Raw genomic sequence first — 109,799 nt, 5'->3', positions numbered from 1 at the left:
CCTCACGGGAGCTGTGGGGACCGCTCCCGGCCGCGCCGGTGGTGGTGGCGGTGACGGATGCCGCGGCCGCACGCGTCGACGGCATCGCCGAGCTGCTCGAGCTGTGGGCCGACGAGCGGCGCGGCGCGCTGTTCTTCGGGCGCGGCGACGACGGGCTCGTGCTCGTCGTCCCGGCCGACGATCCGTCGACCATCCACGACCTCGTCGACCGCTTCGACGTGCGCGTCGGCCTGTCGGACCCCGCGGGCTACGACGCGTTCGCCGCCGCGCTCGGCCAGGCGCGGGTCGCCCGGGACCGCGGTGCCGGTGCGGTCACCGCGTTCGCCGAGGTCGCGCGCGCCGGCGTGCTGTCGGCGCTGACCGACGATGCACGGGCGCTCGCGCGCGCGGAGCTGGCACCGCTGTACGACCACGACGCCGCGCAGGGCACGCACCTGGTCGAGACGCTGCAGGTCTGGCTCGACGCCGACTGCTCGCACGAGGCGACCGCCCAGTCGCTCGGCGTGCACCGGCACACCGTCCGCACCCGGCTGGCGCTGATCGAGCGCGTCCTCGGCCGCGACCTGGCGTCGTTCGCGACCCGCGCCGAGCTGTGGGCGGCGCTGCGCGCCCTCGACGGCCCGGTGGGCTGAGCGCTTCGTCTCGCCGACCCCGGCTCAGCGACCGGGACCAGGGCCAGGAAGCCTCGAACTGGGTCGGCAGGGTGCGCTTCGTCTCGCTGGCGCTCGCTCAGCGACCGGGACCGAGCCGGCAAGCGCTTCGTCTCGCCGGCACTCGCTCAGCGACCGGGACCGAGCCGGCAAGCGCTTCGTCTCGCCGGCGCTCGCTCAGCGACCAGGAGGCGGGCGGGTCGGCGGCGCCGACGCCGAGAGTCGACGTGGCGCGGGAGCGCGGAGGACCGACGCGGACCCGCAGGAGCACAACCCGGTCGCTGAGCGAGCGAAGCGAGACGAAGCGTCCGACCCGCAGCACGAACCCCTCCGACGCGTCCAGGGCAGGATGGGCGCATGGCCGAACCCGCAGTTCCCAACGGCGACGTGTCGTGGTGGTGGCGCGACCTGGGCGGCACGCCCGCCCCGCGCGCCCCGCTGCCGGGCGACCTGGACGCCGACGTCGCCATCGTCGGCGCCGGCTACACCGGACTGTGGACCGCGTACTACCTCAAACGCGAACAGCCCGACCTGCGCGTGGTCGTGCTCGAACAGCGGTTCGCGGGCTTCGGCGCATCCGGCCGCAACGGCGGGTGGCTCACGAACACCGTCACGGGCGGACGCGAGCGCTACGCCGGGACGCACGGTCGCAACGCCGCGATCGCGCAGCAGCGCGCGCTCAATGAGACCGTCGACGAGGTCATCGCCGTCGCCGCCCGCGAAGGCATCGACGCCGACATCGTCAAGGGCGGCGAATTGGAGGTCGCGCGCACGCCCGCGCAGCTCGCGCGCCTGCGGGCGAGCGCTGCGGCCGAGCAGTCATGGCCACACACCGACGTGGAGGTGATGGATGCCGCGGCCACGGCATCCCGCATCCGCATCGCCGGCACGCTCGGCGCCGTGTGGCACCCGCACTGCGCACGCGTGCACCCGGCCAAGCTCGTGCGCGGCCTCGCCGAGGCCGTCGAACGCCTCGGTGTCACGATCCACGAGCAGACCCGCGTGATCGAGATCGCCCCGGGCCGCGCCGTCACCGACCGCGGGACGGTGCGCGCGACGCATGTGCTGCGCGCGACCGAGGGGTTCACCGCCGATCTGCGCGGCGAGCACCGCACGTGGCTGCCGATGAACTCGTCGATGATCGTGACCGAGCCGCTCGCCGGCGGCTTCTGGGATGCCGTCGGCTGGGATGCCCGCGACACCCTGGGCGACTTCGCGCACGTGTACATGTACGCGCAGCGCACCGCCGACGACCGCATCGCGTTCGGCGGACGCGGTGTGCCCTACCGCTACGGCTCGCGCGTCGACACCGACGGGACGACGCAGCAGCGAACGATCGCATCCCTCACGCGCCTGCTGCACGACTTCTTCCCGGATGCCGCGGCCACCCCGATCGCGCACGCCTGGGCCGGCGTGCTCGGGGTGTCACGCGACTGGGCCGCGACGGTGGTGCACGACCGTGCGACGGGCCTCGGTTGGGCGGGCGGCTACGTCGGCACCGGCGTGACGGCCACCAACCTCGCCGGCCGCACGCTCGCCGACCTGGTGCTGGAGCGCGACAGCGAGCTCACCCGCCTGCCGTGGGTGGGCCACCGCGCGAAGCGCTGGGAGGCCGAGCCGCTGCGGTGGACCGCCGTGAACGCGATCTACACCGCCTACCGCTTGGCCGACCTGTCCGAGGCCTCCGGTTCCTCTTCGCGCACCGCGTGGCCCGCCCACGTCGCCGACTGGGTAGCCGGCCGCCACTGACGCGCGCCCGCCCTCGCCGCCGGCGCCCGCGCACGCGAGCGCTGCACCTTCCCGCGGGAGCTGCGTCGCGCGACGCAGCTCTCGCAGGAACATGCCGCGCTCGCGGCGCGAGGCACGACCTGCAAGGCGGCCCCGGATCAGCGCGGGGCGTGCGCCTCGAGGAACTCGTACACGTCGGTGGTGTCGACCCCGGGGAAGGCGCCCGTGGGCAGCGTCGCGAGCAGCGTGCGCGGCGTCCGCACGTTCGGCCAGGAGTGCTCGCGCCACGCGGACTCCAGGTCGGCGGGCGCACGGCGGCAGCACACCTCCATCGAGTGGGTCGAGACGCCGCGGTTGGGGGTGTCGCGACCGAGGAACCACTTCGTGTCGTCGAACCGGACGCCGACGCTCACCGAGTGCGCCCCTTCGCTCGAGAGCTCGACGCGGGCGGTGCACCAATAGGTGCCGTTGCCGGTGTCGGTGTACTGGTAGTACGGGTTGAAGTGGTCGTCCACGTCGAAGACGACGCGTGAGGTCCACTTGCGACAGCACATCTGCCCCTCGATCGCGCCGAGGCGGTCGGTCGGGAAGTTGACGTCGTCGTTCTCGTAGACCTTCGTGATGACGCCCGACTCGTGCACCTTGAGGAAGTGCACCGGCAGGCCCAGGTGCACGGTCGCGAGGTTCGTGAAGCGGTGCGCCGCGGTCTCGTACGACACCGAGTACGCGTCGCGAAGGTCTTCGATCGAGATCGATCGGTCCTTCTTGGCCTCCTGCAGGAACGGCACCGCGTGCGCCTCGGGGATGAGAAGAGCGCCGGTCAGGTAGTTCGTCTCGACGCGCTGGCGCAGGAAGTCGGCGTACGACGTGGGCTCGCGGTGCCCCAGGATCCGGCTCGAGAGTGCCTGCAGCACGGCCGTGCGCGGGTCGCCCTTGGTCGCCAGACGGCTGGAGAGGTACAGGCGCCCGTTCTTGATGTCGGCCACCGACCGGGTCGTCTGCGGCAGGTCGGGCACGTAGTGCAGTGTGAAGCCGAGATGTGCGGCGATATCGGATGCCGTCCGCTGTGTGAGCGGACCGCCCGGGTGGTCGACGGCGTCGAGGATCCCCCGCGCCTGCTGCTCCAGCTCGGCGAAGTAGTTGTTCTGCGTGCGCATGAGCCTGCGCAGCGCGACGTTGGCCCGACGCGCCTCTTCCGGCGTCGCGGCGCGCTCGTCGCGCAGCCGCTCGATCTCGCCCTGCAGCGCCAGCATCGCCTTGAGCGCCTCGGTGGGCACCGTCTTGCCGATGCGGAACGGCGGGATGCCCAGCGCCTGGAACGTCTGACCCCGCATCGCCCGCTCGAGCGAGATCTCGAGCGTGGCCCGCTCGTCGAGCGGCTCGGACTCGAGGATCGCCTCGATCGACGACCCGAGCGCCCGTGCGATCGCCTGCAGCAGCGTGAGCTTCGGCTCGCGGCGCCCGTTCTCGATCATCGAGAGCTGACTGGGGGCGCGATCCACTGCCCCCGCGAGCTCTTCGAGCGTCATGCCGCGGTCGGTGCGCAGCTGCCGGATGCGGCGGCCGATGGTCAAGGGATCCACCTCTTCATCGTCGGGGAGTTCACCGGCCCGATCGGTGGTCAACGTCGTCGTCATGGGGCAATTCTGTCACAAAAGCAGAAATAGCCGAAAAGTTCACACCGCGAATCGTGGGTTTGAGGGCGGAAGTTCACCGCAGAGTGGTTCCACGACAGACCGACGGTTGATCCAGAACGCGGATCACGGGATGCCCCGACCCGGCCCACACGCCGGGTGGAGCATCCCTCCGACAACTACACGTCGCTTCCCCGGCCGTTGAGCGAGGGAGCGCCAGCGACCGAGACGAAACGCCTCGAACCCACCGAACACGTTTCGTCTCGCAAGCTCGCTCAACGACCGGGACCGCACAGACAGGACAGGGACATGACACCTGCAACCGCCACTCCGATGCGTACGCGCACCGGACCCATCCCCACCACGACCCAGGAGCCCTCGATCGAGATCGCCGGCCGCATGTCGGCCCGGTACGACGAGATCCTGACTCCCGAGGCCGTCGCATTCCTCACGGAGCTCCACCACCGGTTCGGCGCCCGTCGGCACGACCGGCTCGCCGACCGCATGCGCCGCCGCTTCGAGATCGGCAACGGCCACGACCCGCAGTTCCGCGACGACACCCGGCACATCCGCGAGGACGCCGAGTGGCAGGTCGCGGGGGCCGGTCCCGGCCTCGAGGACCGCCGCGTGGAGATCACCGGTCCGACCGACCCGAAGATGACGATCAACGCGCTGAACTCGGGCGCGAAGGTGTGGCTCGCCGACCAGGAGGATGCGACCAGCCCGACGTGGAAGAACGTGATCGAGGGCCAGCTCAGCCTGCGCGATGCGATCCGCGGCGAGCTCTCGTTCACCAGCGCCGAAGGCAAGCGCTACGAGGTCACGGCCGCCGAGACGCCCACCATCGTGATGCGCCCCCGTGGATGGCACCTGCCCGAGCAGCACATCCGCTTCACCGACCGCACCGGCCGCACGATGGCCGCGTCGGGCTCGCTCGTGGACTTCGGGCTCTACTTCTTCCACAACGCCGAGCAGCTGATCGCGAACGGCCGCGGACCGTACTTCTACATCGCCAAGCTCGAGTCGAGCGAAGAGGCGAAGCTCTGGGACGACGTCTTCACCTTCAGCGAGCAGCATGTCGGCATCCCGCACGGCACGATCCGCGCGACGGTGCTCATCGAGACGCTGCCGGCGGCGTTCGAGATGGAGGAGATCCTCTTCGAGCTGCGCGACCACTGCGCGGGCCTCAACGCCGGCCGCTGGGACTACATCTTCTCGATCATCAAGAACTACCGCGGCCGCGGTGCACGGTTCGTGCTGCCCGACCGGAGCGAGGTCACGATGACCGTGCCGTTCATGCGCTCCTACACGGAGCTGCTCGTGCAGACGTGCCACAAGCGCGGCGCCTTCGCGATCGGCGGCATGAGCGCGTTCATCCCGAACCGCCGCGACCCCGAGGTGACGGCGACGGCGTTCGAGAAGGTCGCGGCCGACAAGAAGCGCGAAGCCGGCGACGGGTTCGACGGCACGTGGGTGGCCCACCCCGACCTGATCCCGGTCGCGCGGGCCGAGTTCGACGCGGTGCTGGGCGATCGCCCGAACCAGCTCGACCGTCAGCGTCCCGAGGTGCGCGTGAGCGCGGCCGACCTGATCGACGTGCACATCGGGCGTCCGGTCACGGCCGCGGGCGTGCACGCCAACGTGTCGGTGGCCATCCGCTACCTCGAGGCGTGGCTGCGGGGCCTGGGCGCCGTGGCGATCGACAACCTCATGGAGGATGCCGCGACCGCCGAGATCTCGCGCTCGCAGGTGTGGCAGTGGATCCACCAGGACCGCACCACCGACGACGGCACCGCGATCACCCGCGAGTACATCGAGGGCCTGATCGCACAGGTGCTGGGCGAGGTGCAGCGGAACGAAGGAGACCGGTTCGACGACGCGGCGGAGGTCTTCCGCGACGTCGCCCTGGGCCAGGAGTTCCCGGCCTTCCTGACACTGCCGGCGTACTCCCGCTTCCTGATCGAGACCGACTGACGCGTCTTGCGTGTCCCGATCTCCCCCGCTTGCGACCGCTCGACCGGTGGAGATCGGGACACCAAGACCAGTTCTCGGGACACGAACTCACCTACCGCAAAGGACACACCATGACCGCCTACAACGACGACATCGACGCCATCCGGGCGCTCAAGGAGCAGCACGGCTCCAGCTGGGACGCCATCGACCCCGAGTCCGCCGCCCGCATGCGCGCGCAGAACCGCTTCCGCACCGGACTCGAGATCGCCCAGTACACGGCAGACATCATGCGCCGCGACATGGCCGAGTACGACGCCGACTCGTCGGTGTACACCCAGTCGCTCGGGGTGTGGCACGGCTTCATCGGGCAGCAGAAGCTGATCTCGATCAAGAAGCACCTGAAGAGCACGAACAAGCGCTACCTCTACCTGTCGGGCTGGATGGTCGCCGCGCTCCGCTCGGAGTTCGGTCCCCTTCCCGACCAGTCGATGCACGAGAAGACGTCGGTGCCGGCCCTCATCGAGGAGCTCTACACCTTCCTGCGCCAGGCCGACGCGCGCGAGCTCGACCTGCTCTTCACCCAGCTCGACGGGGCGCGTGCCGCCGGCGACGACACCGCCGCGGAATTCATCCAGTCGCAGATCGACAACTACGAGACCCACGTCGTGCCGATCATCGCCGACATCGACGCCGGCTTCGGCAATCCCGAGGCCACGTATCTCCTCGCCAAGAAGATGATCGAGGCGGGCGCGTGCGCCATCCAGATCGAGAACCAGGTGTCGGACGAGAAGCAGTGCGGCCACCAGGACGGCAAGGTCACCGTCCCGCACGAGGACTTCATCGCGAAGCTCAACGCGGTGCGCTACGCGTTCCTGGAGCTCGGCATCGACAACGGCATCATCGTCGCCCGCACCGACTCGCTCGGCGCCGGCCTCACGCAGAAGCTCGCGGTGACGCACGAGCCGGGCGACCTCGGCGATCAGTACAACTCGTTCCTCGACGTCGAAGAGATCTCGGAGGCCGACCTCGGCAACGGCGACGTCGTCATCAAGCGCGACGGCAGGCTGCTGCGCCCGCAGCGCCTGGCCAGCAACCTGTACCAGTTCCGGTCCGGAACCGGCGAGCAGCGCGTCGTGCTGGACTGCATCACGTCGCTGCGCAACGGTGCCGACCTGCTGTGGATCGAGACCGAGAAGCCGCACGTGGAGCAGATCGCCGGCATGGTCGACGCGATCCGCAAGGAGATCCCGAACGCGAAGCTCGTCTACAACAACAGCCCGTCGTTCAACTGGACGCTCAGCTTCCGCCAGCAGGCGTACGACATGCTCGCGGAGCAGGGCGAGGATGTCTCGGCCTACGACCGTGGCGACCTGATGAACGTCCAGTACGACGACACCGAGCTGGCGCGGCTGGCCGACGAGAAGATCCGCACCTTCCAGCGTGAGGGCTCCGCCCGCGCCGGAATCTTCCACCACCTCATCACGCTGCCGACCTATCACACGGCGGCCCTGTCGACCGATGACCTCGCCAAGGGCTATTTCGGCGACGAGGGCATGCTCGCCTACGTGAAGGGCGTGCAGCGTCGCGAGATCCGCGAGGGCATCGCCACGGTCAAGCACCAGAACATGGCCGGCAGCGACCTCGGCGACAACCACAAGGAGTATTTCGCCGGCGACGCGGCCCTGAAGGCGGGCGGCCAGCACAACACGATGAACCAGTTCAACTGACCCTCGACGACGGATGCCTCGGACCGGCCGGTCCGAGGCATCCGTCGTCCATCGGCTAGGCGAGGAGGCCGCGCTCCATCGCCAGCGTCGCCGCCCGCGTGCGGTCGGTGACGCCGAGCCTCTCGAAGATCTTGAGCAGGTGCGTCTTCACGGTCGATTCGCCGATGCCGAGTGCGACGGCGATCTGCTTGTTGCTGTGGCCTCTTGCGACGAGCCGCAGCACGTCGAGTTCGCGTGGGGTGAGGACGGTCTCCGGCGCCGGCCGGCGCATCCGCTCGACCAGGCGCACGGCCACCTGCGGCGAGAGCGCCGATTGGCCGGCCGCGACCGAGCGGATGCCGGCGACGATCTCGGCCTGCGGGGCCGCCTTGAGGAGATACCCCGAGGCGCCCGCCTCGATGGCCGCGAGGATCTGGTCGTCGGACTCGTAGGTGGTGAGGATGAGCACGCGGGGCGGCGGGTCGCCCGCCTCGCCCGCCGCGATCCGGGTCGTGGCGGCGACACCGTCGACGCGCGGCATCCGCAGGTCCATCAGCACCACGTCGGGCCGCGTCGCGACCGCGAGGCGCACCGCTTCGTCGCCGTCGGACGCCTCCGCCACGACCTCGAAGCCGGGCTCGTCCGAGAGCAGTCCCGACAGCCCGGCGCGCACCACGGGATGGTCGTCGGCGATGAGCAGTCGGATCATGCCGGACCACCTCCACGGACCTCGTCGAGATCGGCCGGCTGTGCCGGCGGAAGGCGCACCCGCAGCGCCGTCCCGCCGCCGGTCGTCGAGGCGACCTCGAATGCACCGCCGGCCAGCGCCACGCGCTCCCGCATGCCCTCGAGTCCGAACCCCGCGCCGGCCGCCGCCGGCTCGAAGCCGCGGCCGTCGTCGGCGACCTCGAGAGCGGCGAGACCGTCCGGCTCGACACGGACGCGGACGCGCACCAGGTCGGCGTCGGCGTGCTTGGCGGCGTTGGACAGCGCCTCCTGCAGGCAGCGGAGCAGGACGACCTGCGTCTCACGATCGAGGTCGGCGGCGACGCCGTCCGTGTCGAGTTCGATCGCCGCGCGGCCCTGTGCGCGGAACCGCTCCACGAGGCGCTCCACCGCGGCGGCGAAGGCGGGCTCGCGGGGCACGGCGCCCGTTCGCGCGACGAGCGCCCGCGCCTCGGCCAGCGCATCGCGCGCCACCTGCTCGACGGTCGCGATGGTGGAGGCCGCGGCATCCGTCTGTCCATCACGCGACTGACGACCCGCCCGCTCGGCGAAGATCACCAGGCCGGCGAGCGTCTGTGCGAGCGTGTCGTGGATGTCGCGGGCCAGGCGCTCGCGCTCCGCCGAGGCGCCACGCTCGCGGCTCAGCGCCTCCACCTGTCCCTGCGCCGCCGTCAGCTCGGTCAGCAGGCGCTCGCGCTCCTCGCCGTACTCGGCGATGCGGGCGATCCACAACCCGATCGCGATCGCGAAGGCCAGCGAGAAGACGGCAGTGGTCGCCCCGGCGAGCACCGAATCGATGTCTGCGCCATACCCGATGATGACCCCGATGAACACGCTGCCGGCGATGACCACCGATCCGCCGATCCCCCGCTGCCGGGAGTCGCCGATGACCCACACGAGCGGGTAGGCCAGCGTCTGGAGCATGGCCATGAACGGCGCCGCTCCGACACCGATGCCCACCGCGACGGCGGCCACCGAGAGGAAGGCGGGGTAGCGCCAGGCGGCTCGGGGCGGCTCGACGGCGGCGCGGCCGATGACCGCGTACCCCGCCACGAAGAGCGCGATCGCCCCGAGCCCGATCACCGTGCGCGCGGCGCTCGATGGGGCGAACAGGAAGACCAGCGCGAGAGCGATCACCGCCGCGACGATGCACACGATCGCGTCCCACCGGCGCTCGCTCAGCATGCTGTGTCGCCCTCGCTTCCTCGTGCGGGTCTCGCCCGGACTCGGCTCACCGCGGGGAGCCGGCCATCGTCAGGCTACGCGGCGGTGCGCCCGCGGGCCACGCGCCGACCGGACGGGACGGCACCGCTCCCGACCGTTGAGCCCCTGCGACCCCTGTCCCCCCTCGCAGCCGCGCCGGTCCGGCGGCAGCACCGCGCGGCGTGCGAACGGGCTCACGCATCGCGGCGGATCCACCGGAAGGTGATGCGGGAGAGCACGAGCCCGACGACGAGCCACACCAGCAGGGCGATCGCGACCCCGCCGAGATCCCACTCGCCGTTCTGCTCGAGGGCGGCGTATTGGTCGGGCAGGAAGACGGCCCGCATCCCCTGGGCCATCCACTTGAGCGGGAACAGCCCGGCGACGTTCTGCAGCCACTCGGGCAGCTGCGAGAACGTGAGGTACACGCCCGAGATGAACTGCAGCGCGAGCGCGATCGGCACGACCACGGCGGTCGCGCTCTTGCCCGTGCGCGGCACGGCCGACAGCGCCACTCCGAGGAGCGCCGACGTGGTGATGCCGAGCACGAACACCCAGGCGAACGTCGCCCAGCTCTCCGGCGCCGTGGGAAGCTCCACGCCGAGCACGAGCGAGGCGAACAGCAGCAGCAGCGCCGACTGCAGCACCCCCGTCACGAGCACCTGGCCGATCTTGCCGATGAAGTAGCTCACCGGCGACAGCGGCGTGCCGCCGAGGCGCTTGAGCATGCCGTCGGAGCGCTCGATCGCGATGTCCATCGCGAGGTTCTGGAAGCCCGACAGCAGCAGGCCGGCGGCGATCATGCCTGGCAGATACAGCTGCGCCATCGGGATGGCCGGCACGTTCGGTGCGAGCTGCACGTCGCCGTCCGACCCGAAGGCCACGCTGAACAGCCCGAGCATGAAGATCGGGAAGAGGAAGGTGAAGAAGAGGGTGTCGCCAGAGCGGAAATACTGCACCAGCTCGAACCGTGCCTGCCAGACACCGACGGCGAGAAGCCCCCGCCGCCGGGTGCGGCTCACCTGAGTCGATGCCACGTTGCGCGTCGCCGTGCTCATCGGGCTCCTCCCGTCGTCGCGGCCGTGTCCGTCGGGTCGTCGACGGTCCCCACGACCTGTCCCCTCGCCGTCGGCGCGTCGCGCGCAGCGTCTGGCCGCGCGGGTTCGGCCTCCGCCTCGGCGACGAGCGCGAGGTAGATGTCCTCGAGGCTCGGCCGGATGATCTCGAGCTCGGCGGGGGCGCCGCCGAGACGTGCGGCGAGCGCTGTGGCGAACGCGAAGGGATCGGCGGTGCGCTCCTGCCGCGGCATCCCGCCCTCCACCCATTTCACGACCGGCGTGCGTGCCTCTTCTCCACCGAATCCGGCGACCGGGCCGATCGCCCGCATGCGACCGGCCGCGATCACCGCCACCCGGTCGGCGAGCTGCGCGGCCTCGTCGAGGTAATGGGTGGTGAGCAGGATCGTCGTGCCCTCGCGCTGCAGCCCGCGGATGAGCTCCCAGAACTCGCGGCGCGCGTGCGGATCGAACCCCGTCGTCGGCTCGTCGAGGAACAGCAGGTCGGGACGCCCGATGATCCCCAGGGCGACATCGACGCGCCGCTGCTGCCCGCCGGACAGCTTCGAGATGCGCGTCTTCGCCTGCGCCTGCAGGCCGACAGCCGCGATCACCTCGTCGACGTCGCGCGGGTCCGGGTAGAACCCCGCGAACTGCCGCAGCTGCTCGCCCACCGTCGCCAGCCCGGACTGCGCGGTCGACTGGAGGACGATGCCGAGCCGCGCCTTCAGGTCGAGCCCGCCGAGCCCCGGGTCCACACCGAGTACCTCGACCTCGCCGCTGGTGCGGCGCCGGTAGCCCTCCAGGATCTCGACGGTCGTGGACTTGCCCGCGCCGTTCGGACCGAGCAGCGCGAACGTCTCGCCCCGCGCGATGTCGAACGACACCCCGTCCACGACGGCACGGTCGCCGTACGTCTTCCGCAGGTCGCGCACCCGTACCGCGACCGCATCCTCACCCGCATGGATCTGCATGCTCCCCAGCCTGGCCGGGTGAGCGGGGCTCGACCAGCGGCCATCCGCGCGATCGGCATCCCCCATTCGGTGGATGCCGCGGCCCGGGGTTCGCCGTGCGCCGGGCGCCGTCCGCGGCCCGGGGGTCGCCGTGCACGGGGCGCCGTCCGCGGGGCGCCGTCTGCGCCGGGTCGGCACCGTTGCCCCGGCGGTTCGGCCGAGTGGCCCGGGCGGGTCAGCGCTCGGCGGTCGCCGTCACAGGAAGGACCGACGGCGCGACGCGAGCCGCGGCATCCGCTCGCTCTTCCGCGCGGAGCAGCCGCTGGCCGCGGATGCCGCCCGCCAGCGCCCACGCGAGCAGCCAGACGCCCGAGCCCGTCGTGATGATCGCGGCGGCGCGGAGGCCCGCCTCGGGGTCGAGCAGCACGACAAGCGCGATCAGCGACAGCACGCCGCCCACGACCGCGCCGGTGGCGCCGACAATGGTCAGCCTGCAGCCGCGCGCAAGCCACCAGGCGATCCCGCCCGCGATGACGAGCACGATCGCGAGCACGACGGCTGCCAGCATCCAGGCTTCCACGAGGCACAGGCTACCGCGCGCTCGCGGTGCCGGGAAGCCCGCGGTCGGGCGCGATGCCGGACGCTCCGTCGCGCGCGCCCGGCATCGCGCACAGTCTCGGTCCGGTCGAGGGCGATTGGCCCCTGACCGCGACGCGCGCGCCGACTACGCTCGAAGCGTGACAGAACCCGCACCGCTCACCCGTACGCCCACGCTCTCCCGCAAGCTGAGCGCCATCGCCGAGTCGGCGACCCTCAAGGTCGATGCCAAGGCGAAGGCACTGCAGGCCGCCGGCCGGCCGGTCATCTCGTATGCAGCCGGCGAGCCCGACTTCGCGACCCCGCAGTTCATCGTGGATGCCGCCGCCGAGGCGCTGCACAACCCGGCGAACTTCCGCTACACGCCGGCCGCAGGCCTGCCCGCGCTCCGTGAGGCGATCGCCGCGAAGACGCTGCGCGACTCCGGCCTCGAGGTCGACCCGTCGCAGATCATCGTCACCAACGGCGGAAAGCAGGCGGTGTACCAGGCGTTCCAGACCGTGGTGAACCCCGGCGACGCGGTGCTGCTCCCGGCGCCGTACTGGACGACCTACCCGGAGGCGATCGCCCTGGCCGACGGCATCCCCGTCGAGGTGTTCGCCGGTGCCGACCAGCACTACAAGGTGACCGTCGAGCAGCTCGAGGCCGCGCGCACCGAGCGCACGGTGGCGCTCGTGTTCGTCTCGCCGTCGAACCCGACCGGATCGGTGTACACCCTCGAAGAGACGCGGGCGATCGGCGAATGGGCCGTCGAGCACGGCATCTGGATCATCACCGACGAGATCTACCAGAACCTCGTCTACCCTTCGACAGGCTCAGGGCAGGCCGACGGCTCGGACGCGCCGGTGAAGGCCGTCTCGATCGTCGAGGCGGTTCCGGATGCCGCGGCCCAGACGATCCTGGTCAACGGCGTCGCCAAGACCTACGCGATGACCGGCTGGCGCCTCGGCTGGATGGTCGGGCCGAAGGAGGCGATCAAGATCGCCGGCAACCTCCAGTCGCACCTGTGCTCGAACGTCAACAACATCGCGCAGCGCGCGGCGCTCGCGGCGCTCACCGGCCCGCAGGACGAGGTCGAGCAGATGCGCCAGGCCTTCGACCGCCGCCGCCGCACGATCGTGGCCGAGCTGTCGAAGATCGACGGCGTCGAGGTGCCCACGCCGCTGGGCGCGTTCTACGCCTACCCCGACGTGCGCGGCCTCCTCGGCCGGGAGTGGGCGGGCAAGACGCCGACCACGTCGCTCGAGCTCGCCGACCTCATCCTCGAAGAGGCCGAGGTCGCCGTCGTGCCCGGCGAGGCCTTCGGCCCGTCCGGGTACCTGCGCCTCTCGTACGCACTCGGCGACGACGCCCTCCTCGAGGGTGTGCAGCGCCTGCAGCGCCTCTTCGCCTCGTAGCGCGCCCGCCGCACGCGACGTCACGGAACGCGGATGCCTCGGTTCGAGGCATCCGCGTTCTTCGTACCACCGCCCGTCTCTGCTGCGAAAAGTCGGGTCCGTCACGCGACACGCCGGGCCGCGGCATCCGTCATCGGCGTGTCGCCGTCACCGGCCCGACTTTTCGCACCAGACCCCGGCCGAGATCGAGATGAGGTGACGCACGCGCGCGAGGAAGTCGATCCGATTCGTCGACCGGCGGCCGGTTCGTTCGTCGTCCTTGATGAGGACGATCAACGGAAGGACCCCCCATGGGACGGCGAATCGACCTGGTGATGGAACTGGCGGCGGCGCTGGCGAACCTGGCGCCCGCGCACCGCACGGCGCTGCTCGCGGATGACGACGAGGGCCACCGCGCGGACGGGGAAGGGAGCTGAGGCTAGAGCTCGACGTTGACCAGCACCGGTTCGGGCTGTAGCACCAGGCCGAACTCGGACTGCACGCGGCCCTGGATGAAGCGGGCGAGCTCGGCGAGCTCGGCGGCGGTGGCGCTCCCGCGATTGGTGAGGGCCAGCGCATGCTTGGTCGACAGGCCGGCGCGCGAGCGCGGCAGCTTGAAGCCCTTGCGGACGCCGGCGTGCTCGATCAGCCAGCCGGCGCTCACCTTGACGTCGGATTCGACGGTCGGTGCCGGCGGCACGTAGCCGTCGAAGTTCGCGAGCGGGATGACGAGCACCGGGTCGAGGTCGGGATGCACCGGCCATCGAGGGCAGGCGTCGGGAAGAGTGCGGGCGAAGGATGCCGAGACCACCGCGTTCTGGAAGAACGAGCCTGCGCTGTAGGTGTCGGGGTCGTCGGGATCGAGCACCATGCCCTTGCTGCGGCGCGTCTCGAGGATGCGCTCGCGCACCCACGCGAGCGTCACCTCGTCGTCGGGACCGAGCCGCAGCGCCGTGCGCAGCTGGTCGCCGGCGATGCGGCGGGCTCCGGGGCCGATCTCGGGGAGGTCGAGCGTCACCGACAGGATCACCGCGCGACGGGCGGGCGCCGAGCCGTAGTGATGCTTGAGCACGGAGGTCCGGAAGCCCAGCCCGAGCTCTGCGGCCGGCACTGTCGACACCTCGCCGGTCGACTCGTCCAGCAGCTCCACTTCGCTGAGCGTCTGCACGATCTCCTGACCGTACGCGCCGATGTTCTGCACCGGAGCGGCGCCGACGGTGCCGGGGATCCCCGACATCGCCTCCACGCCGCCGAGGCCCTCGGCCACCGCGTAGGCGACGAGCGCGTCCCAGTCGTGGCCCGCCTGCACCCGCAGCCGTGCGCGTCCGGCCAGGGGCGACGGCATCCGTTCGATGCCCTTGGTGAGCACGCGCACCACGGTGCCGTCGAACGGCTCGTCCCCGACGAACAGGTTGGAGCCGCCGCCCAGCACGAGCCAGTCGTCGCCGGACGCCCAGACATCGCGCAGCGCCGCGACCAGCTCGTCGGCCGTCGACGCGTCGATCATGCGCGCCGGCTCACCGCCGGTGCGCAGCGTCGTGAGGCGCGACAGTGGAAGGGGAGTGACCTCGGGCATGCGTCAGACGATCCGGACGCGCACCTGCGCCTTGACCAGCACGGTCGCGTCGTTGAACGAGACGGTGAGGTCGATCCGAGCCGACTCGTCATCGACCGCGCCCACCTTCGCGACGACTGTCACGTCGGCGCCGGTCTCGGGGTCGACCACGACGGGCTTGGTGAACCGCACGCCGTACTCGAGGATGCGCCCGGTGTCACCGAGCCAGGACTCGATCGTGCCGACGGCGAGGCCCATGGTGAGCATGCCGTGGGCGAGGACGCCGGGAAGCCCCACCGCGGCCGCGATGTCATCGCGGTAGTGGATGGGATTGAAGTCTCCGGATGCCCCGGCATAGCGCACGAGCGACTCGCGGGTGAGATGCACGGTGCGTTCGGCGACCACGTCTCCGACCGTGAGGTTCGTCAGGGCGCTCACTGGTCACCCTCCCCCACGAGCAGGATGGACGTCGCGGTCACGACATGCCGGCCCGCGGCATCCGTGATCTCGGACTCGCTCGTCACCATCGCTGCCGCCCCCATCGCACGGATGCCGGTGACCGAGAGTCGCGCGGTGAGCTCGTCGCCCGCGACGATCGGCCGCGAAGAGCGGAACTTCTGCTCGGCGTGCAGCACGTTCTGGAGCACGATGCCCGAGTCGGGCTCGCCGAGCAGCTGCTTCAGCGTCGCATCCGCGACGACGATCGCGAAGGTCGGCGGCGCGACGACATCGGCATAGCCGAGCGCCTGCGCGGCGGCGGGATCGCTGTGCTGCGGGTCATCGGCGAAGACGGCACGCGCGAACTCGCGCACCTTCTCGCGACCCACGAGGTAGGGGGCCGTCGGCGCGAAGTCGCGGCCGACGAGCTCGGGGTTCACTGGCACCAGGCCATCCTACCGAGCGGCTTCTGACGGGCCGGCCGGGCGGGCGCGCCCGCGCCAGGCGCGCAACGCCATCTGCACCGCGATGACCAGGAGGTACGCAGCGAAGAGCACGTTGGCCACGAACGGGTCGAGCAGCACGGCCGCCCACGCGCCCAGCGCGGTCGTGGTGCATGCCGCCACGCCGACGATCGCCGCGGCGACGAGGTCGACGTTGCGCCGGCGGACGTTGCCGATGGTGCCCGACACCGCCGTCGGGATCATCATCAGCAGCGACGTGCCCTTGGCGACGAGGTCGCTGGTGCCGAACAGCACCATCAGCGCCGGGACCACGATGATCCCCCCTCCGACGCCGATGAGTCCCGACAGGATGCCGGTGACCACGCCCAGCACGACCAGAGCGACGCCGCTCAGAAAGGTCAGGGTGAGTTCGGAGTCGCGCGAGGGGATGACCACGAACAGGCTCACGATCACGGCGACGAGGAATCCGACGAACGCCCATCGCAGGACCGTGAGCGACAGACGCGGAAGCAGCCACGTCCCGACCTGCGCACCGACGACGGCGCCCGCGGCGAGCAGCAGCGCCGGGATCCAGGCCACGGAGCCGTGCACGGCGTACGAGATCACGCCGACGGCCGCCGTCGGCACGATCGCCGCCAGCGACGTTCCCGCCGCGAGACGCTGGTCGAAGCGGAGCAGCAGCACGAGGAACGGCACGATGACCGTGCCGCCGCCCACCCCGAACAGGCCCGACAGCAGCCCGGCAAGAAGCCCGATCCCGATGCAGGCGAGGTAGAACCGGGCGTCGTGCTGAGGGCGCGCTGTATCCGGCGCGCTCATTCGTACGTCAGGGCGTCGATCACCCACGCGCCGTCGACCTGCACGAGCGTGTAGTGGTACACGGTCGAACCCGGCGCCGGGTCAGCAGGCTGGCCGTCGGCGTCGACGAGCGCCGTGAACGTCTCGCTCGTGGTCACCGCGATCTCGTCGCCCTGGGTCTCGACATCGGTGACCGTCAGCTCGTAGTCATCGAAGTTCTCGTCGAAGCTGTCCGATTCGGCTTCGAAGGTCGCGCAGTCGGTGAAGCCGTTGTCGGTGCGGAAGAACTCGGTGGTGGCCGTGGTGAAGGCGTCGCAATCGCCGTCCTGCCAGGCATCGTCGTAGACCTCGACCGTGGCGACCGCCGCGCGCTCGTCGTCGGACTGCGCGCCGCCGTTCGCCGAGGTGGCCGAGAGGAAGAGCAGCGGGATGACGACCGCGGCGGCGATCACGATTCCCAGAAGCACCACGCCGAGCACGACCCACAGGATCCACAGCTTGGACTTGCGCGGCTCGGTGGCCGCGGTGAATCCGCCGCCGAGGGGCGCACCCGGGTAGGCGCCCGGCGCCGCGGGCGGGTACTGCTGGGCGGCGGGATGCTGCGGCCCGGCGGCGTACTGCTGCGCGGCGGCGTACGGCGGCTGTCCGGGAATCGCGGGCTGCGCGGCAGACGAAGCCTCCGGCGCGAGCGCGGGAGCCACGGCCGGCTGCTGCTCGAATCCGAGCTGCTCGACGATCTCGGCCTCGGTGGGAGCAGGTGACGAGACGGGGTCGGGCTGCGCGACGTGCTCCGTCCATTGCGCTCCGTCCCACCAGCGCAGCGCGCCGTGACCGTCGTCGTACCAGCCGGGAGGAGTCGTCGTCATCGTCAAACCCTATCGTCGCGGCCGGCCCTGCGCCGCGGAGGGAGGTCCCCGTCCCGCGGCGGGCGGCCGCCGGCGGACGGGGACATCGTGCCTCAGCGGTCCAAGACGCTCCGCGCGCTGCGCTCGGGACGGATGTCGAGCCGCCGCAGCAGCTGGGCGTTCAGCGCCACCACGACCGTCGACAGCGACATCAGGATGGCACCGACCGACATCGGCAGGACGAACCCGATCGGCGCCAGCACGCCCGCCGCGAGCGGCACCGAGATGAGGTTGTACCCCGCCGCCCACCACAGGTTCTGCGTCATCTTGCGGTAGCTCGCACGCGACAGCTCGATGACCGACAGCACTGAGCGCGGGTCGCTCGATGCGAGGATGACCCCGGCGGAGGCGATCGCGACGTCCGTGCCGGCGCCGATCGCGATGCCGACGTCGGCTCGGGCCAGCGCGGGGGCATCGTTGACGCCGTCGCCCACCATCGCGACCTTCAGCCCTTCGGCCTGCAGCTCGGCGACCTTGCGCTCCTTGTCTTCAGGGCGGACGCCCGCGAACACTCGACGGATGCCGAGTTCCTCGGCGACTGCGCGCGCCACCGGCTCCGCATCCCCGGTGATCATGACGACCTCGATACCGAGCTTGTGGAGCGCGTCGACGGCCTCGCGCGACTCGGGCCGGACCTCGTCGGCCAGCGCGAGCCCGCCGACGACCTCGCCGTCACGCACGACGTGGAGCACGATCGCTCCCTGCCCGCGCCACTCGGCCGAGGCCGGCACGTCAGCGCCACCGACCTCTTCGAGCAGGCGCGGACCGCCGACGCGGACGACGTGTCCGTCGACCGTCGCCGTCACGCCGACGGCGGGCGACGACTCGAAGCCGGTGGCTGCCTCGAGATCGAGTCCCCGCGCCTCGGCCGCGCGGACGATCGCCTTCGCGAGCGGATGCTCGCTGTCGACCTCGGCCGACGCGGCCAGCGCCAGGACGGCGTCGGCGTCCAGGGTCGGAGTGGTGGTGGTCGCGGCGGCCGCGACATCCGTCACCGTGGGCTCACCCTTGGTGAGCGTGCCGGTCTTGTCGAAGAGCACCGCGCCGATGGTGCGCATGCTCTCGAGTGCGAGCCGGTCCTTGATCAGCACCCCGCCGCGCGCCGCGCGCTCGGTCGCGATCGAGACCACGAGCGGGATGGCGAGCCCCAGTGCGTGCGGGCAGGCGATGACGAGCACGGTGATGGTGCGCACGACCGCTTCATCCGGCATCCCGAATGCCGTCCATACGACCGCCGTGAGCACGGCGGCGCCGAGGGCGAACCAGAACAGCCAGCCGGCCGCGCGGTCGGCCAGGCGCTGCGCCCGCGATGACGAGTTCTGCGCTTCTGCGACGAGCCGCTGGATGCCGGCCAGCGTCGTGTCGTCGCCGGTCGCGGTCACTTCGACCCGGAGTCCGGAGTCGGTGGCGACGGTGCCGGCCGTGACCAGGTCCCCGGTGGTGCGCGCGACGGTCCGGGACTCGCCCGAGACCATGGACTCGTCCATGTCGGCGCGGCCACCGACGATGCGCCCGTCTGCCGGCACGCTGCCGCCCGGACGGACGACGACGACATCGCCGACGCGCAGCTCGGCAGGGGCCACCGTCACGATGCGATCGCGCTCGACCCGCTCCGCCTCATCGGGAAGGAGCGCTGCGAGCGAGTCGAGCGCCGACGTGGTCTGAGCGAGCGAGCGCATCTCGATCCAGTGACCGAGCAGCATGATCACGATGAGGAGGGCGAGCTCCCACCAGAACTCCAGCTCATGGTGGAGCAGACCGAGGCTCGCGCCCCACGACGCGAAGAACGCGACGGTGATGGCGAGTCCGATGAGGAGCATCATCCCGGGCGTACGTGCCCGCAGCTCCGACACGGCGCCGGTGAGGAACGGCCACCCGCCCCAGAAGTACATCACCGTGCCGAGCAGGGGCGAGATCCACTGCACGAGCGGTGCGTCGGGCAGCGTGTAGCCGAGCAGCATCGCGAACATGCCCGAGAAGACGACCACCGGGATGGCCAGCGCGAGGTTGATCCAGAACAGGCGGCGGAACTGCGCCACGTGGTCCGCGCCGTGGCCCGCGTGCCCCGCATGGCCGGCGTGCGCGCCATCACCCATCGCGGAGTGATCGTGGTCCGTGTGAGCCATCGCGGCGTGATCGTGGTCGGCCTGGGGCATTGCGCTGCGGCTGTGTTCGGCATGATCGTGCCCGGCGCTCGGCTGTTCGGCGTGCGCGACTCCGGCCCGGTCGTGGTCGCGATTGGGTTCCGTCACGGCGATCTCCTCATCGGTACGAGATATTCATACCCCCTAGGGGTATCAGAGTCAATCGTGGGCGGCGATCATGTATTCCCCTGTCGCCAATGTCCGAAGCACACGTCACACTGGCTGCACCGTCGTCGCACACAACACCGTCGTCACGCAGAGGAGTCGAAGTGGACATCATCCTGGTCGCCGGCTTGTGGATGGGCGGGTGGGCGTGGTACGAAGTCGCGCCGGCCCTCGAGCGGGCCGGTCACCGACCCGTGGCACTCACGCTTCCCGGCATGGAATCGGCGGACGCCGATCGCTCGGCGATCACCCTCGACGACCATGTGGCCGCCGTCGTGGCGGCGATCGACGCGGCGCCCGGTGACCAGGTGGTGCTGGTCGGGCACTCTGCCGGCGCCGGCATCGTGTATGCGGCCGCCGACGCACGCCCCGACCGCGTGGCCCGCCTCATCCTCATCGGCGGATTCCCGACGCCCGACGGCGCACCGCTGCTCTCCGGGTACGAACCCGTGGGCGCCGATCTGCCGCTTCCCGAGTGGAGCGAGTTCGATGAGGCCGACCTGCGCGACCTCGGTGAGGGCGGCATGACGGCGATGCGCGCCTACGCGATCGCCTCGCCCGCCGGCGTGGTCACCGGCATCCAGCATCTCCACGACGATCGCCGGCGCGCCATTCCCGTCACGGCCGTCGCCACGGAATACACCGTCGCCGACTTGCGCTCGTGGATCGACGAGGGTGCGGCTCCGGTCCAGGAGTTCACCACCCTCGAGGACGTCACCTTCATCGACCTGCCGACGGGGCATTGGCCGCAGCTGACACGCCCGCAGCAGCTCGCACGCATCATCCTGGCGCAGCCGCCGCTCGGAGACGGCACCATCGAACCCGAACTCGAGACGATCAGCGCGCGCGCCTTCCACGCGTCGGAGGGCGTGGCGGACTGGCGCGTCCTGTACTGGGGTGCACACGCATTCTTCCGCGCGGACTCCTTCGCGCAGGGCGCCCGTCTGGTGGCCGCCATCGTGCCGATCGCCGAAGCGCTCGACCACTCCCCCGACATCGACCTGCGTCCCGAAGGGGTGTTCGTCAAGACGTTCAGTCGCCGCGACGGCGCGCTGAGCCGAGCGGATGCCGAACTCGCGGCCGCGGTCTCGCGCGCCGCCCGCGAACTCGGCCTCGAGCCCGACCCGTCCGCGCTCACCGTCGTCGGCATCGCCGTGGCACAGGGTCCCGACGCCCACGTGCGACCTTTCTGGAGCGCAGCGCTGGGATACGACCCGCTGGGCGCCGAGGACGCGATCGACCCGCTGCGCCGGAACCCGCACGTGTGGTTCCACCCCCTGGAGCCGGCGAAGCCGGGCCGGGGCCGCACGCACATCGACATCTCGGTGCCTCGCGACCAGGTGGACGCCCGCGTCGCCGCGGCCCTCGCCGCCGGCGGACGCCTGGCCGACGACTCCCACGCTCCCGAGTGGTGGACGCTCACGTCTCCCGACAACCACGGCGTCGACATCGCCGCGTGGACGGACGACTCGGACTTCGCCGGCTGACGGGCTGCCATCGGCGCCAGCGGTCAGGGGTCGGCGGTCAGCGGTCAGCGGTCAGCGGTCAGCGGTCAGCGGTCAGCGGTCAGCGGTCAGCGTCTCTACCGCACCATGCGCGCGTCGACCAGAGCAGGAACGCCCGGATAGGCCTCCTCGACGCCGTCGAACGCGAAGCCGTTGCGGCGGTAGAACGCGATCGCCCGCGGGTTCTCCTTCGCCACCCACAACTGCGCCGGCTCGTCCCCGACGACCTCGTCGAACAGCGCCTGCCCGACTCCCGCGCCGTGCTCGGCAGCGAGCACGTAGAGCATGTACAACTGGCGTTCGCGCGCCGTCTCCTGCCCCTCTGTCGCCGTGCTGGGGCCGGACGTCGCCAGTCCGATGATCCGCCCGTCCTGTTCCGCGACGCGGAGACACCACTCCTCCCTCGGATTCTCGAGCAGCCGACGCCACAGCCGGTGGCGACCTTGCACGTACTCCTCATCGAAGAACCCGTCGGGCAGGAGGTGCGTATAGGTCTCGCGCCACGTCACCACGTGCAGGTCGGCGATCTCCGCCGCCTCGCTCAGCTCAGGAACACGAACGATGAACGTCATCCCGTCATCCTGCCAGCAGCGCCGCATCAGCCTGAGCCCTGGGCACCGCCCGGCCCGGCGCCCCGCGGATGCGACGATAGGCAGGTGACGAGCGCATCCTCCTCGCCCCGACGCGGGGGCGGTCTCCTTGCCCGGGTCGGACAGCCGCTGCTGCTGCTCGCGATCATGTGGGTCGTCCGTGTGCTGGACGACCTGCTGCCGGGCGACGCGAACCGCGAGTTCGGCCTGCGTTCGTGGGCCCTCGACGGGCTCGACGGCGTGCTGTTCGGGCCCGGCTTGCACGTGGGATGGCCGCATCTGCTCGCGAACAGCGTCCCGTTCCTCGTCCTCGGGATTCTGGTGGCGCTGGACGGCATCGGCCGATTCTGGGCGGTGACGGCCCTCATCGCGGTCGTCGGCGGGCTCGGCACGTGGATCTTCAACGCGCCCGGCGTCGTCACCGTAGGCGCCTCGGGGCTCGTGTTCGGCTACTTCGGCTACCTGCTGGTCCGTGCCTTCGTCGCGCCGTCGCTCGGCCACGGCATCCTGTACGCGCTCATCGCGACGGCCGTGGCCTTCGTGTACGGCGGCAGCATGCTCGTCGGCGTCTTCGGCGCACCCGCCGGCGTGTCGTGGCAGGCGCACCTGTTCGGCGCGGTGGGCGGCGGCCTCGCGGCGATCGCGACCAGGCCCAGACGCTCCGTCGCAGCATGAGATCGCCCGGCCGCCCGGGCTCAGCCGTCCTCGCCGAAGGCCGTGAAGAACCGGTCGCGGAAGGCATCCATCCGCCATGTCGGCGATGCGACGCCAGGCCGCAGGCCGGGCTCCCACTCCCACCCGGCGATCGCTGCGAAGACGGCAGGATCCTTGGCGATGATGGTGATCGGGACCTCGCGCGCGGCATCCTCTCCGCTGACGATCGCGGCCGGCTGGTGGTCGCCGAGCGCGATCAGCACGAGATCCGGGTCGTCGACGTTCTCGAGGAATGAGAACATCGAGCCGAGCGCGTACTCGATCGAGAGCCCGTAGAAGCGCTGGACGGTCTGCGGATCCTCCCAGACGGCGCTGGCGGGCCGGCTGCGCTCCGGCTGCCCGTCGTAGACGGATCCGTCGCCGATCCGCGACCACGGCACGAGCTCGGGGAGCGGCGCCCACGGGGTGTGCGACGAGACCAGATCGATCTCCGCCATCACCGGTCGCGATGAATCGGCGAGCTCGTGATCGGCGAAGTGCTTCCACGTGTACTGATCGGGGATGCGCGCGTAGCCGAAGGACGGACCGCGGTAGCCGACGTTCGTCGCGTCCAGCATCGTGTCGAAGCGATAGAAGTCCCTCCCGACCGACCAGTCCTGGGTGTTGGAGGGCACGTCGCTGACGGTCCGCCAGCCCGCGGCCCGGAACGCCGCGCTCAGCGTCAGCCGGTCGCTGCGGACCACCTCGCTGTAGACCGTCTGCGAGTCGATCCAGATCCCCGTCTGCAGCGTCGCGTGCGCGAGCCAGCTGGCGCCACCGTAGGTGGGTGACGTGAGCCACGCACTCTGAGCGGAGTAGCCTCGCGCGGCCAGCGCCTCCTGACCCCGGTGGAGCACCTCGTCGACGCCCACCGAGATGCCCTCGTCCTCCAGCGCGACCCGGCCGTAGCTCTCGATGAAGGCGAAGACCACGTGCTTGCCGCGCAGCGCGGTGAGAAGCTGCGCCTCGTCCGCGTCGGCGAAGGGGTCGTCCGCGATCGCGCGGGCGACGAGCTCCCTGGTGTGCAGTGCCGTGACGGTGCGCGACACGGCCGAGCCGAGGGCGCCGGTGGATGCCGCAGCCGCCGGTGGGTCCGCGAGGCCCAGCGGGGGCGCCACCGCGGCGATCGCGATCCAGGCCGCGGTGACCGCGGCGAGCGCGGCACGCCCGCGGCCCGCGTGCCGGCGGAGCGCGGTGTCCACGCGCAGGGCGGCCCACGCGAGGCCGGCCGATACCGCACCCACGACGACGACGATCGCGACAGCGACCGCGGCGGCCGGCGCGGCACCGATCGAGGCGGCGACGACACCGTAGGCGTCGCCGAGCTGGGGCCAGTCGAGCGGGACGAAATGGATGCCGAGCGCCGCCTCGTATCCCGCATCGATGCCGGCGAGCACGATGGCCAGGCACACGAACAGCCCGAAGGCCGTGGCGAGCACGACGCGCACCCACGCCCACACGCCCCGACTGCCCCGCGCCGGCGCTCCGGGGAGCAGACGCGGGGACGCCGACGGCAGCAGCGCCAGCACGAGCAGCACGACGATCGACTCGACGGGAAGGCGGGCGAACGCGAGCGGCGATCCCGACGTCACGACGCCGGGCACCAGCGGCAGCACCACGAGCAGGGCGACGGATGCCGCGATCCCGACCCGCGTGCGCCATCCCCGGGTCGGCCCACCCGGTGGCACGAGACTCACGGGAGCTCGATGGAGACCGGCTCCCGCCCGGCTTCGGCGCTCCCCGGCTCGAGCATCCCGAACCGGTCGGAGAGGGCGTACCGCAGCAGCACCACATCGCCGATCCTGCGGGTGTCGGCGAGCCGCGCGCGGCGGGAGGCCGTCCAGGGGAAGGCCCCCGGCCCGACGACGCGCGGCGCGCGAGCTTCGCCCACGAAGAACGGCGCGACGACCAGATGCAGCTCGTCGGCGAGGTCTGCGCCGAGGAACTGCGTCAACACCGTGCCGCCGCCCTCCACCATCAGGCTCCGCACACCCTGTTGCGCGCCGAGATCGTCGAGCAGCTCCGCCATCGCGACGCAGTCGTCACCGAGACCGACCACGATTGCGCGGTCGCCCAGCCGCTCCTGCAGCTGCGCCTGCCGATCCTGCGGGCAGTACACGATCCGCGGTCCCTCGCCCGTGGTGAAGAAGGCGGCGTCCGCCTCCAGGTCGCCGCTCGCCGTCACGGTGACCTTCGCCGGGGATTCGCGCAGACCCGCGGCCAGCCGTCGCGCCCGCCGCGCGGCATCCCGCACCAGCAGTCGGGGGTTGTCTCGGCGCACCGTCGACGCGCCCACCATGATCGCGTCGTGGAGCGCGCGCACATCGTCGACGCGGTCGAGGTCGGCCGCATTCGACATCGCCAGCCGATGGGGCTCGGCGCTGTCGAGATAGCCGTCGATCGACATCGCGCAGCTGAGCGTGACGTACGGTCGCTCGCTCACTTCGACTCGCTCCGCTCGCTCAGTGCCTCGCATACGGGTCTCCCATCCCCGATGATGCCCCTCCCGCGAGATGAACGGAAGCGGTTGACAAGCAGCCCGATCGCCCCGGGTGCGACGGCGATGACCGTCAGCACGCCGAACGCCGTCGAGACGGCCACTCCGGCGGCGGCGCCCAGTCCGGCGAGTGCGAACGCGGCCGCAGCGACGGCTTCCCGCGGTCCCCACCCTCCGACGTTGACGGGGATCGCCGCCGCAGCGAGCACGATCAACGCCACGACGCCGAGCTCCCCGGCGTCCGCGCCCACCCCCACGGCGAGACCGGCGACCACGAACGTGGCTGCGTGGGCGGCCACGACGAGGACCGACGTCGCGATGACGGCGAGGAGCGTCAGGGGCTGGGAGAGCACGGGCCGCAGCATCCGATATTCACGAAGGATGAGAGAGCGGCCCCTGCGGGTGAGGGCCAGCGCCGCGATCGCCGCCACGGCGAGGAGCACCAGGGCCCCGCTGATCCACCCGAGGGGCGCCAGGGGCGACGACAGGCCGAGGGGCAGCAGGATCGCCAGTGTCAGCACGACCTGGACGAGCTGTCCGGCGATGCGCTCCGCCGCAACGGCACGCGCCGCGAGATCGAGACGGTCGTGCCGTCGGCCATGCACGTAGGCACGCTGCACGTCGCCGACGACGCCGCCCGGCAGCACCGTGTTGAGGAACTGCGACCGGTAATAGGCGGCGAAGGCCTCGCCCCAGGTGAGGGGAAGTCCGAACCCCGCCGACACGGTCCGCCACCGCCAAGCTGCTGCGGCGGTCGCCACCGCCGAGAAGGCGACCGCGGCGAGGATCGTCCAGGCCGAGAGCGACGCCAGTCCGGCGACGAACGGCGCGGCACCGACGACGGCGATCGTGCCGACCACGACCGCCAGCGCCGCCGCGATCCGGACACCGGACCGCGCGCGCAGGGGCAGGCTCGTCAGCCAGGCCACGCCAGCAGGTCCTCGTGCGACACCGTCACCCGAAGCCCGGCCGCCTCGGCCTGCGCCCGACGTCGACCGCGATAGGCCTCGGCCTCCTCGGTGAGCTCCGGCCGCTGCTCGACGGCGGCGTCGACCCACCCCTCCAGCCAGGCGGCGACGAGCGAACGGTCACCGCGCCTCAGGCGCCAGGGCGTGGCGGCCCGGCGCACGTGCCACCCGGCCTCGGCGAACAGCGCCGCGGTCACCGCGACCGCATCGGGTCCCAGCATCCGTCGCCCGTCGGCGTCGCGTCGCTGATGGTCGTTGAAGGCGGCGGCGACCGCCCGCTCGATCGTCTCGTCCGGTCCGGAAGGATGCCGCGCCGGCGAACGCAGCCCTGTCGAATGCAGCCCGGCCGCGCGGACCCGCACCCCACCCGTCACGGTCAGGCTGAAGAGGGCGGGCGTGCCGGCCTCGACGCAGGCCGCGACCACGTGCGCGGCCTCGGCCCTCGTGATCACATCCAGGAGAGCGGATGCCGTCACCGCCGCCGCGTCGTGAAAGGCGTCACTCGGCAGCGCGGCGAGGTCTTCGACGACGACCTGCGCGTCGATGAGCCGACCCTCGGCATCGGCCACTGCGCTGAGGTCCAGGTGCTCGACGATGTCAGCATCGCCGTCGCGCAGCACCCACTGCTGCGGACCCGGAAGCCGCGGCGCGAGCCAGCGGGTCATCGATCCGGTTCCCGCTCCGAGGTCGTGCAGCAGCACCGGTCCGGGCGCTGCGGCCAGCATGCGGCCGAGTTCGTGCGCGAGTTCCGGAGAGCGGGCGGCGTCGTCGGCCGGTGCCCGCAGCGCGAGCCAGTCGGCTGTGGCCGTCGAGATCGAGGTCATGCCGCCTCCAGTGCGCGGGCGACGTCCGCGACGGTGTCGGACCAGCTCGGCAGGCTCTCGCGCGACGCCAGCGCTTCACGCCGGAGTCGCGCCCGCAGCTCCGGGCCCGACATCCATGACTCCAGCGCCTCGGCGAGCGCCGCGGGGTCGTCGGGCGGCACGAGGAGGCCGCCACCGCCGGCGAGCGCGTCGGGTATGCCGCCGGTCGCGGCACCGATCACCGGCAGTCCCCGTGCCCTCGCATCGGCGATCGCGATGCCCCAGCTCTCGACACGGGACGGCGCCACGAGCAGCGCGCTGCGGCCATACGCCTCGGCGAGCCCGTCGTCGTCGAGCACACCGACGAGCTGCACCCGGCCGTCGAAGGCCGCCGCACGCCCGGCGATGGTCGCCGCGAACTCCGGGAAGGGTTCCGAGGATCCCGCGATCGTGCAGGTCCAGTCCTGCCTCGCGAGCTGCGCGAGTGCGTCCAGCAGCGTGTCCTGACCCTTGTGCGGTGCGAGCACGCCCACGCAGAGCAGGTCGTTGTCGGACTGCGGCGAGCCCGGGGCGGCCTCATTCGCACCCGGTACGGCGACCCGGATGCGCCCAGGGTCGGTCAGCCCCCGCCGCGACAGCTCGCCCGCGGTCCACCGGCTGGTCGCCACGACCGCACGCGCGGCGGCCAGTGCGCGCCGCTCGGCGGTGGCCTCGGCATCCGTCGTGTCCGGGAACGCCGCCACCACCATGTGCGCCAGCAGCACGACGCGGAGCCGCGACGCCTCCTCTTCGAGCGCGTCCGGTGCCCACCCCGCCACGAGTCCGTCCACCAGCGCCAGCGCGTCGTCGGGTGCACGGCGGAGAGCGGATGCCGCGTCCCCGGCGTCCGCCACCTCGAGCGTCTCCACGGCCCAGCCGCGGGTCGGCAGTCCGTCGCGGATGTGCCGGTCGTAGACGTTTCCGCCGCTCACGCGACGCGGATCGTCGACCCCTTCCGGGACCAGGAAGCGGACCGAGGGGCCGCTCGTCACAACGACACCTCGTACGACGCCCACGCCACGTGCGACTCGTGGAGGGTGACCGTGATCCCCGTCAGCCGCGCCGCGCCGACCGCGCCATCCCGAACGCGCGCGGCCAGCCGGTCGCCCACGATCTGGCACAGCCGCTCCGTCGTGGTGTTGACGCCCTGGAGATCGGGAACGTCGTCGAGGTTCCGGTAGGTCAGCGCGCCGACGATCTCGCGCACCAGGTCACCCGCGCGGCCGATGTCGACCACGACGCCGTCGGCGTCCAGCTCGTCGGCGCGGAACGTGGCGTCGACGAGGAAGGTCGCGCCGTGCAGCTGCTGCGCCGGTCCGAAGACGTCGCCGCGCAGGCTGTGAGCGATCATGAGGTGGTCGCGGACGGTGACGCTGAACGTCATGCGGTGCTCCAATCGATGGTGTGGCAGAGTTCGCCGGCCGTGCCCGCGGCGAGCGCGGCGGTGACCTCGGGCAGCTGTCGCCAGGACGACGTGCCGCCCAGCAGCAGGTCGAACGCCGGATCCTCGAGCAGCCGGAGGGCGACGGCCAGGCGATCCCGTGTCGTGCGGGTCGACCGACGGCGGGACGACACCGCGCCGACCTGGCTGGAGCGGATCGTGAGCCGCCGAGAGTGGAAGTCGGCGCCCAGCGTGATGGGCACGGGGCGGCTGCCGTACCAGCTGGCCACGATCACCTCGCCGTCGGTGGGCGCGAGCTGGAGGGCGAGTTCGAGCCCCGCGCCGCTGCCGCTCGCCTCGATGACGACATCGGCCTCGGGTGGCCGGCGCTGTGGCTGTGGCGGGGCGAGCAGGAACTCCGCGCCGAGCCCACGGGCGAGCCGCTCCTTCGCCGGGTCGACGTCGACGACGGTCACTCCGATGCCCGGGATGCCGCGCGCCACGCGTGCGATCGCGCACCCGATCATGCCCGCTCCCACCACGACCACGCGGTCGCCGACGAGCGGAGCGGCGTCCCACAGCACGTTGACCGCAGTCTCGACCGCGCCCGCCAGCACAGCCCTCCGGGGCGGGACCCCTTCGGGCACGAGGACGAGGGCATCGGCCGGGACGACGTAGCGCGACTGGTGCGGCACCAGCGCGAACACCGTGCGGTCCGTGAGCTCGGCAGGACCGTCTTCCACCCGCCCCACGTTGAGGTAGCCGTACTTCACCGGGAACGGGAAGTCCCCGCCCTGGAACGGCGCCCGCATGCGATCCCGCTCGGATGCCGGCACCTCGCCGCGGGCGACGAGCGCCTCCGTCCCCCGGCTGACGCCCGTCCAGAGCGTCCGCACCGACGCTTCGCTGTCAGCGGGGACGGGGAGCGGCTCCGACCGGAACTCGCCCTCCCCCGGCCCGATCGTCCACCATGCGTGCGCGGCTTCCGCAGGATCGCGATGAACCGCGGCGGGTACCTGCGTCGTGTCCCCCGTGACCGCCATAGGGAGTACACGGAGCGCACATGGAAAAGGTTCAGTGGATTCCTTGGTGGTGGGTGGCGGCGGGCGGGGTCGGACTGGTCGCCATCGGCGTCGTGGTTCCGCTGTCGCCGACCGCGGTGACGCTCGGGCTCGCCTACCTCGTGGTGTCCACGCTGCTGCTGACCGTCGGACTCCGCCGTCGACGCGCACAGCGGTTCGGAGCCGCGAACGCGGTCACCGCGACCCGCTCGATGCTCGTCGGCCTCGTCACCGCGCTGACGATCGCGGCGGTCGAGGGTGCGGCGGGGCCTGCGCTACTGGAGGCTCCGCTCGATGCGCCGGCGGCGAGTGGAGGGGCCGTGGGGAGCACCGTCCTGTTCGTCACGCTCGTCGCCTGCGCTCTCGCGCTCGACGGCGTGGACGGCTACGTCGCTCGCCGGACGGCGAGCGAGAGCGAACTCGGCGCCCGGTTCGACATGGAGGTCGATGCGTTCCTGCTGCTGGTGCTCTGCATCTACGACGTGCGGTACGTCGGCTGGTGGGTGCTCGCCATCGGCCTCATGCGGTACGCGTTCGTGGTCGCCGGCGGGCTGCTGCCGTGGATGCGCCACACGCTGCCGCCGCGGTACTGGCGCAAGGTCGTCACCGCCGTGTGCGGCATCGCGCTCACCGTGGTCGCGGCCCAGGTCCTGGCCCCGCCCGCGAACGTGGCGGTCGCCCTCGCGGCGCTGCTGCTGATGCTCGAGTCGTTCGGTCGCGACGTCGCGTGGCTCGTCCGGTTGAACCTGAGCGCTCGCGCGCTCGTTTCCCTGGAGAAGGCGTCGACGACCTCACCTCCACCGGAGAGCAGGTAGCAGCATGACCGATTCCACCGAAACCGCCGGGCGCGTGCTCTGGACGATGCGCATCCTCAGCGCGATCGCCCTCCTCGCGGCAGGCGCCATCCACCTGTTCCTGGTCTTCAACGGCACCGGCGGCATCCTGGGGGTGATGTTCGTCCTGAATGCCATCGCGGCACTGGTCCTCGCGATCGGGATGCTGGCTCTCCACGGCCGTCTGCTGCAGCTGGCGACGGTGCTGAGCCTGCTGTTCCTCATCGCCACGCTGCTCGCCCTCATCCTCGCGCTGACCGTGGGCCTGTTCGGGATCACCTCGTCCTGGGACCTCATGCTCGTGCCCGAAGCCGTCATCGTGGAGTCCATCGGCATCGTGATCCTGGCGATCACGACCGTGCTGGTGCTGCGGAGGACGCCGGTGATGCCGCAGACGAGACGCCAGGGCGTCTGACCCCTGGAGCTGGACCAGCCGACGGTGAACGCCCCGCCACCACGTGGCGGGGCGTTCCTCCGTGCGGAAGCGGTCAGGCGTCGGCGGCGACCTTCTCGGAGGCCAGCTTCTCCTCGTCGAGGCGGTCCAGTTCGTGCAGCGACGAGCCCTTCGTCTCGCGCAGCGACACGGCCGCGACGAGCGTGATCGCCGCGGCGATCGCCAGGTAGACGGCGACCGGCACGTACGAGCCCGTGCTTGCGAGCAGCGCGGTCGCGATGATCGGCGCGAGCGAGCCGGCGACGATGGACGTCACCTGGTAGCCGAGCGAGACCCCCGAGTACCTCATGCGCGTCGGGAACATCTCCGACATGATCGCGGGCTGCGGTGCGTACATGAAGGCGTGGATGAACAGGCCCAGGCTGATCGCCGCGACGATGATCACCGGGTTGCGGGTGTCGAACATGGGGAAGGCCACGAAGCCCCATGCCGCCGCGCCGATCGTGCCGATGATGTACACCGGCTTGCGCCCGACCCGATCGGTCAGGCCGCCGATGAGCGGGATGACGATCATGTGGACGATGTGCGCGATCACGAGCAGGCCGAGGATCTCGGAGGTGTCGACCTCGAGTGCCACCGCCAGGTAGGTGATCGAGAACGTCACGACCAGGTAGTACATGATGTTCTCGGCGAAGCGCAGGCCCATGGCGGTCACCACGCCGCGCGGGTAGCGCCTGATCACCTCGAGCACGCCGAAGCGCACCGCCTTCGACTGCTCGACCTCTCGCTGCACCTCGAGGAAGATCGGCGCGTCGGTCACGCGGGTCCGGACGTAGTAGCCGATCGCGACGATGACGACGGAGAGCCAGAAGCCGATGCGCCATCCCCAGGAGAGGAACTGCTCCTCGGTCAGCGTGCGGCTGAGGACAAGGAGCACGACGGTCGCCACGAGATTGCCGATCGGGACCGCGGCCTGGGGCCACGACGCCCAGAAGCCGCGCGTCTTGTCGCGTGAGTGCTCGGCGACGAGGAGGATCGCACCGCCCCATTCCCCGCCGACCGCGAAGCCCTGCGCGAAGCGGAGCGCGACCAGGAGCGCGGGGGCCCAGTAGCCGATCATGTCGAACGTGGGCAGACATCCCATCAGGAATGTCGCCACGCCCACGAGGATGATCGCGAGCTGCAGGAGCTTCTTGCGTCCGTACTTGTCCCCGAAGTGGCCGAAGACGATGCCGCCGAGCGGCCGGGCGATGAAGCCGACCGCGTAGGTCACGAATGCGGCGATGATCGGCGCATAGGGGTCGTCCGACGGCGGGAACATGATCTTGTTGAAGACGAGCGTCGCTGCGGTGGCGTAGAGGAAGAACTCGTACCACTCGACGACGGTGCCGGCCATCGACGCTGTGACGACCCGCCGCAGGCTCGATTGCTTCATCGGCGCGGCGGTTTCTCGGCTGGATGCCATGCGCTGGTACCTCCTTGTAGAGCGCGGAAGCGGCTCGGGGGAAGCCGCTCTGCGGGACGATACCTGACGCACGATTCAGGTTTCAAGGGTGCGAGCCCCGTGTGTGATGAGAAGTTCTGCGGAACTTCTCATTTCCTGCGGCAGACGACTGTTCGGCGCTCCCCGGCTCACTCCCAGGCCGCGACGAGCATCCAGTGCCCGTCCACCTCTTCGACGTCCATCACGCGCGTGCGGTGGTCCACGTCACTGCGCGCAGTGAACCGCCAGCTCTGGAAGAGCAGCCCCCCGTCCGATCGCGTCGGCGTGTCGATGATGCGCCAGCGTTCTCCTTCGACGACCAGGCGCACCGGTCGTTCATGCTCGCACCAGACCTGAACATCCTCTCGGGCAGCCATACGCATGTTGCACTCCTTTATCGAATCTATGTTCGATTCTAGGGAACGCGAATGCATCGCACAAGCGCAGATGTCGCCGGGTCAGGCGGAGTCGGCGTCAGCCGCTGCGTCCGCCTCGACAGCGGCGAGATGGATCGCGGCGACACCCTCGCGGAGCGCGCCGACAGGCGTCTGCACCGTCTCGTACTGGGAGGTGAACCCGTTCTCGTCGACCACTGTGATCGTCACCAGCACGTGCCCTCGTCGCGGCAGTCGCGCCGAGGTACGGGCGAATCGCTTCGTCTTCATGTCCCCTCCGGATCTCACCGTAACGGGAGCCGCCGACACGGGCGCACCACACGCGCGGGTGCCGGCGACTCCCGTCGCCGATACATCCGAAGAAGCCCGGGCGCCGCGGTCAGACCGCCTTGCCGGCGGCGCCGGCGGCGGCCACCTGGCGATGCAGCGCATCGTGGTCGACGGTCGTCAGCGCCTCGTCGCCGCCGAAGACGTACGGCGCACCCGCCCCGGTGTCGATGAGCGCCTTGAGGCTCCCGTTGACGAACATGCCCCAGGCATTGGTGCAGATGTCGTAGCACTCCTCGTCCGCGGTCAGGCCGTCGTGGGTGAACGTCACCTGCGTGCGTCCGTCCACCTCCGCGATGTCGAAGCGGACGGTGCTGCCATTCCACTCCTGCTTGTCGTCGACGAAGTCGAGGTAGCTGCCGGTCACCAGCCACTCGACGCGTCGGCCGGGTTCGAGCTCGATCACACGGAAGCCGCTGTAGTGCAGCCCGGGAACGACGTAGACGAATTCGTCGCCCACGGCGGTCGTGGAGCCGGTGATGCGACCCCACCAGCTCGAGACGTCGTTGATCGCGTCGAACGCCGCCTGCGCCGAGGCGCCGACCGTGATGGTGGTCGTGAAGTTCGCTGTCATATCCGTGCTCCTCTGCTCGCGACCGAAAACGGTCGAACTTGCGTGATGCAAGCGACACTAGCGAGCCGAACTTGCATCACGCAAGTGGTAGATTCGAGCCATGCTGGGCAAGACGTACGACTCTCAGGTGTGCTCGATCGCACGCTCGCTCGAACTCGTCGGCGAGCGCTGGAGCCTGCTCATCATCCGCGACGCCCTCTTCGCGCGCGTCACGCGGTTCGGCGATTTCCAGCACAACCTCGGAATCGCGACCAACGTGCTCACCTCCCGCCTGGAGGCGTTCGTCGCGAGCGGCATCATGGATCGCCAGGGCACCGCCGAGTACGTCCTCACGCCGAAGGGCCACGCGCTGGCCACCGCACTCATCGCCCTCACCGAGTGGGGCGACGAATGGGCCTCGCCCATCGACCCGCCGATCCTGTACCGGCACTCCGTGTGCGACTCGGACGTGCACGCGGCGGCCGTGTGCGACAACTGCGGCGCGGTGCCGGCCGATGAGGTCGGCATCCGTATCGGTCCCGGAATGCCGCCGGAATACCTCGCCGCACGACGCGGCGGTGCCCGCGCGAGGAGCTGATCACCGCACGTCCTGACCGCGATGCGACGGCCTGATCGCTGACGGCTCCCGGCGCGGATGCCGCGGCTCACTACACCGCGGAAGCGACGGCCTCCGAACCCTGCGCCGTGCTGAGTACGCCGGCGAGGGCCGGCCACTCGGCGTCGAGCCACGCGGCGACGATCTCGGACCGCCGCTCGACGTCGGCGGCGGGGAACGCGATCCCCCGCGTCGGCGTGGAGGCGCCGAGCTCGACGAGGAGGGGTCGCAGCCCGTGCTCCACCGCGAGGGCGTGGGTGGGCGCCCCGATCGTGAGCAGGGGGATCGCGGTCACGCCGCGCAGGCCACCCGTCGGAAAGCGGTCGAGGAACGCCTTGAGCAGCCCCGTGTAGGTGGCCTTGTAGGTGGGGCTCGCCACGATGAGGACGTCGGCGTCCGCGACGCGCGCCGACAGCACGTCGACGCTGTCGTCGGGAAAGCGGAACAGCGCGTCGGCGACGCCGGCCAGCTCGATCGTGTCGTCGACCTCGGCCCCCGATCGGGCGGCGATCTGCTGCGCGACCTCCTCCGCGACGAGACGCGTACGGGACGACAGCTGCGGGTTGCCCACGAGGACGACGATCTGCGACATGTCGACCATGCAACCGCACCGGGCGCGTGCCCGCGCGGCCGGTCACCGAGTGCGCCGCCATGTGAACGCGCGTTTCCTCGTGTTGCACGGCGGCCTCCTGCCGCTCCGGACGCCGCGTCTACCGTCGTGCCATGACCGCTTCCCCCAGAGCCTCGGCAGCCGATCAGCATCCCTCGAGACGATCGATCGGCAGCGCGATCTCGCCCGCCGAGTTCCGATCGCTCTTCCGCGGCCACCCCAGCGGGGTCGCCGTCATCACGGCGAGCGGGCCGGGCGGCCCGGTGGCCCTGACGGCCTCCTCGGTGTCTTCGGTGAGCGCCGATCCACCGCTTCTCGTGTTCTCGGTCTCCGCGATCTCGTCGGCGACGCCCACGATCCTCGCGGCCGACTCCGTCGTCGTGCACCTCCTCGACGCCGACGACATCGACCTCGCCAGACTCGGCGCCACCAGTGGCGTCGACCGCTTCGCCGACGCCCAGTCGTGGGCTCCGCTGCCGACCGGCGAGCCGGTGTTCCGCGGCGTGCGCGCCTGGGTGCGCGGCGCCGTCGTCAGCCGGATGGATGCCGGGGGCTCGACGATCATTGCCGCGCATGCCGTGCAAGCGCACATCGCCCGCGACGCCGACTCACGAGCGGGAGGCGACGCGCTGGTCTTCCACAACCGCACGTGGCACCGGCTCGGCGAGCACTCCCGTGTCGGCGAGGCCTCGGCGCACCGCCCGCACGCCGCCGCATCGACCGTGAGGAGCGAACGACCGTGACAGAACAGGTGCACCTCGCCCTCGCCCTGGAGCGCACCGGGTGGCATCCCGCCGCGTGGCGCGAGCAGACCGCCCGGCCGCGCGAGCTGAGTTCTCCCGGCTACTGGCGGGATCTGCTGCGCACGGCGGACCGCGCCGGCCTCGTCCTCGCCACGATCGAGGATGCCCTGTCGTTGGCCGATCGCTTCGAGCCCATCGATGGTCTCCGTCGCGATCGTGTGCGCGGTCGCCTCGACGCCGTGCTGCTCGCGTCCTACTTCGCTCCCCTCACCGCCCGCATCGGCCTCGTGCCGACCGTGACCACCGCGCACCCCGAGCCGTTCCACGTGGCCACGGGCATCCAGACCCTGGACTTCGCGAGCCGCGGCCGCGCCGGCGTGCGCCTCGTGGCGGGCGCATCAGCCGCCGAGCGGGCGAACTTCGGCCGCCGCACGTCCGGCGTCGACGCCTTCCCCGCCTCGGGCCGGGTCGAGGACTCCCCCGAGATCGCCGCGGCGTTCCGGGAGGCCGGCGAGTTCGCCGACGTGCTGACGCGGCTGTGGGACTCGTGGCAGGACGACGCCGTGATCCGGGATGCCGCGTCCGGTCGCTACGTCGATGCCGACCGCATCCACAACATCGATTTCGAGGGCGAGTTCTTCTCGATCACCGGCGCCTCCATCGTGCCGCGGTCGCCGCAGGGCCGCCCGCTCATCACGGTGCTCGCGCACCAGACGGTGCCGTACCGCCTCGCCGCGGAGCACGCCGACCTCGTCTTCACGACGCCGCACGGTGCGGAGGATGCCGCAGCCATCCGCGCCGAGCTCGATGGCGCTGCGGCGGTGCTGCGCAGCGAGGGCCGCGAACGCCTGCGCGTGTTCGCCGACCTGCTCGTGCTCGTGGAAGACACGGCGGACACCGCCCGCCGGGCCGCGCGGCGGCTCGACGACCTCGCCGGAGCCGAACTCGCCTCGGATGCGCGCATCGTCGTCGGCACCGCGGGCGACGTCGTCGACGAGATCGTCTCGCTCGCTGAAGCCGGCGTCGACGGCATCCGGCTCCGTCCCGCCCGCCAGCCCGCCGACGTCGCTGCCATCGCCGAACACGTCGTGCCGCTCGCACGGGCCGCCGGTGTGCTGCGCGATGCCGACGGCAGCAACGCGCCCGGCACCGAGACCACATTGCGGTCGCGACTCCAGCTGTCGCGTCCCGAGAGCCGTTACGTGCGAGAGAAGGTCGTCCTGTGAGCCGTCCCCGTCAGATCCACCTCGCGGCGCACTTCCCCGGGGTCAACAGCACCACTGTCTGGACCGATCCGTCCGCCGGCAGCCAGATCGACTTCGCCTCGTTCGAGCACTTCGCCCGCACCGCCGAGCGCGGGCTCTTCGACTACATCTTCCTCGCCGAGGGACTCCGGCTGCGCGAACACAAGGGGCGCATCCACGAACTCGACGTGCTGGGCCGTCCGAACACGCTGTCGATCCTGGCGGCCCTCGCCGCGATCACAGAGCACGTGGGGCTGGTCGGCACGCTGAACACGACGTTCAACGAGCCCTACGAGCTCGCCCGGCAGCTCGCGACCCTCGACCATCTGTCAGGGGGCCGCGCCGGCTGGAACGCCGTGACGAGCTCCGACGCCTTCCACGGCGCGAACTTCCGCCGCGGCGGCTACCTCGACCACGCCGACCGCTACGAGCGGGCGCGCGAGTTCGCCGCGCTCGCGAAGGGGCTGTGGGATTCGTGGCCGCAGGACGGTGTGCGAGCGGATGCGGCGACCGGCGACTTCCTCGCCGACGGCGTACCCGCGCGCGTGCGCCACACCGGCCCGCAGTTCGACGTCGACGCGCTGTTCGACGTGCCGCGTTCGCCGCAGGGGCGCCCGGTGATCGTGCAGGCCGGCGACTCGGCGGACGGCCGCACCTTCGGCGCCGAGCATGCCGAGGTGATCTTCTCGCTGCACACCGGATTCGACGACGCCCGCGCGTTCTACGACGACGTCAAGGGACGGCTCGCGGGGTACGGCCGCGAGGAGGACTCGCTCAAGATCCTGCCCGCCGCGACTTTCGCCATCGGCGACACCGACGACGACGCCCGCGACCGGGCACGGCACATCGCGCGGCAGCAGGTGCGGCCCGAGGTCGCCCTCACCTACGTCGAGCAGGTCTGGGGACGCGACCTCTCCGGCTACGACCCCGAGGGGCCGCTCCCCGACGTCGAGCCCGACACCGGGTCGGAGACGGCACGGGGCTGGGCGAACCGGCACGCCGCGGTCAGGGCTCGCATCGCCAAGCTCCGCGAGCTGTCGGAGACCGAAGGCCTCAATATCCGCGAGACGGTGATCCGCCTCACGGCCACGCCCACGTTCGTCGGCACGCCCTCCCGGATCGCCGCCGAGATCGATCGGTACGTGCAGGAGCGGGCGACCGACGGCTTCACCGTCGTCGGGCACCTGACGCCGCACGGTCTCGACGAGTTCGCCGAGCGCGTCGTGCCGCTGCTGCAGGAGCGCGGCTCGTACCGACGGTCGTACGAGGACGGTGCGACGCTCCGCGACCTGCTGGGCCTGCCGGCGCCGCAGACGCTTCCGCCCCTCACGAGCCCGGCGCTCGCGGCGCGATGACCGACCACGCGCGCCTGGTGCTCGTCGGGGCCGGCCCGCGGGCGATCATGCTCCTCGAGCGCCTGCTGGCGCGCACCGACGAGCACACGCTGCTCGAAATCGACCTCGTGGATCCCCACCCGCCCGGCGCCGGCCGCATCTGGCGGCGTGCCCAGTCGCCGCTGCTCAAGCTCAACTCGATGACCCGCGACGTCACGGTGTTCACCGACGACAGCTGCACGATCGACGGTCCCGTGCGTCCGGGCCCATCTCTCAGCGAGTGGATCGAGTCGTGGCGCGCCGGCGGGCTGCCCGACGTCGACCTCGACGAGCTGTCGGCGGCCGAGGCGCGGGCCCTCGGTCCGGAGGGGTTTCCGACCCGGCGCCTGCACAGCCACTACCTCGATTGGTTCTTCCGCACCACCGTGGCGGGTGCCCCGGACGGCGTGACCGTCCGGCAGCACGCCGACACCGTGGCTGCGGTGCGGCCGGCCGCCGTCGGCGGACGCCACCTCGTCGTGCTGGCGGGCGGCACCGAGATCGTGACGGATGCCGTCGCCTATTGCCTCGGTCACACCGAACGCGACCTCGATCCTGGGTCGGCCGCGCTGGCCGCGGCATCCGCTCGCTCGGGGCTCGTCTACGTGCCGCCGGCGTTCACCGCCGACGCGGACCTCTCGGTGATCCCGGAGGCATCCGACGTCATCGTGCGCGGCATGGGCCTGGCGGCCGTCGACCTCGTGGTCCTGCTGACCCAGGGCCGCGGCGGACGCTTCGACCGGGCCGACGACGGCACGCTGCGCTACCTCGCCTCCGGCCGCGAGCCACGGCTGCACCTCGGCTCGCGCCGGGGCGTGCCATACCGCTCCAAGGTGACCTCGACCCTGCAGGGCGACCCGCCGCAGCGCGAAGTGCTCACTACAGATGCGATCGCCGCGCTCCTGACGTCGGGGCGGCCGATCGACTTCGAGCGCGACGTCTGGCCGCTCGTCGCGGCGGAGCTGCTCCACGGGCACTATCGCGAGCTGTTCACGGGGCACCCCGATCGGGTCTCGAGCACGTGGGCGCAGTTCCGTCCCGTGCTGCGCACCCACGCGTGGGACGCCCCGGCACTGCGCGAGGCGATCGCCGCGGTGGTTCCCGACCCGCTGGACCGGTTCGACGTGGCGGCGTTCGACCGCCCGCTCGCAGACGCGCGGTTCCGGGATGCGGAAGATGTCCAGCGGCGGGTGAGAGCCCACATCGCCGACGACCTGCGGCTGCGGACCACCCAGGAGCACAGTCCGGCCCAGGGCGTCTTCATCGCCGCACTCCTGTCGTTCATGGCACTGTCGGAGATCCCGAAGGCGCGCTGGAACGCACGGTCGCGGGCGCACAGCCTGCCCGTGCGGTTCCACACGTTCTTCAGCTACCTCGCGAGCGGGCCGCCGCCTCACCGCCTCGAGGAGCTGCTGGCCCTCTCCGATGCCGGAGTGGTGCGCTTCCTCGGCCCCGACATCGCCGTGACTGCCGGACCGGGCGGGTTCGCGGCATCCGGTCCCCGCGTGCCGGGCGAGACGGTCGCCGGCGTCCTCGTCGACGCGTGGCTGCCCGCGGCCGACGCGGCCCGCAGCACGAACGGTGCACTGCGCGAGCTCATGACGGTGCACGGCAGCGAGCTGCGGGTGACGGACGCCGAGTACGACGGCGCTCTCGGACGCGTCCGCGTGGATGATGACGGCCGCGTGCTGCGCAGCGACGACTCTGCGCACGACGCGCTGTTCGCCATGGGGCCCTTCACGTCGCAGACCGAGACCGGCGCGTTCACCCGTCCCGCGGCGGACTCGCTGTCGCTGCGCCAGACCGACCGGGTCGCGGGCGCGATCGCCGCCCGCCTCGGGGTCGCCGTCCCCGTCACCCCGTAGCCTTCCCCGCCCGGAACCGGGACAGCGATCGCGGCAGTTTCCTGCGATCGACGTGTCGCGCTGCGCAGCGCTCGCAGGAAGGTGCCGCCGTCGCGTGGCGCAGCACCCGCGGGAAGGCGCCGCGCACGCTCGGGAGCGTGCCCGCGCGGACCGGGCGTGTGACGCCGCGTGACGGTATGTGAACACGCGCGACCTCGATTTCCGTCGTGTGACGGGGCCGATCGAGCTGTGCCCCGCCGGTCGGAGACGCTGAAGCCACGAGCCCGGCAGCCCGCCGCGACTCGCCCGTCACAGCTTCTGGAGACCCCCATGTCGTTCACCCGACCCCGTACCGCCGCCCTCGCGGCGATCGGCGTCGTCGCGCTCGCGCTCACCGCGTGCGCGACCGGCGCCGGCGACCCCGCCCCGACTGGATCCGCCGACGCGAAGCCGGTGACCGGCGGCAACCTGACCTTCGCGATCTCGGTCGACAGCCAGTGCATCGACCCGCAGCAGGTGGGCAACAACGACGCGATCGCCATCGCGCGGCAGACCGTCGCCTCGCTCACGATCCAGGATCCCGAAACCGGGGACATCCTGCCGTGGCTCGCCGAGGACTTCGAGGTGAACGACGACGCGACGAGCTTCACGTTCACCCTCCAGGACGGGCCCACCTACGCCGACGGGGAGCCGATCGACGCGGCATCCGTCAAGACGAACTTCGAGGCGATCGTCGCCCTCGGCGCCAAGGCGACGCTCGGCTCGTCGTACCTCGCCGGCCTCGAAAGCATCGACGTGGTCGACGAGCACACCGTGACGATCAACTTCTCTGAGCCCAGCGCCCAGTTCCTGCAGGCGACCTCGACGTTCTCGCTCGGCCTGCTGTCGCCCGCGACGGCCGCCGTCAGCCAGGCCGACCGGTGCCTCGGCGACTTCGTCGGATCGGGTCCGTTCTCGGTGCAGAGCTACACGCCCAACGAGGGCGCCGTGCTCGAACGCCGCGACGGCTACGAGTGGGGGCCGTCGACCGCCGGCCACACCGGCGAGGCGTACCTCGACACCATCACGTACAAGGTGATCCCCGAGTCGGGCAACCGCACCGGCAGCCTGCAGTCGGGCCAGATCGACGCCACCACCGGCATCGCCACCGCCGACGCCGTGCTCTTCGAGGGCGATGACTTCTGGAGCCTGAACCGGGCGAACCCCGGCGTCGTCTACAACCTGTACGCCAACCAGTCGACCGAGAAGCTCGCGGACGAGAAGGTGCGCCTCGCGATCCAGAAGGGCATCGACCGCGAGCAGATCACGTCGACCCTGCTCGGTCCCGACGACCTGCCCGCCGTGTCGCCGCTCGCGTCGTCGACGCCCTACTTCACCGACCTCAGCGACGTGCTCGAGTACGACCCCGAGGGCGCCGCCGATCTGCTGGACGAGGCCGGCTGGACCGAGGGCGAGGACGGCATCCGCGAGAAGGACGGCGAGAAGCTCAGCTTCCACGTGACCTACTGGCAGTCGCCCAAGGAGGTGCTCGAGCTCGTGCAGCAGCAGCTGCGCCAGATCGGCGTCGACCTGCAGCTCACCTTCGCGAGCATCGCCGACGTGCAGGCCGCGAACGCCGACGGCACGTACGACTTCTCGTACGGCAACCTGACGCGCGCCGATCCCGATGTGCTGCGCACGGTGTTCTCCGTCACCAGCCCCAACAACAACACCAAGCGCACCGAGCCGGCCGAGATCGACGAGCTGCTCGACGAGCAGGCGGCGATCACCGACCCGGCCGAGCGCCAGAAGGTCGTGGACGAGGCGGCGAGCCTGCTGATCACCGGCGGCTACAGCATCCCGATCTACCAGCTGTCGACGACCATCACGGCCGCCTCGAAGGTGCAGGGGCTGACGTTCGAGGCGTCCAGCCGCCTGGACTTCTACGACGCCTGGATCGCCGAGTAGAGCCCGCACGGGCATCGAGAGGATGAGGAGCGAGACCATGTGGGGCAGTTACATCGCCCGAAGGATCGGGCAGGGCCTGGTGGTGCTGTGGGCCGCCTACACGATCTCGTTCCTCATCCTCTATCTGCTGCCCGGTGACGCCGCCACGCTGTTCGCCGGCGGCGGCGACGTCGAGGCCATCGACCCCGAGCTCGTGGCGAAGCTGCGCAGCGAGCTCGGGCTCGACCGCCCACTGTGGGAGCAGTACCTCGTCGCACTCGGCAAGGCTCTGACCGGCGACTTCGGAGTGTCGACGCAGACCGGGCGTCCGGCATCCGATCTGCTCCTCGAATCGCTGCCGCCGACGCTGGCCCTCACGGCGTTCGCGTTCGTGCTGTCGGTCGTCTTCGGCGTCGCCCTGGCTCTGACGGCCTCACTCGCCCGGGCCCAGTGGCTGCGCAACATCCTCTCGTCGCTGCCACCGCTCGGCGTGTCCGTTCCCGTGTTCTGGATCGGGCTCCTGCTGCTGCAGGCCTTCTCGTTCCGGCTGCGGCTGTTCCCGTCGATGGGCAACGACGGCTTCGAGAGTCTCGTGCTGCCGGCGATCACGATCGCGATCCCCTCCGGGGCGTTCATCGCGCAGCTGCTGTCGAGGAGCCTGCGGTCGACTCTCGCCCAGCCGTATGTCGAGATCGTGCGCGCCAAGGGCGCCAGCGAGCGTCGCGTGCAGCTGGGTCACGCCTTCCGCAACGCGGCGATCCCCGCGCTCACGATGGTGGGCGTGCTCATCGGCGGACTGCTCTCGGGCGCCGTCGTCACCGAGACGGTGTTCTCGCGCCTGGGCCTCGGCCGTCTCGTCGTGACCGCCGTCAACAACCGCGACGTGCCCGTCGTGCAGGCCGTGGTCGTCTTCGCGGCCCTCGTGTTCGTCGTCGCCAACCTCGTCGTCGACCTCGTCTACCCCCTCATCGACCGTCGCATCACGCTCGCCCGTACGGCGTTCGTCGCGGCCTGACAGGAGCAGCCATGACCGTCGAGAACGTGCTCTCCGCCCCCGCACGCACCATCGAGCCGCACGACCCGTTCATCGAGGCGTTCGTCGATCCGGACGCCGATCCTGCGGGCGGGCCTGCGGCGGCTTCCATGGAGGAGGAGCGAACGGTCCCCACGCCCCCTCCAGGCGCCGCTGGCGCGTCGCCCGGAGCCTCCGGGCGCGTGGGCCCAGCCGCCACGCGGCGCTCCGCGGTGAAGCCCGTCGTCGCCGTGCTCAGGCAGCCGACGCTCGTGGCATCGATCCTCGTGCTGGCGCTCGTGACGCTGTGGGCCCTGGTGCCCTCGTGGTTCACCGCGTGGGATCCGATCGTCGGGGTACCGCAGGACCGCCTGCTCCCGCCGAGCACGGAGCACATCTTCGGCACCGACAACCTCGGTCGCGATCTCTACGCCCGTGTCGTCTACGGCGCGGCGACCTCGCTCGCGGCGACGACGGTCGCCGTCGTGGTGGGACTCGCTGTCGGTTCACTGTTCGGACTGCTGGCCGGGTTCCTCCGAGGGTTCGTCGACGACGCCATCATGCGCTTCATGGACGTGCTGCTGGCGATCCCGAGCCTCCTGCTCTCGCTCGCCCTGATCACGGCGCTCGGCTTCGGCACGCTCAACGTCGCCGTCGCGGTCGGCCTCGCCAGCGTGGCATCCTTCTCCCGCGTCATGCGTGCCGAGGTGCTGCAGATCGCCACCGCGGTCTACGTCGAGGCCGCGCGCGTCTCGGGCGTGCGCTGGTACACCGTGCTGCGCCGGCACGTGCTGCCGAACGCGTCGGGCCCGGTCGTCGCCCTCGCCGCCCTCGAGTTCGGCGTGATGGTGCTGGCGATCTCGTCGTTGTCGTTCCTCGGCTTCGGCGCCCCGCCGCCCACGCCGGAGTGGGGCTCGCTCGTGGCGGGCGGCCGGGACTACCTGGCCGTGGCGTGGTGGCTGACCACGCTTCCCGGACTCGTCATCGTCGCGGTCGTGCTGTCGGCCAACCGCATCTCACGCGCCCTCGAGCGCAATGGAGGGATCCGATGACGGCGCTGCTGGAAGTGACCGGCCTGTCGGTCTCGTACGCGCTCGGCGGCGTGCCCCGCCCGGCGATCCGCGACGTGAGCTTCACCGTCGACCGCGGCGAGGTCGTCGCGATCGTCGGGGAGTCGGGCTCGGGCAAGAGCACGACCGCCCACGCGGTGATCCACCTGCTGGCGGGGAACGCGACCGTCGACGCCGGCACCATCCGCTTCGACGGCGCCGACCTCACCGCGCTGTCCCCGCGGGCCTGGCGCGAGGTGCGCGGCCGGCGCATCGGGCTCATCCCGCAGGATCCGACGACGAGCCTCAACCCGGTCAAGCGCGTGGGCCGCCAGGTCGGCGAGCCGCTCGTGGTCCACGGCCTCGCGAGCCGCCGCGCCGCCGACGCGCAGGCGGTCGAGCTGCTGCGCCTCGCGGGGATCGGCGAGCCCGAGGCCCGCGCCCGCCAGTTCCCGCACCAGTTCTCGGGCGGCATGAAGCAGCGCGCGCTCATCGCGACGGCACTGGCGGCCGAGCCGCAGCTCGTGATCGCCGACGAGCCGACCAGCGCTCTCGACGTGACGGTGCAGAAGCAGATCCTCGACCACATCGACACGCTCGCGTCCACCCTCGGCACCGCGGTGCTGCTCATCACGCACGATCTCGGCGTCGCGGCGGACCGCGCCGACCGGATCATCGTGATGCAGCACGGCGGGATCGTCGAGACCGGCCCGGCGCGGGCGGTGCTGGAGGATCCGCAGCATCCCTACACGCGCGCGCTCATCGCCGCGGCACCGGGACTGCGCGGGACGGCGGCCGCGCGTCCGTCGGAGGTGCGTCTCGCGCGCACGGCGGCGCGTGCGTCGCGGCCCGCGGCGGATGCCGAGCGCGCCGCTCTCCTCGAGGTGACCGGCCTGCGCAAGGAGTTCCCGCTTCCCGGGCGCGAGAAGCTGGTCGCCGTCGACGAGGTGTCGTTCCTGATCGATCGTGGCGAGACGCTCGCGATCGTCGGCGAGTCGGGCTCGGGCAAGAGCACGACGGCGCGACTCGCGCTGCGGCTCGAGAAGCCGACGGCCGGCGGCATCCGCTTCGACGGCACCGACATCGTCGCCGCGAGCCGGGAAGAGCTGCGCACGCTGAGGCGCCGGTTCCAGCTCGTCTACCAGAGCCCCTTCGCGTCGCTCGATCCGCGGTTCACGATCGCCGACGTCATCGACGAGCCGCTCCGGGCCTACGGCGTCGACAGGGCGGAGCGCGGGCGACGCGTGCGCGAGCTCATCGATCAGGTCGCGCTCCCCGCGAGCACCGCCACGCGACGCCCGGCCGAGCTCTCGGGCGGCCAGCGTCAGCGCGTCGCCATCGCTCGCGCCCTCGCGCTGCACCCCGACCTGGTGGTGCTCGACGAGGCCGTGTCGGCGCTCGACGTCTCCGTGCAGGCGCAGATCCTCGACCTGCTCGCCGCCGTGCAGCGCGATGTCGGGGTCTCGTACCTCTTCATCAGCCACGACCTGGCCGTCGTGCGCGAGATCTCCGACCGCGTGGCCGTGATGCAGCACGGGCGCATCGTCGAGCAGGGCGCGACCTCGCGCGTGCTCGGCACCCCGCGCGAGGAGTACACGCGTCGGCTCATCGAGGCCATCCCGGGATCGACGCTGTCGACGTCGGTGCCGGTCTCCTGACCCCCACGAGAAACGAGGACGACATGACCACCACCCTCAACACCGACATCGACCGCGTCCAGTTCGGCCGCGACTGGGAGGCCTGGCATCGGGCCCACGAGACGTACCGCGCCGACGCCCTCGGCTTCTTCGCCATCACGGGGCTGCACTGGCTGGGCGCCGACCCGATCACGCTGCCGGGCGCGCCGGGAACCTGGCGCCTGGACGCCGAGGGCGTCGTCGTGGAGCTCGCCGAGGGCGAGAGCCTCACCCTGGACGGCACGACGATCACGGGTCGCCACGCGTTCGGCGAGCTCCCGGAGCGCAGCAGCATCACGCCCGGCTTCCGTGATGGCGAAGTCGCCGGCGCCGTGGAGATCGCACAGCGCGGCGGGCACACGATCCTGCGGCCGCGGCGCGGCGACCACCCGTTCCTCGGCGAGTATCCCGGGACGCCGACGTACGTGCCGAATCCCCGCTGGCGCGTGGCCGCACGCTTCCGCCCGTTCGAGGCGCCCCGGCCGACCGAGGTGGGAGCTGCCGTCGACGGCCTCACCCACGTGTACGACGCGCCCGGCGTGCTCGAGTTCTCGTGGCGCGGCGAGGAGTTCGCGCTCACCGCGTTCGACGGCAAGGCGCCCAGCGACCTGCTCGTGCTGTTCACCGACGCGACGAGCGGGCTCACCACCTACGCCGCGAACCGTTCGGTGGGCGTCGACGCGCCGGATGCCGACGGCTGGACCACGATCGACTTCAATCGCGCCGTCAACCTCCCGTGCGCCTACACCGACTTCGCGACCTGCCCCCTGCCTCCGGAGGGCAACCGCCTGCCGATCGGCATCGAGGCGGGCGAGAAGACGCCGCTGTCGCGCGTGCGGTCCGACGCCGAGCTCGTCGCGCCGGCGGTGAGCGCATGAGGTTCCAGCTGCTCGACATCGTCCCGTACCGCGCCGACCCCCTCACCGGTCGCCAGGTCTCGCCGTCCGAGCGGTTCGCCGAGACGCTGCAGCAGGCGATCCGTGCCGAAGAGCTCGGGCTGGATGCCGTCGCCGTCGGCGAGCGCCACGCGGGGCACTTCATCTCGTCGTCGCCGACGGTGCTGCTGGGGGCGATCGCGGCCCGGACATCCCGCATCCGTCTCAATTCCGGTGTCACGGTGCTCTCGGTGCTGGATCCGGTCCGCGTCGCCGAGGACTACGCCACGATCGATCAGCTGTCGGCCGGCCGGCTCGACCTCACGATCGGCAAGGGCAACGAGGTCGCGCAGTTCCCGCTGTTCGGGCTCGACATCGACGACCAGTGGGAGCTGCTCGCCGAGAAGTACGAGCTGCTGCGGACCCTCTGGCGCGAGGAGGACGTCATCTGGTCCGGGAGCGAGTTCACCCGGCCGCTGACCGGCGTGACGACCCTGCCGCGCCCCTTCGCCGGGCCGCCCCGTGTCTGGCACGGTTCGGCCACGACCCTGTTCTCGGCCGGCCTCGCCGCCCGCTTCGGCGACCCGCTGTTCAGCGCGAACGCCATCCAGCCGCTCGAGAACTACGGCGTGCTCGTCGACCACTATCGCTCCGAGTACGCGCGGCACGGCCACGACCCGGCGGGCGCGTTCGTCGCCGCCGGCTCGGGCGCGCTCTTCATCGCCGACACCACTCAGGAGGCGATCCGCGAGTACGGTCCCGTGTACAACGCGATCGTGGCCGCCACGAACGTACCCGGGAACAACACCCCGTTCCGCGACATCGAGCACGCCGTCACCGAGGGCCCGGCCCTCGTCGGCACGCCGCAGCAGGTGATAGACAAGATCGCTCGCTTCCACGGACGCCTCGGGCACGACCTGCAGTCGATCAGCCTGCCGACCACGGTGCCGTTCGATCGGCAGCTCGAGATCCTCGAGCGCTTCGCCGACGAGGTGGCTCCGGTGCTGCGACGCGAGTTCCCGACGACGCTGTGGACGGACGCCGACCCCCAGGGCCGGCGCACCCCCGAGCTCGTCGCCGCCTGAGCTCGGCGGACACGTGACGATCCAGGGCGCGGACCCCGCGCGGCGATCCCGCACGCGGCCCGCGCTCTGGGCGTGTCTGGCAGCCGGCTTCGCGACGCTGTTCGACGCCACCGTCATCACCTACGCGGCACCCGCGGTGAGCGCATCACTCGGCGGCTCGACCGCCGGCGTCCAGTGGCTGCTCGCATCGTTCTCGCTGACGTTCGGCCTCGGGCTGATCCCCTCCGGCCGCCTCGGCGACGTCTACGGCCGGCGCCTGCTGTTCCTCGTCGGGCTCGGCATCTTCCTGGTCGGAGAGGTCGCCGCCGTCGTCTCGCCCACGATCGCGGTGCTGATCGCCGCGCGATTCGTGCAGGGACTCGGCGCGGGCGTGATCAGCGCACAGGTGCTCGGCGCCATCCAAGACCTCTTCACCGGCCCCGCGCGCCTGCGGGCCCTCGCCGCGTACACCGCGGTCGGAGGTCTGGCCGGCGTGCTGGGGCCGGTGCTGGCTGCCGCACTCCTCGGCGCCGTCGCCTCGGACGTCGCCTGGCGTCTCGTGCTCCTGACTCCGCTCCCCCTCGTGCTCGTCGCACTCGTGCTCGGATGGCGAGGGATGCCGCATCCCGCCGTCGCCCGCGCCGCGACCCGCGTCTGGCTCGACCTGCCGGGCATCGTGCTGCTGTGCCTGGTCGTCGTCGCCCTGACGCTGCCCGTCGTGGAGCCGGGTCTCTCAGGACTGACGGGCCTGGCGGTCACAGGCGGCGCTGTCCTTCTCGCGGCTGTGCTGATCGTGTGGGAGCGGAACTACGCACGCCGCGGTCGCCTCCCCCTGTTCGCGCCGCAGCTCGTCAGGTCGCGCGGCTTCGTGATCGGCAATGTCGTCGCCCTGCTGTGGTTCGGCAGCGGCATGGCCGCCGGCTCCGCCGTGACCCTCTACTTCCTCCAGTCACCGGCACTGTCGGCACTGGCCATCGCCCTGGTGTTCGCGCCCGGCGCGCTCGCCCGCCTCGGCGGATCGCTGTTCAGCCTGCGCGTCGTGCGCCGCATCGGTCCGTCAGCGACGGTCGGGCTCGGCCTCGGACTGCAGGCGGTGCTCTTCGCCGGCCTGGCGATCGCGGCGCCGCTGCTGCCCGACGGCACCCTGTTCGCCGTGGCGGCCGCCGCCCAGATCGGACTGGGCATCGGGGGCGGCCTCGTCGAGCCGGTGGTGCGTGCCACGACTCTCTCGTTCGCGCCCGCCGACCTGCACGGCGTCGCCGCGTCGTTCTTGCAGCTCACGCAGCGGCTGTCGGCGACGTTCCTCGTGGCCCTGGTGACCGGCATCCTGCTGACCCCTGCCGGTGTCAGCACTGCCGCGACGCTGCAGGCGGCACTCGCCACCTGTGCGCTGGGGTCCCTGATCGCGCTGGCGGCATCGGTCGATCCCGGCTATCGGCGGGCAGGCACACGCGGGACGGCCACCGCGGATGACGTGCCGGCGGCTCTTACCTCGGCGCGCAGCATCGGCGAGAGCGTGAACGCTCGTGGCGCCTCCGCGGTACGTTGACTACCGTGCGGGCCCGCCGAGCTGAGCGCGCAGCTCGAGGTCGTTCTCGGAAGCGGTGAACTCGGTGATGCGGCCGTTGGCCACGCGGTACATCTCGAACTCGGCGACGTTGACGTGGCGCCGGGTCGCGGCGATTCCGCGGAACGTGCCCAGGTGAGTGCCGCTGCCCCGCAGATGGGCGGCGAGGCGGTCGTCCTCCACGATGAGCTGGATACGACGCCACCGCCAATCGGGAAAGCCCTGGAAGAGGTCGGCCACGTCGGTGACCCACGCCTCGACCCCGCCGGGCAGATGCGCACGCCGGACCGACGGATCCACGAACGAGCGGATGGCGTCGAGGTCGTGCCGGTTGCAGGCGTCGAGGTACTCGGCGTACCACTCGCGCATCTCCCACGGCTCCACCGGCCCATTATCCCGGGGCGCACCATCCCGGAATGCTCATCGTCCCGGAGCCGGCAACTCACCGTCCCGAGTCGCGTGCCGACGTCAGCGCCTGGCGCCATGCCCTGCGGGCCCAGTCGAAGATCGGCACGATCGACTTCCAGCGTCGCCCGAACAGCGCCTTGCCGAACGAATGGTCGTTCTCCGTCATGTCAGACCCCTGCCGATGGCCGCGCGCGGGCACAACAGGATCGGAACGTCGACGAACCGAGGAGCGGGCTCGCGCGGAGGTCTGTGTGCCGTGTGTACGCCGGGGTCTGGGGCGCGAAGCCAAGAGTAGGCGCAAAACGGCCGGTTGTCGCGTGTTTCCACGAATCGGGGCATGACGCGCTGGGAGGCGGTCGCCTCCCTCGGGATGTCAGCGGAGCGCGGGGGCCAGGTCGTAGCCGAACGCGTACAGCTCGATCCACCGGCCGGGCTGCACTTCCCACATCCCCTCACGCTCCGACAGCCGCTGGAATCCGAGCTTGGCGTAGAGCGCGTGCGCGCCGGTCATCTCTGGGCCGCTGTTCATCACGACGCGGTGCGAGCCCCGCTCGCGCGCGAGCTCGACGACGTGGCGGGTGAGCGCCTCACCGATGCCTCGCCCGCGCGCGGCCGGCGCGACGGCCAGCTGGCGGAAGTCCGTCTCACCCGGCTGGGCCATGTCCGCGAGCGGCCTGCCCTCTCGCGCGACCCACACGGTCCCGAGGATGTCGCCGTCCCCATCGACCGCCACCCAGACGTCGCCCTCGTGCACCCGGCCCGCGACGTCGCGCAGCGACGCCACGTACTCGTCCGACAGTGCGCCGTAGCTCGTCAGGTAGGCATCCGCGGTGACCTGGCCGGCGCGCTCGTACTCCTCGGTGCGGACGAGGCGGATGCTCCAGCCGGCGGAGCGGGATGCCGCGGCCTCGCCGGTTCCGTCGGTCGAGTGGAAGGACACGGCGCCCTGGTCGGGAGGAGTAGAACTGTGCATCCCTCGACCGTAACCCGGCGCGAGACGACGGGCTCCGGCATCCGTCCCCGCCTCGAAGGAGGATGGCGAGTCGGAGAGCGGGACGGGCGGCATGGGAGGGCTCCCTCGGGGAGGACGCCGCCGGACGGCGACGATGGATGCGGGACGCCGGCCGGACCCCTGCGGGTCCGGCCGGCGTGAGGTTCGTCAGGACTTCGGCAGCCCGGCGGGGTTGATCTCGCTCTTCTCGATGCCCTCCGACTGCAGGTCCCAGATCTCGAGGACCTCGTCGTACTGTCCGTTCTCGATCAGATAGTTGAGCGCGATGTTGACCGGCTCGATCAGGCCGTTGCCCTTGGCCGTCGCGGCGGCGATGTTCGCCGTCAGCGGCCAGCCGCCCGGGACGAGCCCGACGACCTTCGTGTCGCCGGTCTCACGTGCAGACCACGCCGACGTCGCGTTCGGACCGAACGTCGCATCGATGCGGCCCGACTGCAGCGCCAGCACGGTGGCGGCGTTGTCGTCGTAGTACTGCAGCTCGGCGGGCTCTTCGCCGGCGGCTTCGAGATCGGCGTTCCAGGCGAGCAGCACCTGCTCCTGGTTCGTGCCCGAGCCGACCGCGATCTTCAGCCCGGAGATGTCGGCGGCCTCCTCGATCTTCTCGATGTCGCTGTCGTTCTTCACATAGAAGCCGAGCAGGTCCTCTCGATAGCTGGCGAAGTCGTACAGCTCCTTGCGCTCTTCGGTGACGGTCACGTTCGAGGTGATGAGGTCGTACTTGCCCGACTGGATGCCGAGCGGCCAGTCCGCCCACGCGACGACGACAGGGTTGTACTCGAGGCCCAGCGCGTCGGCGATCAGAGCGCCGATGTTGGGCTCGGTGCCGGCGGGGTCGGTCTCGCCCTCGGGGATGTAGCCCAGCGGCGGCACGTAGGCCGAGTGCGCCACGGTGAGCTTGCCCGGCTCGACGGGCTGGAAGCCGCTCTCCTCGAGGGCCTCCACGGCCTCGGCCACGGGCTCGTCGAGGCGGACCCACTGAATGTCGTCGGTCGCGACGTTCGCCGACGACGCGCTGGGCTCGGGCGCGGCAGCCTCTGCCGGTGCGTTCTGGTTGACGCCCCAGACGACGCCGCCGACGATCGCGGCCACCGCGACGACGCCGACGCCGATCGCGATGCCCTGCTTCTTGCTCAGTGCCATTGCTGTGTTTCCTTCTCTCGGGTGTGAGGACTCGAAGTCGAGATCTCGATGGGTCAGGCCAGGACTTTTGCGAGGAAGTCCTGGACGCGGGGGTGCTTGGGCGCGACGAGGACCTCGGCAGGCGGGCCCTGCTCGATGACCTGGCCGCCGTCGAGGAATACGACGCGGTCGGCGACCTCACGGGCGAAGCCGACCTCGTGCGTGACGATGATGAGCGTCGTGCCGAGCTGCGCGAGGTCGCGGATGACGTCGAGCACCTCGCCCACGAGCTCGGGGTCGAGCGCGCTGGTCGGCTCGTCGAACAGGATCACCTTGGGCTTGAGGGCCAGGGCTCGCGCGATCGCGACGCGCTGCTGCTGGCCCCCCGACAGCTGCCGGGGGTAGTGCTCCGCCTTGTCGCTCAGCCCGACGCGGTCGAGCAGGCCGAGGGCGAGTTCACGCGCGTCGTCCTTGGAGAGCCGGCCCAGCGCGACGGGCGCCTCGGTGATGTTCTCCAGCGCGGTCAGGTGCGGGAAGAGGTTGAAGTTCTGGAAGACGATGCCGATCTGCGTGCGTCGCTCCAGCACCTCCCGCTCGCGCAGCTCGTAGAGCTTCCCACCGCGCAGCTCGTAGCCGATGAGCTGGCCGTCGACCGTGACCGAGCCGCGATCGACGCTCTCGAGGTGGTTGATCGTGCGCAGCAGCGTCGACTTGCCCGAGCCACTCGGCCCGAGGATGGCGACGACCTCGCCCGGCTGCACGGTCAGATCGATGCCGCTGAGCACCTCGACGCCGCCGTAGCTCTTGTGGACGTTGTGGATCTCGACGAGTCCGCGCGTGGCGGTCTCTGCGATGACGGCGGTCATGCGCCTGCTCCTCCGGAATTCTTGGCATCGTTGCTCGAGCCCTGGAACGTCGCCTTCGCGACGACGGGTGCATCGACGCCGACGAGCGGCGCCGGCCCCGTCTCGGAGTCGCCGAGACGGGCCCACTGCACGCCGGCCCAGTGGCGGGCGCGCTGCAGGGGCGTCGGCGGCAGAACGCGCACCGTGCCGCGGGCGTAGTGCCGCTCGATGTAGTACTGCGCGATGCTCAGGACCGTGGTGATGATCGTGTACCAGACGACCGCGACCAGCAGGAGCGGGATCACCCGGCTGTTGCGGTTGTAGATGACCTGCACCGCGTAGAACACCTCGGGGATCGCGATGACGAACACCACCGACGCGCCCTTGACGAGGCCGATCACCTCGTTGGTGGCGTTCGGGATGATCGAGCGCATGGCCTGCGGCAGGATGATGCGCGTCAGGCGACGACGCGGCGGGATGCCGAGGGCCGCGGCCGCCTCGAGCTGGCCCTGGTCGACCGACACCAGGCCGCCGCGGATGATCTCCGCCGAATACGCCGCCTGGTTGAGGCTGAGGCCGAGGATCGCTGCCGCGAACGCGCTGATCAGCTGCACCGTCGGGAACTCGACGATCCAGAAATCAGTGGTGAAGGGGGTGCCCAGACCCAGCGTCGGGTAAAGGTAGCCGAGGTTGTACCAGACGATGATCTGGACGACGAGCGGCACCGACCGGAAGAACCAGATGAACAGCCATGCGGCCGAACTCAAGAGGGGCGACTTAGAGAGGCGGGCGAGGGCGAGCACGGTACCCAGGAAGAAGCCGATGGATGCCGAGATCACCGTGAGTGCGAGCGTGATGCCGACGCCCTGCAGCACCGGCTCCGACAGGAAGTAGTGGGCGAAGACGTCCCACTCGTAGTTCTCGTTCGTCACCAGCGACCACGCGAACTGGGCGACGACGAACAGGACGACGATGCCGATCGACCACCGGAACCAATGCCGCGTGTGGACGACGCGGAGGTCGCCGAGGTCGACGCGCGACGACGCCGCGGTCGACGGCGGCGCGTCTTCGGCGGCGCCTGTCTGGCGCGGGAGTGTGTCGGTCATGAGGTGCTCCTCGGTCGGCGGCGCAGGGTCTGCGGGGTCGGTGTCTGGGGTGTGTCGGTAGGCCGAAGCTAGGGCTGCACCGCGTCTGCGACCCAGCTGGCGGGGAACCGTGGCGACACGGATCGTGACGGTCCGCAACGCGGCGTCACACTCCGGAATGCACCGACGCACACCGGCCGCCCGCGCGCCAGGACACCTACCGTGGCTCGCATGTCCGACACACCGTTCGTGGTCGCGCTCGAGCTGGACGCCGACGGCGCCCACCCCGCGGCCTCCGCCACTCCTTCCGGCGCGCTCTCGGCGCGCCGCCTCGCCGCGCGCGCAGCCGGCGCCGAGCGCTGGGGATTCACCGCGGCGACCTTCGACGACTCGCCGCTGCCGGCCGCCGGCGACACCGCGCGGCTGGACGCCGTGCAGCGCGCCGCGTTCGCCGCACCCCTGACCTCTGCGATCGGCCTCATCCCCGTCGCGCACGTGGCATATAGCGAGCCGTTCCACGTCGCCACGCAGCTCGCCAGTCTCGACTGGGCATCGAACGGCCGAGCGGGATGGATCGCCGCGGCATCCGGCACCGCCCGCGAAGTCGCCGCCTACGGGCGCGAGGCGATCGCCGACGACGAGCTGCGCCGCGAGCGCGACGACGTCATCGAGGTCGCCCGCCGGTTGTGGGACTCGTGGGAGGACGAGGCGGTGATCCAGGATGCCGCCACCGGCCGCTACCTCGACGCCGATCGGCTGCACTACGTCGACTTCGAGGGCGAGAGCTTCTCCGTGAAGGGACCGCTCATCACGCCGCGCCCGCCGCAGGGGCAGCTGGTCGTCGTGGCGCCGCCGGGCACCGCGGGTGCGGACGTCGCACTCGTCGAGGGCGCCGACATCGCGGCGATCGCGGATGCCGCCTCCCGGGCGCGCGCCGCAGGCGCACCGATCGTGTGGGCCGAGGTCGAGGTGCTGCTCGGCGCGCGCGGCGTGCCGGCTGCGCAGCGGCTGCAGACCCTGGGCGCGTGGCCGCAGACCGGCCGCCTCCGCCACGTCGGCGATGCGCCGGACCTCGTCGCGCTGCTCGCCGAGCTGTCGGCGTCGGTCGACGGCGTGCGGCTGCACGTCGCCGAGCTCGACGTCGACCTCGAGGAGGCGGGGCGTGCGGTGCTCCCCGGCCTCCGCGAGCGGATCGGATTCCGCTCCCCTCGCCCGGGGGACACGCTCCGCGACGCGCTCGGTCTCGAGCGCCCCCTCAGCCGCTACGCCGCGTCCGCCGTGAAGGAGTTCGCATGACCACGTCCCGCCGCATCCAGTTCGGAGTCTTCTTCCAGGGCGTCAACTTCGGCACCATCTGGTCGAGCGACCGCAGCGGATCGCAGTACGACTTCGAGTCGTTCCGCCGGATCGCGCAGACCGCCGAGCGCGGACTGTTCTCGGCGTTCTTCCTCGGCGAGGGGCTGCGGCTGCGCGAGCACTTCGGCCGCATCCACGATCTCGACATCGCCGGGCGTCCCGACGCGCAGACGCAGCTCGCGGCGCTGGCCGCGGTCACCGACCGAATCGGCCTCGTCGCCACGCAGAACACGACCTACAACGACCCCTACGACCTCGCGAAGCGCCTGAACTCGCTGGACCTCATCAGCGAGGGCCGTGCCGGCTGGAACGTCGTCACGACCGACAACGCATGGACCGGGGCGAACTTCCGCAAGGGCGGCTACCTCGACCACGCCGACCGCTACCGCCGTGCGGCGCAGTTCGTCGACGCCGCTCAGCGGCTGTGGGATGCCGGAGCCGACGGCGTCGGCACGCCGGTCGCGGTCGACGGCGATCTGGTGTCGTTCGCAGGTCCCGCTCCGCTGCCGGCCAGCCCGCAGAGCCGCCCGATCCTCTTCCAGGCCGGCGACTCCGATGAGGGGCGCGAGTTCGCCGCGGCGAGCGCGGACGTCATCTTCTCCGCCCATCCCGGGCTCGACGAGGCGATCGCCTTCGCGGCCGACCTTCGCCGGCGCCTGCCCGCGCACGGGCGGAGCGTGGACGAGCTCAAGTTCTTCCCGGGAGCCCAGTTCATCCTCGCCGACACCGACGCCGAGGCCCGCGAGAAGGCCGAGTGGGTCACCCGCGAGCAGGTGTCGCCGCAGACGGCGATCCGCTTCCTCGAGCCGATCTGGGGCCGCGACCTCTCCGAGCTCGACGCGGACGGACCGCTCCCGAGCTTCGACCCGGTGGTCGACGAGGTCGACGGCCAGCGCGGATCCCTGTTCCAGGGCCGCCGTGCGGTCGAGACGGCGCGGGACTGGCGTGAGAGCGCGGCCGCGGAGGGTCTGTCGATCCGGGAGTTCGTCATCAAGCGCTCGTCGCTGCGCACGTTCGTCGGCGGCTACTCGACCATCGCCGACCGCATCGTGCAGTACGTCGACGCCCGCGCCGTGGACGGGTTCAACGTCTCGCCGTACCTGGTGCCGGAGGGTCTGGACGACATCGTCGACGGGCTCATCCCCGAGCTGCAGGGGCGCGGCATCTACCCCACCGAGTACCCGGGCACGACGCTGCGCGAGAATCTGGGACTGCCCGAGCTCGGTCAGCGGGCCGAGCTCGCGGCCTGACACCGACGCTGGCGCCCGCCCGTCCGCCCGCGCCCCGCGTGGGCGGGCGGGCGACCCGGGTAGGCTCACCGCGCCGGTCGAAACGTCGGCTCGGGGGCGCGGCGCGGTGCTCCGAACGTGCGCAGGACGTGTTCGAGAGTCGAGGTGAGCAATTCCTGGGTCGCCTCGCGGTTTGCCTCTCCACGCAACCAGCGGCGTGTCGCCGAACGGTTCAGCCCGGTCCAGCACTCGAGCGCGTAGCGCAGCCGGGCCGAGTCTGCGGCGATCTCGCCGTGGAAGACCGTGAGGACGGCGACAGCTCGTCGAACGAGAACGGTGACGACACGTCGCACTTCGGGGTCGGCGATGTCTTCGCCCGGCGCGATGGTGCCGAGATAGATGACGCGGTTGGACTCCGTCCAGTCCAGCCAGCGTGATACGGAGTCCGCTACACGTGCGTGTGCATCGCGACCGGCGGGCGGCCGCAGTTCCTCCTCGAGGAGCGTGCCGAGCCGCTCGAGCAGTGCGATGTAGACATCCTTGCGTCCGCCGAAGTAGTGGTGGACGAGGCCCCGGGTGACGCCGGCCGAGCGCGCGATGTCTTCGACCGAAACCTCCTCGTATCCACGCTCGGCGAACAGGTCGTTGGCCACGTCGAGCAGCTGCTCCCGCCGTTGTGTGGCGTCGAGGCGTCCACCTTTTCGCGTGGTGTTCATCAGCTGAGTCTCCCAGGATTTGGCGATTAGTCAACAGCGTGTTAGCGTTCCGCCAATAGCGAGCGGCAGTGCCGCCCCTCGCGTCGCGGGCTGCGGCGCAGAACCCGAAAGAGCAGCAATGCGAAAGCGCATCATCGGCCTCGCGGCCGCCACCACAGTCCTGGCCGCCACCCTCATGGGGGGCGCGGCGAACGCCTACACCCTGGACACCGCAGCCGGTGCCGGTTTCGTGGGCAAGGGCGAGGTCCAGCAGGTCATGGGCTGGAACAACAAGACGCTCCAGGAGAACGCCTCCAACGTGGTATTCACCTACGAGTCCACCGACGACTACTCGGCGGTCTGCACCTTCGTGACCGGCGAGGGCACGCGCGGCGAGAAGACGCACAACGTCGCGCACACGACCGAGACCGCTGTCATCGCCTCCGTCAACGGCGACCCCCGTCAGACCAAGGGCCAGAACCAGTTCACCGGCTTCAACCTGGCGGGCTTCGGCGACGTGACCGAGGCCGGCGTGATCCCGGTCGTCGGCGAGCCCTGCCCGGGCAACGAGGGGCACGACGGCCTGTGGACGGCAGTCACCCTGGTCAGCTCGACCGGTGGCCTGTACGCCAACGGCCACCTGCTGACGGTGACCCCCGTCGTGGCACCCGCCCCGGTGGTCGCAGGCTGATCCACCGCATCACCTCGACAGCCCGTCCCGCTTCGGCAGGACGGGCTGTTCGGTGTCCGCTTGCGAGCGAACAGCGGCGCGAAGCGGTTTGGGCCGCGTCATCGTTCTTCGACGCGTCGGCGCTGCCTGACGAGCCGTCGAAGTCTTGGGCACCCATCGCAGTGTCGTAGGTATGTTCTAAAGTCGAAGCATGTTCATCGATCCCGAACTCCCTGACCGGGTGTTTCCCGATGAACTCGACCTGGTCATCGAAGCGGCCGACATGATGACGGTGCTCGCGGCGCAGCGGCTGGTGCGCATCGACGCCATGCGGCGCGAGGCGCTTCGCGACGCGACCCGCAACGGCCGAGTTCTGACCGAGGTCGTGGAGCGGGGCGTTCGGCTGGAGCTCGCGGCTGCGCTCCGGATCACCGAGCACGCCGCCGGCGACCTGCTGAGCTTCTCGCAGGCCATGGTGCACTCCTATCCGGCGGTGCTGGCCTCGATGGAGCGGGCCCGGATCACGGAACGGCACGCGCAGATCCTGATCGCCGCTGTGGACGAACTCGAACCGGAGTTCCGTGACCAGGTGCTCGAGCCGGGAATCGCACTGGCGGAGTCGGAGCCGGTCGGCACCTTCCGCCGTAAGCTGCGCACGCTCGTCGACACGGTGCGCTCGGCGACCCTCACCGAACGATATGAAAGGGCGCTGGCGAGGCGACGGGTCGTGGTCGAGCCCGACCGTGACGGGATGGGATGGGCGCACGTCTATGGACCCTTGGTCGCGCTCCACGCCGCCTTCGGCCGGACGACAGCGATGGCGAAAGTCATCGTGGGCAACGACGGCGAGACGCGCACGCTCGACCAGGTGCGCGCCGACGTCGTCCTCGACCTTCTCATCGACGGCGCGGTCGAGAGTCACCCCGAGCAGGCGCGCGGCGCGAAGGCGACGGTGTTCGTCACCGCCCCTGTGCTCGCGCTCCTCCACGAGTCCGACACCTCACGGGCGGCCGCCGGAATCGATCCGCCGGTCGTCGAAGGCATCGGGCCGATCCCACTGCCTGTCGCGCGGGAACTCGCGGGCGGTGCATCCGGGTGGACGCGCGTGCTCACCCACCCTGAGACTGGGCATAGTGCTTTCCGTCGGCCGCGACCAGTATCGGCCGCCACCCGCGCTTCAGAAGCTGGTGAAGTGGCGAGCGGATCGGTGCATGGGACCAGGATGCGGGATGCCGGCCTCACGGTGCGACGTCGACCACAACGTCGACTGGGCCCTCGGCGGACGCACCGAACTCACGAACCTCGGGCCGCTGTGCAAAGGTCACCACACCGTCCGGCACCACACCGACTGGAGAATCGAACAGGTCGCCGGTTCGGGCGGCGCGATCCGATGGACCTCGCCCTCCGGCCGCCACTACCTCGTCGAGCCGGAGCGCGCAGTGCCCGTGTTCCGCTCCACGGAGAGCGGCGGCGCCCCTTTCTGATCGCCTTTCGATGTGGAGACCCGCGGCGCGAACGCTGTGACCTGGGCGCTCGCCCGCGAAGGATCGACGGCGTACACGACGAGGTGCCTGGCATTCGTCGAAGACGCGATCGAACGCGCGAACGACCTCGAGATGTTCCGCGGCGGAATCCGTCCGCGCGCAGCGACGCAGCGGCGGTCAGCCGCCCAACGCGAACCGGAACACGGCGAGATAGCCGCCACGCGACGCCGGAATCGTCTCGCGCTCGGGCAGCCGATCGAATCCGAGCCGGTGGTACAGGCGCTGCGAACGCTCGTTGGCGGGGCCGGTGTCGAGAACCAGGGCGGGAGCCCCCCACGCACGAGCACGCTCGATCGCCTCGGTCATGAGGGCCTCACCGATTCCCCGGCGCCGGGCCTCTGGCAGCACCGCCAGCAGGCGCAGCTCCGCCTCGCCGCCCCGCGACTGACGCACGAGCGTGCTGTCGGCGCGCAGCAGGCTGGCCGTCCCGAGGATCCGGCCCGCGGTGTCGACGGCGACCAGCAGGTCGCCGGCCTCCGCACGCGCCGCCGCTCCCCGCAGCAGCGCGAGCCGCTCGGGGTCGGGCCGCGTCGCGCCGGGCTCACCGTGGCCGAAGCCCAGGTAGGTCACCTCTCCGACGCTGTCGAACTCGTCGCTGCGCGCCGTCCGCACCGTGAACCGCGGCGCATCGGCTCCGCCATCGGCCACGCTGCCGGCACCGGCGGCACCTGTCTGCAGCAGTTCGGTGGTCACCGCGCCATCGCCAGTCGATCGCTGCGGACGCTGTGAGCGACGAGGGTCTCCCGGGTGATCACGCCGACGATCCTTCCATCGCGGAGGACGGAAGCCGCAATCCAGTCCGGATGCGCGGCATCCAGTCCTGCGAGCGCGACGTCGGGAGCGCGCCCGATTCCGACGGTCGGCGGCGCGAGGGAGGCGTGCTCGCGGACGAGGTCGTGGCCCGCGCCCGCGGCGAGCGCCTTCCGCAGCTCGTCCAGAGCGACGACTCCGGCGACGTCGGCCGCCGGAATCGGCGCCTCTCCGTCGCTGCGCCGGTAGACGACGAGAACGGGGGCTGCGGCATCCCTCTCGTCCAGACGCAGACGGGCGACCGCCTCGGCGACGGTCAGGTGCGTGGCGACCCGGGGTGCGGGCGCGTCGACGAGGCCGCCCAGCGTCGGAGCGTCGCTGTCGTCGAAGACGAATCCGCGCTCGGCGAGCCACTCGTCGTCGTAGTACGTCGAGAGCGCGTTGCGCCCGGAGTCCGGGGCGAGCGCGACCACGACGTCGTCGGGACCGAGCCGTTCGGCCAGGCGCAGCGCCGCTGCGAGCGCCGTTCCGGCCGACCCGCCCAACAGGATGCCGTCCTCCCGGGCGGCGCGGCGGGCGATGAGGATCGCCTCGCGGTCGGTCACGGTGAGGTAGTCGTCGACGACGTCGAGGTGGAACGACTGCGGCCACACGTCCTCCTCCGCCTCGGGGTGCACGGTGTGCCCGGCACCCTCGATGTGCTTGGGGCTGCCGTCGCCACCGGAGTACGACGAACCGGCGGGGTCCGCGGCGATGACCCGTACCGCCCCGCGGCTCAGCGTCTTCAGCGACCGGCCCGTCCCCGAGATCGTGCCGCCCGTGCCCGCGCTCGCGACGAAGTGCGTGACGGCGCCGCCGGTGTCGGCCCAGATCTCGGGACCGGTCGACTCCGCGTGCGCCGCGGGATTGGCGGGGGTGTCGTACTGGCCTGCCCGCCACGCGCCGGGAGTCTCAGCGACGAACCGGTCCGCGGCGGCGCCGAGGCTGTCGGGGTGACCCTTCGGGACGAACGCATCCACCAGCCGCACCTCCGCGCCGTACGCGTGCAGCAGACGGATCTTCTCGGCGGCGATCTGGCTCGACGTGAAGATCACCGCGCGGTAGCCGAGGTGCGCGGCGACGAGCGCGAGGCCGACACCGGTGTTCCCCGAGGTCACCTCGACCACCGTGCCTCCGGGCCGCAGCGAGCCGTCCCGCTCGGCAGCGCGGATCATCCCCAGCGCCGCGCGGTCCTTCACGCTGCCGCCGGGATTCTGGTACTCGAGCTTCACGTAGACGCGCGGCCGCAGGCCTGCCGCGAGCTGATGCACGCGCACGAGCGGCGTGCCGCCGATGGACTCGATCACCGACTCGTAAAGGACCATGCGCGACCACTCTTTCCGGAGGAGGTCTTCGGACGATACGACCGTTCCTTCGCTGCCTCCGCCGGGTGCGTCGCGAGATGCCACACGACGTAGCGAGGCGTCACACGGCCGCCGCCCAGCGACGTGCCGGCGACGCAACGTGACGGATCATGGCGTCGTGTGACGCGGCGATGCGCCCCGACGCGCGTCGCGGTCGTAGCGTGACGCCGGCAACCGGCATCCGTCCCGTCCGAGAGGATCCCCATGACCGACACCACCGAGGCCGCCACCGAGACCGCCTACGACGCGCCGCTCATCACCGCCGAAGAGGCCGCCGACCGCGCCGCGTCCGGTGCGCTCGTCATCGACGTGCGCAGCGACGCCGGCCGCCAGCGCGACGGCGTGATCCCGGTTCGATCCGCGGCGACCGCGACAACCTGGACGCCCAGTTCCTCCTCGACTCTCCCGAAAAGTTCGCCGAGATCACCGACTGGGACCAGGACATCGTCATCGTCTGCGGGTCGATCCGCGGGTCCGAACCCGTCGCCGAGCAGCTCCGCGCGAAGGGCTTCACGAACGTCGCGCACGTCGACGGCGGCTTCCCGGCGTGGAAAGAATCGGGCGCTCCGACCGCCGAGGTCGACGCCGCGCCCTGAGCACTCGCTCCGTCGATGCGCCCACCGGATGCCTCGGCCCCCCCTCGCGGGCGTGCCGGGGCATCCGTCGTTCTAGGCGGTCCGCAGGATGCGCGCGGTGACACGCGCCGAGAAGTGGAGCGCGTCGACCGGGACGCGCTCGTCGGCGGCGTGGAACTGGGCGAAGACGTCGAAGTCGGCGGGCACCCGCAACGGCACGAACCCGTAGCCGTGGATGCCGAGCTTGGCGAAGTGCTTGTTGTCGGTGCTCGCCGGCAGCAGGTAGGGCACGACGATCCCGTCCGGATCGTGCGCCGTGATCGCGTCTTGCAGCACACCGATGATCGGGGCGTCCAGCGGCGCCTCGGTCGCCGACCACCAGCGTCCCTCGCGGACGTCGATGTCTTCACCGGCGAGGTCGCGGAGCCCCTGGCGGAGCTGCTCGTCCTGTCCCGGCAGGATGCGGATGTCGAGCCGCGCGGACGCCTCGGCGGGGATGATGTTGGTCTTCTCCCCCGCCGACAGCACCGTAGGCGTCGCGGTGTTGCGCGTCGTGGCTCCCACCAGCGATGCCACGAAACCGAGGCTCGCGAGATCGTCGGCGAGCGACTCGTCGGTGAAGGCGAGTCCCCGTGCCTCACCGAAGACGTCGAGGAACCGCTGCAGTGCCGGCGTGCGGACGACGGGGAATCGGTGGGACCCGACGGCCGACACCGCGCGCGCGAGCCTCACCACGGCGTTGTCGTCGGTGGGGCGGGACCCATGGGCGGCATGGCCCCGGGCGGTGAGCGTCGACCATGCGACGCCCTTCTCGCTCGTGGCGACGAGGTACGCGCGCCGCTCATCTGCGGGGTCGGCGACGAGCGGCACCGAGAAGCCGCCCACCTCGCTGAGCGCCTCGGTGACGCCGGCGAACAGCTCTGGACGGTTCTCCACGAGCCAGCCCGCACCCCACACCCCGCCGCTCTCCTCGTCGGCCAGGAAGGCGAACACCAGGTCGCGGCGGGGGACGATGCCCTCGCGCGCGAAGTGCCGGGCGACGGCGAGGATCGTGCCGGCGTAGTTCTTCATGTCGACCGCGCCCCGGCCGTACAGGAAGCCGTCCTCGATGTCGGCGCCGAACGGCGGATGCGTCCAGTCGCCCTCCTCCACTGGCACCACATCGAGGTGCGCATGCACGAGCAGGGCTCCCGCGCCGGGATCGCTGCCAGCGATGCGCGCGACGAGCGAGCCGCGCCCGGGCCGGGGCTCGACGAGCTCCGACGCGATGCCGACCTCGGCCAGGCACTCCTGCACGAACCGCGCGGCGCGGGTCTCGCCGTCGCCGATGGTCGCCGCTATGCCGGTGTTCACGCTCTCGATGCGGATGAGCTCGCGAACGAACTGCAGCGTCTCGTCTTCCAGCCGTGTGGACACGGAACTCCTCGTCGGTGTTGTGGGTGCTCGAGGCGCGCGGGCGCGCTCCCGCCGACACTAACGGCGGAGCCCCGAGCCTGTGCCCTCGGGCGGTCGTCCGACGTCACAGTCGCGTCCCGTCTGCACCCTGGCTCGGCGCCTGCGAAAAGTCGGGCCGGCGAAGTCGACACGCCGGAAACGGATGCCGCACCCCGGGGTGTCTCATGACCGGCCCGACTTTTCGCAGACCTGACGCCTGACTCGACGCCCGCGGGCGTGCATTGCCGGGGATGACAGGCCCGTTTTGCGGCTCGCGCCTCGCAGGCGCACGCTGGATCCATGCCAGACACCGCCATCGACATCGCAGATCCGACCGAGCGCCCTGAGCCGCAGCATCCGTCCGCGGCGGAAGCTCCGCACGCGGACGCTGCCGTGCTCGACAATCCCGCCTGGCACGCGCTCACCGGTCCGCACGCTCGTTTCGCCATCGGCAACGACCTCGTGCGGCGCTACCCCGAAGACGTCGCTCCCTTCGTCGCGGTGAGGACGTGGGACGACCCCGAGGTGTGGGACGCGCTACGCGACCTGGTCGGACCGGGCGCACCCGTCGGGCTCTCCGCCGTCGAGCAGCCGTTTCCTGCAGGGTGGGAGGATCTCGGCGGTGGCGACGGCGTGCAGCTCGTCGAAACCGACGCACTGCAGCCGAGACCGGATGCCGAGGCCGTCGTGCTCGGAGCGGACGACGTCGCGGAGATGCTGGCGATCGTCGAGCGCAACCAGCCCGGCCCCTTCCGGCCACGCACGCACGAGCTCGGCCGCTACATCGGCATCCGCCGCGACGGGCGGCTCGTCGCGATGGCCGGCGAGCGCCTGCACCCGGACGGATGGACCGAGATCAGCGCGGTCTCCACCGACGCCGCGTACCGGCGGCAGGGTCTGGCCTCGCGGCTGGTGCTCGACGTGGCGTTCCACATCCAGGAGCGCGGGGACCGCGCGCTCATGCATGCGGCCGCGTCGAACGTGAACGCCATCGCGGCCTACGAGCGACTGGGATTCGCGCTGCGCCGCTCGACGCGATTCGCGTTCGGACGCACGCCGGCCTGATCCCGGAGCGCAAGCTGCGGTCAGCCGACGCGTGATCGAACCGGGTCCAGCACCGCCTCGGCGGCCCAGGCCGCGGCGTCGGCGATGTCGCGGCGACTCATTCCGAACTCCCGGTGGAAGGTCACCCACGTGGCGGCCGAGTCGAGGTGCGACAGGGCCGCGACGATCGCGATGCGCTCCGCACGTCCGAGAGAGGGGATCTCGGCATCGATCATCTGCTCCAGCCTGGCGCGCCTCGGGCTCGGTGCCGCGCCGCTGATCCCGCGCATCGTGGTCTCGGCCACCACATGCGCCAACTCCGGGCGCTGGTCGTACGACTCCATCGCCGCGCGAATGGCCAGAGGCGTGTCGAAGATGCTCGCGGATTCCTGCCGGGGGAAGATCCTCTGCTCGATCCAGGCCGCTGTCGCGAGCAGCAGATCGACCCGCGTCGGATAGTTGCGGAAGACGGTGCGCTCGCCGACGCCCGCCCGCCGGGCGATGAGCCGGAACGACACGTCGTCGGTGCCGAGCTCCTCTATGAGCTCCGCGTAGGCGGCGAGGATCGCCTCCTGCGTGCGGCTCACGTCGTGCGCTGCCCGCGCATCCGCGTCGGAGGTCGCCGACACGGTCATCGCCCTTCCCGTCGCGGCGCACCCATCTCGGTCTCGCTCGCCCTCCACCGCTCCCGCAGCACCTGGGCGACGGTGTGGTCGAAGACGTCCTCCATCTCGGCGGCGCTCATGTCGAAGCCGGTGCGCATCCGCGCCCAGAACGGGGGCGACGCGAAATACCGCAGCGCGGCTGCGACGCGTCGCAGGTCCCGCTCGTTCAGGGAGGGGTGATTCGTGGCGAGCATCGCCACGAGAGCCCTCGTGAAGAACGTCGGCTCCGCCTCGCCGGTCGGCGAGATCGTCGCCGCCCGGGCGCACACGAAAGCGAAGGCCGGCGACGCATCGAAGGCGTGGAACCTGGCGCGCGCGGCATCCCGGAACTGACCCATCGTGACGAATGGCGGGAAGGGGAACTCCGTGGCCTCGATCCAGCCTGCGAGCCCCTCGAGCAGATGCGATCTCGTCGGGAAGTGACGGTAGACCGTCCGCTCCGACACCCCCACCGCGTCGCCGAGGGTGCGGTACGAGATGTCGTCGAACGGGTTCTCGCGCAGAGCCGCAGCGGCGTGAGCGAGGATCGCGGTCGGAGTGTCGACGCCCTCCGCCATCATCCGCCTCGTCCCTTCTGCCGTTCGGCCTGCTCGGCGGTCCGTCCCGGCGAGTCGTTCTGCCGGGACGCCGGCTCGGCGGGCAGGAGATATCGATCCGAGTCGTCCAGCGTGAGCGCGAGCGACGAGACGTACTGGGTCTCGCCGTATGTCCCGCGCTCCGCCGACGCCAGCATATCCGGCCGCTCGAACGTATAGCCGGTGACGTGGCAGCGCAGCCGCTCACCAGACGGGTTTCCGTCGACATCGAGGATCGGTGAGGCGATGCCGTCGGTCTGGCGTCGCAGGTAGTACCGACCCCGAGTCAGCACGGCCATGAGCGGCGTCGTGATCACCGCCACGCCGATCGCGATCAGCACCGAGAGGGGCCGCACCGCCTCTCCGAACGCACCCGCGAAAGCCGCGAGCGACAGCAGCGACGCCAGACCGACCGACACGAGGCCGACCGGATTCCAGTCGCGCAGCATCCCGCGCCGGAATTCGGGGAACATCGGCGAGAGGTGAAGGAGGTGCTTGTTGATCGCGATGTCGGCGGCGATCGTGACCAGCCACGCCATCACGACGTTGGCGTACAGGCTGAGCACGAAGCTGATGAGGCTGAAGACGTCCATCCACATCAGTGCGAGCGCGATGGCGAGGTTGAAGAAGATGAAGACGGATCTTCCCGGGTAGGTCTTGGTCAGGCGGGTGTAGACGTTCGACCACGCCAGCGAGCCGGAGTAGGCGTTCGTGACGTTGATCTTCACCTGCGCGACGACGACGAGAACGAGCGCCAGCCCGATCGCCAGCCATTCCGGCATGATCGATTCGTAGAGGGCGATGAACTGCCGCACCGGCTCGGCCGCCTTCTGACCGAGCTGTGGATCGACACGCGTGATGAGGTAGACCGCCAGGAACACGCCGATGACCTGCTTGATGCCGCTGAAGAGCACCCAGCCGGGTCCGGCGAACAGCAGCGAACCCCACCACGCCCGTCTATTCAGAGAGGTACGCGGGGGCATCGCCCTGATGACGTCGATCTGCTCGGCGAGCTGTGGAGTGAGGGCGAAGCAGAGGGCGGCCGTCGCGACGATCGCCTGGAAGCTGACCTCCCCATCGGACTCGCCGGGGAACGCGACGAACGCGCTCACTGCTGCGGGGTCCGACACGATCACCCAGAGCAACGGCAGGAGCGCGAGCGCGAGCCACAGCGGCGTGGTCCAGAACTGCAGCCGCTCGAGTGCGCGCATCCCGTAGATGACGATGGGGATCACCACCACCGTGGAGATGAGGTAGCCGACCGGCAGCGGGATCGCGACCGCGATGTGCAGCCCCTGCGCCATGATCGCCCCCTCCAGGGCGAAGAAGATGCACGTGAACACCGCGAAGATGACTGTCGTGATCGACGAGCCGTAGTAGCCGAACCCCGACCCGCGCGCGATGAGATCCAGATCGAGGTTGTAGCGGGCGGCGTAGTAGGCGATGGGCAGCCCGACGAGGAAGATCGTGATGGATGCGAACAGGATGCCGAGAACGGCGTTGTGGGTGCCGTGCTCGATCCCGCCGCTGGCACCGATGGAGAAGTCGGCGAGGAAGGCGATCGAGCCGAGGGCGGTGACGCCGATGGAACCGGCGCTCCAGCGCCGGAACGATCGCGGGACATAGCGGAAGGCGTAGTCTTCGAGGCTGTCCTCGGCGGCTGCCCGCGCGTTGTCTGCCCTGCCCACCCGGACCCCCTGCGGCTCGCGTCACGCTCATTGTGCGCCCCCGCGTGTTACAGCCGCATTGCGCGCAGACGGCGCTAGATCGCCATGGCCGCTCGCACCCCTTCCGCGGCGGACGCTCCGCCGTCACCCACGCTCGAGACGAAGCCGCTCGCGAGCACGAGGTACTTGTCGGCGGCCTCCAACGCGAAGCCGATGTGCTGCTCGACGAGGAGAACGGACAGCCCCTCGCTCGCGAGCTGCATGACCGTGTGTTCGATCTCGGCCACGATCGTGGGCTGGATGCCCTCGGTCGGCTCGTCGAGGATGAGCATCTTCGGCTCGGTGATGAGCGCCCGTGCGATCGCGAGCTGCTGGCGCTGCCCGCCCGAGAGCAGGCCGGCCTTGCGGCCCGCGAACTTCTCCAAGGCGGGGAACCGCGACAGCTGCTGCTCGATGAGCGCCTTGCCGCGCTTGCGACCGTCCGCGACGAGCTGCAGGTTCTCCATCGTCGTGAGCTGCGGGAACGACTGCTGGCCCTGCGGGACGTACGCCATGCCACGCGCGACGCGCTTGTTGGGAGGCAGCGACGTGACGTCGTCTCCGTCGAAGATCACCTGACCGCTGCGCGGCTTGATGAGCCCGATCGCGACCCGCAGCAGCGTCGACTTGCCGGCGCCGTTGTGGCCGAGCACGGCGACCACCTTGGCCGCGGGCAGCGTCACACCGTGCAGCACGAGCGTGGGGCCGTATCCGGCCTGGATCTCATTCAGCTCGAGCACGTCAGACTCCCTCTTCCTGCATCGCGGCATCGGCGGTCGCCGTCGTCGCGTCGGGCACCACGGCCATGGCCGCCGTGGTTGCGGCCCCCGCGGTGCCGAGGTACACCTCCTGCACCCGGGGGTCGGCCTGCACCTGCGCGACGGCCCCCTCCGAGAGGACCTTGCCCTGATGCAGCACCGTGACGCGCGACGCGTAGCGGCGCATGAAGTCCATGTCGTGTTCGACGACCAGGACGATGCGACGCTGGGCGATCCGCTGCAGCAGTTCTCCCGTCGCGGTCCGCTCGTCCTGGCTCATTCCGGCCACCGGCTCGTCGAGCAGGAGGGCGCGCGGGTCCTGCACGAGCATCATGCCGATCTCCAGCCACTGCTTCTGGCCGTGGGACAGGATGCCGGCGGGAGTGTCGCGCTCACCGCTGAGGCCGGTCTCCTCCAGCGCCGACTCGATCGCCGGGTCGACGCCGCGGCGCGCTCGCAGCAGCGACAGCGAGGAGCGGTGCAGTCCCGCCGCGATGTCGAGGTTCTGCAGCACGGAGAGCTGCTCGAAGACGCTCGCGGTCTGGAAGGTGCGCCCGACTCCGAGCCGCACGATCTTCTGGGTCGACCTGCCTAGGAGCTCCTGCCCTGCGAGCGTGACCGAGCCCGTGCCTTTGGAAAGTCCGGTGATGGCGTCGATGCAGGTGGTCTTGCCGGCGCCGTTCGGACCGATGAGGAAGCGGACTTCCCCCGGGTGGGCGTCGAACGAGACCCCGCCGACCGCGACGAAGCCGTCGAACTCGACCCGGAGATCGGTGACGACGAGTGAATCCTCGGCCGCGGTCACTTCGCCACCTCCTCTTCCAGGTGCTCGGGCTCATCGATGCGCACGGGTTCTTCAACCGGCTCGAGCACAGGTGCCGGATCGGGCAGGGCAGCAGGCGATGTGTCGCGCGGGCGCCAGACCAGACCCTTCGCCTTTGCGAACAGCGACGACAGCCCCATCGGGAGGAAGAGCGTCACCAGGATGAAGACGAGGCCGAGGATGTAGATCCACCCGTCGGGCCAGCTGGACCCGAGACTCGACTGTCCCCATCCGATGGCCATCGCCCCCAGAGCCGGACCGAAGAGCGAGGCACGGCCTCCGAGCGCCACACCGGCGATCATGAGGATCGAGGCCGAGGCGCCGATCTCGGCCGGGGTGATGATGCCCACGATCGGGACGAAGAGGGCTCCCGCGATGCTGGCCATGACGGCGGCGACCACGTAGGCGACCAGTTTGATGTTGGCGGGGTCGTAACCGAGGAACCGGACCCGCTCCTCGGCATCGCGCGTGGCGATCAGCAGCTCGCCGAAGCGACTGCGGTTGAGCTGCCACACCGCGAGCAGGCACAGGATGAGCAGCGATGCGGCGATCATGAAGACCATGACCTTGTTCGCGTCGTCGTTCAGGACGTACCCGAAGAAGTACTTGAAGTCGCTGAGCCCCGTATCGCCACCGGTCTCGCGGATCGTCGAGCTGATCAGGACGGCGAGGGCCACGGCGAGCGCCTGCGACAGGATCGCGAAGTACGCCCCCTTGATCCTCCGCTTGAACAGGGCGTAGCCGAGCACGCCTGCCACGATGACCGGCAGCAGCAGGATGGCCGCCAGCGTGAACGCGTCACTGCGGAACGGCTCCCAGAACGCCGGAAGCGACGCGGACGGGTCGTACAGGATCATGAAGACGGGGAGGCCTCCCGGTGCCGTGCTCTCCAGCGTGAGATGCATCGCCATGGCGTAGGCACCGAGCCCGAAGAAGACGCCCTGGCCGAGGACGAGCATGCCTCCTCGCCCCCAGGCGAGGCCGATCCCGACTGCGGCGATCGCCCAGCAGCAGTACTTGCCGAGGTTGTTGATCCAGTGCATGGACAGGACGGCTGGCGCGACCACCAGGAGCAGCACGGCGAACACCGCGATGCCGATCAGCGGAAGCCACGGCTTGATTTTGGTCATGTCAACCCCCGGGTGCGGACCGTGAACAGGCCCTGTGGGCGGAACTGCAGGAACACGACGAGCAGCACGAAGGCGAGCACTTGGGCCATGCTTCCCGTCGTCCAGTCGGCGAAGAACGACAGCGCGATGCCCAGCGCCCACGCGGCGATCACCGTGCCCTTGATCTGGCCGACACCTCCGGCGACCACCACCAGGAACGCGGGGATGATGTACTGCGTGCCCATCTGAGAATTCGTGCCGCCGATCAGGGAGGCGGCGACGCCGGCGACACCGGCCAGGCCGGAACCGACGAAGAAGGTGATGCGGTCGATGTTGCGGGTGCGGATGCCGCTGGTCTCGGCGAGGTCCCTGTTCTGGACGGTCGCCCTGATCCGGCGTCCGAAGGACGAGTACTTCAGCCACGCCGCCAACGCGATCAGGCACACGGCGGCCAGCACGATGGTGAACACCTGCCGCAGCGGCCACGCGTAGCCGAAGACGTCGATCTGCCCGTCCAGCCACCCGGGGGCCTCCACCGGGACGCCCTGCGCGGGGAAGATCTGGAGCGCCAGCTGCTGGAGGATGAGCGCCACCCCGACCGTGACCAGGAGCGTGTCGAGCGGCCGCCGATACATCCACTGGATGATGCCGATCTCGAGAAGAAGGCCGAGCAGACCCGCCCCGAGGAACGCGAGCGGCAGCGCGAGCAGGATGGAGATGTTGCTCGAGGTCACGACCAGCTGCGTCACGTAGGCGATGAAGGCGCCGGCCATGATGAACTCGCCGTGCGCCATGTTGATCACCCCCATCTGGCCGAAGGTGAGGGTGAGCCCGAGCGCTGCCAGCAGCAGCAGCGCACCCAGCGCGGTGCCGTTCAGCAGGGGCGGTAAGAGTGCATCCACGTGCTTTCGCTCTCTGTGCGGTCGGGAGTTCTCAAGCGGTGGGAGGCGGGGTCCCGTGGCCGGGTGGACACGGGACCCCACCTCCGGTGAGGATCAGCCCGCGGCGGCTACCAGCGCATCGCGGACGTCAGCGGGGAACCAGTCGTAGCCCTCGAGGTACGGGTCGGGCTCGATGAAGCCGTCGGACGACCAGACGATGTCGAACTGGTTCTCGGCGTTGATCTTGCCGATGTTGCCCGGCTTCGAGATGTGGTGGTTCTTGCCGTCGAGCGTGACGACGCCCTCCGGCGCATCGACGGTGATCCCGCCCGCCGCGGCGGCCGCATTCACGTCGTCGACCTCGAACGAACCTGCCGCTTCGACCAGCTCCTTGTAGAGGTAGAGCGAGATGTACGCCGCCTCCATGGGGTCGGAGGTCACGCCGCTGCTGCCGGGGTAGGCCTTCCAGCGCTCGATGAACGCCGGGTTGTTGGGCGTGTCCATCGACTGGAAGTAGTTCCACGACGCGTAGTTGCCGGTGACTTCGTGGCCCATGGCCGGCGCCTCCTCCTCGGCGATCGACACCGAGATGATCGGGGTCGTCTCCGGGGTGAGACCGGCGTCGTAGTAGGCCTTGACGAAGCCGACGTTCGACGAGCCGTTGATCGTGTTGAAGACGAAGTCCGGGTCCGCCGCGACGATCTTGGACACCTGGGTGGTCCAGTCGTCCTTGTCGAGGGGCACGTACTCCTCACCGACGATCTCGATGCCGAGCTCTTCGGCGTAGAGCTTGATGATCGCGTTCGCGGTGCGCGGGAACACATAGTCGGAGCCGGCCAGGAACAGCGTCTTCACCCCCTGCGCGGCGAGGTAGTCCATCGCGGGGATGATCTGCTGGTTGGTGGTCGCGCCGGTGTAGTAGATGTTCGGCGACGATTCGAGGCCTTCGTACTGCACCGGGTAGAAGAAGAGTCCGTTGTTCTCCTCGACGACGGGCTTGACGGCCTTGCGGGAGGACGAGGTCCAACCGCCGAAGATCGCGGCGACGCAGTCCTGGGTGAGCAGCTTCTCCGTCTTCTCCGCGAAGGTGGGCCAGTCGGTGGCACCGTCTTCCTGGATGTACTCGATCTGCTTGCCCAGGATGCCGCCGTCGGCGTTGATCTCGTCCGCGGCCATGTGCAGGACGTTGGAGACGGTCTGCTCCGAGATGGCCATGCCGCCGGTGAGCGAATTGAGGAAGCCGAGCTTGATCGTGTCACCGGAGGTGTCGATGCAGCTTGCCGGGGCTGCGGCATCCGATTCGGCGGCCGTCGGAGCATCGCCGGCGCGGGAACCGCAGCCGGCGAGCACGAGGGCGACAGTCGCCGCGAGAGCGGGAACGGCCAGCAGGCTGCGCGCCCGCCGTGTCCTGTTCGTTGTCATGGGAACTCCGTTTCTGTGTGATGCAGGTGGTGCGTTCTCGGGTGGTGGCCCGTCCTGCGGGCACGCCGGATGACGCCGTCGCACCGGCACCGCCCGCAGCAACGCCGAAGGAAGGACGTGTTGCGGGTGTGACGGAACGCGCTGATCGGTGAGTCGGACGTGCGGTGCAGAGGTGGGCCGGTGGTGGGTCTCGATGCCTGCTGGTGCCGGGCTTCGCGTGCCGGTTGGATCGGCGGAAGGTGGTCGCCGACTGCTGCGGTCCTTGCCAGCATGGGCGCGTGACATTGCTCTGACATTTCTCGATTGTTCCGATCCTGTTAATCGTCAGCCGCGATACGACCCGAATGGACCGTAATTCCGCGGCTCTCGGAGCGGATGCCGAAATCGGCGAGCCTTCGCAGCCTCCGCCGAACACAGGCGCTATGGCACACTTCTGACATCACCCGCCCGGAGGACTGCATGCACTTCACGCCCGCCGAAACCGAGAAGCTCCTGTTGTCGGTCGCCGCGATGGTCGCCCGCGACCGGCTTGAGCGCGGCATCCTGCTCAACCACCCCGAGACAGTCGCCCTTCTCTCCTCCTGGGTGATCGAGCGGGCACGGGAAGGTCGCGGCGTCGCCGAGCTGATGCAGGAGGGCCGCACCGTCCTCACGCGGGACCAGGTGATGGCGGGCGTTCCCGAGATGCTCGCCGACGTGCAGGTGGAGGCGACCTTTCCCGACGGTCGCAAGCTCGTCACCGTCCACCATCCGATCGACTGAGGAGTCGCTGTGGCATCCGCTACCTTCCAGGGCCCCGGCGCCTACCGGATCCGACCCGGACGCATCGAGCTCAACGCCGATCGGGGCGAGGCGGAGCGCATCCGGCTGGTGTTCGTGAACACCGGCGACCGGCCGATCCAGATCGGCTCGCACATCCACCTTCCCGATGTCAATCCGGCCTTGCAGTTCGACCGCGCGCTGGCGCACGGGTTCCGCCTCGACATCGCATCCGGGACCTCGCAGCGCTTCGAGCCGGGCGCATCACGAGAGCTGGACGCCGTCGCGCTGCGCGGAGCGCGTCGGGTTCCCGGCATCCAGGTCAAGACCGACGGACAGGAGCTGCTCGATGGTCTGGCTTGACCGGTCGCGGTACGCCGCGATCTACGGCCCGACGGTCGGAGACGAGGTCCGCCTCGGCGACACCGACCTGTGGATACAGATCGAGCGCGATCTCACCGTGGGCGGGGAGGAAGCCGTCTTCGGCGGCGGCAAGTCCATCCGCGAATCCATGGCGCAGGCGACGATGACGCGGGCGGAGGGTGCGCTCGACACCGTCATCACGAACGCGATCATCCTGGACTGGTGGGGCATCGTCCGCGCCGACATCGGCATCCGTGACGGTCGCATCGTCGGCATCGGCCATGCCGGCAATCCCGACATCAGCGACGGCATCGACATGGTCATCGGGCCCTCGACCGATGTCATCTCCGGCGAGGGACGCATCGTCACCGCCGGCGCCATCGACTCGCACGTGCACCTGCTCTCGCCCTCGCAGATCCACGAGGCACTCGCCACCGGGATCACCACGATCGTGGGCGGCGGCACCGGCCCCTCCGAAGGATCGAAGGCGACGACCGTCACCCCGGGCGCCTGGCATCTGTCCGCCATGCACCGCGCGCTCGATCCCCTCCCCGTCAACGTCCTGCTGCTCGGCAAGGGCAACACCGTATCGATGGCTGCGCTCAAGGAGCAGGCGCTCGCGGGCGCAGCGGGCTACAAGGTGCACGAGGACTGGGGCTCCTCCCCCGCCGCCATCGACGCCTCGCTGCGGGCCGCCGAGGAGTGGGGCCTGCAGGTCGCGCTGCACTCCGACTCGCTGAACGAGGCCGGCTTCGTCGAGTCGACCATCGCGGCGATGGGCGGCCGCTCGATCCACGCGTTCCACGTCGAGGGCGCCGGCGGCGGTCACGCGCCCGACATCCTGTCGATCGCGGGCCTGCCGAACGTGATCCCGGGATCGACGAACCCGACACTCCCGCACACCGTGAACACCGTCGCCGAGCACCTCGACATGCTGATGGTCTGCCACCACCTCAACCCCGCGGTGCCGGAGGATCTCGCGTTCGCGGAGTCCCGCATCCGTGCCACCACGATCGCAGCGGAAGACATCCTCCACGACATCGGAGCACTGTCGGTGACCTCGTCCGACGCGCAGGCCATGGGCCGCATCGGCGAAGTGGTCACGCGCACCTGGCAGGTGGCGCACGTCATGAAGCACCGTCGCGGTCCGTTGGACGGGGGGATGCCGGCCGACAACGAGCGCGCACGGCGCTACGTGGCGAAGTACACGATCAACCCCGCCATCGCCCACGGCATCGCCTACGACGTCGGATCGATCGAAGTGGGCAAGCTCGCCGACCTGACGGTGTGGGACCCGAAGTTCTTCGGCGTCCGCCCGGCCGTCGTGGTCAAGGGCGGAGCGATCGCATGGGCCGCGCTCGGCGACCCGAACGCGTCGATCCCGACACCGCAGCCCGTGATGATGCGCCCGTCCTTCGGCGACACGATCGGGGCAGACCTGTCCGTCACGTACGTCTCGCCCGCGGCCCTCGAGGACGGCCTCGCCGAGACGCTCGGCCTGCGCCGGCGCCTCGCAGCCGTCGAGTCCACGCGTCACATCGGCAAGGCCGACATGAAGAACAACGACGTGCTGCCCGCCATCCGCATCCGTCCCGACACCTTCGAGATCGCGATCGACGGCGAGGACGTCGAACCGGCGCCCGCGGCATCCCTCCCTCTCGCCCAGCTGTACAACCTGTTCTGAGACGCGCCATGGACTCCGCCGCGCACACCGTCACCATGCTGCTCGCCGACGCACGTCTTCCTTCGGGCGGGCACGCGTTCTCGGCGGGTGTCGAACCGGCGATCCAGGCCGGGCTCGCGCGAGCGGACGTCGGGGCGTTCCTGCGCGGGCGGGCCCGCACGACGACGCTGGTGGATGCCGCGACCGCTGTCGTGGCGCGGCGGGCCGGCCTGAGCGGCACGCCGTATGCGCCCATCGAACGAGCGTGGGCGGCTCGGACGCCGAGCCGCGCCGCGCGGATCGCCTCGATGGACCTCGGCCGCGGGCTGCTGCGTCTCGCGCAGCGCCTGTGGCCGCAGTCACCGGCGATCGTCGCGCTGGCCGCAGGCGACGCGGCGACGCCACCTCGCCCGATCGTGCTCGGTGCGATCGCCGCCCATGCGGGGCTCGATGCCGAGACCCTCGTGCGCGTCGCCGTCTACGACGACATGGCCGGCGGCGTCGCGGCCGTCCTCAAACTCGAACCCGGCGACCCTGTCGACGGTGTGCGCCTCGTCATCGACGCGTGCGCGGCGGTCGATCCCCTCGTCCCGCAGCTGGCGGCAGTCGACTCACCGGAGGCGATCCCGGCAGCCAGCGCCCCCCAAGCCGAAGCGTGGACAGAGGTCCACGCCCTCACGAACAGGAGACTCTTCCGTGCCTGACTCATCCACCGCTCCTCGCGCGCTGCGGCTCGGCGTCGCCGGCCCCGTCGGCACCGGCAAATCGTCGCTCATCGCCACGGTGTGCCGCACGCTGGCGACCGAGCTGCGCCTCGGCGTCATCACGAACGACATCTACACCGATGAGGATGCCCGGTTCCTCCGCTCCGCGGGCGTGCTCGACCCCGAGCGCATCCGCGCCGTCGAGACCGGTGCGTGCCCGCACACCGCGATCCGCGACGACATCACCACCAATCTGCTGGCCGCCGAAGACCTCGAGCGCGACTTCGCCCCCCTCGACGTGGTGCTCATCGAGTCGGGCGGCGACAACCTCACGGCGACGTTCTCGCCGGCCCTCGTCGACGCGCAGATCTTCGTCCTCGACGTCGCCGGCGGGGGCGATGTCGCGCGGAAGGGCGGCCCGGGCATCGGCCGCGCCGACCTCCTCGTCGTCAACAAGACCGATCTCGCGCCGTATGTCGGCGTCGACGTGGCGCAGATGGTGACGGATGCCGAAGCGGCGCGCGACGGCCGCGCCGTGCTGGCGCTGTCGCGGCACGACGCCGCATCGGTCGCGGCGCTGCGGGCATGGGTGCTCACAATGCTCGCGAGTCACCGCGAAGGAACCCACATCCCGCAGGACCCCGGCCCGATGGCGCCGCACTTCCACGCCGACGAGGAGCACCCGGACGACGGCTTCGTCCATTCGCACGAACACGAATCCTCCGACGGCACCCCTGTCCACGACCATTCGCGCACACCGGCCGCGCAGCGCTGAGAACGAACGAGTGAGCTCCACGCGCATCGCGGTGACCGCGGGCGAACCCCGCGCGCACGTCGACCTTGCCGTGGGCGCGCTCGCACCGCGGCTCATCTCGCGCGATCGCACCCATGCACGCATAGCCGTCGCCGCGGCCGGCATGGTGCTGCTCGGCGGCGACCACGTGCACCTGGAGATCGAGGTCGGCCCGGGGTGCACCGTCGAGATCGAGGATGTCGGGGGCACTGTCGCGTATCGCGGTGCGCGTTCCTCGTGGGTTCTCGACGTCGCGATCGGGGCCGGCGGGACGCTGCTGTGGCACGGTCTGCCCTTTGTCGTCACCGATGGTGCGGACGCCGAACGCCGAACCTCCCTCACCCTCGGCTCGGAGGCGCGAGCGGTGATCCGCGAGACGCTCGTGCTCGGCAGGTACGGCGAACGGGGCGGGCGATTGGCCTCAGCGCTCGACGTCTCCGACAGCGGCGGACCGATCCTGGTGGAACGACTGGAGGCGGCCGGCGATGCGCCCGAGCCCGGAGTGCTCGGCGGCAACCGCGTGATCGATGCCGTGATCGCCGTCGGATTCCGCCCGCCCACCCAGCCGGGGGACCTCGAGTTCGATCTGCCCGGCGCCATGGCACGACACCTCTCGGATCACACCCACGGCTCCCCCCTCGACCGCGTGTGGGAGGCCTGGGTCGCGCACGGGCGGGAGCGGGCGCGCACGCCCGAATCAGAACGCACGCCGGAGCCGAAAAACACGCCCGAGCCGGAAAGGACTCGCAGTGACAGCCCTGCACGTTGACCAGCCCGCGACGCGGATCCGTCGCGGCACGATCGGCGTCGTCTCGCTGATCGTCCTCCTGCACGTTCTCGGCTGGGGAGTCCTCGTCCTCCTGGTGATCCCCGCCGGCATCCCACTCGGTGGTGGCGGCGGCGCGCTGGTCACCCTCGGCGTCGGGGTCACCGCGTATGCCTTGGGCGTGCGCCACGCGTTCGACGCGGACCACATCGCGGCGATCGACAACACCACCCGCCGCCTCGCCGAACGCGGCAAGCCGGCCGGCACCGTCGGATTCTGGTTCTCGCTCGGCCACTCGACGATCGTCGTCGTGCTCTGCATCGCGCTGGCACTGGGGATCACCGCCATCGGCGCCTCCCTCGCCGATGACTCCTCCGCCCTTCGCACCTGGACCGGCATCATCGGCCCGACCGTCTCCGGCCTCTTCCTGCTCGTGATCGCCGCCCTCAACATCGCGTCGCTCCGGCATCGGCACGGGCACGCGGGCGGACCGGTGCTGCGGATGCTCGGGCCCCTCGAGCGAGCAGTGGACCGCCCTTCCCGCATGTACGTCGTCGGGCTGCTGTTCGGTCTCGGCTTCGACACCGCGACGGAGATCGGGCTGCTCACGCTCGCGGGCGCGGCCACCTTCGCAGCGGTGCCCTGGTGGGCGGCGCTCACCCTGCCGATCCTGTTCGCCGCCGGAATGAGCGCCTTCGACACCACCCAGGGAGCGGTCATGCGCCGTGCGTACAGCTGGCGGCCTGGTCGTCGTCACCTGGGCGACGTCTACGCGCTCGCGATGACCGGCATCTCGGTGGTGGCCGCGGTGTTGATCGCGGTCGTCCAGCTGGCGGACGTGCTCGCGACGAATCTCGGCCTCGGCGGCCCGCTGCCCTGGGTGGCATCCATCGGCATCGACGGCCTCGGGTTCGCGCTGACGGGCGTGCTGCTCATCACCTGGGCCGTCGTGCTGGTGGCCCTGCGACCGCCTCGGGCGACGAATTGATCCGTCGACCGCCCCCCTGATCCCCGGACTTCATCCGGGCAAGAAGAAAGCCCCGGAGAATCGGCGAGATTCCGGGGCGATCCGTAGCAGGAGCGGGGCTTGAACCCGCGACCTCACGATTATGAGTCGTGCGCTCTCACCAACTGAGCTACCCTGCCGCACGGCATCCGAGGAATGAAGATGGATGCTGCGAGCCCCGAGTCAGGATTGAACTGACGACCCCTTCCTTACCATGGAAGTGCTCTGCCACTGAGCTATCGGGGCGTGCTGCCTGCGAGCAGGCAACTAGAAGAGAATACCAGAGGCCCGGCATCCTTCCGAACCGGTCAGCCCACCGTGTGGGTGCCGTCGGTGTACTCCTGGAGCCACGGCCACGGGTCGATCGCGGTGGTGCCGTTCTTCAGGATCTCGAAGTGCGTGTGTGCACCGTACGAGCGTCCCGTGTTGCCGGTGTGACCGATCACCGTGCCGACCGTGACGTGCTGACCGGCGGTGACCTCGAGCGACCCGTACTGCATGTGCGCGTAGTGGCTCGAGAACAGTTGGCCGTCGACGATGTGGTCGATGATCACGTGCACGCCGTAGGCGCCGCCGGCCTCGGACGCGACCCGCACCGTGCCGTCGGCGATCGCCTGCACCGGCGCGCCGTTGCCCGGCGTGAAGTCGATGCCCTCGTGCATGCGGCCCGAGCGCATTCCGAACCCGTACGACATCGTCACGCCGACCGCGAAGGGCCACTGGATGTTCGAGTTCGGGTTGTTGCGGAACAGGTTCGAGAAGTTCTTGATGCCGGCCTCGGACGCCAGCTGCGCGGTCGTCGTGGTCGTGTAGTTCTCGGTGCGCTGGAGGGTGTCGTTCTGCGCGTCCCCCGGGGCGACGTACGCCTGGATCTCGGCTTCGTCGATGACCGGCACCGTGTTGTCGCCCGCTGCGACGACCGAGAGCGCGGCGTCGGTGCCGTTCACGGCGGCTACCGCCTCCGCAGGCGTGGTCATGCCGACCGCGAGGAGGCCGACGATTCCCAGCACACCGACCGAGAACGACGCCGTCGCCGTCCGGCGGAAAGCGGATCCGCGACGCGCCGGCGAGGGCGAGGACGTGCGCTGAGGGGCCTCCGCCGCGGGTGCGGGACCGGCCGGGCGCGCGGCCCGCTGGACGGGCGTCTCGCCCGTGAACGCGAACAGCCGCGCGGCTGCCTCGAATTCATCGATATCGGATGCCGCGGGCTGAGGGATCGGTCCGGTCAGGGGCCCGACCCGCTCGGGGCGGGGCTGCTCGGCGTGCGGCGACGAGGGCGCTTCGGTGGACTGCGGCGCGCTGGCCTGCGACGCGGTCTGCGACGGCGCGGTCTGCGAGGCGGTGGCCTGCGGGGCGGCGGTCTGCGTCGCGGCATCCGGGGAGCCGGCGGTCGCTGCGGGCGCGGGTGTCTGCGAGGCAGGGATGCGTCGACGGCCGGGCACGGTGCGCGAGGATGCCGTGGTCCGCGTCTCGGCCGACGGCACGGCGATGGACGGTGACTCGGCGACCTGGGGCGCTGTCGTATCGGGCATCGGCGGCTGAGCCGTGGTCTGGGGTGCCGCGACGCGCGGCGCTGCCGGCGTGTGCGTGACGGGGCTGTGCGCGCTGACGCCGGTTTCGACGACCGCGGGGGTCGACGCGACCGCGGCTGCCGCCTGAGCGGCGAGCAGCTTTGCGAAGGTGTCGGCGACCCACGTGGAGCCCGTGTCGGCGGCCGACGGGGCGACCGTCTCGGCGACGGCGACCGGCGCCTCGGCAGTGGTCTCAAGAGTGGGCTCGAGAAGCTCGAACGGCTCGGCGGGAACGAGCACGGTGTCCAGCAGCGGCGCCGGCTCTTCGCGCGTCGGCAGCTCGGCCTCGAACGTGGCAGCGGGGCGCTCCGGCGCGGCCGGCGCCTGCGCGGCGATCGGCGGGAGGGCACTCGAGGCCTCGGTGCTCGACGGCGCGGTGCTCGAGGGCGGAGCGATCGTGGACTGCGGGCCGGTCTGCGCGCGACGTGTGCGTCGGCTCGCCTGCTCCGCGGCGGCGGGCGCCGGCGCGGACGATGCCGAGCGGACGCGAACGGGCGCGGCCACCGGATCGATGTCGGGGCCGGAAACGACCGGCAGGTCCACGGACGACGGAGCCGGAGCCGGAAGAGCGGGAGCCGGCGCGACGGCAGGCACCGCCGGTGCGGCACCTGCAGGAGCGCTGATGTTCGACGACGCCGGCGTCTGCGCCGCGGGCAGGGCCGCGGCATCCGTCCGCTTCGTGTCGACGGGACGACCCCAGACCACCGCGGGACGCTCGGGAGCCGTGCTCGCCGCCTGCCGCCGCACCGTGGCGCGGCCGGTCCCCGGGGTCTCCGGCGTCGCCTGGACAGGCGTCGGGGAGGTGCGGCTGGATCGGCGCGTGGGCGCAGGCTCAGCCATGGGGGCATCAAAAGGCAAAGCGGAGTCGGGCTCTCAGGTCGTGCCGCGAGGGGGGGTGCACGCAGCAAGGCGGTCAGTCGGGCTAGGACCACCTCCGCCGTTCGGGCGGCGAAGGTAACGATCGGGTAAACACTACCCCGGGCGTGCTGGGAATGCCATGTAAGACTCGGATTTCGTCCCGCGCGTTTCGTGAAAGTTCGATGAGACGGCGGGTGTCACGCCAGTCCGGCAGCCTCGGCCAGGCGATCGAAGATGGCCGGAGTGGCCGCGACGACGAGCGGCGCACGCGGGCCGCCGTCGGGCTCGGCGCGACCGAATCGGCCCCCGGCCTCGGTGACGAGCAGCGACCCTGCGGCGAGATCCCACGGCGCGAGTCCCCGCTCGAAGTAGCCGTCGAGGCGCCCCGCCGCGACGTACGACAGGTCGAGCGAGGCGGCTCCCGCCCGGCGCAGGTCCCGGGCCAGCGAGGGCATGACCCGAGCGATCAGCTCGAGGTCTCCGGGGCGGGTCGCGGGGTCGTACCCGAACCCCGTCGCCAGAAGCGCGCCGGCGGGTCCGACCTCGGGGTTCACCGCCAGCCGGTTCACCCCCAGCCAGGCGCCCTCGCCGCGCGCGGCGTGGAAGACCTCGCCGCTGACCGGTGCGAAGACGACGCCGGCCAGCGCCGTCCATTCGCCCGGAGTCGGCTCGCCCTGCACGGCGGCGATGCTCACCGCGTACGTCGGGATGCCGTACGCGTAGTTGACGGTGCCGTCGATCGGGTCGACGACCCAGGTCACGTCGCCGCCCCCGCGCTCCGCACCGCTCTCCTCGCCGAGGAAGCCGTCGTCCGGGCGAGCCTCCTTCAGCCGGGTGCGGATCAGCGCCTCGACCTCGCGATCGGCCTCCGTGACGATGTCGGCAAGCGCCGACTTGGTGGCCGCGATGGCCACCCCGGCGTCGCGTCGCGTGCGAGCGAGCTCGCCGGCTTCGCGAGCGATGTCGATGGCAAGGGATTCGAGGTCGTGCTCGAGGCTCATGCCTCCACGGTATCCGGCGCGCCGGGGCGGCGACCCGCCCGCGCCCGATGCGCCTTCCACAGGTCGACCGGGGTTGACCTGTCGAGAGGAGGCCGAGAGACCCTGCACTCAGCGGCCGCGCCTCGCTAGCGTGAGCCCATGGCTGCCGGCGCCCTCTCACCCGTCTACGACGTCACCATCGTGGGCGGCGGGCACAACGCCCTCGTCGCTGCCGCTTACCTGGCGCGAGCCGGACGTTCCGTGGTGGTGCTCGAGCGCCTCGACCACGTCGGCGGCGCGGCGGTGTCCGAGCAGCCTTGGCAGGGCGTCGGCGCGCGGGTCTCGCGCTATTCCTACCTCGTGAGCCTGCTACCCCGGGCCGTCATCGACGACCTGGGGCTCGACATCCGGCTGCGTCGCCGTCGCTTCTCGTCGTACACGCCCGATCCCGGCGGCCCGTCGCGCGGCATCCTGATCGACACGGCGGATGCTGCGGCCACCGCCGACTCCTTCGCCCGGGTCACCGGAGGCACCGGCGAGGCGATGCGCGTCGCGCAGCTGTCCGCCCGCCTCGCACCCGTGGCACGGCTGCTCTTCCCGTCCATGATGGAGCCGCTGCGCCCCGCCGGGGAGCTGCGGGCCCGGCTCGACGACGATGCGCTGTGGGAGGCCCTGTTCGACCACCCACTGGGTGGCCTGCTGCGGTCGTCGCTCGAAACGGACATCGCGCGCGGCATCGCCCTCACCGACGGCCTCATCGGCACCTTCGCGTCAGCCGACGACGAGAGCCTCCGGCAGAACCGCTGCTTCCTCTACCACGTGATCGGCGGCGGCACGGGCGACTGGGACGTGCCCGTCGGCGGCATGGGCCGCGTGACGGCCGAGCTGTCGCGCGCCGCCATTGCGGCGGGCGCCGATCTGCGGACCGGCGCCGAGGTGGTGGCGGTGTCACCCGACGGCCGCGTCACGCTGGGCGACGACACCGCCGTCCAGGCGCGGCTCGTGCTGAGCGGGGTGGGCCCGGCTGTTCTCGAGGCTCTGCTGGCCGCCGGCGGAGCAGGAGCATCAGCCGAGCCGGCAACAGCGCCGGAAGGCGCACAGCTCAAGGTCAACATGCTGCTGCGGCGCCTCCCCCGCCTGCGCGATGAGCGGGTGGCCGCCGAGTCCGCGTTCGCCGGCACCTTCCACGTCAACGAGACCATGTCTCAGCTCGACGCGGCCTACGCGACGGCGCTGGGCGGCAGCATCCCGGATCCCCTGCCGGCCGAGATCTACTGCCATTCCCTCACCGACCCGTCGATCCTCAGCCCCGCGCTGCGCGCCTCGGGCGCGCACACCCTCACGCTGTTCGGGCTGCAGACGCCGCACCGGCTGCTCGAGGGGCGGGATCCGGATGCCGCGCGCGCGGCGCTCCTCGACGCGGCTCAGCGCTCGCTGGACTCGGTGCTGGGCGAGCCGATCGCCGACTGCGTGTACGAGGCGCCCGACGGTTCGCCGTGCATCGAGGCACGCACCACGGCCGACCTGGAGCGTTCGCTGGGGATGGTGGGCGGCGACATCTTCCACGGCGGGCTGTCGTGGCCGTGGGCCGACGACGACGATCCGCTCGGCACGCCTGCCCAGCGCTGGGGCGTCGCCACCGAGCACGCGAGCGTGCTGATGTGCGGCTCAGGAGCGCGGCGCGGCGGTGCGGTGAGCGGGCTGGGCGGCCACAACGCGGCGATGGCGGCGCTGGAGATGCTCGCGCACTGAAGCCGGCGGCGCCGGCGCCAGCCGCCCGTCGAGTGCACATGACCTCGCCGAAGGCACACGCTGCGCGCGGATCGAACGTGTACCCTCGGCGAGATCACACGATGTCGACACTCCCCACGCCGCGGCGCGGCGCGGCCTGCTACGAACGCGGCGGCAGCGGCGGGGGCGGCGGGTATCCCTCATAGCCGGGCGCGGGCGGCGCGGGCTGCGCCGGAGCGGCGGACTGCGTCGGCGCCGGGACCGGGGCAGCCTGCGGCGCGACGGGCGCGGCCGGCTCGATCGCCGTGAAGACGTGCGCGCCCGGCGACGGGTAGCCCGTGTAGTACGCGTTCCAGTCGGGCGAGCCGTCCGGCAGCATCGGGAGCGGCGTGACGGCGTCGACGTAGGTCGGCCACGGCAGCAGCTCCTGTGCGGCCGGAGCAGACGGCGCCGTCAGGTCCGCAGCTCCCGCGGGTGCGAGCGGGACGTGCCCGAGCGGGGCGCGCTGCTTCTTCGGCGCGAACAGGACGTTCACGAGCGGCACGAGCGCGGTGCCGAGCGCCGCGAGGATCGCGACCGCCACGACGATGCGCCAGTAGATGTCGGCGAGGTAGAGCCATTCGCCGAAGGCCAGCGGAATGATCAGCAGCGCGGCCAGCGCGACCACGAGGGCGATCGTGATGATCGCGACCGTACGGGTGAAAGGCGTGTCGTGGCGCTGGAACGCCTTCAGATAGAACCGGACGTGCAGCAGCACCAGCTGCAGGATCAGCACGATGAGCAGGAATTGGATGAACCGCGAGAATCCCAGCCATGGGAAGCGCTCCGGCATCCAGATCATGATGGCGCCGAGCAGCAGCGCCACGATCCACGACGCCATGCTGGCCAGCGCGAACCATGCCGGACGCGTCGGCGCGAGGTGCGCGTCGAGGATGGCGACGCCGGCGAAGCCCGCCAGCAGCAGGATCGTCAGGAAGGCCCGGCCGATGATGTCGCTCTGCGAGCCCAGCAGCACCCACAGCACGCACACGACGGCGGCAGCGATGAGCGCACCGATCGCCACCCAGATGGCGGCACGCAGCAGCGACGAGCGGGAGCCGTCGGCAGGGGCGGCATGCGTCGGGGCGGGCGGCGCATACGGATCGGGCGCAGTCATGGCGTTCCTCTCGTGACGCGGGCGGAGTGCCTGCACGCCCATCCTGACATGCCCCACCCCACCCCGTGGATGCCGTTTTCTCGCTCCGCAGGCGCAGCCGTCGCTCCGTGCGGAAGCGGATGCCTCAGGCCGCCGCGCGTGCGAGCCCCTCGGCTCGTTCCGCGCCCGGCAGCGCGAGGAGCGCACCGCCGGGCAGGAAGAGCTTGCTCCCGCGCACTCCCCCGCCGACGACAACTTCCGGCGCATCCGCGACTGCCGCGTCGACGAGGATCGGCCAGCCGGATGGCAGTCCGATCGGCGTGATGCCGCCGTACTCCATCCCCGTCAGCGCGACAGCCTCGTCCATGGGGGCGAACGACACGCTGCGCACGTCCAGTCGTCGGCGCACGAACCCGTTCACGTCCGCCCGTGTCGTGGCGAGCACCAGGCACGCGGCGAACCGCACCTCGCCGCCGCGCTTGCCCTTGACGACGACGCAGTTGGCCGAGGCCTCCGGGGCGACGCCGTATCGCTCGCAGAACGCCGCGGTGTCGGCGAGCGCCGGATCGATGGCGGCGACGCCCACGGTCGCGGCGATCTCGGGGTCGAGTCGCGCCAGCCCGTCGGCGACGGCAGGACTCACGAGTTCGGGATGCCGCGTGGCGGCCTCCGCGACGAGGGTTCCGGTGGCGGTCCAGGTCATGGCCATCAGGCTACCCACCGCCGCCGGGAATCCCCGGGCGCTGCGCGACGGACCGCCGTACGGTGGGCACATGGAGAGCATGCCGGAGCCGGCGACCCCGCGAAAAGGGCCGCCGCCCTTGCGGGTGCGGCGATGGATCGGCTTCACGGTGCTCGGTGAAAGCGTGGGTTTCCTCATTCCGGTGACGGCATTCGCGCTGGCCGCGGCACTCTCTCTCGATGGATGGACGGCGTGGGCCTGGCTCGTGGTGTTCGGCGCGGGCGAGGGTGCGCTCCTGGGTCTCGGCCAGGCGCTGGGACTCCGAGGATCGCGAGCGACTGTCCCATTCGCCGGCTGGATCGCGGCGACGGCGGTCGCGGCATCCGTCGCTTGGGGCATCGGGATGCTGCCCTCGACCCTCATCGATGCCGGCGTGGCGATCGACATGACCTCGCCCGTCACGTGGGTGATCGCGGCGCCGGCGGCTCTGACTCTCCTGGCGACCATCCCGGTCGCGCAGCGCCCGCTGCTCGCCCGCGCGGGCGTGGTGCGCTCGTGGTGGTGGGTGCCGATCAACATGGGCGCCTGGCTCGTCGGGATCGTCTTCACGTTCCTGCCGTCCCCCTGGGTGGATGAATCCACGCCGGCCGCGGTCACGTTCGCGCTGTTCGCCGCAGCGGGTGTCCTCATGGCGACCACGGTGGCCGTGCTGACAGGCCTGGGGCTGCGCTGGATGCTGAGGCGCCAAGGGGGGGCGCCGCGCGAAGCCGTTCGATCGACCGCGGACACCTGAGACTCGAGGAGCCCCGGAGACGCCGAAACGCGCTCCGCAGGCGGAGCGCGTTTCGATGCGGGTGGCGAGTGAGGGATTCGAACCCCCGAATGCTGAGCAGTCTGATTTACAGTCAGATCCCTTTGGCCGCTTGGGTAACTCGCCAGGCGCACCCACCCGACTTTTCCAGACGACCGGAGGCGCGATACAGAATCTTACGCGTAGATCCGCGAGGTCAGAAATCCGCTCGCATCGAGGGGTGCGCGACGTCCCGAGATCGCTTTTGGCTAGGTGCCGATGCGGTCCAGATCGAGACCGCCGAGCGCATCCGGCGTGCGCAGCAGCGCGCCTTCGAAGCGGCACGTGGCGGCCGCGGCATCCATCGCGGACTGCAGCACCGCCTCCCAGCCGTCGGCGTCCGCCGGCGCGCCCTCGACGAGCGCCGCGACGGTCGCCGCGAAGGCCGCGTCACCGGCGCCCATAGTGTCGACGATGCGCCCGGGGAGGTTCGAGATCGGCCGTGTCACGACCGCGCCGCCCGCCTCGACCGTGGCGCCGGCCGCCCCTTCCGTCGCCAGCACTGCCTGAGCGCCGAGGTCGATGAGGCGTGCGCGCAGCACGTCGAGGCGGTCGCCGTACAGGACGGCGGCGTCGTCCTCGCCGACCTTCACCAGCGCCGCGCCCGCCGCGAGCCGCTCGAAGCCGCGTACGAACTCCGCCTTGTCCTGGAGCATCCCGGTGCGCGGATTCGGGTCGACGGCGACGGGCACCTCGCCGCGTCCCGTGCTCCGCGCGAGGGCGCCCGCTTCCTCGAGTGCGTCGACCAGCTCTGCCGTCTGCTCGACGTCGTCGAACGCGAAGCAGCTCACCACCACCGCGTCGGCTTCCGCGAACGCCCGCCGCTCGGCGTCGGCGAACCTGATGCGGCGGCGCTGCGCCGCCTCGTTGAACTCGTAGACCGGCTCGCCGCCGCCCGAGCGCGTGCTCACCGCGCGCGCCGTACCGAGGAGCGACGGCGTCGCGATGAGCTCGACACCGAAGTCGGCGAGGTAGCGCCGCACGCGTGACGCGGGCTCGTCGTCGCCCAGCATCGCGACCAGCGTCGCCGGGACGCCCAGCTGCGCGAGCCCGACGGCGACGTTCAGGGCGGCGCCGCCGACGAACTCCCGGACGCCGTGGTCGTCGCGCAGCTCGTCGATCAGCGCGTCGCCCACCACGACGACGGTCATCGCGCGACGCCCGCGGTCTCGAGCACGCGTCCGACGAAGGCCTCGGTGCGGCGCCGGGTGCCGTCGATCTTCCGGTCGACGCTCGCCCGCACCTCGTTCGGCGCGAGCGGGGCCGCCAGGCGGACGTTCTCATGGCACGACAGGTCGGCGCAGATGTACGTGCCGACGCTGTCGCCGTGCGCGCCGGCCTCCCCGGCCTTGCGCGCCGTGTACATGACCACCTGGTCGGCCGGCTGCATCGTGTGGCACAGGTTGCACAGCGCGGCATGCGCGTGCGACGAACCCTCGGCACCGCGCAGCACGATCCCCGCAGGCTGACCGTCGATCTCGGCCACCAGATAGCCGCGGCCGCGGCTGCGCGGGTCGCGCCACGCCAGGAAATCCAGGTGGTCCCAGTCGGTGATCATGAAGTCGGCGGGCAGCGTGATCAGTCGCAGGTCATCCGGTGTGGCGTTCACGAACGACGAACGCACCTCTTCTTCGGTCAGTGGGCGCATGGCACCTCCTCGCCCGCCCAGTCTACGAACGACGGATGCGTCTGCCACCCCGCGCGCGACCGAGACCGCGCCGCGGCTTGGATGCCGCAGAGCGGATGCCGCGGCATCCGCTCTGCTGTGCGCTCGGGTGCGTCAGCCCTTCGTGGCGCCGGCGGTCAGACCCCCGACGATGTACTTCTGCAGCAGCAGGAAGAGCACCACGACGGGGATCGCCGCCATGACGGCGCCGGCCGAGAATGCCGCCCAGTCCGCGTAGCGCGGGTTCGACACCAGCTTGGTGAGCCCCACGACGAGGGTCTGCTGCTCGGGATCGATCAGCATGACGCTGGCGATGACGTACTCGTTGACGATGCCGATGAACGACAGCAGGCCCACGACCGCGAGGATCGGAGCGACCAGGCGGAGGATGATCGTGAAGAAGATGCGCGCGTGGCCCGCACCGTCGATCTTGGCCGCCTCGTCGAGCTCCTTGGGGATCGTGTTGAAGAAGCCGTACATGAGGTAGGTGTTCACCCCGAGCGCGCCGCCGAGGTAGATGAGGATCAGTCCGCTCAGCGTGTTCAGGCCGATAGCGGGGAACCAATCGCCGATCGCGCTCATCATGAGGAAGATCGCGACGACGGCGAGCAGCTGCGGGAACATCTGCACCACGACGATCGTGATCAGTCCCACACGGCGGCCGGAGAAGCGCATGCGCGAGAACGCATATGCGGCGAGCGCCCCGATGAACACCATCACGAAGCCGGTGACCGTGGCGACGATCAGCGTGTTCAGGAACCACATCGGATAGGGCACCGCGGGATCGGTCAGGATGCGCACGTAGGCGTCGATGCCGATCCGGGAGAAGAGCGCATTGCTGCCCGTCAGCGTGCCGTTCGGGTTGAGCGATGCGGACAGCACGTAGAGCAGCGGGAAGATCGCGAACACCGAGACGACGATCGCGACGAGGTGCCGCCATCCGGTGTCGCCGAACCAGCGGCCGAACGAGCGGCGGCGCACCGGCTTCTCGGCGCGGGGCGCCGGCACCATGCCGGCCGAGGCGGTCTCGAACTGCTCGGCGCTGCCGCCCGATGCGACGGCGAGTGCCGCGTTGTCGGCGTCGACGCGGCCGGGCCGCGTCAGTCGGTCCTGGGGCTCGGACATGTCAGTTCAGCTCCTCGAGGGCCTTGGTCTTGCGGAAACTGATGATCGAGATCGCGGCGACCACGATGAAGATGAGGATCGTGAACGCGGACGCCAGACCGTAGTCGCGGTTCTGGCCGGTGAACGCCACCTTGTAGACCATCGAGATCAGGATGTCGGTGTGACCGACCGGTATCGACACGTCGGAGAAGCGTGGACCGCCGCCCGTGAGCATGTAGATGAGGTTGAAGTTGTTGAAGTTGAACGCGAACGACGCGATCAGCAGCGGCGTCACGGTCACCAGCAGCAGCGGCAGCTTGATGCGGCGGAAGATCTGCCACGGGTTGGCGCCGTCCATGACGCCGGCCTCGTTGACCTCCTCCGGGATGCCCTGCAGCGCGCCCAGGCACACGAGGAACATGTAGGGGAAGCCGAGCCACAGGTTCACCAGCAGCACCGAGAACTTCGCGATCCACGGGTCGGTGAGCCAGCCGATCTCGGCACCGCCGAGCAGCACCTGGTTGATGAAGCCGAAGCTCTTGTTCATCATGCCCGCCCAGATGAGGGCGGACAGGAACGCCGGGAACGCGTACGGCAGGATCAGCATGATCCGGTAGCCGTTCTTGAACCGCATCCGCTTGTTCTGGAAGATCAGTGCGAGCAGCAGCCCGAGGAAGAACGTGGATGCCACGGAGATCGCCGCGAACACGAAGGTCCACGCGGTCACGGCCAGCAGCGGGCCGCGGATGGTGGTGTCGGTGAGTGCGCGGACGAAGTTGTCGAAGCCGACGAACACCTGCCAGCCCGGCAGCAGCTGCTCACCGGACTCGGAGGTGAAGGCGCCGTCGCCGTTGTCGGCGTACACCGTGCCGGTGGTGACGTCGGTCATGGTGTCGGCGTCGGCGTCGTAGACCAGTGTCGAGGTGTACAGATACCCCTTCTGGCCGTCCTGCGTGCGGATCGCCCCGTCGTTGGGATCCTCGCTGTAGGCGACGGCGAGCTGCTCCACCTCGTTGCTGCGCTCGAGCACCTCGGCGAACGTGAGGGAGGTCCAGCCGTCGACGGCGACCGCCTTGCCGCCTTCCATGGTGGCGTCGACGGGGTGCAGCGGCTGGGTGTTGGTGCCGAGGGAGGCTTCACCGTCGGTCGGGTCCGTCACGAGCAGGCCGAGCTCGTTGAACCCCTCGACCACCGTCACCTCGAACGTCGGCGAGTCCTCGACCCGCACGAGGGAGGACCGCATCAGTGACGCGACCGCCTGATCCTTGCTGCCGTTGTGACCGGTGCCGTAGTTCGTGAGGCCGATGTAGGCGGTGTAGCTGAGCGTGAAGATCTGGAAGACGACGAGCAGGATGATGCCCGGCGTCAGGTACTTGGCGGGGATCGCCTTGCGGGAGAAGTAGATCCAGTTGACGAGGACCGTCACCGCGACCACGAGCGCCAGCACGAGCCACTCGTTGTGCAGGAACAGCACGAAGACGGCGTACAGGGCGACGGCGTCGACGATCGCGAGCAGCGCGATCTTCAGCACGAGCCATCGCACGCGGCCGGACGCGGCATCCGCGATCCGGGCGGCGCTGCGCTGGCGCGGGGTCTGCGGCGCGTTCTCGTCCGTCTCAGCGGTGACTGTGTCGGTCATGGATCGTCCTCATCATCGGGACCGGGACGGATGCCGCGGCATCCGTCCCGGTCGCGTGTCGCGGTCGTGGGACCGCAGGTTGTTACTTGATCGCGGCGCTCACGTCGTCGGTGAGCTTCTGCCACGTCGCCGTCGGGTCTTCGCCGTTGATGATGGCGGCCTCGGCGATGCCCCAGTACTGCCACACCGAACCCATGGCCGGGATCGCGGGCATCGGGACGGCGTCAGCACCGACCTTCTGGAAGCCGGCGATGATCGGGTCGGCGGCGGCGGTGTCGGCGGCTGCCGTCAGCGCGGGGAGCACGTTGCCGGCCTTGAACAGGTCGAGCTGCACGTCCTCGGTGCCGATGTAGTTGACCAGGAAGTCGTTGGCGGCGACCTTGTTGTCGGACTCCGAGCTCACGAAGAAGCCCTTCACACCGGCGAACGGCTGTGCCGGCGCGCCCGTCGGGCTGGGGATCGAGTCGATCGCGACGTTGATGCCGGCGTCGGTCGCGGCGCTGACGTTCCACGGTCCGGTGAGCCAGAAGGCCGCCTCGCCGTCGGTGAACTTCGTCTTGGCGATGTCGCCGTCGATGTCGGTGTTGAAGTTGCCGGCCGCACCCTGCGCACCGAGCCAGTTGGCGAAGTCGAAGCCGCCCTGGTCGCCGATCTGCAGATCGGTCGGGTCGTAGTTGCCCTCGGCGTCGGTGCCGAACACCGGTGCGCCGAATGCGGTCTGGAACGGGTACAGGTGGTACGGGTCGCCTTCGACGCCCTGCTGCACCACGAACGGGGTGGTGAGTCCGGCTGCCTGGCCCTTGGCGATCATGTCGTCGAAGCTCGTGGCGGCCTCGGGGACGAGGTCGGCGTTGCGGAGGATGGCGATGTTCTCGACCGCGTACGGGAGCATGTAGACGGTGCCCTCGTAGGTGGACGCCTGCAGCGCGACGGGCAGGTAGTCGCCGGCGGTGTCGCCGAGCTCGATCGGAGCGACGACGCCGTTGGTCGACAGCTCGCCGAGCCAGTCGTGGGCGCCCATGACGACGTCCGGGCCCTTGCCGGTCGGCGCCTGCTGGATGAAGTCGTCCTTGATCTTGCCGGTCTCCTTGCCGACGAGGTCGACCTTGACGCCGGTCTTGTCGGTGTATGCGTCGGCCGCTCCCTTGAGCGCGTCCACGCGCTCGGAGTCGACCCAGACGGTCAGCGTGGTGCTGGCGTCCTTGTCGTCGCCGCCGGCGGTGTCGTCGCCGCTGCCTGCGCAGCCGGCGAGGATGATCGACGCGAGGGCGATTCCACCGATCGCGAGCCAGCTCTTCTTGTTCACCTTCATCGGTGCCGTGCCTCTCTGGAGTACTGAGTGAGTTCGGCCGCAGTGCCGATCGCGACGGTGCGGCTGGGACTCGTGCTGCGAAATGCAAGCGCTTACATTCTTACCTCGCAGGGCCCCATATGGCAACACGGCCCCCGTATCGATATCCCGCCGTGATAATGAGCACGGATATGGAATCGCTTGCACGCGCTTTCCCAGGTGGCGCGGCCCCGGCCCTCACCGACATGTCGACGGCACCGGTTCGCGGCATCCGCTCGGCCACTAAACTTCCCCGCATGGCAGATTCCTCGTTCGACATCGTCAGCAAGGTCGACCACCAGGAGGCGGAGAACGCCCTCAACCAGGCGCGCAAAGAGATCGAGCAGCGCTACGACTTCAAGGGCACCGGCGCCTCGGTGGAGTGGAGCGGCGAATCGGTTCTCATCAAGGCGAGCACCGAGGAGCGTGCGAAGGCGGTCCTCGACGTCTTCCAGTCGAAGCTCATCAAGCGCGGCATCTCGCTGAAGAGCCTGGAGTCCGGCGAGCCCTTCGCCAGCGGCAAGGAGTACCGGATCGTCTCGACGATCAAGGACGGCATCTCGTCGGAGAACGCCAAGAAGATCTCCAAGATCATCCGCGACGAGGGCCCGAAGGGCGTGAAGTCGCAGATCCAGGGCGACGAGCTGCGCGTGCAGTCCAAGTCACGCGACGACCTGCAGGAGGTGCAGCGCCTGCTGAAGGCGGCCGACCTCGAGGTCGATCTGCAGTTCGTCAACTACCGGTAGCGCTCGCCCCTGCCCTGCGGGTCTCGGTTCAGTCCGTGCCGCCGGGTGGAGAGGTGCGACGGTACGTCATCTGTCGGCGGCCAGATCCTGCATCGTCGCGAGCTCGGCGGTCTGCGCCTCGATGATCAGCTGCGCCACCTCGAGGGCGTCGGGGTTGATGCCTTCCTCCATCTCGGTCTCGGCCATCTCCACAGCCGCCTCGTGGCCCTCGATCACGCCTTCGAGGTAGAGCCGTTCCGCTGCCGAGCCGTCTGCCGCCTCGAGTGCCTCCATGTCGACTTCCGACATCCAGCCGCCGTCGTCGTCATCGTCGGGCTCGGCGTCGTCGTCGATCTCCCACTGGTCCAGCAGCGATTCCATCTGCTCGATCTCGGGCTCCTGCTCATTCCGGATCTGCTCGGCGAGGGTCAGCACCCGCTCGTCGATGCCCTCCTTGTCCAGAATCTCCTCGCTCATCTCCACCTCTTGCTCGTGGTGCGGGATCATCATCGTCAGGAACCGGGCGTCGGCCTCATTGAATTCGCCGTCCGCCTCGGCCGTCGGCGATGCTGCCCCTGGCACCTCATCCCGGTTCACGCCGGGCAGCGACTCGTCGCCGTCGAAGCCGCTGCAGGCGGCCAGGCTCAGCGTCACCGCCAAGGGGATGGTGGACAGAGCGAGGGCGCGTCTCGTGGAGGTTGTGGACGACATGTTCAAGAGCGTCGCTCGCTCGACCGCCTCCGGCATACGGGTGGTCTGGAAACGCGCGCTGTGCTATACGCGGCGGGCTCGAACGGCGATGCCCGGGGGTGAGCCGGGCATCGCGCGCTGTCTCACCGGTAGAGGCCGCCGTAATAGGTGTCGAGCCGGCCCCGGTACTCGTCGTCGTCTCCCCTGGTGTCGGGATCCCACTCGGGAGAGTTCTTGATCTGGTCTTTCGTCAGGTCGACGTAGACCTTCTCGTCGGCGTCATCCACGCGCTGGACGGTTCCCGCAGGCAGGATGACCTTCCGGCCGAAGATCCACGGCCCGGTGTCCACGACGATCCGGCTGGCACCCGCGTCGTCGCTCGCTTCGTCGATCTTCCCGATGTCGCCGTCGGTCGCATGGACGTCGTAGCCCACGAGGTTCCGGGACCCCGGTCCACGACCGACCGATTGTCGGTAGTTCCACGCATCCCATGATGAGGACATGACAACTCCTTCGTTGTGTGTGCGATTCGGAAGTCGGCCGATCGGCCGCTTCGGGGAGCCACGTTAAGCAGGTGACCCCTCGCACAGGACCCCCTGGCGGAATCGCCGGAATGGGCGTAGGGGCCGGCGCCCCGAACCCCGAGCGGTCAGGGGATGTGCCAGAACTCCGTACCCAGCCCGTACATGTTCCAGATCCACCACCATTGGCCGACGAGACACGCGGCCAGCACGCCGAGCCGCCAGGAAAGGCTGCGCGGCGCGGCCACCGCACCCCACAGCGGTGAGAGCGGGAAGAGGATCCGGAACACGCTGGATTGCGGAAGGAAGACCGCCAGCAGGTAGAGGAGATAGCTCGCCGCCCACAGGCGGATCTCCGGCCCCAGACGCGTGACATGCGGGCTGAACGCCAGCACCGCGCCGACGGCGGCAACGAGAACTCCCACGCAGATGGGACCCCACACCGGGTCGAGTCCCCAGGACCGGAACCAGTAGTCCGCCGCCTGCGGCCACCCTTCGAAGGGAACGAATCCGCCGGAATCGCCGACCCACAGCCGCCGCCAGGCGAGTTCCGTCGCGAGATAGGCGTCGTCGCGGCCGGTCACCAGCCCCGCGACCACCTGCCAGGAGAAGCCGAGCAGGGTCGCCATGGCCGCGAGTGCGAGGACGTGCAGAGCCTCGCGCCGCGCGAACGGCTCGCGCGACCGGTTCAGCCATCGATTCATCCCGAACAGGCCGAGGAACAACGCGAAAGCCAGCACGCCCGGACGGGTGAACGCCATCGCGGGGACGATCCCATACAGCGGTCCGTACTGCCGTCGCTGCACGCTGCGGATGCCGAGCAGGACCAGCAGCAGGAAGGGCGCCTCCGCGTAGCCGAGCTGGAACATCGCCGCCAGCGGAGCCGAGGCGAAGAACACGACAGCCCAGAGCGCCGCCGTCTCACCGATCGCCGGCTTCAGGATGCTGCGGAGAACCAGGCAGCAGAGGTATCCGGCGACGACGGCCAGCGCCACCGCGCCTGCGGCCCATGAGCCGAGAAGCCATCCGGTCGCGCCGGCCGCCCAGGGGAAGAACGGCATGAACGCCCACGCGTTCTGCGCCACCTCGCCGGCGGCCGTCAGCGGCAGCTCCGCCGGGTAGCCCTCTGACGCGATACGCAGGTAGTACTGCGCATCCCACGCCACGACATAGGTGGCCAGATCCGCGTCCGGGCCGAACCGGGAGCCGGACGGCGACAGCCGCGCAGCGAGGAGGAAGAGTGCGGTGGTGACGAGCCGGGAGGCCAGGTAGATCCCCGCGATCCGCACCGCGGGCATCGCCCACAACGGGCGCCTCGCCTCTGCGCGTGCCGTCCTTCCTCGCTCCAGGACGGGCGCCGGACCCGTGTGCTGTGTCACCGCGCGGCTCCGGCGGCGCGAGCGGCCGCGACCCGCCCAGGAACGCGGCGTCGAGGTCTCGGGCGGATCACGCCGCGACTTCCTCGCGCCGCAGCAGGTCCTGGGTCACGGCGCGGTAGTCGTTCAGCATGCGCTGCCGTCCGAGCCGCGGCCGTGCGGCGAGCGCGCGGCGCCGGAAGGCACCGCGGTTGTTGAGGACGAACTGCCACACCTCGGCGATCGTCTCGGCGTCGCGCGGAGTGACGACGCCGATGCCGTCCACCTGCGCAGCGGCATCCCCGACATCCGTCGTCACGGGCGTCGCGCCGCAGGCCGCACCTTCGATGAGGCACAGCGGCGATGCTTCCCCGAAGGCGCTCGTCAGCGCGACGACATCGGCGATCTGGTAGATCGAGGGCATGTCCTGACGGATGCCGAGCGCGTGCATCTGCGCGATCGGTGGCACACCCGACTCCGCGGCGAGCGCACGGAAGGCGGCGTTCTCCCACGACACGCCCGCGCCGCAGAGCACGTAGTGCGCGCCGGGATGCTGACGCGAGTGGACTGCGAGTGCGCGCAGGAGGAGGCCCGGGTCCTTCATCGGGTCGAATCGCGCGGCATAGGCGATCACGGGAGCGTTCGGCGGAATGCCGAGCCTCCGCCGCGTCGCCTGACGATCCGCTCGGCCCGCGGCCTGGAACCGGTCGGTGTCGATCCCGTTCGCGATGACGTACCGATTCTCGGCGGCGACGCCGGCGTGCGCATAGGCGCGATCGGTGGCCTCGGCGCAGGAGAGCGTCGCGGTGACCAGGCCCGTTGCCGCGGCATCCGTCAGCCATCCCAGTGCGGCACCGGAGTGCCGTGGATCCGAGCGATGCAGGCACGCGGCGACGGGGATGGCGGGCATCATCCCGCGCGACCGCAGCGCCAGCAGGATGCCCAAGGGCTGCTCCTTCAGCGACAGGATCAGGTCGGCCGAATGCACGAGCTCGGCAGCGACCTGCAGCTGCTGGTCCGTGAAGCTGTCCGGCCCGGCCGGGTCACCGTCGCCGAGCATTCCGAGGGTGCTGACAGGCACGCCCGCGCCGACGAGGCGGCCATGGCGGGGGTCGTCCTCCATCCGCTGCACGGTCGCCTCGCGATGCGTCCGAGATGCGATCGCGAGCACGCTGTGCTGCTGATCGCCTCCGGCGTGGAGTCCGGCGACGACATCGGAGTGCAGGATGCGGGCACCACCGGCGAAGAAGCCCTCGTACAGCGAGAGCACACGAGTAGGTCGGACCATGGCGAAGCTCCTCTGTGTTTTGAAGCGGGGTCCGCGTCGCAGAGGTCGTTCGTCACGCCTGTGCCACGCAGTCCCAGCGGTGTTGTCGATGCGCGGCGCCGACGCCGAATGCACCAATGCTCCGGCCTTGCTGGCGCGATGTCGATGAATCGCACGTGTGCATTGGGTGAACGACTACCGGCGGCGTGAGCCGCGGAGTCCTTCAGTCCCGCGGCAAGTGCCGGCGGCGCATCGAAAGAACCGAAGTCACGCTGTCGTGATCGGGTGAGGCGTATCGGTGATCGGGTTATCCGTCGGAGGTCGAAGGGCTGGGCGTCGGAGTCGCCTGCTGGAGACCGGAGATCGCGTTCTCGAACGCGGCGATGGTTGCGGCATCCACGGTTCCGGTCGGCTCGACGCCCAGCTCGACCTGGAGCGCGGCGACGGCTTCGGTGAGCTCGGGCGTCCAGACGCCGTCGACAGGGCCGTCCCAGAATCCGGTCAGCTTCAAGGTCTGCTGGACGGCAGCCGTCGATGTCACGGCATCCTGTGCGGCCGCCCCGCCGAGTGCGATGAGCTCCGCTTGGAGCGCTTCCGCGGTCGCCTTGTCGACAGTGCCCGTGACCGGCAGCCCATGCGCTTGCTGCAGACTCTCCACCGCCTGCACGGTCAAGGGTCCGTAGATGCCGTCGGCGGCACCCGTGTAGTACCCCGCGGTGGCCAGCTCCTGCTGGAGAGCGGTGGTGTAGGCGCGGACCGCTGCCTCAGCCTGCTGGCGCTGCTCGTCGGCGAGGCATCCGGCGTCGGCGAACAGCCGCAGCCAGGCCATCTCGAGTGCGACCGCGGCGCTGTTGAACAGCTCTGACGCGTCGGAAAGGGGTGTGTCGTCCGTGACGTCGGAGGACGCATCGGCGAAATCCGACTCTGCCTGCTCAACGCGATCGACGGTCGCCGCGGGTGCCAGCGCCGAGGTGGACGGCATGGTGGTGTCGACCGGGGCGGGCGTGCCGGTGGGTCCGGCCTCGGCTGCGGCGAGTTCTGCCCGCGCCTCGGCGAGCTGCTGCTGCGCGGAGGCGAGGTCTGCCTGCGCATCCACGGCCGCCTGCGCGCCATCGAGGCTGTCTTCGCGAGGTTCGGCCAGATCGGCGCCCGCTGTTCTGACGTCCCCGACCGTCGGCGCGGTGTCCTCGAGCACATCTCCATAGCGGTCGAGCGCCTCGATGTAGCCCTCCGCGGCGTCGCAGAATTCGTCGGATGCCGCGCTGAACGCATCCTGCGCATTCGCGACCGCGTCCTCTTTGGCGGAGACCTTGGCCTCGGCGCGCTCGACATCGCTGACCTCGCCGGAGCATCCGGCGAGTGCGGCCACTGTCACTCCGACGACCACCAGTGCGATCGCGGCGCGCATTCCCATGGTTCCCATCGGTCTCCCCCATTCGCACCACGACCTGCCGACATCATGGCACTCGGCAGGCGCCGCGAATCCACTCGGGCCGCGGCGCGCCGAAGACGACCTGCTTCCGACGCACGCGGGTTCGCGAGAGGGTCTCCGTCGCGGTCGACGCATGCAGCGAACGCAACACCGCTGAGCGGCGATTCCGACGAGGGAGGCGCCTCGGCCGCTCCCCCGCGCTACCCGATCCCGAGCAGGCGCTGCACGAACCAGACCAGTCCCATGAGCGTCACGGCCGCGGCGATGACGACGCCGACGACCAGACCCGTCCTCGGGGCCGCCTTGCGGAGCGCGAGCAGGATCGGGAATGTCACGACGATGATCGCCACCTGCACGGCTTCGATCCCCAGGTTGAAGACGAGCAGCGCACCGAGCAGCGACCACGACGACGGCTCGTGGATGCCGAGGGCGCCGGCGAAGCCGACTCCGTGGAGCAGCCCGAACAGGAAGACCACGGCGAATCGTGCGAGCTGTGTGCGGTCGAACCCGCCGCCGGTCGTCGGCGCGAAGAGCTGGGCCGGCTCCCGGCGCTGACGCCACACGCGCCACAGGTACCAGCATCCGACCACCGCGATCGAGAGCGCGATGAGCGGCTCCACGAGCGCGGCAGGCAGGGACACGACTCCCAGCGCGGCGAGGATGAACGTCACCGAGTGCGCCGCTGTGAAGGCGGTCGCCGCGAGCACGATGTCGCGCAGACGGCGGGAGCCGACGATGAGGGCGAGGAGGAAGAGGATGTGGTCGATGCCGAAGAGCAGGTGCTCGGACCCGAGCACGAAGAACCGCCCGAGTCGTTCGAGCAGCGTCTGCTCCGTGCTGAACGCCGGATCCTGGCGGGTCAATGTCGCGCTGCCCGCGGTGTGATCCACCTCGTAGTCGACGATCGTGACCGTGCCGCGGACGAATCCCTCCTCGTCGGGGAAGAGCGTGCTGCGCAGCTCGTGCGCGGCGGCCGGCTCGCAGCCGTAGTCGAGGGTGAGCACGGCGTACGGCACGTCGTGCCGCTCGTCGACTCGGAGCGCGCCGGCTCGCTCGGGCAGGCACGGCACGTCGTCTGCCGTGAGCTCGAGCCGCTGGGTCACGTAGTCGACGATCGCGTCGGCATGCGCGGTGAGCGCCTCAGCCTCCTCGCCGGTGCCGAAGACGTCCATGCCGTCCTCGAAGAACTCCGGTGCGTCCTCGGCGGCGGACGCGGAAAGCACCAGGAGGTCGTACTCCAGCCCGATCTCGGCGCGGACGACCCCCGGCTCCGGTGCCGTCGCGTCCACGTACACGGTCGTGGTGAAGCCGTGGCCGTGCGCCGCGGCAGGGGCCAGGAGGACGGATGCCGCAGCCACGGCGATCCCGACGGCGATCCAGGTGGTCCGATGGCGGCGTATCAGCGCGGTCAACCGGGCTCCTTCCAAGTCAGGGTGTTGGTCGTTCGTGCACGTGAGCGGGGCAATCGCCGGAACAGCATCCGGAACACCCACGGATGACGCGGACGGAGGGCCCGTCCCCCGCCGTGCAGCGGGGAACGGGCCCTCCCACCCTTCGCCTAGTCGGACGAAGCAGGCGCCCGCTCACCCGTCGCCGACGGCTCCGGGGCGGGAGTCGTCGACGGGCTGGGCGTCGGCTCAGGCGACCGCGTCGGTGCCGGGGTCGGCGTGGGGGTCGGCGTCGCGTACGGCGCCAGCTCCGGGGTGACCTGCGTCTGAGCCGCGGCCTTGTCGCCGGTCACGAACACGCTCGGCAGGGACGGCGTCTCGCCGCCGCCGGCCGACCGCGCCACGACGAACCACGCGTAGGCCGTGTTCTTCTTCAGCCCCGACCACGTGACCGATGCCACCTCACCCGACGCCGCGGTCGTCTCGCCGATGACCGCGATCGGGTTGTACAGCGCGAGCGAGTCCGTGCGGAAGCTCGTCGTGCGCGAGGTGAGGTCGACCGGCAGCACCATGTTGTCGGCCTCCGGCAGGTAGCGCAGCGCCGGGTCGTACTCGTCGGCGCCGAACTCGCCGAGGAACGGCGAGTACGTGTCGACGAGCATCTCCGACCGGTCGACGTCGAACTGCAGCAGGCGCAGGAAGCTGGCGCCGAACCGCAGCTGGTCGGTGGGGGCGTACCCGCCGATCTCCGTCAGACCCAGCTGCTCGGCCGAGACGGTGAACGCCTGGTAGTCGGCCAGCAGCTCGACGACCCCGTGCCCGACCTGGCCGACCTCGGGCTTGACGTTCGTGCCCACCCCGTGGATATGTCCCGCGAGGATGAGGAACACGTTCGGGTTGGGCTCGACGATCTTCTTGTACAGCAGGGCCCCGTCGGGAGCCGCGTAGCCCGAATTGCGTCCGTCGGTCTGAGCGCTCGCGGCGAGGTAGTCGTGCGAGAGCAGGATGCCGTTGCGGTCGGGGTACCGGGCGAAGATCTCCGACGCCCACGCGCTCTCCTCGGTGGTGACGCCGTAGGAGAGGCCGACCGCCACGAAGTCGAGGCCGCCGGCCGAGAACAGGGTGTAGTTGTTCTGGTTGTCGCCCTCGCGCCAGGGTCCGCCGTACTCGGCGTCGACCCACACGTCATCCGCCGCCTCGTAGCGGTCGGGGCCGAAGTACTGGTTGTACATGGCCTCGGGACCGTTCTCGGTGCCGGAGCGGTTGTCGTGGTTGCCCGCGATCACCTGGTTGGTGACGCCGGCGTCGTCGAGGATCGCCTGCTGGCGCGATGACAGCTCGAACTCGCCGACCACCTGCTGCATCATCGCCTCGTCTGCGGGCGTGCGGATGTTGTTCTCGATGATGTCGCCGGTGTGTGCGACGTACTCGATCTTGCGGGTCTCGGCGTTGTCGGCGATCCAGCGGGTCGTGTCGCCGTACGCCTTCTCCCAGATCGCGCGCTCGGCCGCCGTCTCCTGCTCGACGGCCCCCTCCGACAGATACTGCGTGTCGGTGAAGTGGGCGATCGAGAAGTCGTACGACGCCGGGTCGGCGAAGCCCTCCTCGCCGGGGTCGATCTCATCGGCGAAGGGGTCCTCGCCGGTGATCATGACGTGCACCTGCTGACCGTCGATGTAGCGGGCGTCGACGAGCGAGGTGAGCACCGTGTTGCCCTCGAGGGCGCCTCGCGCACTCGCCAGCACGTCCCACGCCGCCGCCTGGAGGTTCCACGCGCGCAGCGCCACGACGCGGGTGGGGTCGATGACCCCCTCCCAACGCAGCACCGGATCGGCGACCTGGCCCTTGAGCTGCACGTCGAACCGCTGGTACGTGACGTCGCGGCCCACCGGTGCGTCCAGCGTGCGCCCATCACCGGGAGCCAGCGACTTCGTCGAGCCGATGTTCGACTCGCCGTCGATCGCGAGGGTGGTCGGGACGTCGGTCGACGTGCCCTGCCATCCCTGGTTCGGCGTGAGGATCTCAGCTTGCGAGAAGGTCGCCGTGACGTCGCCGCCGCCGGGCTCGCCGACGGTCGCGCCGAGGGTCACCGACCCCGAGACGCCGCCCGTGCCGGTCGTCGGCGTGAGTGCCGCCGGCACGTCGGGGATGCCCGCCGAAGAGAACACCACCTCGCGCTGCGCCGAGTTGCCGAGCGAGTCGGTCGCCGTCACCGCGACCGTGTGCTGACCGGCGGAGAGGCCCGGCCCCACGAGATCGCCGAGAGCGACCGGGGCGCCGTCGAGCGTGAGCTCGGGCGTTCCCATGAGGCCGGAGGCGTCCTCGAGCTGCACGTCGAGCGCCACCGACGAGGTGATCGTCGTGCCGGCCGCGGGGCTGCTGGAGGAGATCACCGGAGCGCTGTTGTCGGTCAGCAGCTGACGGGTCGCGGTCTCACCGGTGGTCGACGTGGCGGCGACCGTGTGGGCACCGTCCGTGAGCGCGGCGGTGTCGAGCTCGGCCCGCAGGCCCTGAGGCGAGGCATCCGTCACCAGGAAGTGGACGTCGATCTCGGTGAACGAGTTGACGTTCGAACCGCAGGTGCCGTCTCCCATCGCATACGTCGGCTTCAGGCGCTGACCCGTCGCCGTGCCCGAGCCGGGGGTGAGCGCGAGGTTCGAGATCGCGAAGTCGTCGCGGTTGCAGCCGGTCTCGGTCGTACCGGTCACGATGTCGATCGTGTTCCAGCCGGGGAGCAGCCACTCGTTCGGGATGACGATGTCGACCCGCTCGCTGACATAGACGCCGCCGAGCAGCTGCGGGATGCCGTTCACGTAGAGCATGTTGGCGAACACGTCATCGATCGAGTTCGTCCCGACATCGAAGCTGAACGTCGCCTCGCCGGAACCGAGGGTCGGCAGCGTGGAGACGGCGGGAGCGTCGATGGTCCACGTCGTGTCTGCCCGGGCGAGAGCGGTCGTCGAGGAGCCGCAGTTGCCGTCACCCATCGCGTACGACGCCGCGACATCCTGGCCCGTCGCAGTGCCCACGCCCACCTGCAGCGCGAGTTCGGTGATGGTGAAGTCGTCGAGGTTCGCGCCGCAGCTCGAGCTCACGTCGCCGGCGACGACGGCGACGGCGTTCTCACCGGGAACGAGGTAGCGGTTGGGAACGGGCACCTCGACGCGCTGGTTCACCCAGTCGCCGAGGATGTCGACCTTGTGCCCGTTGACCAGCAGGTGGTTCTGGTAGCGGTGCTCGATCGAGTTCGAGCCCACCGTGAACGCGAAGATCGACGAACCGGCGCCGAGCGACACCGCCGCGGGCGCCGGGGCGCCGTCGACCGTGAGGGCGCTGACGCCGCCGTCGCCGCTCGCCGGCAATGACGCCGAAACCGTCTGGACGCCACGGGTCAGGGTGCCGTCCTCCGGTGAGACCTGCGGCGCGCCGACCGGCGCGTTGTTGACCGAGACGGCGTGCGCGACGGTGCCGCCCGCGGCGGTCGTCGCGACGATCTCGTGCGGTCCGTTCGCCAGCGCGGTCGTGTCGACCTCCGCCGTCAGCCCGGTCGAGGCGAGCGGGTCGCCGAGCACGAAGAACGAGAGCTCCGCGTGGGTGATGTCGCCGGTCTGCGTGCCGCAGTCGCCGTCCCCGAAGTTGAGCGTGAACGGGTTGTCCTCACCGTCGGCGACCTCGCCGAGCAGCTCGAGGGCGACGTCGGTGACGACGAAGTCGTCGTAGTTCACCCCGCAGGCCGCGTCCGCGGTGCCGGCGAAGATCTCGACCGTGTTCTCGCCCGTGACGAGCCAGTCGTTCGGCACCGGGATGTCGACCCGCTCGGACACCCACGTGCGGTCCTGGTCGATGCGGTGCCCGTTCACGACGAGGTGGTTCGCGTACGTCAGGGCGGCCGAGTTGCTGCCCACGTCGAACCGGAGGTGCGACAGGCCCGGCGTCGACGTGGCGGTCACGGCCTGATCGTCGATCGTGAGGGACGTCACAGGGTCGCCCGCGGCGGTGGCGTCGGCGGCGACCGTCACCGTCCCCTCGAGCCATGCGCCCTCCGCCGGCGTCAGGGCGGGTGCGGTCGGCGGCGCCTCGGGGGCGGGCTTCGCCGCGGGGAGCGGCGCGGCGGATGCCGCGGGCGCCGCCAGTGCGGTGACGAGCAGCGCGGCCGCGATACCCGCAGCCGTCACCCCCGTCTTCGTCCAGTGCGTGCGTTGCGCCCCGCTGGGGTCAGGGCGTCTCGAACTCGGCCGCATGCGCGCGCCGTCCTTTCGTCTGGGAATGGGAGGCGCAGCCTCCCGGTGGGGATCCGGGAGCACGCCCGCTCGACACGCTGGCCGTGCCGGGTGAACACCGGGCGAGCGGAAGGCGACGAAGAGGCGTCGGGCAGGGGGCTTGTCAACCGCACCGGGACGGCGCGACCACGCCGTAGCATGACCGGATGGCGTCGACGAGGAGTGGCATGCGGTCACCGCGCAGCGAGACGCAGATGCCCGACCGAGTGCGCCCCGCCGAGCGGCGCGTCGACGTCGGAGACCTCGTATTCCGTGTGCTGTCGTCCGTCGCGCCGGCGAGCCGCGAGCCCGCGATCGTGCTCGTGCACGGGATCGGCGTCTCCCACCGCTACCTCTCCCGCCTGCACAACGGTCTGGCAGCAGCGCGTCGCACGGTGATCTCGATCGATCTGCCGGGTTTCGGCGGACTGCCCAAGCCCCGCCGCGACCTGGGCGTGCCGGAGATGGCGCGCGCGCTCGGGCTCGTCCTGGAGGGACTAGGCGTCGGGCCCGTCGTGCTCCTGGGACATTCGATGGGAACCCAGTGGGTCGTCGAGACGGCTCTCCAACGCCCCGATCTCGTCACGACGGTGGTGGCGATGGGCCCGGTCGCCGACGACCGGCACCGGACCATGATCGGCCAGACGCGGGCGCTCGCCGTCGACACCCTGGGCGAGCCGCCGTCCGTGAACGTGATCGTGTTCACCGACTATCTGCGCTGCGGGATCCCCTGGTATCTGACGCAGCTGCGGCACATGCTCGCCTACCGGCTGGAGGAGCGCGTTCCCGACCTCGCGGTGCCCCTGCTGCTCATCCGGGGCGGTGCCGACCCGATCGCCGGGCTGGAATGGTGCCGGCGGCTTCGCCGGAGCGCTCCCTCGGCCCAGCTCGTGCTCATCCCGCGACACCACCACGTCGCGCAGCACTCGTCCCCGAAGGCCGTCGCCTCGGCGATCCTCACCCTCGCCTCGTGAGGGTGCGACGTCTCGGCATCGTCGCCGCCCCTACACTCGGGCCATGCGCTTTCTCCGGGCCGCGATGTCGGCCGTGGTCGCGACGCTGCCGGTTCTCGTGGTCCTGCTGATCCCGCCGCTCGTGCGCGGGGATGCCGGCACCGCGGCGTTCAGCGGCATCGGCGGCCCCCTGCTCAACGCGGCGTTCATCGCGGCGATCATCCTGATCCCGATGGTGAACGGGTGGCTCGACCCCGAGGTGCCGGCGTGGACGGCGACCACCGCGATGGCGGCGGCCGCGCGGGTGTGGCGGGCGCGGATCTGGCTCGCGCTGCTCGCCGTGCTCGCGCTGCTGGCGATCTTCGCCGCCGGGCAGACGGCGGCCTACCTCCTCGGACAGAACGCGCCCGCGGTGGTCGACGGCGAGCTGATCTACAGCCGCTTCCTCGCCCAGGAGCTCGTGGTGTACGTCGTCGGCTACGTGCTGTCGATCACGACCTACGTGCTGCTCGTACGCGTGCTCACGCGGGGAACGCCGCCGACCACGACACGGAGCAGACGATAAAAGGCCCCGGGTGCTGGGGACACCCGGGGCCTGTCGTCGCCTGCTCTCGCTACCAACCCCCCGGTCAGCGGCGCTGGGCGACGGTTCGGGAAGGATTCTTGGGGAGGGCCTTCCCTGAGATGCTGGGGACATCTCCCTTAAAGGGTAACCCCGGTTCCTAGGAGTGCGCTGTCCCCTCTTCGGGGGACATTTTCCGTCCGTCAGTCCGGTACGACGTAGCCGTTCACCCAACGGTCGAGAGCATCGTACGCCGCCGTGCGGGCTCGGTCGCGCGACAAGAAGACGTCGTGGATCGCACCGCGGATGCGCGAGAGCGTCACGAGTCCGCCGATGCGCGTCGCCGCACGCGCGATGTCGTCGACGACCAGCACCGAGTCCGTCGACGTCATCGACGGCCGCCACGACAGCGGCGCCGTCGAGGCCTTCGACAGCAGCACCAGCGCGGGACAGCCGACGTCGACGCCGGCCGCCACGCGGCGATGGCCCGCCATGACCGCCGAAAGCCAGCCGGGGGCGGTGGGAAATCCGCGGTCGGGCCGCCAGAGTGCGCGTTGCTCGCCGTCCGGAAGCGTGCCGATCTCGCTCTGCGCGCGACTGTAGAACCCGAAGTCGACAGCCGGCTGCGTCCCGCGCGGATCCAGACGGGCCCTCATGTCGACCAGCGGCGCGAGCGCCTGACGGCCGAGAGGGCCGAGCTGCAGTTCGAGCCACGGGCTGTTGAGCACGAGGGCGTCGGCACGGCCGCGATGACGGTCGGCCCAGAGCGTGAGAGTCAGGCCGCCCGTCGAATGCCCCATCAGCACGAGCCGGCGGCCGTTCCGCGCGCCCGGCCTGTCCGGTTTGGCGACGCCGTGCGCCCGGCGTCGTCTGCCCGCCGCCGGGTGGTGGCCCATGGCCTCCAGAGCCGCCTCGATGTCGACGTCGTAGTCCTCGAGCGAGTCGATGTAGCCCGGGGACTGCCCCTCCCGCAGGCTGCGTCCGTAGCGGCGCAGATCGAGCGCGTAGAACCGGGCGCCCCGCTGCGTCCAGAACCGCGCCAGGTCGCGCTGGAAGAAGTAATCCGACCAGCCGTGCACGTACAGCACGTCGACGTCGCGCAGCGGCGCGAACGGGATCGCGAGCGGGTGAGGGATGCTGCGCACCAGCGTGGCGACGAGATCGCCGTGCTCGCCGGCCACGCCGAGCGGCAGCGTCAGCTGCTCGAACGGCTCCCCGAGGATGTCGGGTGCCCACGCCGCAGTCGTCCCGGCCATGGCCTCAGCCTAGGGTGCGGTGCGCTTCGACAGGCTCAGCGACCGGCGCTCACGGCCCAGCCGCCGGACGGCCTCACTCGCCGCGGGAGATCGTCACCATCTCGTCGCGCGGCACGACCTTCACGCGGGCCCGCTCACGCGGCGCTCCCAGCGCCACCTCGTGCTCGTCGAGGCGGTGCCACCCTTCCAGGTCGGTCCATGCCACGCCGCGAGAGGCCAGCAGCTCGGGGATCGACTCCTCCGACGGGTCCGCCGGCTGCCACCACGTGCCCTGGTCGTTGATGAGGTGGCGGATCGTCTCCATGGCGTCGGACTTCGTGTGCCCGATCAGGCCCACGGGTCCGCGCTTGATCCACCCGGTCGCATACACGCCGTTGACCCGCTGGTTCGAGTCCTTGCTCAGCACCTGGCCCTCGCGGTTGGGGATGACGCCGTGCCGCTTGTCGAAGGGCACGCCCGGCAGCGGTGAGCCGAAGTAGCCGACGGCACGGTAGAGGGCCTGGATCGGCACCTCGCGCAGCTCCCCGGTGCCCACGACGCCGCCTTCTCCGTCGGGACGCGTGCGCTCGTAGACGAGCGCGGAGACCCGGCCCTCGGCATCCTGCTTCACTTCGACAGGCTTCGCGTAGAAGTGCAGGTGCAGGCGGCGCGATGCGGTGCCGCCGGCGTTGTTGACCGAGTCGCGCTTGCGCCACGACTGCAGCACGCGGTCGATCACCATGACCTGCTTGTTGCTCGCGATGGCGGCGCGTGCCGCGTCGTCGTAGTCGAAGTCCTCGTCGTAGACGACCATGTCGACGTCGCGCAGCTCGCCGAGCTCCCGCAGCTCCAGCGGAGTGAACTTCACGTTCGCGGGCCCGCGGCGTCCGAACACGTGCACGTCGGTCACCTGCGACGTCACGAGACCCTCGTAGACGTTGTCGGGGATCTCGGTGGGCAGCAGGTCTTCGGCGTGCTTGGCGAGCATCCGCGACACATCGAGGGCCACGTTCCCGTTGCCGAGGACCGCGACGGATGCCGCATCCAGCGGCCACTCGCGCGGCACGTCGGGGTGCCCGTCGAACCAGCTCACGAAGTCGGCGGCGCCGTACGAGCCGGCGGCGTCGATGCCCGGGATGTCGAGGTCGGTGTCGCGGATGGCACCGGTGGCGAAGATGACGGCGTGGTAGTGGTGCTTCAGGTCATCGAGGGTGATGTCCTCACCGAACCGGACGTTGCCGAAGATGCGGATGTCGCCGCGGTCGAGCACCTCGCGCAGTGCCGTGACGATGCCCTTGATGCGCGGATGGTCGGGCGCGACCCCGTAGCGCACCAGCCCGTACGGGGCGGGCAGCTGCTCGAACAGGTCGATCGACACGTCGAACTTCCGCTCGGCCTTGAGCAGGATGTCGGCGGCGTAGATGCCTGCCGGTCCTGCACCGACGATCGCCAGCCGGAGCTTGGTCATGGGGGTCCTTTCGGGGACTCGGCTCGTCGCAGTCCCCGGTCGTTGAGCGAGCGAAGCGAGACGAAACGCGGGAACGTCTAACTGGAGCGGTCGGCGACGGCCTGCGCGAATCGGGTGAGCGCCTCGCGCACCGCGCCGTCCGGGAGAGGTTCGAGGGCGTCGATCGCCTGGCTCGACCAGGCGTGGGCGAGGTCGAGGGTGGCCTCGGTCGCCTCGTGGTCGCGCAGCCGCGCGAGCGGCTCGTCGAGGATCGAGGGATCGGCGCCGTCGGCGATGCGTGCGACGCCGTCGTCGATCCGCTCGCGCAGCTCGATCGATGCGGCGTCCTTCCGCTCGCGCAGCACGAGATACGGCATGGTGGGCACGCCGGCGCGCAGGTCGGTGCCCGGCACCTTGCCGGTCTCATCGGGGTCGGCGGACAGATCGATCACGTCGTCGAGAAGCTGGAACGCGACGCCGGCCTTCTCGCCGAAGGTCACCATCGGCGCCTCGAACTCCGCCGGCCCGTTCGAGAAGATCACGCCCGACTGAGCCGCGGCGGCGATGAGGGAGCCGGTCTTGTCGGAGAGCACCTTGAGGTAGAACTCGACGCGGTCGTCGGACTCGGACGGGCCCACCGTCTCGTGCATCTGACCGAGGACGAGCCGCTCGAACGTGTCGGCCTGCAGCCGGATAGCACGCTCGCCGTGGCGGGCCATGATCTGGCTCGCACGTGAGAACAGCAGGTCGCCGGTCAGGATCGCGACGTTGTTGCCCCACACCGCGTGGGCGCTGGGCACACCGCGGCGCTTGTCGGCGGCATCCATCACGTCGTCGTGGTACAGGGATCCGAGATGGGTCATCTCCAGCGCCGTCGCTGCCTGGATGACCTCGTCGGTCGCGCCGTCGCCGAGCTGCGCCGTCAGCAGGGCGAGCATGGGCCGCACCCGCTTGCCGCCGGCGTCGTAGAGATAGCGGCTGGTGGCGTCGGCGAGGGCATCCGCCACCCGCAGTTCACGCTCGAGCGCGCTGTCGACCCGCTTCAGGCCTGCCTCGACGGTCTTGAGCAGGCTGCGCGATCGCGCCCCCGCGAAGATGCGGTCGGTCAGGCCCAGCTTGCCCGCGATATGGGAGCCCGGCGCTGTCGGTGTCACACGCCCAGCCTACCGGGGGCGCGTTTCGTCCTGGTCCAGCCGGCGCCGATCGGCACTAGGCCAGGGCTTTCCCCGCGCCGTCCGCCGCCTTCGTGGCTGCGTCCCGAGGCTTGGTCGCCCGATGCAGCGCGACGATGCCCAGGGAGAGGTTGCGGTGAGCCACGTCCGTCCAGCCGGCTTCGCGGATCCACGCCGCCAGCGTGCGCTGGTCGGGCCAGTCGCGGATCGACTCGTTGAGGTAGTCGTACGCCTCCGCGTTGGAGCTCACGCTCTTCGCGACCACCGGCAGGACGCGGTCGTTGTAGAAGCGATACAGCCCGTTGAAGACCTTCGACGGCGGCTGCGAGAACTCGCAGATCACGAGCCGCCCGCCGGGCTTCGTCACGCGCAGCAGCTCCCGCAGCGCCTGCTTGGGCTCGTTGACGTTGCGCAGCCCGAACGACATCGTGACCGTGTCGAACTCGTCGTCCCCGAACGGCAGCGCCGTCGCGTCCGCCTGCACGAACGAGAGATTCCGGATGCCGCCTCCCGGCGCGCTGCGGCCGTGCCGGCGCTCCCCCTCGGCGATCATGCCGGGCGAGAAGTCCGCCGCGACGACCTCGGCGCCGCGGCCGGCGAGCGCGACGCTCGACGCGCCGGTGCCGGCCGCCAGGTCGAGGATGCGCTGACCGCGCCGGGGATCGACCGCACGGGTGGTCGCAGCCCGCCAGAACCGGTCGTTGCCCATGCTCAGCACGGTGTTGGTGCGGTCGTAGCCGGCGGCGACCTGGTCGAACATGCCGCTCACGCGGGACGGATCCTTGTGCAGGTCGGCCCGGTTCGGCTCGTGATCGGAGGGGTGGGATGCCACGGGTTCGAGTCTAGGCCGCACCGTGGGGCCGGGCGGGGTCGGCGGCCGTGCCCGCGGCCGCAGCATCGGCAGCGGGCACGGC

The 109,799-nt window shown here is 70.8% G+C and carries 104 protein-coding genes and 3 tRNA genes; 40 read left to right on the top strand and 67 right to left on the bottom strand.

Going from position 1 to position 109,799, the window contains the following annotated elements; all coding sequences use genetic code 11:
• Both ACI3KY_RS04310 and ACI3KY_RS04305 read left to right on the top strand, forming a co-directional pair.
• Window positions 1-632 (top strand): PucR family transcriptional regulator (locus ACI3KY_RS04310; protein WP_404928970.1); only part of this gene is annotated, 632 nt, incomplete at its 5' end.
• Window positions 633-1,007: 375 nt separating this feature from the next.
• A complete protein-coding gene (locus ACI3KY_RS04305) occupies window positions 1,008-2,399 on the top strand; it encodes an NAD(P)/FAD-dependent oxidoreductase (RefSeq protein WP_404928969.1) in 1,392 nt (463 codons plus the stop codon).
• A 137-nt stretch (window positions 2,400-2,536) separates the two neighbouring features.
• On the opposite strand, the gene ACI3KY_RS04300 is transcribed toward ACI3KY_RS04305, so the two are convergent.
• Window positions 2,537-4,015 (bottom strand): helix-turn-helix domain-containing protein, encoded by a 1,479-nt coding sequence (locus tag ACI3KY_RS04300; protein ID WP_404928968.1) that lies wholly within the window; start codon window positions 4,013-4,015, stop codon window positions 2,537-2,539.
• 330 nt (window positions 4,016-4,345) lie between these two features.
• On the opposite strand from ACI3KY_RS04300, the gene aceB reads away from it, so the two are divergent.
• Window positions 4,346-5,986, top strand: a complete 1,641-nt coding sequence (gene aceB / locus ACI3KY_RS04295; protein ID WP_404928974.1) for a malate synthase A — start codon at window positions 4,346-4,348, stop codon at window positions 5,984-5,986.
• Between the two features lie 110 nt (window positions 5,987-6,096).
• Window positions 6,097-7,692 (top strand): isocitrate lyase, encoded by a 1,596-nt coding sequence (locus ACI3KY_RS04290; RefSeq protein WP_404928967.1) that lies wholly within the window; start codon window positions 6,097-6,099, stop codon window positions 7,690-7,692.
• A gap of 55 nt (window positions 7,693-7,747) precedes the next feature.
• Here the strand turns inward: ACI3KY_RS04290 and ACI3KY_RS04285 are convergent, their stop codons facing one another.
• The 5 genes from ACI3KY_RS04285 to ACI3KY_RS04265 all read right to left on the bottom strand — a co-directional run bounded on the left by ACI3KY_RS04285 (window position 7,748) and on the right by ACI3KY_RS04265 (window position 12,188).
• Window positions 7,748-8,380, bottom strand: coding sequence for a response regulator (locus ACI3KY_RS04285; protein WP_404928966.1), 633 nt, complete (start codon window positions 8,378-8,380; stop codon window positions 7,748-7,750).
• Window positions 8,377-9,582, bottom strand: a complete 1,206-nt coding sequence (locus ACI3KY_RS04280) for a sensor histidine kinase (protein ID WP_404928965.1) — start codon at window positions 9,580-9,582, stop codon at window positions 8,377-8,379. Before ACI3KY_RS04280 ends, ACI3KY_RS04285 begins: the two co-directional genes overlap by 4 nt.
• 212 nt (window positions 9,583-9,794) lie before the next feature.
• Window positions 9,795-10,658 carry an ABC transporter permease gene (locus tag ACI3KY_RS04275; RefSeq protein ID WP_404928964.1) on the bottom strand — a complete coding sequence of 288 codons (864 nt, stop codon included), beginning with the start codon at window positions 10,656-10,658 and terminating at the stop codon, window positions 9,795-9,797.
• Window positions 10,655-11,629 carry an ABC transporter ATP-binding protein gene (locus ACI3KY_RS04270; RefSeq protein WP_404928963.1) on the bottom strand — a complete coding sequence of 325 codons (975 nt, stop codon included), beginning with the start codon at window positions 11,627-11,629 and terminating at the stop codon, window positions 10,655-10,657. The genes ACI3KY_RS04275 and ACI3KY_RS04270 overlap by 4 nt, the downstream gene beginning before the upstream one ends.
• 214 nt (window positions 11,630-11,843) lie before the next feature.
• On the bottom strand, window positions 11,844-12,188 hold the full coding sequence (locus ACI3KY_RS04265; protein WP_404928962.1) for a hypothetical protein: 345 nt from the start codon (window positions 12,186-12,188) through the stop codon (window positions 11,844-11,846).
• A gap of 157 nt (window positions 12,189-12,345) precedes the next feature.
• Between ACI3KY_RS04265 and ACI3KY_RS04260 the strand changes: the two genes are divergently transcribed.
• Window positions 12,346-13,602, top strand: a complete 1,257-nt coding sequence (locus ACI3KY_RS04260) for a pyridoxal phosphate-dependent aminotransferase (RefSeq protein WP_404928961.1) — start codon at window positions 12,346-12,348, stop codon at window positions 13,600-13,602.
• 290 nt (window positions 13,603-13,892) lie between these two features.
• Complete coding sequence (locus ACI3KY_RS04255; RefSeq protein WP_404928960.1) at window positions 13,893-14,018, top strand: hypothetical protein; 126 nt, start codon at window positions 13,893-13,895, stop codon at window positions 14,016-14,018.
• Between the two features lie 2 nt (window positions 14,019-14,020).
• Here ACI3KY_RS04255 and ACI3KY_RS04250 read toward each other — a convergent pair whose 3' ends face one another.
• The 6 genes from ACI3KY_RS04250 to ACI3KY_RS04225 form a co-directional block, all read right to left on the bottom strand.
• Window positions 14,021-15,157 carry a UDP-N-acetylmuramate dehydrogenase gene (locus ACI3KY_RS04250; RefSeq protein WP_404928959.1) on the bottom strand — a complete coding sequence of 379 codons (1,137 nt, stop codon included), beginning with the start codon at window positions 15,155-15,157 and terminating at the stop codon, window positions 14,021-14,023.
• Window positions 15,158-15,160: 3 nt separating this feature from the next.
• Window positions 15,161-15,565, bottom strand: coding sequence for a MaoC/PaaZ C-terminal domain-containing protein (locus ACI3KY_RS04245; protein ID WP_404928973.1), 405 nt, complete (start codon window positions 15,563-15,565; stop codon window positions 15,161-15,163).
• A 5-nt stretch (window positions 15,566-15,570) separates the two neighbouring features.
• A complete protein-coding gene (locus ACI3KY_RS04240) occupies window positions 15,571-16,020 on the bottom strand; it encodes a MaoC family dehydratase N-terminal domain-containing protein (RefSeq protein ID WP_404928958.1) in 450 nt (149 codons plus the stop codon).
• 9 nt (window positions 16,021-16,029) lie between these two features.
• Entirely contained in the window at window positions 16,030-16,857 is an 828-nt protein-coding gene (locus ACI3KY_RS04235; protein ID WP_404928957.1) for a sulfite exporter TauE/SafE family protein, read from the bottom strand.
• Window positions 16,854-17,702: a DUF2510 domain-containing protein gene (locus ACI3KY_RS04230; RefSeq protein ID WP_404928956.1), complete on the bottom strand. Its 849-nt coding sequence runs from the start codon at window positions 17,700-17,702 to the stop codon at window positions 16,854-16,856. The genes ACI3KY_RS04235 and ACI3KY_RS04230 overlap by 4 nt, the downstream gene beginning before the upstream one ends.
• Before the next feature lie 92 nt (window positions 17,703-17,794).
• Complete coding sequence (locus ACI3KY_RS04225; RefSeq protein ID WP_404928955.1) at window positions 17,795-19,993, bottom strand: heavy metal translocating P-type ATPase; 2,199 nt, start codon at window positions 19,991-19,993, stop codon at window positions 17,795-17,797.
• Between the two features lie 161 nt (window positions 19,994-20,154).
• Between ACI3KY_RS04225 and ACI3KY_RS04220 the strand changes: the two genes are divergently transcribed.
• A complete protein-coding gene (locus ACI3KY_RS04220; RefSeq protein WP_404928954.1) occupies window positions 20,155-21,537 on the top strand; it encodes an alpha/beta fold hydrolase in 1,383 nt (460 codons plus the stop codon).
• A 95-nt stretch (window positions 21,538-21,632) separates the two neighbouring features.
• Here the strand turns inward: ACI3KY_RS04220 and ACI3KY_RS04215 are convergent, their stop codons facing one another.
• Complete coding sequence (locus ACI3KY_RS04215) at window positions 21,633-22,127, bottom strand: GNAT family N-acetyltransferase (RefSeq protein WP_404928953.1); 495 nt, start codon at window positions 22,125-22,127, stop codon at window positions 21,633-21,635.
• Window positions 22,128-22,211: 84 nt separating this feature from the next.
• On the opposite strand from ACI3KY_RS04215, the gene ACI3KY_RS04210 reads away from it, so the two are divergent.
• On the top strand, window positions 22,212-22,820 hold the full coding sequence (locus tag ACI3KY_RS04210) for a rhomboid family intramembrane serine protease (protein WP_404928952.1): 609 nt from the start codon (window positions 22,212-22,214) through the stop codon (window positions 22,818-22,820).
• Between the two features lie 20 nt (window positions 22,821-22,840).
• On the opposite strand, the gene ACI3KY_RS04205 is transcribed toward ACI3KY_RS04210, so the two are convergent.
• From ACI3KY_RS04205 to ACI3KY_RS04175, 7 genes are read right to left on the bottom strand one after another with little or no spacing between them, the layout of a single operon-like run.
• A complete protein-coding gene (locus ACI3KY_RS04205) occupies window positions 22,841-24,535 on the bottom strand; it encodes a CDP-alcohol phosphatidyltransferase (RefSeq protein WP_404928951.1) in 1,695 nt (564 codons plus the stop codon).
• The gene (locus tag ACI3KY_RS04200) at window positions 24,532-25,281 is read right to left on the bottom strand and encodes a RibD family protein (protein WP_404928950.1); all 750 of its coding nucleotides are present in this window, start codon (window positions 25,279-25,281) and stop codon (window positions 24,532-24,534) included. The genes ACI3KY_RS04205 and ACI3KY_RS04200 overlap by 4 nt, the downstream gene beginning before the upstream one ends.
• Window positions 25,278-26,264: a lysylphosphatidylglycerol synthase transmembrane domain-containing protein gene (locus ACI3KY_RS04195; RefSeq protein WP_404928949.1), complete on the bottom strand. Its 987-nt coding sequence runs from the start codon at window positions 26,262-26,264 to the stop codon at window positions 25,278-25,280. The genes ACI3KY_RS04200 and ACI3KY_RS04195 overlap by 4 nt, the downstream gene beginning before the upstream one ends.
• Window positions 26,252-27,127, bottom strand: coding sequence for an SAM-dependent methyltransferase (locus tag ACI3KY_RS04190; RefSeq protein ID WP_404928948.1), 876 nt, complete (start codon window positions 27,125-27,127; stop codon window positions 26,252-26,254). Before ACI3KY_RS04190 ends, ACI3KY_RS04195 begins: the two co-directional genes overlap by 13 nt.
• Window positions 27,124-28,137, bottom strand: coding sequence for a glycosyltransferase family 4 protein (locus ACI3KY_RS04185; RefSeq protein ID WP_404928947.1), 1,014 nt, complete (start codon window positions 28,135-28,137; stop codon window positions 27,124-27,126). The genes ACI3KY_RS04190 and ACI3KY_RS04185 overlap by 4 nt, the downstream gene beginning before the upstream one ends.
• Complete coding sequence (locus tag ACI3KY_RS04180) at window positions 28,134-28,529, bottom strand: 6-pyruvoyl trahydropterin synthase family protein (RefSeq protein ID WP_404928946.1); 396 nt, start codon at window positions 28,527-28,529, stop codon at window positions 28,134-28,136. Before ACI3KY_RS04180 ends, ACI3KY_RS04185 begins: the two co-directional genes overlap by 4 nt.
• The gene (locus ACI3KY_RS04175) at window positions 28,526-29,569 is read right to left on the bottom strand and encodes a zinc-binding alcohol dehydrogenase (RefSeq protein ID WP_404928945.1); all 1,044 of its coding nucleotides are present in this window, start codon (window positions 29,567-29,569) and stop codon (window positions 28,526-28,528) included. The genes ACI3KY_RS04180 and ACI3KY_RS04175 overlap by 4 nt, the downstream gene beginning before the upstream one ends.
• Before the next feature lie 20 nt (window positions 29,570-29,589).
• Between ACI3KY_RS04175 and ACI3KY_RS04170 the strand changes: the two genes are divergently transcribed.
• On the top strand, window positions 29,590-30,402 hold the full coding sequence (locus tag ACI3KY_RS04170) for a CDP-alcohol phosphatidyltransferase family protein (protein ID WP_404928944.1): 813 nt from the start codon (window positions 29,590-29,592) through the stop codon (window positions 30,400-30,402).
• 4 nt (window positions 30,403-30,406) lie between these two features.
• Window positions 30,407-30,835, top strand: a complete 429-nt coding sequence (locus ACI3KY_RS04165) for a hypothetical protein (RefSeq protein ID WP_404928943.1) — start codon at window positions 30,407-30,409, stop codon at window positions 30,833-30,835.
• A gap of 73 nt (window positions 30,836-30,908) precedes the next feature.
• Here ACI3KY_RS04165 and ACI3KY_RS04160 read toward each other — a convergent pair whose 3' ends face one another.
• The 4 genes from ACI3KY_RS04160 to ACI3KY_RS04145 form a co-directional block, all read right to left on the bottom strand.
• Entirely contained in the window at window positions 30,909-32,279 is a 1,371-nt protein-coding gene (locus ACI3KY_RS04160; RefSeq protein WP_404928942.1) for an MFS transporter, read from the bottom strand.
• Between the two features lie 167 nt (window positions 32,280-32,446).
• Complete coding sequence (locus ACI3KY_RS04155; protein ID WP_404928941.1) at window positions 32,447-32,680, bottom strand: hypothetical protein; 234 nt, start codon at window positions 32,678-32,680, stop codon at window positions 32,447-32,449.
• Window positions 32,681-32,755: 75 nt separating this feature from the next.
• On the bottom strand, window positions 32,756-32,962 hold the full coding sequence (locus tag ACI3KY_RS04150; RefSeq protein WP_404928940.1) for a hypothetical protein: 207 nt from the start codon (window positions 32,960-32,962) through the stop codon (window positions 32,756-32,758).
• 109 nt (window positions 32,963-33,071) lie between these two features.
• A complete protein-coding gene (locus tag ACI3KY_RS04145; protein WP_404928939.1) occupies window positions 33,072-33,593 on the bottom strand; it encodes an SRPBCC domain-containing protein in 522 nt (173 codons plus the stop codon).
• A 100-nt stretch (window positions 33,594-33,693) separates the two neighbouring features.
• On the opposite strand from ACI3KY_RS04145, the gene ACI3KY_RS04140 reads away from it, so the two are divergent.
• The gene (locus tag ACI3KY_RS04140; protein WP_404928938.1) at window positions 33,694-34,170 is read left to right on the top strand and encodes a winged helix-turn-helix transcriptional regulator; all 477 of its coding nucleotides are present in this window, start codon (window positions 33,694-33,696) and stop codon (window positions 34,168-34,170) included.
• Between the two features lie 70 nt (window positions 34,171-34,240).
• On the opposite strand, the gene ACI3KY_RS04135 is transcribed toward ACI3KY_RS04140, so the two are convergent.
• Window positions 34,241-34,780, bottom strand: coding sequence for an NADPH-dependent FMN reductase (locus ACI3KY_RS04135; RefSeq protein WP_404928937.1), 540 nt, complete (start codon window positions 34,778-34,780; stop codon window positions 34,241-34,243).
• Between the two features lie 131 nt (window positions 34,781-34,911).
• Between ACI3KY_RS04135 and ACI3KY_RS04130 the strand changes: the two genes are divergently transcribed.
• From ACI3KY_RS04130 to ACI3KY_RS04080, 11 genes are all read left to right on the top strand, one after another.
• Window positions 34,912-35,541, top strand: a complete 630-nt coding sequence (locus ACI3KY_RS04130) for a flavin reductase family protein (RefSeq protein WP_404928936.1) — start codon at window positions 34,912-34,914, stop codon at window positions 35,539-35,541.
• The gene (locus ACI3KY_RS04125) at window positions 35,538-36,767 is read left to right on the top strand and encodes an LLM class flavin-dependent oxidoreductase (protein WP_404928935.1); all 1,230 of its coding nucleotides are present in this window, start codon (window positions 35,538-35,540) and stop codon (window positions 36,765-36,767) included. The genes ACI3KY_RS04130 and ACI3KY_RS04125 overlap by 4 nt, the downstream gene beginning before the upstream one ends.
• A complete protein-coding gene (locus ACI3KY_RS04120) occupies window positions 36,764-38,140 on the top strand; it encodes an NtaA/DmoA family FMN-dependent monooxygenase (RefSeq protein ID WP_404928934.1) in 1,377 nt (458 codons plus the stop codon). Before ACI3KY_RS04125 ends, ACI3KY_RS04120 begins: the two co-directional genes overlap by 4 nt.
• Window positions 38,137-40,023 carry an FAD/NAD(P)-binding protein gene (locus tag ACI3KY_RS04115; RefSeq protein ID WP_404928933.1) on the top strand — a complete coding sequence of 629 codons (1,887 nt, stop codon included), beginning with the start codon at window positions 38,137-38,139 and terminating at the stop codon, window positions 40,021-40,023. Before ACI3KY_RS04120 ends, ACI3KY_RS04115 begins: the two co-directional genes overlap by 4 nt.
• Window positions 40,024-40,332: 309 nt before the next feature.
• Complete coding sequence (locus tag ACI3KY_RS04110) at window positions 40,333-41,949, top strand: ABC transporter substrate-binding protein (RefSeq protein ID WP_404928932.1); 1,617 nt, start codon at window positions 40,333-40,335, stop codon at window positions 41,947-41,949.
• Between the two features lie 37 nt (window positions 41,950-41,986).
• Complete coding sequence (locus tag ACI3KY_RS04105; RefSeq protein WP_194413108.1) at window positions 41,987-42,943, top strand: ABC transporter permease; 957 nt, start codon at window positions 41,987-41,989, stop codon at window positions 42,941-42,943.
• A gap of 11 nt (window positions 42,944-42,954) precedes the next feature.
• Window positions 42,955-43,992: an ABC transporter permease gene (locus ACI3KY_RS04100; protein ID WP_404928931.1), complete on the top strand. Its 1,038-nt coding sequence runs from the start codon at window positions 42,955-42,957 to the stop codon at window positions 43,990-43,992.
• Window positions 43,989-45,647 (top strand): dipeptide ABC transporter ATP-binding protein, encoded by a 1,659-nt coding sequence (locus tag ACI3KY_RS04095; RefSeq protein WP_404928930.1) that lies wholly within the window; start codon window positions 43,989-43,991, stop codon window positions 45,645-45,647. Before ACI3KY_RS04100 ends, ACI3KY_RS04095 begins: the two co-directional genes overlap by 4 nt.
• Before the next feature lie 23 nt (window positions 45,648-45,670).
• Window positions 45,671-46,543: a DUF1684 domain-containing protein gene (locus ACI3KY_RS04090; RefSeq protein WP_404928929.1), complete on the top strand. Its 873-nt coding sequence runs from the start codon at window positions 45,671-45,673 to the stop codon at window positions 46,541-46,543.
• Entirely contained in the window at window positions 46,540-47,625 is a 1,086-nt protein-coding gene (locus ACI3KY_RS04085) for an LLM class flavin-dependent oxidoreductase (protein WP_404928928.1), read from the top strand. Before ACI3KY_RS04090 ends, ACI3KY_RS04085 begins: the two co-directional genes overlap by 4 nt.
• Before the next feature lie 13 nt (window positions 47,626-47,638).
• Window positions 47,639-49,153 carry an MFS transporter gene (locus ACI3KY_RS04080; protein WP_404928927.1) on the top strand — a complete coding sequence of 505 codons (1,515 nt, stop codon included), beginning with the start codon at window positions 47,639-47,641 and terminating at the stop codon, window positions 49,151-49,153.
• Here the strand turns inward: ACI3KY_RS04080 and ACI3KY_RS04075 are convergent, their stop codons facing one another.
• The 6 genes from ACI3KY_RS04075 to ACI3KY_RS04050 form a co-directional block, all read right to left on the bottom strand.
• Complete coding sequence (locus tag ACI3KY_RS04075; RefSeq protein ID WP_404928926.1) at window positions 49,154-49,555, bottom strand: ester cyclase; 402 nt, start codon at window positions 49,553-49,555, stop codon at window positions 49,154-49,156.
• Window positions 49,556-49,613: 58 nt separating this feature from the next.
• On the bottom strand, window positions 49,614-49,745 hold the full coding sequence (locus tag ACI3KY_RS04070) for a hypothetical protein (RefSeq protein ID WP_404928925.1): 132 nt from the start codon (window positions 49,743-49,745) through the stop codon (window positions 49,614-49,616).
• Window positions 49,746-49,952: 207 nt separating this feature from the next.
• Window positions 49,953-50,552, bottom strand: a complete 600-nt coding sequence (locus ACI3KY_RS04065) for a GNAT family N-acetyltransferase (RefSeq protein ID WP_404928924.1) — start codon at window positions 50,550-50,552, stop codon at window positions 49,953-49,955.
• Between the two features lie 186 nt (window positions 50,553-50,738).
• Window positions 50,739-51,731 carry an ABC transporter substrate-binding protein gene (locus ACI3KY_RS04060; RefSeq protein WP_404928923.1) on the bottom strand — a complete coding sequence of 331 codons (993 nt, stop codon included), beginning with the start codon at window positions 51,729-51,731 and terminating at the stop codon, window positions 50,739-50,741.
• A gap of 53 nt (window positions 51,732-51,784) precedes the next feature.
• Window positions 51,785-52,576, bottom strand: a complete 792-nt coding sequence (locus ACI3KY_RS04055; protein ID WP_404928922.1) for an amino acid ABC transporter ATP-binding protein — start codon at window positions 52,574-52,576, stop codon at window positions 51,785-51,787.
• Window positions 52,573-53,661 (bottom strand): amino acid ABC transporter permease, encoded by a 1,089-nt coding sequence (locus ACI3KY_RS04050; protein ID WP_404928921.1) that lies wholly within the window; start codon window positions 53,659-53,661, stop codon window positions 52,573-52,575. Before ACI3KY_RS04050 ends, ACI3KY_RS04055 begins: the two co-directional genes overlap by 4 nt.
• 210 nt (window positions 53,662-53,871) lie before the next feature.
• Here ACI3KY_RS04050 and ACI3KY_RS04045 point away from each other — a divergent pair, with 210 nt between their 5' ends.
• Window positions 53,872-54,936, top strand: a complete 1,065-nt coding sequence (locus tag ACI3KY_RS04045) for an LLM class flavin-dependent oxidoreductase (RefSeq protein WP_404928920.1) — start codon at window positions 53,872-53,874, stop codon at window positions 54,934-54,936.
• Entirely contained in the window at window positions 54,933-56,246 is a 1,314-nt protein-coding gene (locus tag ACI3KY_RS04040; protein ID WP_404928919.1) for an LLM class flavin-dependent oxidoreductase, read from the top strand. Before ACI3KY_RS04045 ends, ACI3KY_RS04040 begins: the two co-directional genes overlap by 4 nt.
• A 65-nt stretch (window positions 56,247-56,311) precedes the next feature.
• Here the strand turns inward: ACI3KY_RS04040 and ACI3KY_RS04035 are convergent, their stop codons facing one another.
• A complete protein-coding gene (locus ACI3KY_RS04035; RefSeq protein ID WP_404928918.1) occupies window positions 56,312-56,941 on the bottom strand; it encodes a TetR/AcrR family transcriptional regulator in 630 nt (209 codons plus the stop codon).
• Window positions 56,942-57,059: 118 nt separating this feature from the next.
• On the opposite strand from ACI3KY_RS04035, the gene ACI3KY_RS04030 reads away from it, so the two are divergent.
• Window positions 57,060-57,611, top strand: coding sequence for a hypothetical protein (locus ACI3KY_RS04030; RefSeq protein ID WP_404928917.1), 552 nt, complete (start codon window positions 57,060-57,062; stop codon window positions 57,609-57,611).
• Here ACI3KY_RS04030 and ACI3KY_RS04025 read toward each other — a convergent pair.
• Window positions 57,526-58,578, bottom strand: a complete 1,053-nt coding sequence (locus tag ACI3KY_RS04025; protein ID WP_404928916.1) for a hypothetical protein — start codon at window positions 58,576-58,578, stop codon at window positions 57,526-57,528. The two genes, ACI3KY_RS04030 and ACI3KY_RS04025, sit on opposite strands and share 86 nt — an antisense overlap.
• A gap of 241 nt (window positions 58,579-58,819) precedes the next feature.
• Here ACI3KY_RS04025 and ACI3KY_RS04020 point away from each other — a divergent pair, with 241 nt between their 5' ends.
• A complete protein-coding gene (locus ACI3KY_RS04020; RefSeq protein WP_404928915.1) occupies window positions 58,820-59,074 on the top strand; it encodes a hypothetical protein in 255 nt (84 codons plus the stop codon).
• A 177-nt stretch (window positions 59,075-59,251) separates the two neighbouring features.
• On the opposite strand, the gene ACI3KY_RS04015 is transcribed toward ACI3KY_RS04020, so the two are convergent.
• Together ACI3KY_RS04015 and ACI3KY_RS04010 are read right to left on the bottom strand one after the other, a co-directional pair.
• Window positions 59,252-59,827, bottom strand: a complete 576-nt coding sequence (locus ACI3KY_RS04015; protein ID WP_404928914.1) for a GNAT family N-acetyltransferase — start codon at window positions 59,825-59,827, stop codon at window positions 59,252-59,254.
• Window positions 59,824-61,248: a PLP-dependent cysteine synthase family protein gene (locus ACI3KY_RS04010; RefSeq protein WP_404928913.1), complete on the bottom strand. Its 1,425-nt coding sequence runs from the start codon at window positions 61,246-61,248 to the stop codon at window positions 59,824-59,826. Before ACI3KY_RS04010 ends, ACI3KY_RS04015 begins: the two co-directional genes overlap by 4 nt.
• 149 nt (window positions 61,249-61,397) lie before the next feature.
• On the opposite strand from ACI3KY_RS04010, the gene ACI3KY_RS04005 reads away from it, so the two are divergent.
• Complete coding sequence (locus ACI3KY_RS04005; protein WP_404928912.1) at window positions 61,398-61,883, top strand: rhodanese-like domain-containing protein; 486 nt, start codon at window positions 61,398-61,400, stop codon at window positions 61,881-61,883.
• Between the two features lie 72 nt (window positions 61,884-61,955).
• Here ACI3KY_RS04005 and ACI3KY_RS04000 read toward each other — a convergent pair whose 3' ends face one another.
• Window positions 61,956-63,278, bottom strand: coding sequence for a M20/M25/M40 family metallo-hydrolase (locus tag ACI3KY_RS04000; RefSeq protein ID WP_404928911.1), 1,323 nt, complete (start codon window positions 63,276-63,278; stop codon window positions 61,956-61,958).
• A 318-nt stretch (window positions 63,279-63,596) separates the two neighbouring features.
• On the opposite strand from ACI3KY_RS04000, the gene ACI3KY_RS03995 reads away from it, so the two are divergent.
• Window positions 63,597-64,361, top strand: coding sequence for a GNAT family N-acetyltransferase (locus ACI3KY_RS03995; RefSeq protein WP_404928910.1), 765 nt, complete (start codon window positions 63,597-63,599; stop codon window positions 64,359-64,361).
• A 20-nt stretch (window positions 64,362-64,381) separates the two neighbouring features.
• Here ACI3KY_RS03995 and ACI3KY_RS03990 read toward each other — a convergent pair whose 3' ends face one another.
• From ACI3KY_RS03990 to urtA, 8 genes are all read right to left on the bottom strand, one after another.
• Window positions 64,382-64,975 (bottom strand): TetR/AcrR family transcriptional regulator, encoded by a 594-nt coding sequence (locus ACI3KY_RS03990; RefSeq protein ID WP_404928909.1) that lies wholly within the window; start codon window positions 64,973-64,975, stop codon window positions 64,382-64,384.
• Window positions 64,972-65,565 (bottom strand): TetR/AcrR family transcriptional regulator, encoded by a 594-nt coding sequence (locus ACI3KY_RS03985; protein WP_404928908.1) that lies wholly within the window; start codon window positions 65,563-65,565, stop codon window positions 64,972-64,974. The genes ACI3KY_RS03990 and ACI3KY_RS03985 overlap by 4 nt, the downstream gene beginning before the upstream one ends.
• Window positions 65,562-67,268, bottom strand: a complete 1,707-nt coding sequence (locus tag ACI3KY_RS03980; protein ID WP_404928907.1) for a purine-cytosine permease family protein — start codon at window positions 67,266-67,268, stop codon at window positions 65,562-65,564. The genes ACI3KY_RS03985 and ACI3KY_RS03980 overlap by 4 nt, the downstream gene beginning before the upstream one ends.
• A 74-nt stretch (window positions 67,269-67,342) precedes the next feature.
• Complete coding sequence (locus tag ACI3KY_RS03975) at window positions 67,343-68,026, bottom strand: ATP-binding cassette domain-containing protein (RefSeq protein WP_404928906.1); 684 nt, start codon at window positions 68,024-68,026, stop codon at window positions 67,343-67,345.
• 1 nt (window position 68,027) lies between these two features.
• Window positions 68,028-68,849 carry an urea ABC transporter ATP-binding protein UrtD gene (gene urtD / locus ACI3KY_RS03970; protein WP_404928905.1) on the bottom strand — a complete coding sequence of 274 codons (822 nt, stop codon included), beginning with the start codon at window positions 68,847-68,849 and terminating at the stop codon, window positions 68,028-68,030.
• Window positions 68,846-69,997, bottom strand: coding sequence for an urea ABC transporter permease subunit UrtC (urtC, locus tag ACI3KY_RS03965; protein ID WP_404928904.1), 1,152 nt, complete (start codon window positions 69,995-69,997; stop codon window positions 68,846-68,848). Before urtC ends, urtD begins: the two co-directional genes overlap by 4 nt.
• Window positions 69,994-70,878 (bottom strand): urea ABC transporter permease subunit UrtB, encoded by an 885-nt coding sequence (urtB, locus tag ACI3KY_RS03960; protein WP_404928903.1) that lies wholly within the window; start codon window positions 70,876-70,878, stop codon window positions 69,994-69,996. Before urtB ends, urtC begins: the two co-directional genes overlap by 4 nt.
• A gap of 93 nt (window positions 70,879-70,971) precedes the next feature.
• On the bottom strand, window positions 70,972-72,279 hold the full coding sequence (urtA, locus tag ACI3KY_RS03955; RefSeq protein WP_404928902.1) for an urea ABC transporter substrate-binding protein: 1,308 nt from the start codon (window positions 72,277-72,279) through the stop codon (window positions 70,972-70,974).
• Between the two features lie 459 nt (window positions 72,280-72,738).
• On the opposite strand from urtA, the gene ACI3KY_RS03950 reads away from it, so the two are divergent.
• Genes ACI3KY_RS03950 through ACI3KY_RS03920 form a run of 7 tightly spaced genes read left to right on the top strand, consistent with a single transcriptional unit; the run spans window position 72,739 to window position 78,315 of the window.
• Window positions 72,739-73,041 (top strand): urease subunit gamma, encoded by a 303-nt coding sequence (locus ACI3KY_RS03950; RefSeq protein WP_194413084.1) that lies wholly within the window; start codon window positions 72,739-72,741, stop codon window positions 73,039-73,041.
• Window positions 73,042-73,050: 9 nt separating this feature from the next.
• The gene (ureB, locus tag ACI3KY_RS03945; RefSeq protein ID WP_404928901.1) at window positions 73,051-73,401 is read left to right on the top strand and encodes an urease subunit beta; all 351 of its coding nucleotides are present in this window, start codon (window positions 73,051-73,053) and stop codon (window positions 73,399-73,401) included.
• Window positions 73,388-75,085 carry an urease subunit alpha gene (locus ACI3KY_RS03940; protein ID WP_404928900.1) on the top strand — a complete coding sequence of 566 codons (1,698 nt, stop codon included), beginning with the start codon at window positions 73,388-73,390 and terminating at the stop codon, window positions 75,083-75,085. Before ureB ends, ACI3KY_RS03940 begins: the two co-directional genes overlap by 14 nt.
• Window positions 75,086-75,093: 8 nt before the next feature.
• Window positions 75,094-75,768, top strand: coding sequence for an urease accessory protein UreF (locus ACI3KY_RS03935; protein WP_404928899.1), 675 nt, complete (start codon window positions 75,094-75,096; stop codon window positions 75,766-75,768).
• Window positions 75,761-76,543, top strand: coding sequence for an urease accessory protein UreG (ureG, locus tag ACI3KY_RS03930; RefSeq protein ID WP_404928897.1), 783 nt, complete (start codon window positions 75,761-75,763; stop codon window positions 76,541-76,543). The genes ACI3KY_RS03935 and ureG overlap by 8 nt, the downstream gene beginning before the upstream one ends.
• Window positions 76,544-76,553: 10 nt before the next feature.
• Window positions 76,554-77,330 (top strand): urease accessory protein UreD, encoded by a 777-nt coding sequence (locus ACI3KY_RS03925; protein ID WP_404928896.1) that lies wholly within the window; start codon window positions 76,554-76,556, stop codon window positions 77,328-77,330.
• The gene (locus tag ACI3KY_RS03920; protein WP_404928895.1) at window positions 77,311-78,315 is read left to right on the top strand and encodes a HoxN/HupN/NixA family nickel/cobalt transporter; all 1,005 of its coding nucleotides are present in this window, start codon (window positions 77,311-77,313) and stop codon (window positions 78,313-78,315) included. The genes ACI3KY_RS03925 and ACI3KY_RS03920 overlap by 20 nt, the downstream gene beginning before the upstream one ends.
• Window positions 78,316-78,399: 84 nt before the next feature.
• Here ACI3KY_RS03920 and ACI3KY_RS03915 read toward each other — a convergent pair.
• The 4 genes from ACI3KY_RS03915 to ACI3KY_RS03900 form a co-directional block, all read right to left on the bottom strand.
• Window positions 78,400-78,473 (bottom strand) — tRNA-Met (locus ACI3KY_RS03915).
• Window positions 78,474-78,507: 34 nt separating this feature from the next.
• Window positions 78,508-78,579 (bottom strand) — tRNA-Thr (locus ACI3KY_RS03910).
• A gap of 62 nt (window positions 78,580-78,641) precedes the next feature.
• On the bottom strand, window positions 78,642-80,744 hold the full coding sequence (locus ACI3KY_RS03905) for a peptidoglycan DD-metalloendopeptidase family protein (RefSeq protein WP_404928894.1): 2,103 nt from the start codon (window positions 80,742-80,744) through the stop codon (window positions 78,642-78,644).
• Window positions 80,745-80,959: 215 nt separating this feature from the next.
• Window positions 80,960-81,763 (bottom strand): inositol monophosphatase family protein, encoded by an 804-nt coding sequence (locus tag ACI3KY_RS03900; RefSeq protein WP_404928893.1) that lies wholly within the window; start codon window positions 81,761-81,763, stop codon window positions 80,960-80,962.
• 138 nt (window positions 81,764-81,901) lie between these two features.
• Between ACI3KY_RS03900 and ACI3KY_RS03895 the strand changes: the two genes are divergently transcribed.
• Entirely contained in the window at window positions 81,902-83,494 is a 1,593-nt protein-coding gene (locus ACI3KY_RS03895; RefSeq protein ID WP_404928892.1) for a phytoene desaturase family protein, read from the top strand.
• Between the two features lie 139 nt (window positions 83,495-83,633).
• Here the strand turns inward: ACI3KY_RS03895 and ACI3KY_RS03890 are convergent, their stop codons facing one another.
• The gene (locus ACI3KY_RS03890; RefSeq protein ID WP_404928891.1) at window positions 83,634-84,629 is read right to left on the bottom strand and encodes a hypothetical protein; all 996 of its coding nucleotides are present in this window, start codon (window positions 84,627-84,629) and stop codon (window positions 83,634-83,636) included.
• 124 nt (window positions 84,630-84,753) lie between these two features.
• Complete coding sequence (locus tag ACI3KY_RS03885) at window positions 84,754-85,311, bottom strand: YbaK/EbsC family protein (RefSeq protein ID WP_404928890.1); 558 nt, start codon at window positions 85,309-85,311, stop codon at window positions 84,754-84,756.
• Window positions 85,312-85,381: 70 nt separating this feature from the next.
• On the opposite strand from ACI3KY_RS03885, the gene ACI3KY_RS03880 reads away from it, so the two are divergent.
• A complete protein-coding gene (locus tag ACI3KY_RS03880; protein ID WP_404928889.1) occupies window positions 85,382-86,083 on the top strand; it encodes a hypothetical protein in 702 nt (233 codons plus the stop codon).
• A 62-nt stretch (window positions 86,084-86,145) separates the two neighbouring features.
• Here the strand turns inward: ACI3KY_RS03880 and ACI3KY_RS03875 are convergent.
• The 6 genes from ACI3KY_RS03875 to ACI3KY_RS03850 all read right to left on the bottom strand — a co-directional run bounded on the left by ACI3KY_RS03875 (window position 86,146) and on the right by ACI3KY_RS03850 (window position 91,861).
• Window positions 86,146-86,227, bottom strand: a tRNA-Tyr gene (locus tag ACI3KY_RS03875).
• A 122-nt stretch (window positions 86,228-86,349) separates the two neighbouring features.
• The gene (locus ACI3KY_RS03870) at window positions 86,350-87,291 is read right to left on the bottom strand and encodes a PfkB family carbohydrate kinase (protein ID WP_404928888.1); all 942 of its coding nucleotides are present in this window, start codon (window positions 87,289-87,291) and stop codon (window positions 86,350-86,352) included.
• Window positions 87,288-87,788, bottom strand: coding sequence for an FBP domain-containing protein (locus ACI3KY_RS03865; protein ID WP_404928887.1), 501 nt, complete (start codon window positions 87,786-87,788; stop codon window positions 87,288-87,290). Before ACI3KY_RS03865 ends, ACI3KY_RS03870 begins: the two co-directional genes overlap by 4 nt.
• Window positions 87,789-87,920: 132 nt before the next feature.
• Window positions 87,921-88,817 (bottom strand): sugar ABC transporter permease, encoded by an 897-nt coding sequence (locus tag ACI3KY_RS03860; RefSeq protein ID WP_404928972.1) that lies wholly within the window; start codon window positions 88,815-88,817, stop codon window positions 87,921-87,923.
• Window positions 88,818-88,932: 115 nt separating this feature from the next.
• Window positions 88,933-90,549 (bottom strand): ABC transporter permease subunit, encoded by a 1,617-nt coding sequence (locus ACI3KY_RS03855; RefSeq protein ID WP_404928886.1) that lies wholly within the window; start codon window positions 90,547-90,549, stop codon window positions 88,933-88,935.
• 82 nt (window positions 90,550-90,631) lie between these two features.
• Window positions 90,632-91,861, bottom strand: coding sequence for an extracellular solute-binding protein (locus ACI3KY_RS03850; RefSeq protein WP_404928885.1), 1,230 nt, complete (start codon window positions 91,859-91,861; stop codon window positions 90,632-90,634).
• A 275-nt stretch (window positions 91,862-92,136) separates the two neighbouring features.
• Here ACI3KY_RS03850 and ACI3KY_RS03845 point away from each other — a divergent pair, with 275 nt between their 5' ends.
• Entirely contained in the window at window positions 92,137-92,625 is a 489-nt protein-coding gene (locus tag ACI3KY_RS03845; protein WP_194413071.1) for a YajQ family cyclic di-GMP-binding protein, read from the top strand.
• A 66-nt stretch (window positions 92,626-92,691) separates the two neighbouring features.
• Here ACI3KY_RS03845 and ACI3KY_RS03840 read toward each other — a convergent pair whose 3' ends face one another.
• The 7 genes from ACI3KY_RS03840 to ACI3KY_RS03810 form a co-directional block, all read right to left on the bottom strand.
• Window positions 92,692-93,315, bottom strand: a complete 624-nt coding sequence (locus ACI3KY_RS03840; RefSeq protein ID WP_404928884.1) for a DUF305 domain-containing protein — start codon at window positions 93,313-93,315, stop codon at window positions 92,692-92,694.
• Between the two features lie 122 nt (window positions 93,316-93,437).
• A complete protein-coding gene (locus tag ACI3KY_RS03835) occupies window positions 93,438-93,797 on the bottom strand; it encodes a PRC-barrel domain-containing protein (protein ID WP_404928883.1) in 360 nt (119 codons plus the stop codon).
• A 146-nt stretch (window positions 93,798-93,943) separates the two neighbouring features.
• Window positions 93,944-95,113 carry a hypothetical protein gene (locus ACI3KY_RS03830; protein WP_404928971.1) on the bottom strand — a complete coding sequence of 390 codons (1,170 nt, stop codon included), beginning with the start codon at window positions 95,111-95,113 and terminating at the stop codon, window positions 93,944-93,946.
• A 148-nt stretch (window positions 95,114-95,261) separates the two neighbouring features.
• A complete protein-coding gene (locus ACI3KY_RS03825; protein WP_404928882.1) occupies window positions 95,262-96,458 on the bottom strand; it encodes a glycosyltransferase in 1,197 nt (398 codons plus the stop codon).
• 286 nt (window positions 96,459-96,744) lie between these two features.
• On the bottom strand, window positions 96,745-97,860 hold the full coding sequence (locus tag ACI3KY_RS03820; protein WP_404928881.1) for a peptidoglycan-binding protein: 1,116 nt from the start codon (window positions 97,858-97,860) through the stop codon (window positions 96,745-96,747).
• A 209-nt stretch (window positions 97,861-98,069) separates the two neighbouring features.
• Window positions 98,070-99,281 carry a HupE/UreJ family protein gene (locus ACI3KY_RS03815; RefSeq protein WP_404928880.1) on the bottom strand — a complete coding sequence of 404 codons (1,212 nt, stop codon included), beginning with the start codon at window positions 99,279-99,281 and terminating at the stop codon, window positions 98,070-98,072.
• A 146-nt stretch (window positions 99,282-99,427) separates the two neighbouring features.
• Entirely contained in the window at window positions 99,428-103,432 is a 4,005-nt protein-coding gene (locus ACI3KY_RS03810; RefSeq protein WP_404928879.1) for a metallophosphoesterase, read from the bottom strand.
• Between the two features lie 272 nt (window positions 103,433-103,704).
• Between ACI3KY_RS03810 and ACI3KY_RS03805 the strand changes: the two genes are divergently transcribed.
• Both ACI3KY_RS03805 and ACI3KY_RS03800 read left to right on the top strand, forming a co-directional pair.
• The gene (locus tag ACI3KY_RS03805) at window positions 103,705-104,490 is read left to right on the top strand and encodes an alpha/beta fold hydrolase (RefSeq protein ID WP_404928878.1); all 786 of its coding nucleotides are present in this window, start codon (window positions 103,705-103,707) and stop codon (window positions 104,488-104,490) included.
• Window positions 104,491-104,533: 43 nt separating this feature from the next.
• Entirely contained in the window at window positions 104,534-105,034 is a 501-nt protein-coding gene (locus ACI3KY_RS03800) for a hypothetical protein (protein WP_404928877.1), read from the top strand.
• 200 nt (window positions 105,035-105,234) lie between these two features.
• On the opposite strand, the gene ACI3KY_RS03795 is transcribed toward ACI3KY_RS03800, so the two are convergent.
• The 4 genes from ACI3KY_RS03795 to ubiE form a co-directional block, all read right to left on the bottom strand.
• Window positions 105,235-106,287 (bottom strand): alpha/beta hydrolase, encoded by a 1,053-nt coding sequence (locus ACI3KY_RS03795; RefSeq protein ID WP_404928876.1) that lies wholly within the window; start codon window positions 106,285-106,287, stop codon window positions 105,235-105,237.
• Between the two features lie 73 nt (window positions 106,288-106,360).
• Window positions 106,361-107,734, bottom strand: coding sequence for an FAD-dependent oxidoreductase (locus ACI3KY_RS03790; protein WP_404928875.1), 1,374 nt, complete (start codon window positions 107,732-107,734; stop codon window positions 106,361-106,363).
• A 77-nt stretch (window positions 107,735-107,811) separates the two neighbouring features.
• Window positions 107,812-108,867: a polyprenyl synthetase family protein gene (locus tag ACI3KY_RS03785; protein ID WP_404928874.1), complete on the bottom strand. Its 1,056-nt coding sequence runs from the start codon at window positions 108,865-108,867 to the stop codon at window positions 107,812-107,814.
• Window positions 108,868-108,922: 55 nt separating this feature from the next.
• On the bottom strand, window positions 108,923-109,717 hold the full coding sequence (gene ubiE / locus ACI3KY_RS03780) for a bifunctional demethylmenaquinone methyltransferase/2-methoxy-6-polyprenyl-1,4-benzoquinol methylase UbiE (RefSeq protein WP_404928873.1): 795 nt from the start codon (window positions 109,715-109,717) through the stop codon (window positions 108,923-108,925).
• Window positions 109,718-109,799: the final 82 nt, after the last annotated feature.

Source organism: Microbacterium sp. ZW T2_14 (genome assembly GCF_044987405.1).
GTDB lineage: Bacteria > Actinomycetota > Actinomycetes > Actinomycetales > Microbacteriaceae > Microbacterium.
Note: the sequence above shows the minus strand (reverse complement) of the source record. Positions and strands in the feature narration are given on the sequence as shown.

Coding starts and splice junctions, on each gene's coding strand:
- ACI3KY_RS04145 (WP_404928939.1), bottom strand. CDS start 33,593: ATGACAGCGAACTTCACGACCACCATCACGGTCGGCGCCTCGGCGCAG.
- urtA (WP_404928902.1), bottom strand. CDS start 72,279: ATGACAACGAACAGGACACGGCGGGCGCGCAGCCTGCTGGCCGTTCCC.
- ACI3KY_RS04235 (WP_404928957.1), bottom strand. CDS start 16,857: ATGAGCGCGCCGGATACAGCGCGCCCTCAGCACGACGCCCGGTTCTAC.
- ACI3KY_RS04165 (WP_404928943.1), top strand. CDS start 30,407: ATGACCGATTCCACCGAAACCGCCGGGCGCGTGCTCTGGACGATGCGC.
- ACI3KY_RS04305 (WP_404928969.1), top strand. CDS start 1,008: ATGGCCGAACCCGCAGTTCCCAACGGCGACGTGTCGTGGTGGTGGCGC.
- ACI3KY_RS03805 (WP_404928878.1), top strand. CDS start 103,705: ATGCGGTCACCGCGCAGCGAGACGCAGATGCCCGACCGAGTGCGCCCC.
- ACI3KY_RS03790 (WP_404928875.1), bottom strand. CDS start 107,734: ATGACCAAGCTCCGGCTGGCGATCGTCGGTGCAGGACCGGCAGGCATC.
- ACI3KY_RS04105 (WP_194413108.1), top strand. CDS start 41,987: ATGTGGGGCAGTTACATCGCCCGAAGGATCGGGCAGGGCCTGGTGGTG.
- ACI3KY_RS04035 (WP_404928918.1), bottom strand. CDS start 56,941: ATGAACACCACGCGAAAAGGTGGACGCCTCGACGCCACACAACGGCGG.
- ACI3KY_RS04020 (WP_404928915.1), top strand. CDS start 58,820: ATGCCGGCCTCACGGTGCGACGTCGACCACAACGTCGACTGGGCCCTC.
- ACI3KY_RS04110 (WP_404928932.1), top strand. CDS start 40,333: ATGTCGTTCACCCGACCCCGTACCGCCGCCCTCGCGGCGATCGGCGTC.
- ACI3KY_RS04090 (WP_404928929.1), top strand. CDS start 45,671: ATGACCACCACCCTCAACACCGACATCGACCGCGTCCAGTTCGGCCGC.
- ACI3KY_RS04050 (WP_404928921.1), bottom strand. CDS start 53,661: ATGACCGACACACTCCCGCGCCAGACAGGCGCCGCCGAAGACGCGCCG.
- ACI3KY_RS04275 (WP_404928964.1), bottom strand. CDS start 10,658: ATGAGCACGGCGACGCGCAACGTGGCATCGACTCAGGTGAGCCGCACC.
- ACI3KY_RS04190 (WP_404928948.1), bottom strand. CDS start 27,127: ATGACCTCGATCTCGACGGCCACAGCCGACTGGCTCGCGCTGCGGGCA.
- ACI3KY_RS03995 (WP_404928910.1), top strand. CDS start 63,597: ATGCCAGACACCGCCATCGACATCGCAGATCCGACCGAGCGCCCTGAG.
- ACI3KY_RS03800 (WP_404928877.1), top strand. CDS start 104,534: ATGCGCTTTCTCCGGGCCGCGATGTCGGCCGTGGTCGCGACGCTGCCG.
- ACI3KY_RS04095 (WP_404928930.1), top strand. CDS start 43,989: ATGACGGCGCTGCTGGAAGTGACCGGCCTGTCGGTCTCGTACGCGCTC.
- ACI3KY_RS04155 (WP_404928941.1), bottom strand. CDS start 32,680: ATGCGTATGGCTGCCCGAGAGGATGTTCAGGTCTGGTGCGAGCATGAA.
- ACI3KY_RS04285 (WP_404928966.1), bottom strand. CDS start 8,380: ATGATCCGACTGCTCATCGCCGACGACCATCCCGTGGTGCGCGCCGGG.
- ACI3KY_RS04180 (WP_404928946.1), bottom strand. CDS start 28,529: ATGACGTTCAGCGTCACCGTCCGCGACCACCTCATGATCGCTCACAGC.
- urtC (WP_404928904.1), bottom strand. CDS start 69,997: ATGACCAAAATCAAGCCGTGGCTTCCGCTGATCGGCATCGCGGTGTTC.
- ACI3KY_RS03835 (WP_404928883.1), bottom strand. CDS start 93,797: ATGTCCTCATCATGGGATGCGTGGAACTACCGACAATCGGTCGGTCGT.
- ACI3KY_RS03840 (WP_404928884.1), bottom strand. CDS start 93,315: ATGTCGTCCACAACCTCCACGAGACGCGCCCTCGCTCTGTCCACCATC.
- ACI3KY_RS03950 (WP_194413084.1), top strand. CDS start 72,739: ATGCACTTCACGCCCGCCGAAACCGAGAAGCTCCTGTTGTCGGTCGCC.
- ACI3KY_RS03985 (WP_404928908.1), bottom strand. CDS start 65,565: ATGATGGCGGAGGGCGTCGACACTCCGACCGCGATCCTCGCTCACGCC.
- ACI3KY_RS04085 (WP_404928928.1), top strand. CDS start 46,540: ATGAGGTTCCAGCTGCTCGACATCGTCCCGTACCGCGCCGACCCCCTC.
- ACI3KY_RS04280 (WP_404928965.1), bottom strand. CDS start 9,582: ATGCTGAGCGAGCGCCGGTGGGACGCGATCGTGTGCATCGTCGCGGCG.
- ACI3KY_RS04230 (WP_404928956.1), bottom strand. CDS start 17,702: ATGACGACGACTCCTCCCGGCTGGTACGACGACGGTCACGGCGCGCTG.
- ACI3KY_RS03880 (WP_404928889.1), top strand. CDS start 85,382: ATGGAGAGCATGCCGGAGCCGGCGACCCCGCGAAAAGGGCCGCCGCCC.
- ACI3KY_RS03820 (WP_404928881.1), bottom strand. CDS start 97,860: ATGGGAACCATGGGAATGCGCGCCGCGATCGCACTGGTGGTCGTCGGA.
- ACI3KY_RS04055 (WP_404928922.1), bottom strand. CDS start 52,576: ATGACCGCCGTCATCGCAGAGACCGCCACGCGCGGACTCGTCGAGATC.
- ACI3KY_RS03940 (WP_404928900.1), top strand. CDS start 73,388: ATGGTCTGGCTTGACCGGTCGCGGTACGCCGCGATCTACGGCCCGACG.
- ACI3KY_RS04070 (WP_404928925.1), bottom strand. CDS start 49,745: ATGACGGAGAACGACCATTCGTTCGGCAAGGCGCTGTTCGGGCGACGC.
- ACI3KY_RS04065 (WP_404928924.1), bottom strand. CDS start 50,552: ATGCACAGTTCTACTCCTCCCGACCAGGGCGCCGTGTCCTTCCACTCG.
- ACI3KY_RS04005 (WP_404928912.1), top strand. CDS start 61,398: ATGGCGTCGTGTGACGCGGCGATGCGCCCCGACGCGCGTCGCGGTCGT.
- ACI3KY_RS04300 (WP_404928968.1), bottom strand. CDS start 4,015: ATGACGACGACGTTGACCACCGATCGGGCCGGTGAACTCCCCGACGAT.
- ACI3KY_RS04250 (WP_404928959.1), bottom strand. CDS start 15,157: ATGCCCGAGGTCACTCCCCTTCCACTGTCGCGCCTCACGACGCTGCGC.
- ACI3KY_RS04040 (WP_404928919.1), top strand. CDS start 54,933: ATGACCACGTCCCGCCGCATCCAGTTCGGAGTCTTCTTCCAGGGCGTC.
- ACI3KY_RS04030 (WP_404928917.1), top strand. CDS start 57,060: ATGCGAAAGCGCATCATCGGCCTCGCGGCCGCCACCACAGTCCTGGCC.
- ACI3KY_RS04140 (WP_404928938.1), top strand. CDS start 33,694: ATGCTGGGCAAGACGTACGACTCTCAGGTGTGCTCGATCGCACGCTCG.
- ACI3KY_RS03935 (WP_404928899.1), top strand. CDS start 75,094: ATGGACTCCGCCGCGCACACCGTCACCATGCTGCTCGCCGACGCACGT.
- ACI3KY_RS03900 (WP_404928893.1), bottom strand. CDS start 81,763: ATGAGCCTCGAGCACGACCTCGAATCCCTTGCCATCGACATCGCTCGC.
- ACI3KY_RS04135 (WP_404928937.1), bottom strand. CDS start 34,780: ATGTCGCAGATCGTCGTCCTCGTGGGCAACCCGCAGCTGTCGTCCCGT.
- ACI3KY_RS04100 (WP_404928931.1), top strand. CDS start 42,955: ATGACCGTCGAGAACGTGCTCTCCGCCCCCGCACGCACCATCGAGCCG.
- ACI3KY_RS04160 (WP_404928942.1), bottom strand. CDS start 32,279: ATGGCATCCAGCCGAGAAACCGCCGCGCCGATGAAGCAATCGAGCCTG.
- ACI3KY_RS03990 (WP_404928909.1), bottom strand. CDS start 64,975: ATGACCGTGTCGGCGACCTCCGACGCGGATGCGCGGGCAGCGCACGAC.
- ACI3KY_RS03895 (WP_404928892.1), top strand. CDS start 81,902: ATGGCTGCCGGCGCCCTCTCACCCGTCTACGACGTCACCATCGTGGGC.
- ACI3KY_RS04175 (WP_404928945.1), bottom strand. CDS start 29,569: ATGGCGGTCACGGGGGACACGACGCAGGTACCCGCCGCGGTTCATCGC.
- ACI3KY_RS03885 (WP_404928890.1), bottom strand. CDS start 85,311: ATGACCTGGACCGCCACCGGAACCCTCGTCGCGGAGGCCGCCACGCGG.
- ACI3KY_RS03830 (WP_404928971.1), bottom strand. CDS start 95,113: ATGCCCGCGGTGCGGATCGCGGGGATCTACCTGGCCTCCCGGCTCGTC.
- ACI3KY_RS04255 (WP_404928960.1), top strand. CDS start 13,893: ATGGGACGGCGAATCGACCTGGTGATGGAACTGGCGGCGGCGCTGGCG.
- ACI3KY_RS03850 (WP_404928885.1), bottom strand. CDS start 91,861: ATGAAGGTGAACAAGAAGAGCTGGCTCGCGATCGGTGGAATCGCCCTC.
- ACI3KY_RS03860 (WP_404928972.1), bottom strand. CDS start 88,817: ATGGTGCCGGCGCCCCGCGCCGAGAAGCCGGTGCGCCGCCGCTCGTTC.
- ACI3KY_RS03855 (WP_404928886.1), bottom strand. CDS start 90,549: ATGACCGACACAGTCACCGCTGAGACGGACGAGAACGCGCCGCAGACC.
- ACI3KY_RS04290 (WP_404928967.1), top strand. CDS start 6,097: ATGACCGCCTACAACGACGACATCGACGCCATCCGGGCGCTCAAGGAG.
- ACI3KY_RS03865 (WP_404928887.1), bottom strand. CDS start 87,788: ATGCGCCCACTGACCGAAGAAGAGGTGCGTTCGTCGTTCGTGAACGCC.
- ACI3KY_RS03905 (WP_404928894.1), bottom strand. CDS start 80,744: ATGGCTGAGCCTGCGCCCACGCGCCGATCCAGCCGCACCTCCCCGACG.
- aceB (WP_404928974.1), top strand. CDS start 4,346: ATGCGTACGCGCACCGGACCCATCCCCACCACGACCCAGGAGCCCTCG.
- ACI3KY_RS04010 (WP_404928913.1), bottom strand. CDS start 61,248: ATGGTCCTTTACGAGTCGGTGATCGAGTCCATCGGCGGCACGCCGCTC.
- ACI3KY_RS04060 (WP_404928923.1), bottom strand. CDS start 51,731: ATGGCACTGAGCAAGAAGCAGGGCATCGCGATCGGCGTCGGCGTCGTC.
- ACI3KY_RS03795 (WP_404928876.1), bottom strand. CDS start 106,287: ATGGCCGGGACGACTGCGGCGTGGGCACCCGACATCCTCGGGGAGCCG.
- ACI3KY_RS03825 (WP_404928882.1), bottom strand. CDS start 96,458: ATGGTCCGACCTACTCGTGTGCTCTCGCTGTACGAGGGCTTCTTCGCC.
- ACI3KY_RS04270 (WP_404928963.1), bottom strand. CDS start 11,629: ATGCAGATCCATGCGGGTGAGGATGCGGTCGCGGTACGGGTGCGCGAC.
- ACI3KY_RS03845 (WP_194413071.1), top strand. CDS start 92,137: ATGGCAGATTCCTCGTTCGACATCGTCAGCAAGGTCGACCACCAGGAG.
- ACI3KY_RS03890 (WP_404928891.1), bottom strand. CDS start 84,629: ATGACTGCGCCCGATCCGTATGCGCCGCCCGCCCCGACGCATGCCGCC.
- ACI3KY_RS04115 (WP_404928933.1), top strand. CDS start 38,137: ATGACCGACCACGCGCGCCTGGTGCTCGTCGGGGCCGGCCCGCGGGCG.
- ACI3KY_RS04150 (WP_404928940.1), bottom strand. CDS start 32,962: ATGAAGACGAAGCGATTCGCCCGTACCTCGGCGCGACTGCCGCGACGA.
- ACI3KY_RS03870 (WP_404928888.1), bottom strand. CDS start 87,291: ATGACCGTCGTCGTGGTGGGCGACGCGCTGATCGACGAGCTGCGCGAC.
- ACI3KY_RS04045 (WP_404928920.1), top strand. CDS start 53,872: ATGTCCGACACACCGTTCGTGGTCGCGCTCGAGCTGGACGCCGACGGC.
- ACI3KY_RS04215 (WP_404928953.1), bottom strand. CDS start 22,127: ATGACGTTCATCGTTCGTGTTCCTGAGCTGAGCGAGGCGGCGGAGATC.
- ACI3KY_RS04170 (WP_404928944.1), top strand. CDS start 29,590: ATGGAAAAGGTTCAGTGGATTCCTTGGTGGTGGGTGGCGGCGGGCGGG.
- ACI3KY_RS04130 (WP_404928936.1), top strand. CDS start 34,912: ATGACCGCTTCCCCCAGAGCCTCGGCAGCCGATCAGCATCCCTCGAGA.